Here is a 115,343-nt window from a genome sequence, read left to right on the forward strand (position 1 = left end):
CAGCACCCATTGGCACTGTCGCGACTTGCGGACCTTTATCAGTTCAATACTGAGTCGGCGCACAATTATGTGACTCGATGCCAAGATGTGATGACTAATATGCCCGCGCAACTAAGGTGTGATTTACACTATAGTTGTGGCAAAGCGCTCGATGATGCGAAACTGTATGAACAGGCATGGATGCACTACTATCAAGCTAACACTGTCAATAAGCAATCTCTTGCACCTTTCAATGTCGCTTCACTTGAGCATACTGAACAAAATATTTTTGCCCGCGCTGAACATATATCTCAGTTAGCCGCGCAAGACTCGCCATCAGTACAGCCAATCATCATTTGTGGTATGTTCCGCTCGGGGTCGACCCTAGTAGAACAAATATTAGGCGCTAGCGGCTGTATTCAGGCTGGTGGTGAGTTGGAGTTTGTACATCGCCAGCTTTTTGAGCTCACCAACAAACCAATTCAATTGCTAAATAAAGCAGGGACGCCGGATTTCGCTCAAGCGTATGATGACTTGTTAGTGAGTGTGGCCAAAGGGCGAAAATGGGTTACTGATAAGCGGCCCGAAAATTACCTCTATATAGACATATTAAAGCAGCTCTACCCCGGCTTAAAAGTGATATGGACGCAACGTGATATAAGAGACAACGCCCTTTCTGCTTACTTTCAGCGCTTGGGGCCGAGCCTTAACTATGCTACGGACCTTGATAACATTCGCCATATGTATGAACATCAACAGCGCCTCAAAGCGCATTGGCATCAGCAGTACGGCAATGACATTATGACTGTCGAGTATGAACAACTAGTAGCGCAGCCGGAGCAAGTGCTCACGACATTGTTTTCTCAGCTAGGTATCCAGTATGACGGTGAGGCAGAGCGCTTTCATAATCAGCGCTCACATGTCAGAACTGCAAGCGTATGGCAAGTTAGAAAGCCTTTGTATAGCTCATCCGTCGGCCGTTTTAAGCACTATAAAGAGGCGATTTTAGCGCAGCGTGCATTCCCTTATTTCAGTGAACTGCTGTGAGCCGGTTCAAGCGGTTGGCATAATGTCCGTGGGCAAGATGATACGCGGTTGTTCGCTGGTTATAGGGTAGGTGCCATGCCACAGGTAGCTTGGGAAAATAATAATCCGCCCCGGCTGAGGGCAAATGAGTTTATTTATCTGCTCTCGCTCACCTAAATTCAAACAGGTTTCTCCAAGGCGCAGCCACCCACTTCGTGTGGGATCGTTCTCATGCATTGACTGCGGTACTTGAATATAAGCCGGGGCTGAAATCCATCTTTAGGGGTGGATATGGTTGCGATGATAACCGCCTTTTCCAAGCTGTACCGACCAACTGCCATTGACTTTAAACTGGCCATAGTTACTTCTATAAAGGGAATGTGAACGTTCGCTTGGTAGAGATGCTAAATATTCGGTAATGGCTAGGTGCAATGCCCATTTGTATTCTTTTATGAGCACATAATTAGAAAACAGCAAGTTACCTGAAGTTTGTGTGCCTAATTCAACGCTTTGATCTAATGGTTGCTTGGTCACTTTACGGTGCTTGGCTGTTAAAAGCGCTGAGAGTTCAGATAAGAAGTCCGACAATTGAGAAAAGCGAGCAGGCGTAGGTAATGATTTAATCTTAACCGTGTGCTCGTAGTCCGACAGCTATTGCTCATCAGCAGTGTACTAATAACCCTGCTTAATTTTGCAGTTGGTTAGGCTAATTTGGAAACGTGCTGTACAGGGTGTAAACTGACGGCATCTCGAAACTAGGTATGTATAAAAATACTTATTTTGATAAAGCGCGAGCACCGTTAATAGCTCAATACAGCATTGAGAAGTCAATCTCACTTCATGGTAACGTCTCAATGCTGCATTTGAAATTTAGTTTTTTGACTTTTCCTTTTTCACTTTATCAATATCTTTGATTTCCACAGAGCCTGCAGCCAATTCCTGTTTCTCCTTTAGTTTACGCAGAATTTCTGCTTGCTCAGGAGTAAAGCGACCAAAGTTCGCTGTGCGTGTTTGCATAGTTTGTGATACCACGCCCACGTTTTGTGCACCTAAACCGCCATCCGCGCCCGCCATACCCGTAGCTTGTCCACCAGAACCATTGACAACAGCATCGAGCATTCCTGCCTGATTATTAGCTACGCCGCTACCTATTTGGCGGGCTGAACCGGTTAAGTCGGCGAGTGTGTAATCTTCAATTTCAATCTCCACTTTTTCAACGTTACGTAGGTCATATTCGAATTGGCCTTTAGCATAAATAGCAATATGGCGTTTCAAATCATCTTGAAGCTGAGGGAAATAAAATGTGGCTTGTCGGTAATACTGCGACACTTCAAGTATTTCATCATCAACTTGAGCGCCGCGATTTGAATTAATGAACTCTTCTGCGCGTTTTTCTAGTTGTTTATATACAGTGGCCCCTTTAAACGCTGCGGGATGAAGGCTGGGGCTGCCAATGTAACCTTGATAGAAGCCATAGATGACATTCGGCTTTTCTGAGAAATTGGGATACACAATACGTTGCTGGATGTCATTGAGTGAAAGTGGGTGGCCCGCAACGGTAATGAGTTTAGCGTCAAGGAGCCCTTCATCTTCAATTTCATCATCTAATGAGTGTAGCGGATAACGCTTAACCAGCTGCTCTAACAGAGTCATGTTATAAAGATTGAGCCAATAGGCGAGCTGCTCTTTCTTATTAAGCTCACTTAGGGGCATTTCTTGCGGTAAGTTTTCTAGGCTTTCTCTTATTTTAGTGAGTGCGAGCTTTAGATCAGACTTTTTGACTCCTTCGAAATAAAAGCGATTAGCTTCGAGCGCTGTTGCTTTATTACGACCCGATGTCATGCGCGTGCCGATAGTTTGCTCGCTTTTCAAGCGCGAGCGATCCGACATTCCTGTGTTTACAACGGTCATCGCTAACAGTTGGTCAATATCATCGTATGCGACTTCAAATTGGGAATTCCATTTGAAACCACCGAAGGCCTGCGCCAATGTTTGCTCCTGATTTTGCTGCGCCAATGTTTGCTCCTGATTTTGCTGTGCCAAGCTTGGAGCACTGCATACAAATATAAGCACGGTGGTGAGCACAGTGGTGAATCTAAACATAAAAGGTCCTTGTTGTTTATTGTTATATAGTTGCCTTATGTTGATTGCGAGCAACACAGAGTAACTAACCTATACCTACCAAGTAGGTGTGAGACTACTTATAAAAGGTACAAATGGCCGATATAGACTGACTTAGTAAGCAACTTACCGCTAATACCTCACTTACTGTAAAAAAAAAGAAATTTAACTTTTCATTTCCAAATTATGTCAATGCCCAGTATAGCGGCTTATAAGTAGAATTGATTTGTTAAAAATATGTTTAAACCAAAAAAGTAAGACGAAATCAAGGAAAATTGCGATAAACATCAAGTTGACAGCACTGGAACCTTTTAGCATTATTGGCAAGTTGGTATCAGTAGAAAGATACCTAGGTTGGTTTGTCACAAGGCAAGCTAATTAAAATTCAAAAAGTAACATTACTTAATTGGTTGGGAACTATGTCTGTTAAAATCAGAAAGAGTCTTGTAGCTTCTGCGTTGGTTGGCGCAGCTGCACTTGCAAGCAACAATGTGATGGCAGATCCGTTGAATGACATCCACAAAGCGGGTGCAACTATCCAAACGGCTGCTAAAAAGTCTCAAACTAAAATCGATAACATCTATGGTCAAACGCAAGAGCTAATCGCTGATTACCGCGCGACTGTTGATGAAACTGAAATCATGAAGGTCTATAACGACCACGTTCAGCGTCTAGTTGATGATCAAAATTCACAAATTGAATCACTAGAGCGTCAGATTGCAGGTATCGACAAAACTAAACAAAACGTTGTGCCTTTGATGTATCGCATGATCGATACGCTTGAGCAATTCATCAAAGCGGACGTTCCGTTTAATACCGAAGATCGCCTAGCTCGCGTTGAAAAACTACGTGAAATCATGAGCAGTGCTTCTGTAACGACTTCAGAGAAGTTCCGTCAGGTACTTGAAGCATACATGGTTGAGAAAGACTACAGCACGACAATGGTTGCTGACCAAGGTAGCCTAAATATCGACGGTCGTGACATCTCTGTAGACTTCGCACGTCTAGGTCGTATTGCCTATGTTGCGCAATCATTCGACCAGAAGAATGCTTGGGTGTGGAACAACAGCACTAAGCAGTGGGAAGCTTTGGGTGAAGAATTCCTAAAGCCTGTTAAAGAGACAATCCGTATGGCCCGTAAACAGGCTGCACCGGATCTTGTTAAACTTCCAATCTTCGGCGCGGAGTAATAGAGAATGAAGAAACTATTTAAAGGTTTTGCTGTTGCAGCAGTACTATCAGTTTCTGCCGGTGCTGCGCTTAACGCTCATGCAAACACAGAAGTACTTGACCAGATCCTTGATCAAGTTAAAAAAGAGCGTATCTCTGAAGGCAAACTAAACAAACAGCGTGAACAAGAGTTCTTGTCTGCACGCGCTGACAAGCAAGCGTTGCTTAACCAAGCAAAACGTGAACTTGCAGCAGAAAAAGCACGTGGCGAGCGTCTACAAAAAGAGTATGCTCAAAACGAAGTAACCCTAGCGGAAAAAGAGCAAGCGCTTGAAAACGCAAAAGGTACACTAGGTGAGATGTTCGGTGTTGTACGTCGTGCAGCGCAAGAAACCATTGGTTCAATCGAAGCGTCACTAGTTAGTGCTGAAAAGCCTGGCCGTGCTGAAATTCTTCGTTCACTAGCGGCAGCGAAAGAGCTACCAACTACACGTGAACTAGAAGAGCTTTGGATTGCCCTACAAACTGAAATGACTGAGTCTGCGAAAGTTTCTTCTTTCGAAGCTGAAGTTTCAGAGCTAGACGGTTCAACATCAACTAAGCAAGTAACTCGTATCGGTAACTTTAACCTTATTACTGATGACGGTTATTTAGTTTATTCTGCTGAAAACCAAGCGATTCAACCGCTAGGTCGTCAGCCAGACGGTTTCGTACTTGATTCAGCGAAAGACCTAATCGGTACTTCAGCAGACCAGTACACAGGCTTTTACATTGATCCAACTCGTGGCTCAATCCTGCGTCTGAACACGCAAAAAGCTACACCTGAAGAGCGCTTCCACCAAGGTGAAGAAGTAGGTTACATCATCGCTGTACTACTAGTGATTGGTCTACTTATCGCTGTTGTGCGCCTAATCGACCTAACTATCGTTTCAGGTAAAATCAAGAGTCAGCTTAAGAACACCAGCTCACCTTCAGAAGGTAACCCGCTGGGCCGTATTCTTAAAGTTTACCACGACAACAAAAACCAAGACGTTGAAAACCTCGAGCTTAAACTAGACGAAGCGATTCTACGTGAAACGCCACGTATCGAAGCGGGTATCAACATCATCAAGATCTTAGCTGCTATCGCGCCGCTACTAGGTCTACTTGGTACCGTTGTTGGTATGATCAACACCTTCCAACAAATTACCTTGTTCGGTACAGGTGATCCGAAGATCATGGCTGGTTCAATCTCAATGGCTCTAGTAACCACAGCTCTAGGTCTAATTGCGGCACTACCGCTAATCCTAGTTCACGCTATTGTTGCTGGTCGCAGTAAATCAATCATCCACGTTCTTGATGAGCAAAGCGCCGGTATTATCGCTGCTCACGCGGAGAAGGAGAAAGCCTAATGCTAGTCCTGATGGAGATTTGGGAATCTATCAGGGATTTTGTTGGCACAGGCGGCCAGGTATTATACGTGGTCGCGATAGCACTCTTCCTCATGTGGGTTTTAATGATTGAGCGCTATTGGTTCCTACTCTCTGAGTTCCCGAAAATGAAAAAGGGGATTGTAGCGAAGTGGGACGCCCGCCAGGACACTACGTCTTGGTACGCACACAGAATCCGCGATGCATGGATTTCTGAAGCGTCTGAAAAATTAGATGAGCGCATGTTGTTGATTAAGACATTGGTAGCTGTATGTCCACTTATTGGTCTATTAGGTACTGTAACTGGGATGATCGCGGTTTTCGAAACCATGGCAACTCAGGGCACAGGTAACCCTCGACTAATGGCATCAGGTATTTCAATGGCAACAATCCCAACAATGGCTGGAATGGTTGCGGCACTATCGGGTGTATTCTTTAGTACACGTCTTGAAGCACGTGCAAAAATGGCTAAAGAGAAGCTCGTCGATAGCTTGCCTCATCACTAGAGAGAGATTTGAATATGGCACGTAAACAACGTTTTCGTGAAGAAGAAGAAGCAGCCGTCGATATGACGCCGATGCTGGACATCGTATTCATCATGCTTATCTTCTTTATCGTAACTACTTCGTTCGTTAAAGAAGCGGGTATTGATGTAAATAAACCGGAAGCAGCGCAAGCGACTAAGAAGAAGAATGCAAATATCTTCATCGCTATTCGCTCTAACGGTGAAATTTGGATGGACAAGCGTCAGGTCGATGTCGAGCGTGTTGCTGCAAACATTGAACGTCTATTGGCTGAGCAGCCTACCGAAATCGTAATTATCCAAGCGGATAAAGATGCGAAGCACGGTGTGGTTGTGAAGGTCATGGACCAGATTAAAGCTGCAGGTATCGATAAGATATCAATCGCTGGAGATAAGTAATGATTCGTTTTCTGTTTTCACTGATTGCAGGTGGGGCAGTTACTTTCGGCTTATTCTTTTTCATGGCTTACCTAATCTCCGGTGGAGATAACAGGGCAGCCAACGAGAAAGAGAAGATCGTTGTCGAAATTATGACGAATCCACCTGAATCCAAGGTGCAGGAGCGTAAGCGTGTACCGCCGCCGCCTCCACCACCGCCTAAGCAGCCGCCTAAACCGCAGCCGCCACAGCCTGAGAATAGTAACCCTAATCCAGGTTCACTCGGTTTCAATATGCCAAGTGTTAATGTAGGTAGCTCAGCGGGTGGTCTAAGTGGCCCAGGTGCATTTGGTCGAGATGGTGATGCAACACCTCTTGTTCGAATTGAACCTAAATACCCGGTGCAAGCCGCGCGTGATGGTAAAGAAGGCTGGGTACAGCTTTCATTCACCATTAACGAAGTGGGCGGTGTAGAAGATGTAGAGGTAATCGATGCAGAACCTCGTCGTATCTTCGACCGTGAAGCTAAGCGTGCCTTGCGTAAGTGGAAGTACAAGCCAAAAGTAGTTGATGGCAAGCCGGTTAAACAGCCTGGCATCACTGTTCAGCTTGACTTCAAACTTAACCAAGACCAGTAAGGAGAGTGTAGTATGAAAAATCTATCTAAAGTGACTGCACTCGCTCTGCTTATCTCGTTGTCTGGTAGTGTAGTGAGTACTTCGGTATTCGCTGCGCCTAACTACGAAGAGATAGAAAAGCGCAAAAACGCTAAGACCAAGGTCATGAGTGAGCGCACTGGTAAGAAGGTCATGAAAGCGTTTGAGTTTGTTGATGCAGAAGACTTCAACGGCGCAATCGCAGTTCTTAAAGAACTCGACCCGTCTGATGAGTTTGACCGTGCGACTATTGATCGCTACTTAGGTCAGCTGTATGCCCAAGTAGACAACTATCAGTTGGCTATTAAGTATACACAAGACGCAATCAAGCCAGATGAGCTTAACTTTAACGACCAAGAGCAGGCGATGAAGCTGCTTGGTGACTTGTTGGCTAACATCAAGAAGTACAAAGAAGCAAAGCAAGCGTATATCGACTGGATGGACTTCACTGGTGAAGAAGATCCCACTGTATACACGCGTATCGCTCAAGCGAGTTATGAGCTTGGTCAGTTTAAAGATGTGGTAGAGCCTGCTGAGCGTGCTATTGAGCTCAATGCTAAAAAAGAGCCAAAGAAAGCACCGTTTCAGTTATTGATGGCAGCTCACTATGAAGCAAAAGAATTTGATAAAGCAGTTAAAATTCTTGAGCGTATGGTGAAAACCTGGCCAACAGACGGCAAAGCCTGGGTTAACCTTGGTAAGTTCTATATGCAAGTAGAAGACTATGAAAAAGGTCTCACTACGATGGATATTGCTTACGACAGTGGTTTCTTTGAATCAGAAACTGACTATAAAGTGTTAGCACAGCTCTACTCATTTGTAGGCGTTCCTTACAAAGCCGGTTTCCACATGGAGAAGGCCATCACTGATGGTAAGGTTAAGCGCATTAAGCAAAATGTCACGGCAATGGCTAGCTACTTTCATAATGCTAAAAACATTAAGACAGCAGCGAAGTATTACGAGGAAGCCGCAGAGTTTGATAACGATGCAGAGCTATTCCGTAAAGCCGGTGCCTTGCGCTTACAAGAGGAACAATTCGATAAAGCAGTGGTTTTATTGAAGCGTGCTCTTGATGAAGGCTCTGATAAGAAAGGGACTATTTACTCTGACTTAGCAGAAGCTTACCTACAGCAAGAAAAGTATAAGCAAGCCTACGCTGCGATTACTAAAGCAGCAGAAGATCCAAGCACGCGTAAATTCGCGCGTAGTTGGAAAACCTTCATTAAAGATAAAGCACAACGTAATGGTGTGAGTCTTTAAGCTCCTTATGCAATAATAAAAGGCCCCTCATTGGGGCCTTTTTTATTTCCACGCAATGCTTATTTAAGGAGCCATACGCGGTGCGCATACACAGCTTAATCTTGCTTGCTTTATTAACAACAGGGTGCTCTGAGCCTCAATCTATTTCAGTAACTACTTCGCAGCAGGCCTTAGTACAATTGAACGCCAAACTTACAGGCGATTTAACCAGCCCCTTAACGCCTTGGCCTTATTCTGATGCGTATCTCAAGCAGCGCCATGACCTATATCAGCAGTTTGATAGAGCGGCGCTCAGCAAGGCACAGCGCGCAACCTTGGACTATTTAATTACCGAGCAAAGGTATGTACGTCGCTATCAACCCTGGCCGCTGAGCAGCGCTATTTTTCGCTCTGAGCAGGCATTGCAAGATAGTCAAACGCAAGAACAAGCAGCGCAGTGGCTTGAGTTAGTGAAAAGCCGCTTGCAACAAGGTGAACAAAGCCAAATTTTTGTTAATCGCTATGAATTAGCAATGATGCAAGGTGAAGTAGAGCGGTTAATCGAGCTCACTGATAACAGTAAACTCAAAAGTGCAGCGACCCAACTACAACAGTATTTAGCTAACTATCGCCCTCGCAACCAGCTGGGGCTAAGTCAGCTGCCAAATGGCACTCAGTGGTATCAAGCAAAACTAAATTACTACACTGACCAGGTGCAGGCGCCGATTAAATGGCTTATGCAAATTCAAAGCAAGCTGGCTACACTCTCTGAATATGGCATCGCGCCTTTGCGCCAACCAGACAATGACCAGCGCGATGTAGGGCTAGATTGGCGACAAGGCTATGTGAATAAGCGCCTGTGGGCTCAGCAACAGAGTTTGAGTGTGGAACAAACGCGGTTAGCGCTTTTGTATATGGAGCTTGATATAGGTATTCACAGCCAACTTTGGACTGAGCAAATGGCGCTAACGTCGCTAGCCAAACAGGGGGTCAGCGAGCGACGAGCAAAGCAAATGGTGTATGAGGTGGTCGCTTATCCAGCAATGAGCTTTATTTATGGCCATTTAATTGCGCGCGACTGATACTGTCGCAGCGCGCGCAGCGCTGCGTCGTCACATCTTTTTCTAGACGGTGTGGCTCTATGGGCTCTTCACAGTCAGAGCAAAAGCCAAATAATCCTAAATCAAACTGGCACTGAGTCGCTTCTAAGCGCTCTAGCCGGATAATGAGGTCTTTGTATTCTGGGCCTAAATGTTCGCTCAGTAATGCCACCCAGTCGCTTTCCGGCTCGTTGGTAAGCTTAGCATGCAGTCTTCTTTCATGGACTTGTGAAGCTTGTTGTAGCTTTGCCAAGAGTTGTCTGCGCGCATCCGCAAGCGCCTGAGAAACCTGTTGCTCGAAGTCATGGGTGAGGATACTCATAAATCGCCCCGTGTTTGCCTTGAATTGACTTTTATTGTGGCCAATATTCAAACTTGGGAACATGACAAGGATCAACCTTGGCGAATTTAGCAGATATTTTTTATCATCGTTGAGCGTGGTGCTGTAATTGTGCGAGCACTTCGTCCTTATCATGTAGTCGACGAATATCATCAAATAGCTGATCTGCTTGATGGTAAGTTCGTCGTAGATACCCTAACCACTGTTTAGTTCTGTTGGCAAAATAACGCTTCGCTTTGGTGTCGTCATCGTGCATGGATGAGTGAATAATATGGTAAAGCACATCGTGCCAAGTCATTTTCTCATGTATTTTGTTTTGGTCTGCGGCTTTGATCCAAGCCGCTAAGTCTGGCATTGCAAGCGCGCCGCGACCGAGCATCAGGTGTTGGCATAAGCTTTGATTTCTCGCACTATGAGCATCGTCGAGGCTCCAAATCTCTCCGTTTGCAACAATTTCAATATCAGCCTTACGCTGCACCAGCGGTGCCAGCAAGTGCCAATAAGCGGGAGGGCGATAGCCGTCGCGTTTAGTGCGGGCATGGATAGCAATACTGTCTGCGCCTGCTTGCACAACAGCATCAAAAATTTCACTACTACGTGAGGTATCGTCAAAGCCCAAGCGTACCTTAGCGGTTACCTTGTGTTCTTGTGCTACTGCTTCACGTACTGTTTTAACGATTTGATAAAGCTGTTCGGGCTCTTTGAGTAGTACGGCGCCGCCTTTACTTTTATTGACCGTTTTTGCTGGGCAGCCAAAGTTAAGGTCAATGCCATGAGAGCCGAGCTCTATAGCCTTAATCGCATTTTCTGCCAGGCACTGTGGATGCTGTCCAAGTAGTTGAATCCTCACGGGCGTTCCTGCACGCGTATAACCGCCGTTGAGTAGCTCAGGGCAATAGCGTAAGAAAACACGGCGCGGTAATCGCTGATTGACTACCCGCACAAACTCGGTCACACAGAGGTCAAAGCCGCCAATATCGGTAAGTAGTTGGCGCATTTTAAAATCAACAACGCCTTCCATGGGGGCTAAAATTAGTTTCATATATGACCTTCACTGCTAGCTGGGCGCGTATTCTAACCCGTTCGTCGCTATTGATAAAATACCTATATCGCGCCATAGTTATTCTGGTAATCGATATACCACATAAAAATTTAAAAATAATTTGAAAGGATCCAGGATGCATTCGGGTCTGATCTGTTGAATGCTACCAACCGAGAGAGAGCTAAAGCATGAATAATTTAAAAAAGAACTCCATCGCCTTAACCTTAGGTGCTGTTGTTGCATCGGGTGCGGCTGTGACTGCAACTGATGCACAGGCCAACCCATTTGAAATGCAAGAGATGGTTGCAGGATACCAGCTTGACGCAGCAGAGGGTAAATGTGGTGAAGGTAAGTGCGGCGGCGAAGCCAAAGGCAAAGAAGGCAAGTGCGGCGAAGGTAAATGCGGCGGTGAAGCCAAAGGCAAAGAAGGCAAGTGCGGTGAAGGCAAATGTGGCGGTCACGGTCATGCCAAAGGTAAAGAAGGCAAGTGTGGCGAAGGTAAATGCGGCGGTGAAGCCAAAAGCAAAGAAGGCAAGTGCGGTGAAGGCAAATGTGGCGGTCACGGTCATGCCAAAGGCAAAGAAGGCAAGTGCGGCGAAGGTAAGTGCGGCGGTGAAGCCAAAGGCAAAGAGGGCAAGTGCGGCGAAGGTAAATGTGGCGGTGAAGCCAAAGGTAAAGAAGGTAAGTGTGGTGAAGGCAAATGCGGTGGTCACAGCTAATCAGCCGTGAACTATCGTTAATTACCCGTAGTACCTAACAAGCCGCCGTAGAGCGGCTTGTACACTTTAAGGAGTGCAATATGTTGCAGCAGTCAGCGCCATTAGCTAATGTGGGCCTGGGTCTACGTCGTGAAATGCTGAGCGATATGCTTAATCATATTCCTAAGCAAATTGGCTTTATGGAGGTCGCCCCTGAGAACTGGTTGCGTCTAGGTGGTAAGCTTGGCAAGCAGTTTCGTGCGCTCACAGAGCGTCATCCGTTCATTTGCCATGGTTTATCTTTATCATTGGGCTCGCCCGATCCTTTGGATGTGGCGTTTTTAAAAGATCTGAAGCAGTTTTTTGATGTGCACGATATTCGCCTTTACAGCGAGCACCTCAGTTATTGCTCCGCCGATGGTCATATGTATGATTTGATGCCCATTCCTTTCACAGAGGAGTCGATAAGCTATGTCGCTGCGCGGATCCGCCAGGTGCAAGATGTATTAGAGCGTCCTTTAGTCATTGAAAATGTGTCTTACTATGGTGCGCCAGGGCAGCAGCTTACAGAACTTGAATTTACTCAGCGTATATTGGCAGAGGCCGATTGCCAGTTGCTGCTTGATGTTAATAATATTTATGTGAACTCAGTAAATCATGGCTATGATGCCGAGCAGTTCTTGGCCGGTCTCCCCAGCGAGCGGATCGCCTACATGCATGTGGCTGGGCACTATAACGAGGCTGAAGATTTAATTGTCGATACCCATGGCGCTGATGTGATCGACCCCGTCTGGCAGCTGCTCAGGCGAGCCTATGAGTTGCACGGTGTACAGCCAACGTTATTAGAGCGGGACTTTAATATTCCACCACTTAGCCAACTACTTAAAGAAATCGATACCATCGCTGATATCCAACAGCCTTTTTTAGCCCAACAGCAAAGAGCCTGATCATGCAGTTTCAACAACTACAGAAGCAATTTAGCGCCCATATTCGCGACCCCGAAGCTAATCCGCGCCCCGCAGATGTTGAAGACCGGCGAATGAAAATTTATCGTGAGTTGTTTTTCAATAACGTCAACGGCTTTTTAGAAAGTGGCTTTCCTGTGCTGCGAAGCTTGTACGATGATCAGCGGTGGCAGCAGTTAGTACGTCGATTTTTTGCTAGCCATCACGCCACATCTCCCTATTTTTTGGATATTTCTAAAGAATTTGTACTGTTTTTGGCACAGCAGTATGAGTTACAACACAGCGATCCGCCTTTTTTACAAGAGTTAGCCCATTACGAGTGGGTGGAGTTGGCAGTGTCTAGTGCACAAGACAGTGGCCAGTTAAAGCCGCTTTTTAATGTGCAAAAGCAACCTTTGTATATGAGTGAAACCGCGCAAGTAGTGTGTTATCACTTCCCTGTACAAACCATCTCGGTGGATAATCAGCCGCAGCAAGCGGATGAACAGCCCAGCTATATTTGTGTTTATCGCGACCAACAAGATGAGGTGCAGTTTCTCGCCTTAAACATGATGACCGCGTTATTGCTTGATACCCTTTCACAGCAACCAGGCATGACCTTAGCGCAAGTATGTGAAGCGTTACAGCGCCAGGCGCCGCAATTTAATTATCAGCAGCTTTATCAGGGAGCCCTACAAATTGCAGAGCAACTGGCGCAGCGTCAAGTACTGCAAACGCTGGATTGTTAACCTCGATTCGATTATTATATGCGCCGTTTTATCGTGCTTAAAGAGGTAATGAAGATGGCGCAAAAAGGTGATTTTAAAGACCCTTTCAACTTTAAATATTTCGTCGCGTTTATCGCTGTATTTGCTGGCATTGGTTGCTTAAATGCCATTCTAGGTTGGGCCACATCTTTGGCCGCCTAATCACAGTACATACGAAGAAATTGAAGCCCCGTGTTATTCGGGGCTTTTTAGTTTAACTAAACACCTCTTCTAAAACACGGATACTGCCTTGGTCCGCGTCAAGCTTAACTTGGGCACCTACAGGTAAAATAAATTGGCGATCAATATGGCCGATCATGGCTCCGTGATAGGCTGGAATGTTCAGCGGGGCAATGTAATCAGCCCAGATTTGTTCCAGCGTTAACGACCCATACCCACTGCCAGGCTGACATTGGTTGCAATCACCAAACACGAAGCCGTTAATCTTATTCAATGCGCCCATGAGCTTGAGTGTACTCATCATTCGGTCAATGCGATAAGGCGCTTCATCAATATCCTCTAAAAATAAAATCGCGCCCTCAAAATTGGGTAAATAGTCACTGCCCGCAAGCGCCGACAGTACGGATAAATTACCGCCGATAAGGTGTCCTTGCGATTGTCCTGAGGTAATGGTTTGGGTGAGGTAGTGACGATTAACAAGCTCATCATCAGCTTTGTCTAAATTTTGGTATAGCACTCGCTCGCGGTGAACAAATAACTGTTTAAATTGGTGTACATTAAAGGGATTCCACTGGCTTGTGGCGTTGGGACCGTGGAAGCTGATCAACCCAGTTTTAGCAAGCAGGGCGTTATGCAGTGCAGTGATATCAGAGTAGCCCAGTAAGGGCTTAGGGTTAGCCTTGATAACCTGGTAGTCGAGCAGTGGCAAAATGCGTGCAGCGCCAGAGCCGCCGCGCAAGCATACGATGGCATCAACATTGGGGTCGGCAAAAAAGCCGTTAAGGTCGTCAGCGCGCTGTTGATCTAGACCCGCTAAATGCCCACGCCGCGCCATGATATGGGGGCTGAGCTTGACGCGATAACCCAGTGCTTTGATTAACTGCTGCGCTAATATGATGTCTTTATGTTCAGCTGTGGCTGCTGAGGGGCTAGCTATACCTATGGTTGCATCAGTAGGCAAGGCTTTAGGTTTCAGTGTCGCTAAGGTGCTTTGCTCTGGCACACCAATCGCTTGGGCCGCAGGAGCGAGTAGCGCACCGGCACCGAGCACAGTACAGCTTTTCAGGAAGTGACGTTTATTCATGGTATTGCCTCATCGTTTACACTATAGGTAACGTAATGAAGCAATTATTTCAAATAAAAAAGCTGGCAGGAATAAAATAGTTTTAAGGCAGCCCTCAAAGTGATCTGAAGGCTGCTTTACAGTTACTCTACACCACGAAGTAGGGCGTTGACGCCAACTTTCTCGCGTGTCTGTTGGTCCACCTTCTTGACAATAACGGCGGCATACAGGCTATGGCTGCCATCTTTGCTAGGAATGGACCCAGGCACTACAACGGCTCCGGCTGGAACGCGACCATAATGAATTTGCCCGGTTTCACGGTCAAAGATACGTGTGCTTTGCGAGATGTACACACCCATAGAAATGACCGCGCCTTGCTCGACAATAACGCCCTCAACAATTTCAGAGCGCGCCCCGATAAAGCAGTCATCTTCAATGATAGTCGGGTTAGCCTGCAGTGGTTCCAGCACGCCGCCGATACCGACGCCCCCGGAAAGGTGCACGTTTTTACCAATTTGCGCGCATGAGCCCACTGTGGCCCATGTATCGACCATGGTACCGTCATCGACATAAGCACCAATATTAGTGTAAGAAGGCATCAGAACGACGTTCTTACCAATATAGCTGCCTTTGCGTGCAACGGCGTTGGGCACTACACGCATGCCTTCACGTTGAAATTGCTCGCTGCTGTAGTCGCTAAACTTAAGTGGCACCTTATCGTAGAACTGATTAACGCCATCGCTAATAGGCTGGTTGTCACGGATCCGAAAAGACAACAGCACCGCTTTTTTAAGCCATTGGTGCACCACCCACTCACCCGAGAGCTTTTCAGCCACCCGAGCATCACCTTTATCCAAACGCTCCAATACCGTATCTATCGCGTTTTTTACATCAGCATCAACCGTACTTGGGCTAATCGCGTCACGGTTTTCCCACGCGTTTTCAATAAGGGTTTTTAAATCTGCCATGGTGTCCTCATTAGTGAGCCGATTAAGCGGTGGTCGCTTCATTATCGGCATTTAGTTTTTTCCGAAGTGCCTGATGGATTTTAACTTGTTCTTCATCCGTCAGAGCTTGGTAATCATTATTTGAGACGACAAAAAAGTCTTCTGCGCGCTCACCCACAGTGGTAATGCGGGCGGCGTGTATGTGTAAGCGATGGCGCTGAAAAACCTGCGCTATTTTTGTTAACAGGCCAGGAATATCCACCGCTTGTATTTCAATTAAACTACGGTCTTTGCGTGCGTGCGGCCGCAATACAATTTTTGGTTTAATATTAAAGTCTTTAAAACGTTGCGAGCGATTTTTCTTGATCCGGATCTTCTTCTTCGGATCCTGCATTATTTGCTCAAGGGCACGGCGCATGCCGTTGCCGCGACTTTTACTCAACGGCTCGCCATTCACCTCAAGAACAACAAAACTGAAAATGACATAGCCATCTTTGGTGGTCATTACTTGAGCGTGCTGAATCTGTGCTTTTTTAGAGCCAATGACGCTAACTAAACGTGCGAATAAGCCGCCGGTATAAGGGCTATAGGCAAAAACCTGCGTGCCGCCATGCATTGCACAATCGGAAACGGTGACACTTGGTGCGGATAAGTCCTGTGCATTGAGTAAGTGTTCACAGTGCCAAGAAATTTGCTGTTCACTAAAGGCGGTGAAATAATTGGCTTTAAAGCGGCTCCAAAGCAAGTCGATGTGACTCTCATCATACCCTAGATTGATTAACCGCTGCTTAGCTTGTTGCTTCTTATCACGAATTTGGTCGCGCATATCCATGGGGTTTTCTAGCCCTAAGCGCAATGCCCGCTGAGTATGCAAATACAGCTCGCGCAGCAGGGTGTTTTTCCAATCATTCCACAGGTTATCGTTGGTGGCACGAATATCGGCCACAGTTAGGCAATAGAGGTAGTCCAGCTGGCGCTCATTTTTTACTTTAGAAGCGAACTCATTGATCACATCTGGGTCGTTAATATCCTTGCGCTGCGCCGTGACCGACATTAATAAGTGGTTTTCCACCAACCAAGCAATCAATTTACCGTCGGATGTAGGTAGGCGGTGCAGCTTGGCGAATGCAAGCGCATCGACTGCTCCGAGTTCGGAGTGATCGCCGCCGCGACCTTTGGCTATATCGTGAAAAATAGCCGCAAGATATAACAGTTCCGGCTTATCCATGCGGGTGACAATCTCACTGCACAAGGGGAAGTCGCTGACCTTGGATTTATCACTGTACTGATAGATGTTGTTAATCAGTTTATGAGTATGCTCATCGACGGTGTAAGCGTGAAATAAGTCGAACTGCATTTGTCCGAAAATATTACGCCACTGGGGTAGATACGCAGCAATGATGCCGTGTTTGTGCATTAAGGTGAACGCGCGGCCCATGCCGTTGGGGTGTTTTATTAGGCGTAAAAATGCATCGCGACAGGCGGCATAATCTTGCAAGTCACCAAGTAGACGCCGACGGACTTGGCGCATAGTGCGAATGGTGCTGGGGTAAATATGAGTGATTTGCGGGTTACTGGCGATGTGCTCGAACAGCACTAACAGCTGATCGCGGCGGAAAAACACGGAAGGGTTTTTAACGCGAATTTGATGACCAATGCGCTCAAAACTGCGGTCCAATTCAACCACCGGTAAATCCCGGTGATCCGGTAAAATGGATTGTTCAAAATAAGACAGCAGCATTTGGTTGAGTTCACGGACCCGACTCATAATCCGAAATAAGCGCTTCATCATACGCTCGACCGAGGCTTTACCATCACTACCAAAGCCAAGTATTTCTGCGGCATGGGGCTGGTAGTCGAACAACAGACGATTCTCGCTGCGCTCGGCGGCCAAATGCAGAGCAAAACGAATATTCCACAAGTTTTCTAAGCACTCGAGCAGCTCTTGGTACTCCTCATGGGTGAGGTAACCATGGTTGATGAGCTCTTCTAAGGTTTCGGCATGAAAGTGTTTTTTCGCCACCCAAATGATGGTTTGTAAATCACGCAGACCGCCCGGGTTCTCTTTGATGTTCGGCTCGAGATTGTAGGCGGTGCCATGGCACTTTCGGTGTCGCAGGTCTTGCTCTTGGCGCTTTGCAATAAAAAACTCGTCAGAGCGCCACACCGGGGTTTGTAAAATATGCTGTTTGAGCTTTTCAAACTCGATATGGTTACCAAAGATAAGGCGGCTTTCGAGTAAGCTTGTGGAAAAACTGACATCTTCACGCTTTTGCTCAATCACTTGCTCTATGGTGCGTACACTGTGGCCAATTTCCAAATTCAGATCCCACAGCAGGGTCACAAACTGGCCTATTTTTTCACGCAGCTCGGCGTTGGGCTCTTCGCTAACCAGCAACAGAAAGTCGATATCGGAGTAGGGGTGTAGCTCTCCTCGGCCGTAGCCGCCTACGGCAACCAAAGCCAGCTCAGGCTCATGGGCAAGGTTGCAGCAGTGAAACAGCTTGATCAATAAGCGGTCGATATATTCCGCGCGCGCACGGATGAGTGACCCTACCGGTTGTTTATCAAATTGGTTGCCCAGCCACTTATAAAAGTATTGGCTACAGGCCTTATATTCTTCCAACTCGTCAGCCTGCTCAAGCAGGTCTTTTAATTTATTCGGTAAGGCCACAGGTTTGCCCCTTTTTAATTAGCTGTGTTCAATCACGCGAGGAAGCTCTTCATCGCTGCGTAGGGTTAGTACTTCTACGCCATTGTCGGTCACCAACAAAGTGTGCTCCCATTGTGCTGATAGGCTACGGTCTTTAGTGATCACCGTCCACTCGTCTTTGAGCAGCTTACATTGGCGTTTGCCAGCATTGACCATGGGCTCAATGGTTAAGCACATACCGGCTTTGAGAGTCTCACCGGTGCCTGGGCGACCATAGTGCATGACTTGCGGCTCTTCATGAAACTCTTTACCTATACCGTGGCCACAGTATTCGCGCACAATCGAGTAGCTAAAGCCTTCTGCGTATTTTTGAATGGCGGCACCGATATCGCCTAAACGCACGCCAGGCTTCACCATTTTTATGGCCAGATACAAGCTCTGTTGGGTAATCTCACACAGGCGCTTACCTTGAATAGTTGGCTGGCCTACATGAAACATTTTTGAGGTATCGCCGTGGTAACCATCTTTAATCACGGTGACATCGATATTAATGATATCGCCTTCTTTTAATGGTTTGTCGTTGGGGATGCCATGACAAATAACATGGTTAACCGAAGTACAAATTGATTTTGGGAAACCATGATAATTTAACGGCGCCGGAATAGCCCCTTGCTCGTCAACAATGTAGTTATGGCATAGGGTGTTGAGCTCATCAGTGGTCACCCCAGGCTTGACATGTGGGCCTATCATTTCCAATACGTCTGCGGCCAAACGGCCGGCTACGCGCATTTTTTCGATTTCTTCCGGGGTTTTGATCACTGCAGTCATTGATGCTCCAATTGTGTTCTTTAAATAAGTTAAGTGCGCACAAATAGTGCACAAAAGATTGAGTCTTCACGGCCAATATGGTATAAAGCGCGCCGTCTTTTTACAAATTAAAATCACTTGCTTGTTGTTGGTGTTCACCTATAACAGTGAAGTGCTTTATCTGTAACGAAGACACATAACCATTTAATATTAACACACACACATATCGACACATACACTTGGGTGCATCGCGGAATAACTTCCAAGGTGTTGGTGCTATGGGATATGTGGAGGCCTAACCCTAAACATTAGAGGAAAAAATACCATGGCAAACGTTTCAATGCGCGATATGCTTAAGGCGGGTGTACACTTCGGTCACCAAGCTCGTTACTGGAACCCTAAGATGAAGCCGTTCATCTTCGGTGCTCGCAACAAAGTTCATATCATCAACCTTGAGCAAACTGTACCTATGTTTAACGACGCGTTGACTTACCTGTCAAACGTAGCGTCTAACAAAGGCAAAATCCTTTTCGTTGGTACTAAGCGCGCTGCAAGCGAAGCAGTAAAAGAAGCGGCAGTTAAATGTGACCAGTTCTACGTAAATCACCGTTGGTTAGGTGGTATGTTGACTAACTGGAAAACTGTTCGCCAGTCAATCAAGCGTCTTAAAGATCTTGAGACTCAAAGCCAAGACGGCACGTTTGAGAAGCTAACTAAGAAAGAAGCGTTAATGCTTACTCGTGAAATGGCTAAGCTTGAAAAAGGCCTTGGCGGTATCAAAAATATGGGCGGTCTTCCTGACGCGCTTTTCATTATTGATGCAGACCACGAACACATCGCGATTAAAGAAGCAAACAACCTGGGCATCCCAGTAGTATCTATCGTTGATACTAACTCTAACCCAGACGGTGTTGACTACGTTGTTCCTGGTAACGACGATGCAATCCGTGCGATCCAGCTTTACACTAACGCAGTTGCTGATGCAGTTGTTGAAGGTCGTGAAAGCAACATCGCAGTGCAAGCTGAAAAAGACGATTTCGTTGCCGCTGAGTAATTGCAACTCGCTTGTCATCAAGTCTTCATCCTAGTGCGATGAAGACTTGATATTCTTATTTCAAAGTGACCTTGGTCACTTGCTCTAACACATTGATTTGAGGAAATTCCCATGGCTGTAACTGCTGCCCTAGTAAAAGAATTACGCGAGCGCACTGGCGCTGGCATGATGGATTGTAAAAAAGCATTGACTGAAACCAACGGTGACATCGATGCAGCAATCGAAAACATGCGTAAAAACGGTCAAGCGAAAGCTGCTAAAAAAGCAGGTAACATCGCTGCCGAAGGTACTATCATCATCAAAGAAGCTGATGGTGTTGCTGCGCTTGTTGAAGTTAACTGTCAAACAGACTTCGTTGCTAAAGACGACAGCTTCCTAGGTTTCGCTAACACAGTAGCGGACGCTGCAATTGCTGAAAAACTAAGCATTGAAGAGCTTCAAGCTAAGTTCGAAGAAGACCGCGTAGCGCTAGTTGCTAAAATCGGTGAAAACATGAACATCCGTCGTGTTGAGTACATCGAAGGTGCAAACCTGGCTTCTTACCGTCACGGCGAGCGCATCGGTGTTGTTGTTGCCGGTGATGCAGACGCAGAAACGCTTAAGCACGTTGCTATGCACGTTGCCGCTTCTAAGCCTGACTACGTTAACCCTGAAGACGTACCAGCAGACGTAGTTGAAAAAGAAAAAGCAGTACAAGTTGAGATCGCGATGAACGAAGGCAAGCCTGCTGAAATCGCTGAAAAAATGGTTACTGGCCGTATGAAGAAATTCACCGGTGAGATCTCACTAACTGGTCAAGCTTTCATCATGGAACCAAAGCAAACTGTTGGTGAAATGCTTAAAGAGCGTGGCGGTTCTGTTGCAACCTTCAAGCGCCTAGAAGTGGGTGAAGGTATCGAGAAGAAAGAAGAAGACTTCGCTGCAGAAGTTGCGGCTCAAGTAGCTGCTGCAAAAGGCGAGTAATCGCTTAGGTTGGAATTTAACCATGTTGTGTTGGCATTATAAGCAACTTGTTCAAGGCTTCGCGGGTAGCGGGTTTATCCCTCTATTTACGGGGTTGAAGCGATGATTTGCTTTTGCGTCAGACAGCAAAATTAATTAGAATAACCGCGCTCTTATGTACTCACATAGGCGCGGTTATTTTTTATCTCAATTCGTTATTGGCCAGGAAAATATGAATATTAATCGCAAACCTATTTTTAGACGTGTTCTTCTCAAGCTCAGTGGTGAAGCACTGATGGGAGATGAAGGCTTTGGTATAGACCCGAAAGTCTTAGATCGTATGGCTCAAGAAATTAAAGAGCTGGTAGAACTCGACGTAGAAGTGGGTTTGGTGATCGGTGGTGGTAACTTTTTACGCGGTGGCTCGTTAGCAGAGGCGGGTATGAACCGTGTTGTTGGTGACCACATGGGGATGCTGGCCACAGTGATGAATGGCTTAGCGATGCGTGATGCACTTCACCGTGCATTTGTAAATGCTCGCCTCATGTCGGCGATTCCTTTAAACGGTGTATGTGACGCCTATAACTGGGCAGAAGCTATCAGCCTGTTGAAGTCTGGCCGTGTCGTTATCTTCTCGGCGGGCACAGGTAATCCTTTCTTTACCACAGACTCAGCAGCCTGTTTACGTGGCATTGAAATTGAAGCAGATACCGTGATTAAAGCCACTAAAGTGGACGGGGTATTCAGTGATGACCCAGTGAAAAACCCAGATGCCACGCTTTATCGCCATCTTGCCTATAATGAAATTATTGAAAAAGAGTTGAAGGTGATGGACTTAGCGGCATTTACTTTGGCCCGCGACCACAAAATGCCTATCAGCGTCTTTAATATGAATAAACCTGGCGCGCTTAAGCGCGTGATCATGGGTGAAGAAGAGGGAACTTTAATTTCCTCAGAAGCCTCAAGCGAGACAAAATAAGTAGGATACTAGCGTGATAAACGATATTAAAAAAAGTGCGCAAGAGCGCATGCAAAAAAGTGTCGCTGCTCTAGGCAGCCAACTATCTAAAATCCGTACCGGTCGTGCTCACCCAGCATTACTTGACGGCATTACTGTCTCTTATTACGGCGCCGATACTCCGCTTAACCAAGTGGCTAACGTAACAGTTGAAGATTCACGTACATTGGCTATCAGCGTATTTGACAAATCGTTAGCGCAGGCAGTAGAAAAAGCGATCATGACCTCTGATTTGGGCCTTAACCCAGCTGCAGCTGGCACGGTTATTCGGGTACCACTTCCTCCACTTACGGAAGAGCGTCGTAAAGACCTTATCAAGGTCGTGCGTGGTGAAGTAGAGAGCGGCCGCGTAGCTGTGCGTAATATCCGTCGTGACGCGAACAGTGAAATTAAAGCCTTGCTAAAAGACAAAGATATTTCTGAAGATGAAGCGCACCAAAGCGAAGATGAAATTCAGAAGCTAACAGATAAGTACATCAAAGAAATGGACGCGCAACTAAGCGCTAAAGAAGAAGAATTGATGGAAATCTAACGCCCAATTTATGGGCATATTGCTCATAAATTGCCATTAGGCTTGTAACGCCGTCTAGGGTATACTAGGCGGCGTTTTTTTGTGGATAATGTGAGTTTTATGGCTTTAGACGCACAGCAAATAGCACAACAATCGCTACCTAAACATGTCGCGATTATCATGGATGGCAATGGCCGCTGGGCACAGGCGCAAGGGCGTCCTCGTGTGTACGGACATAAGAAGGGTGTTGATGCGGTTAAAGATGCAGTGAAATTTTGCTCTAAGCTAGGTATCGAGTCGTTGACTCTGTTTGCCTTTAGCAGCGAGAACTGGCGTCGTCCTGAGGAAGAGGTCAGCACGCTCATGGAGCTATTCATGATGGTACTGGGCCGCGAAGTTAAAAAACTCCATAAAAATAACGTTAAATTATCCATAATTGGCGACATGAGTCGCTTTTCTAACAAGTTACAAGAAAAAATAGCTGCAGCTGAGTCACTAACTGCTGAAAACACCGGGTTACGCTTAAATATCGCCGCCAATTATGGGGGCCGATGGGATATAGGGTACGCCGCACAACAGTTAGCGAAGCAAGTACAAGCAGGCGAATTATCAGCGGATGACATTGACGAGCATTCGTTGGCAAAGCATATTAGTCTTAATGAACAAAGTGAGCTGGATTTATTGATCCGCACTGGTGGTGATTTACGCATCAGCAATTTTTTACTTTGGCAGGCGGCCTATGCTGAGCTTTATTTTACGCCGACGTTGTGGCCAGACTTTAACGAGTCGGCTTTTGCTGACGCGATCGCTTGCTACGTATCGCGAGAGCGCCGGTTTGGATGTACTGGTGAACAAATAAAACAACTACTCTGTACAGCTCAGCCCTAAGTTGAAGGTATAACATTTGCTAAAACAACGAATTTTAACGTCTTTGGTGTTAGCGCCACTGGCCTTGGTGCTGGTATTTTTAACACCGTTAGACTGGTTTAGTTATTGTGCAGGCGCAATCGTCTTATTAGGCGCCTATGAATGGTCTGCACTAATGGGGATTTGTAAGCGTGTACAGCGCCTAGGCTATGTTGCCTTGGTCGGCGTATTGGTGGCATTGATGCAGTGGCATTGGCCAGTCGATAGTTTATGGCAGCAAGGCCAATTGCTGGCAGATGCCAATTATGTGTTCACCTTATCCTTCGCCTGGTGGTTAGTGGCCACCATCTTGGTCATTCGTTATCCTAGATTCAGCGATGCTTGGTCACAAGGTCTGGTAATGCGCGGTGTGGCCGGGCTGTTGACTTTGGCTCCATTGTGGCTGGCATTAAACGTATTGCGCAGTGCCAATTACACCGACTCCAGCCAATTTGGCTCATTTCTTATTCTTGCCGTGCTCGGCATCGTATGGAGCGCGGACATCGGCGCCTATTTTTGCGGTAAAAACTTTGGTAAACACAAGCTGATGCCTAAAGTGAGCCCAAACAAAACAATTGAAGGCTTCGTCGGTGGTCTCGCAAGTGCTGCTCTTTTTGTCGTGGGATTTTGCTATTTCAATGGCATCGACCCCAGCTTATGGCTTATCTACGGCGCTATGGCGGTGATTGTGGCGGCGTTTTCAGCCATTGGCGACTTACTTGAGAGTATGTTTAAACGCGAAGCAGGTATGAAAGACAGCGGTAAATGCCTCCCTGGCCATGGCGGCATTCTTGACCGTATAGACAGCCTAACGGCAGCCGCGCCTATTTTTGTGGTGTTCTACGCATGGACCATGACACTATGAGCAAAAAGTGGGTCACTGTATTAGGCTCCACCGGCTCAATTGGGCAAAGTACACTGGATGTTGTCAGCCGTAACAGCGAGCGTTATGGCGTCTTCGCCCTTGTCGCTGGCAGCAATGTGACGCAAATGGTTGCGGATTGCCAGCGCGTTAATCCAAAGTTTGCTTGCCTCAGTGACGATGTCGCCAATCAGGCGCTCGCAGCAGAGCTCAATCGCTTGAAGCTGCCCACTAAGGTGATTGATTACCGAACAGACCTCGCTATGGCCTGCCAAGACAGCGAGGTCGATATGGTGATGTCTGCTATTGTCGGAGCTGCTGGGCTATTACCAACACTGTATGCTGTGGAAGCTGGCAAAATTGTGTTGTTAGCGAATAAAGAGTCCTTGGTGATGTCGGGGCAGCTGTTTATCGACAAAGTAAAAGCGCATGGGGCGACGCTATTGCCGATTGATAGCGAGCACAATGCTATTTTCCAAAGCATGCCCTCTGGGATTCAAGGGCACAGCGATCAATGCTTGCACCACCATGGGGTGAGCAAAATTTTATTAACCGGCTCGGGTGGCCCTTTTCGTGAACGGCCATTATCGACCTTTGACGATATTACTGTTGCCGAAGCCGTTGCCCACCCAAATTGGTCTATGGGGCAAAAGATTTCTGTAGATTCCGCCACCATGATGAATAAAGGGCTTGAATTTATTGAGGCAAAATGGCTCTTCAACGCAGAGGTCGACGATATTGAGGTGGTTATCCACCCGCAAAGTATGATTCACTCCATGGTGCAGTATGTCGATGGCTCAGTGCTTGCGCAAATGGGACAACCCGATATGCGTACACCTATCGCTCATGCCATGGCTTATCCCGAGCGCATTGATGCCGGCGTAGCACCGCTAAACTTTAGCCAAATGAAAGACTTTAGCTTTCACGCTCCTGACTTTACCCGCTACCCCAACTTAAAACTGGCGATGGATGCATGTCGTGTGGGGCAAAATGCCACTACCACCATTAATGCTGCCAATGAAGAGGCCGTGGCGGCGTTTTTACGCGGTCAGATCCGTTTTCCTGATATCTACAGTATTAATGCTGACACTTTATCAGCGCTGACGCTTACGTATGATGCCAGTCTCGAGGGCGTGTTGGCTTGTGATGCGGATGCACGAACAACGGCGCAGCAATTAATTACAAAGAGGGCGGTTGATGTTTGAATTTGTGTGGCACCTAGGCTCGTTTATTCTCGCTCTGGGCATTTTGGTTACCGTTCATGAATATGGCCACTTTTGGGTGGCGCGCAAAGCGGGCGTTAAAGTGCTCCGCTTTTCTATTGGCTTTGGCAAGCCACTGGTACGCTGGCATGATAAATATGGCACCGAATATGTGCTGGCAATGATCCCCCTGGGCGGTTACGTGAAAATGCTCGATGAACGAGTGGATGACGTACCGCAAGAACAAAAGCATTTATCCTTCAACAGCAAATCAGTGTATTGGCGTATTGCTATTGTCAGTGCCGGCCCACTGGCCAACTTCCTATTTGCAATCTTTGCGTTGTCGTTGATGTATGTCATCGGCGTGCAGTCAGTCAAGCCCATCGTCGGTGATGTGACAGAGCAAAGCCGTGCTGAAGCGGCGGGTCTGCAGGCGGGCGAACAATTGCTGACTATTGATGGCAAACAAACTCAAGATTGGCAAGAAGTCACATTAGCATTGATGCAGCACCTAGGGGATGACGAGGTGAATGTCAAAGTGCAAGCTGAGTCTGGTTCTCAGGCAGTGCGCACCTTAAATTTACAAGGCTGGACGCTGCAGCAGCGCGATGAGTCGCCACTGACGTCGATAGGTATTAAGCCGTACCGACCCGATGCAACGCTGACGCTTGCGATGGTTGCTCCGGACTCGCCAGCACACAGTGCAGGACTCAAAGAGGGCGATGTGTTGGTCAGTGTTGAGGGTGAGCTTATCAAAAGTTGGCAGGCCCTGGTCAATCGTATTGAGCGCTCAGCAGGGCAAGCATTGAACTTTTATGTTATGCGCGGTGCCCAAGGCCTTGATGTGACCATTACCCCAGCTAATAAGCCTACTGAAGATGGCTTCTCTCGAGGTTACTTGGGAGTGGTGCCGGTAGTTGAGCCTTGGCCAGAAGAGGCCATTTCAACACGCAGCTACAACGTGATTGATGCAGCTGGCCTGGGCGTGGCAAAAACATGGCAAATGATTAGCCTGAGCTTTGAGATGATAGCTAATTTAGTCACCGGGCAAGTGTCAATCAAAAATATCAGTGGCCCGGTGGGCATTGCAGTCGGGGCTGGAACTAGCGTAAGCTACGGCTTCGTTGCCTTTTTGAGCTTTTTAGCGTTAATCAGCGTCAGCCTAGGGGTGTTTAATTTGCTCCCCTTGCCGGTGTTAGACGGCGGGCATTTAATGTATTACGTAATTGAACTAATTCGTAAAAAGCCAGTCTCTGAAAAGACACAAGAAATTGGCTTTCGCATCGGTGCCATGTTGTTGTTAGCGCTTACCGCGTTTGCATTACTGAACGACATAGCAAGATTGTAAACAGGTACACCATCCGCTTAACGCGTCAACTGCGTGTTTTTTGAGCGTGATGTATAAAGAAACAGCTGTGTAAGCCAAACAGCAATGATAAGATGGCAGCCAATGATGCAGCCAACGGCCTACTCACCCAGCCAGCCGTGCGCAAAACGGGAATGAGGGTGAGCTGGGTGAAGACACTGTAGTAAAGGACAAAGATAATAAAATGGCTATAAAAAAACATTTGGCAGTTACGAGTTTATTAGGGGCAAGCTTTGCAGCCCTAGGCCAAGAATCCTTTATCGTAGAAGATTTAAAAGTAGAAGGGTTGCAGCGTGTTGCACTCGGTGCAGCGCTGACACACATTCCAATTAACGTTGGCGATCAGGTAGACACCTACACTGTGTCAAAAACCATCAAGTCGCTTTACAAGTCTGGTCACTTCGATGATATCGAAGCGTATCGTGATGGTGAACGCATCGTGTTCAAAGTGACCGAGCGACCCACGATCAGCTCTATCGAATTCGATGGCAACAAAGATATTAAAGACGAGCAGCTTAGTGAGAGCTTGAATCAACAAAATATCCGCCAAGGCGAGCCACTCGACAGAACCGTGCTTGATAGTGTTGAGAAGGGGCTAATCGACTTCTTCCACAGTATTGGTAAGTACAACGCCAAAATCGACCTTGAAATCACTCGCCTACCACGTAACCGGGTTCGCTTAAAGTTAAACTTCGATGAAGGTGATGCCGCTTCAATTCGCCAGATTAACATCGTCGGTAACGAGTTATTCCCTGATGAAGAACTACTGAACCTCGCAGAGTCTAAGCAAGATTTGCCTTGGTACATGTTCATGTCGTCGGATCGCTACCAAAAGCAAACCATTGAAGGGGACTTGGAGAAAATCCGCAGTTATTACCTCGACCGTGGTTACCTGCGCTTTAATATTGACTCAACCCAAGTATCAGTGAGCCCCGAGCGTGAATCAGTCTATGTCACTGCGAACGTCACCGAGGGTGAGCAGTACATGGTCAAAGGCTTTGATTTCATCGGCGACTTGTTAGGCCGTGAAGAGTTAATTAAAAGCGTTATCCCGCTCAAAACAGGTGAGTTGTATAATGGCTCGGTGGTGACGTCTTCAGAAGAATTCATTAAGAGCTTTTTAGCCCGTTTTGGATATGCCAATGCTGAAGTGCGTACCATCCCTGAAATCGACGATGAAAATAAAGAGGTGCAATTAACCTTGTCAGTTGACCCTGGCAAACGTGTTTATGTGCGCCGTATCGATATTTCTGGTAACCAAAACACCGCTGACGAAGTATTGCGCCGGGAAATGACGCAGCTTGAAGGTGCGTGGTTATCAAACCAAAACCTAGAGCGCTCAAAGCTTCAAATTCAGCGTCTTCCTTACATGGAAAGTGTTGAATTTGATGTTACCCCGGTGCCCGGTATTGATGATGAAGTCGATGTTGATTTCACCGTAAAAGAGCAGTCAGCAGGTAGCTTCACCGCCGGTCTGGCTTATGGTTCTTATTACGGTCTGCAATTTAACATTGGTGTCAGTGAGTCAAATTTCCTAGGGTCAGGTAACCAGGTGTCGTTTAATATCAACACCTCGCGCGGCTCCGAAAGTGTGAGCTTGTCCTACACCGACCCATATTTCACACCAGATGGGGTATCTCAGGGTTCAAGCATTTTCTATCGTAACTACGATGCCAGTGAGTTCAGCTTGATTGACTATAAGTCAAAGAGTTATGGCCTTGGTACCAACATTGGTTTCCCAATTAATGCCAATAACCGAGTTAATTTCGGTATTCGTTGGATTGAAGAAGAGCTCTCAGACTTAGCCGAATACGAGCAAACTCGAGTGTTGCGTGAGACCTTCTTAGATCCTGAAAATCCGGATGCGGGTTTTGAGTTCACTAAATTTGAGCTCTCAACCGGTTGGTCACGGGTGACCGTGAACCGAGGGTTATTCCCAACAGCGGGTTCACGTCAGTCGCTTAACTTAACGGCAACCACGCCGAACTCTGACCTTAACTACTACAAAGTGAACTATAACTCGCGTTTTTACTGGCCTATCAGTAATGACCATCGCTGGGTATTCTCAACCCGTGCGGCGTTAGGCTATGGTAATGGTTATGGCTCTACCAACGGCTTTGACCAAGTATTACCAGTGCAAGAATTCTTCCGAATCACGGAACAAGAGCTTCGTGGATTCGATAGAAACACCATCTTACCGCGCGCAGTGGTAAGAGCACCTCAGAACATTCCTGGCACCACCTTGCCAGATGGCACGCCAGCTGGCAGTATCGGTGGGGCAGAAGAGTTCGACACCTTGCGCCTTGCTGGGCGTATTGGTGGTAACGCCAAGGCTGTGGCTGGTATGGAAATGATTGTGCCAACGCCATTCTTGGACGAGGAAAATACCAGTTCCGTACGTACCAGCTTCTTTGTTGACGCAGCTAACGTATGGGATACTGAGTTTAACGTAGATCGTTATCAAAATTTACAACCTGATGAACGTGCTCGCTTAGATGACTATTCAGATCCGTCACGCTTTAGGGTGTCGACAGGTCTATCCATTCAGTGGATTTCACCTATGGGGCCGATGTTGATTAGTTTTGCGTATCCGTTGAAAGAACAAGAAGATGATGATACCAAGACCATTAGCTTTAACATCAGTAATACTTTCTAATTCTTAAGGAGTTTTTTGTGAAAAAATTATTTAAAAGTACGGCTATGGCGGTACTCGCTGCACTAACAATGGGTACTTCAATGAGCGCTTTGGCGCACAAAGTGGGCATTGTTGATATGCAAACAATCTATGCGCAAGTACCGCAAACCGCAGCCATTGAGAAGACCTTGCAAAGCGAATTTGCTGAGCGTCGTCAGGAACTAGAAAAGCTACAAGGCGACATCCGCTTTGAAACTGAGAAGTTCCAGCGTGAAGGTACGGTGATGAGCGATGAGCAGAAGCAAGAGCTGCGTGCGAAGATCCAAGGTATGCAAAAGCAACTAATGGAGAAAGGTCGCCCGCTTGAGCAAGAGATCAAGCGTCGCCAAAACCAAGAGCTAGGCAAATTGCAGCAAACTATCGTAGCAGCGATTCAAGAAGTAGCCAAAGAAGGCGATTTTGACGAAGTTAAAGTGAAAGATGGCACTATCTACTTCAACCCAAGTGAAGTGACCGACCTATCTGAAGACGTTATCGACGCTGTTAGTAAGAAGTAATAATGACAACAACACTAGCGAACATTGCTCAGCACTTAGGTGCTGAGCTAGTTGGTGACCAGGGCCTGCAGATTGACGGTATTCAAACACTGGAAAAAGCAGGCCCTAAACATATCAGTTTCCTCGCCAATAAAAAGTACCGTAGTGCGCTGAACACCACCCAAGCTGGTGCGGTGATCCTCAGTGCGGATGATGCCGAGCATTATGATGGCAACAAGGTTATCTGTGCCGATCCTTATGTCGCCTATGCCAAGTTAGCACAGCTATTAGACACTACGCCGGCAGCAGCACAGGGGGTGCACCCCAGTGCGGTGATAAGCAGTGAAGCAACAGTCAGTGAGAGCGCCAACATTGGCCCTTTCGTGGTTGTTGAAGCCGGTGCTCACATTGGCGAACATGCTCAAATAGGCAGTCATTGCTTTATAGGTGCTAATGCGCGTATTGGCGCAGGTACTAAGTTATGGAATAACGTCACTGTTTACCACGAAGTGAATATAGGTGCGCAGTGCTTGATTCAAGCAAATACCGTGGTGGGTGCCGATGGTTTTGGCTATGCCAACGAACAAGGGCAATGGGTTAAGATCCCGCAGCTTGGATCTGTTATAATCGGCGACCGTGTTGAGATTGGTGCCAGCACCACCATCGACCGAGGTGCCATTGACGACACCCTTATCCACGACAATGTGATTATCGACAACCAATGCCAGATAGCACATAACGTTGAGATTTGTGAAGGGACCGCTATCGCTGGTTGTACCGTGGTTGCAGGCAGTACTAAAATTGGCCGTTATTGCCAAATTGGTGGCCTAAGCGCCATTACCGGTCACGTGGAAATTTGCGACAAAGTGGTGCTAACCGGTATGAATATGGTTACCAGTGGCATTAATGAGCCTGGTATTTATTCATCTGGTGTTCCGCATAGCAAAAACAAAGAGTGGCGCCGCACCATCGCGCACTTACGAAATATTGGTGACATGCACAAGCGTATCAAGTCCATTGAAGCGCAGCTGAAGTCGCAAGAGTAAATTAGTTTTAAGGAAAATAAGTTGGCTAATCAGTTAAATAGCTTTGATATTCAAGAAATATTAAGCCTGCTACCCCATCGTTACCCTATGCTGCTCGTTGATCGTGTTATTGATTACACGCCCGGTGAGCGTTTGCATGCGATTAAGAATGTGACCGTGAATGAACCGATTTTTACCGGCCACTTTCCCGATCAGCCCATATTCCCCGGGGTGATGATTCTCGAGGCCCTAGCCCAAGCAACTGGTTTACTCGGCTTTAAAACCACGGAAAATCGCGGTGACAATGAGCTATACTTGTTTGCAGCTATTGATAATGCACGCTTTAAGCACCCAGTAGGGCCTGGCGATACCATGCATTTGCATGTTGAGTTTTTAAAAGAGCGTCGCAATTTATGGAAGTTTTATGGCGAAGCACGCGTCGACGATAAAGTCGTGTGCAGCGCCGAATTGATGTGTGCTAGAAGAGAGTTTTAATCGTGATTCATCCGACCGCAATTATCGAACCGGGCGCAAAGCTTGCCGACGATGTGCAAGTAGGTCCATACAGCTACATCGGCAATGATGTAGAAATCGGTGCAGGGACAATTATTGAGTCGCATGTGGTAGTTAAAGGGCCATCTACTTTAGGCCAAAACAACCACATCTATCAATTCGCATCGGTTGGCGAGGCCTGCCAAGATAAAAAGTACAAGGATGAACCAACGCAGCTGATTATTGGTGACAACAATGTGATCCGCGAATGTGCCACCATCCACCGTGGTACCATTCAGGACCAGGGGATTACCAAAATCGGTAGCAACAACTTATTTATGGCTTATACCCATGTTGCTCACGATGCCGTGATTGGTGATAACGTTATTTTTGCCAACAATGCCAGTGTGGCGGGGCATGTGCATATCGGCAATTGGGTTATTTTGGCTGGCAACTCGGGTGTACATCAGTTTTGCAAAGTAGGCGATCATGCCTTTATCGGTATGTACTCTGGGGTGAACCAAGATGTGCCGCCGTATGTTACCACCATTGGCACGCCGGCACGCCCTGTGGCAATTAATACTGAAGGACTCAAGCGTCGTGGTTTTGAGGCTGATGAGATTATGGCCCTTCGCCGTGCGTACAAAACCTTGTTCCGTAAAGGTTTAAAAGCCGATGAAGCCGTGGCCCAATTAACTGAAGATGCGCAGCAATTTCCAGCCATTCAGCCAATGATTGACCTCGTTCAACAGTCTGAACGCGGTATCATTCGCTAGACTCGATATTTTGAGTGAATAATAAAAAGCGCCTTGAGGGCGCTTTTTTTGTGGCTTAGTTAATCACACTGGTTAGGCGGACATAATCACGGTGCTTTTGCAGTTGCTGATGTGTGCCCGTGGCCCTAACACGGCCCTGCTCGAGCCAAACCACCTGGTCCATACGGTTCAACAGCGTGCTTTCATGGGTCACGGTGATCACAGTACGAGTGTTAAACAGTGCCATTAAGGCGTCAATAACCAGCTCTTGGTTGCGGTTATCCAGTCCGCGTGTGGGCTCGTCGAGTAACAGCACGCGTGGGTCGCGTAATAATTGCTGGGCAATGTGCAAACGTCGTGCTTCGCCTCCAGATAGAGTCCGCCCGCCAGTGCCCACGAGTGTATCGAGCTGATGCTCGGTTGTCGCGACAAAATCCTTCAGCTGCGCTTGAGCAAGCGCCTGCCAAAGTTGCTGCTCGTTGGCATCGTCTTTTGCCAACAGCAAATTGTTCTTAATACTACTACTGAACACATGGCATTGTTGCGACAACATACCCAAGTGCTGGTAAAGCCAATGCGTGTTAAGACTCGATAGCGGGCGAGAAAAACACTCTAGGCTGCCGGAGCTCGGCTGCAGCTGGGCACTGAGTAATGCCAGTAGGGTGGACTTGCCAGCACCGCTGGCACCAACAATAGCCACTTTTTCGCCTTGCTTAATGGTGAAGCTGATATCCGTTATGCCGTTACTGCTATCGGGGTAGGTGTAATTCAGTGCGTCCAGGGAGTACACCTCTTGGCTAGTGAGCTCGCCTATTTCCTTAGCTTGACTGTGCTTGGGCTGCGCCACCAATTGGCGCAGGCGCTCGCTGCTTGCCAATGTCAGTTCGAGTTTAAGCATAGCATCAGGGAGTGTTAGCACAATTTCAAATCCCCCGAGTACCAGTAACATCAACATCGCCAGATTGACGTTAACCATAGCGCCACTGGTGACCATGGGGATCATGACGATAAGCACGAAAATAATGGTCAGTTGACTAACAAATAATGACAACCCCTGATGACGCGCATACCAATTTTGTGAGCGTTGTTGCTCGTTAGCTAAAGCGTGTTGGGCACGATCGATGTGCTCCCAGTAGCGCTCACAGGCGCCAGCCAGTTGTAGCTCTTTTAACCCCCGGGTCGCTTCCACCAAGCGCTCATTAAGTTGTGTGTGAGCCGCTTGGGTGTGAGTGCCAATGCTCTTTAAGTTGCGGCTTAACCACCAGGGTAACAGTACGCCGCACAGCAGCAGTGCACTGACGCTAACCACCATCAACATTATGCTATACAGGCTTAATACCCAAGCGAACAAAGGCAGCGCAACAAGGGCAAGTAAAATCGGTAAAAGCACACCAATGTAAAACTCATCAAGGCGCTCAACATCGTCTTGCAATTGCGATAGCTGTTGGCCAATACTGGTGAATTGTTGCAAGGGCACTTTGGTGAGTGCTGCAAACACGCTCACTCGCAAGGTTTTGAGCACCAAAAACGTGGTGTTGTGATTGACCAAGCGTTGACCGTAACCACTGGCGGTGCGCACCACCGCCAAAAAACGAATAATGCCCGCTGGGGTAAAATAGTTCATGGTGATCCCTTGCAGCCCGGCACTGGCCATGGCTGCAAGAAACCAACCGGAGATCGCCAGCAAAGTAACATTCGCTATTAAGGCGCACAGCGCCAGTGCCAAGCCAATGACTGTCCACTTTAGGTGGGGGCGTAATAACGATAACAAAAACTGCCAATTAGCCATGATCGACCGCCGCTCCTTGGAGTAAGTGGTTGAGTGCTGAGTGGGGTTGCTGTATCAACTGTGAGTAATTACCTTGCGCAGCGATACGGCCATGCTCCATGACCACCACCTGTTGTGCATCGCTGATGGTATGCAAACGATGGGCAATAACGATAATTAAGCAGCGTTTGCTGAGCTGCTCTAAACACCGCTGCACATGCGCCTCACTGTGCTTATCAAGGGCCGCTGTGGGCTCATCTAAAAACAGCACTTCGGGTTTGCCTAACAGTGCACGGGCCAAAGCTAGGCGCTGTATTTGCCCTCCGGATAACCCTTTACCGAGCTCGCCTATGGGCGTGTCGTAGCCTTGCGCGAGGGTCATAATGTAATCATCCAGGGCTACGTCTTTACAGACCGCGCGAATGGCACCCAGTGGTGCCTCTGGTTGCGCCAAGGCGACATTTTCGGCGATGCTGCCACTAAAGAGTGTCGGCGATTGGGCAACCCAAGCGATGCGCTGTTGATATTGCTGGATGTCTAAAGTGCTTAAGGCGTGGTCGTTTATTTTAATGGCTCCGGCGACACTGGGTTTTAGGCCCATCAAGCAATCCAGTAATGTGGACTTGCCGCTGCCGCTTGCGCCGACAATGGCATGCATGCCGGGGCCGCAGAACTTAAGCGATAGCTGTTGTAAGGTGTCGTGCTGGGCGTCGTCAAAGCGCCAGCACAGATTCTCGGTGCTCACTGTATGAATAGGGGTATGGTTCGCTAATTGCTCACCTTTAATAGTGTCGGTGTCTGCTTTTTGTAGCAGCGACAGCATTGAGCTGGCACTGGCTAAGCCTTTGAGCTTGGCATGGTAGTGCTGACCTAACTGGCGCAGCGGCAGATAAAACTCCGGCGCCAACAACAGCACCACAAAACCCGTGGCAAAATCTAACGAGCCAAAGTAAAGGCGAAAGCCAATAATCACAGCTACTAAGGCGATACTGATGGTCGCCAAAAACTCCAGTGCTAAGGTGGATATAAAGGCAATACGCAGTACCGAGAGGGTGGTGATGCGAAATTTATCGGCCATCAGCGCGACATTTTCAATTTGCTGGCGCTCGTTATTGAATAGCTTCAGCTGCACTAAGCCTTGTAGGCGGTCCATAAAATAATGACCAAGACGCTGGAGCTGCTGCCAGTTTTGCTCATTGAGCGCCTCGGCCTTATAACCGATTAAAATCATGAAAAAAGGAATGAGTGGCGCCGTAACAAGAAAGATTAACCCAGATTGCCAGTCGATAGGAAAGACTACGGCGATAATAGCGAGAGGGATAAAGCCCGCGTAAGCGACAGCAGGAATGTATTTGGCGAAGTAATCGTGCAGTGATTCCACGCCTTGGTTAAGGATATTGACCAACTGCGCTGGGCTGTGTTCAAGCTGACCTTGGCGCTGTTTTGCGACCATGGCTTGCCAAAGTGCATGGCGCATTTGCTGTTTTAGAGCAATGGCGCAGCGCTCACTGACATAGCGACTAACGCCACTGCACAGCGCTCGCAGTACCACTATGCCAGCCAGTATGGCTAACTGGGTGTGCTGTTGCGCTAAGTGCTCATCTGCAAACATCACTGCATGGCAAATGTGTGCTAATAAATAACAGCTCACTATCATCAGTAAGGCATTGACGATACCTAAGGAAATGCTTATCAGCATCGCGCCATTTTGTGAACGTGAAAAGCTTTTTAAAAAAACGCGCAGCTGGTTTTGCTGCGCGCGGTTGGGGCGGGGGGTCATGTATTAATCATGCTCCTTGTGATCGTCGGCCACACAATCATTGTGCTGGCCCATTTCATACCACATGACGTTGATCACGCCGAAGGCAACAGCGAATAAGACCCCTAAAATCCACGTAAAATACCACATAGTGCCTCCTTAATAGCTGCCATGGGTGTTGTTTTCAATCTCTTCACTACTTACTCGGCGCCACATCTTTACATAACACCAAGTGGTGTAAGACAGTACTATGGGGAGCAGTATAGCGACCACAATAAACATGATATTCAAAGTCATGTGGCTGGAAACGGCGTCCCAAATGGTTAAGCTCATATTGGCGTCATGGCTGGAAGGCATAATGAACGGGAACAGGGATGCGCCAAAGGTCATAATAATGCCTAACAACATGATGCTCGAACAGATGAAGCCAAAACCAGGTCTACTCTTAAGTGAGCACAACAAGGCCAACAGACCTCCGGCAAACGCCAAGATTGGGAACGCCAAGGTCCAACTACGTTCGCTGTAATTATTCAACCATAGACCGGTCGCAGTGGTCACTGTTTTTGCTAGTGGGTCGGCATGGGCATTGGTATCGGCCATAGTGACAATCTGCATGCCGTCGATTTGCGTCAGCCACGCCCCGGCCAAGGCAAAGCCAGCGAGGGCGACAACCAGCGCGATGCGACCGAAACGGGCGCTACGTGAAGCGACGGGCTCAGCGGTGCGCATTTGTAACCATACGCCACCGTGGCCAACCAGCATGGCTACACTGATCACACCGCATAGCAGTGCAAAAGGATTCAACAGCCCAAAGAAGGAGCCGTGATAGCTCACACGCATGAGATTATCGATATGAATAGGTACCCCTTGCAACAAGTTACCAAAGGCCACCCCGAAAATCAGTGCTGGAATGAAACTGCCGCAGAAAAGCGCCCAATCCCAGCGGTTCCGCCATGTGGGGTTATCCAGTTTCGAACGATAGTCAAAGGCCAAGGGGCGGAAAAACAGCGCAAACAACACCAGCATCATGGCAAAGTAGAAGCCTGAAAAGGCAGCGGCATACACCATTGGCCAAGCGGCAAAGAGTGCACCGCCTGCGGTGATAAGCCAGACTTGGTTACCGTCCCAGTGTGCACCTACGGTGTTGATCACTACTCGGCGCTCGACATCCTGTTTGGCAACGAAAGGTAACAAGGTGGCAGCGCCCATATCCATGCCGTCAGTAATGGCAAAGCCAATGAGCAATGCGCCAATAAGCACCCACCAGATAAGTTTTAGCGTTTCATAATCAAATATCATGATTTGCTCTCCTGTAGTTGCTGTTGACGCTCGAAGTAATACTTCCCTGTATGCAGTGAGCTTGGCCCCTGCTTAATAAAGTGCAACATTAACCAGATTTCGATAATGGCCAATATGGTGTAAAAGGTAATAAAGCCAATTAAGGAGATAAGCACATCATTAAAGGTCAGACTCGAGGTGGCCATAAAGGTCGGTAATACCTCGGAAATAGCCCAAGGCTGGCGGCCATACTCAGCCACAAACCACCCTGTTTCAATGGCAATCCAGGGCAGTGGTATCGCAAATAACGCCGCTTTGAGTAGCCAACGTTTTTGCTCGATTTGGCGTTTAGCATTGTAATAAAACGCGGCGGCAAAGATCAGCAGCATCACCATGCCACAGGCAACCATAATACGAAATGCCCAAAACAGGGGCCCAACTTGCGGGATAGAGTCTTGCACCGCTTTTTGGATTTGCGCTTCATCGGCGTTATACACGTCATCCAAATAACGCTTTAATAGTAAGCCGTAGCCTAAGTCGTCTTTGTACTGATTGAATTGACGAATATTTTCTGGTGTTTCCTCGCCATTACGCAGCTTCTCCAAGTAGCGGTAAGCCACCATACCACTGCGGATACGTTGTTCATGGTTTTGTTGCAACTCTTTAATGCCGGTGACTTCCTCATCCAGCGAGCGGGTAGCAATAATGCCCATAACATAGGGGATTTTCACCGCCGCATGGGTTTGCTGTGTTTCCGAGTCTGGAAAACCAAATAACGTGAAAGCGGCTGGGGCAGGCTCGGTTTCCCACTCCGCTTCAATCGCCGCGAGTTTCACTTTTTGCACCTCGCCGACCTCGTAGCCGGACTCATCACCGAGCAGAATCACGCACAATACCGAGGCTAAGCCAAAACTACAGGCAACCGAAAACGAGCGTTTAGCAAAAGCAACATCACGGCCGCGAAGAATATAAAAGGCACTGATCCCAAGCACAAACATAGAGGCGGCAACATAGCCGGCAGAGACAGTATGAATAAACTTAACCTGTGCCACCGGGTTAAACACCAATTCGGCAAAGCTTTGCATTTCCATACGCATGGTCAGGTAGTTAAACTCTGAACCCACAGGGTTTTGCATCCAGCCATTGGCGACTAAAATCCATAGTGCAGAGAGGTTGGTGCCCACCGCCATAAAGAAGGTCACCCCCAAGTGCTGCACTTTACTGAGCCGATCCCAGCCTAGAAAGAACATGCCGACCAAGGTGGACTCTAAGAAAAATGCCATTAGCCCTTCAATGGCAAGGGGCGCACCGAAGATATCACCAACGTAATGAGAATAATAAGACCAGTTGGTACCAAACTCGAACTCCATAGTCAGTCCGGTGGCCACCCCTAAGGCGAAGTTAATACCAAATAACTTCCCCCAGAATTTCGTCATATCACGGTAAATTTCGCGCCCTGTCATTACATAGACAGACTCCATTATCACCAAAATCCATGTCATCCCTAACGTGAGCGGCACGAACAAAAAGTGATAGAAGGCAGTGATTGCAAATTGTAGACGGGAGATGTCTACAAAGGATTCATCTATCATGGAACACCCCTTAATGTAAGCTTGTTTAAAGTTTCAGTAATTACTGAAACTTTCGTTAGTATCCAGACTACTGCTTACGAAGTCAACACAATATTAGCAACATCTAATTTAAAAGAAAGGCACACTGGAAAAATATCAACCAGCTCATCAAGCTAGGCCGTAGAAGGATTGTGCATTTAATAGCAACGAGGTTTTAAGCGCATCGCAAACAGGGTAGACTAGGCGGTTAATAACAACAGCCCAAAGTGGAACCTGTCCCCAATATGAGCGCCACTCAACCTCTTCGCATCGGCATCGTTGCCGGTGAAATGTCCGGTGACATTCTTGGTGAAGGCCTAATAAAAGCCATTAAACAACGCCACCCTGATGCCCAGTTCGTCGGTATTGGCGGTCCCCGCATGAACGCCCTCGGGTGTGAAAGCTTGTTTGATATGGAAGAGCTCTCGGTAATGGGACTCGTTGAGGTGCTCTCGCGCTTGCCTAGGCTGTTAAAGATTCGCAAAGGATTGGTGCAGCACTTTATCGACAATCCCCCTGATGTATTTATTGGTATTGATGCGCCCGATTTTAATTTGCGCGTTGAGCTGCCGTTGAAGCAAGCGGGGATCACCACTGTGCATTATGTCAGTCCTTCGGTGTGGGCGTGGCGACAAAAGCGTATTCATAACATCGCCAAAGCCACCAATTTAGTGCTGTCGCTGCTGCCTTTTGAGAAGGCCTTTTATGACAAGCACCAAGTGCCATGCACCTTTGTCGGCCATACCTTGGCCGATGATATCGCTGTAGAGCAAAGCAACCAGCATGCGCGGGCGCAACTGGGGCTCAGTAGCGACGATAAAGTGTTGGCGCTGTTACCGGGTAGTCGTGGCTCGGAAGTGGGGCTACTGACACCCACCTATGCGCAAACGGCCGAGCGTCTGCAGCAAGCCAATCCAGACTTAAAAGTTGTGGTGCCCTTGGTGAACGATGCGCGCAAAGCGCAGTTCTTAGCGTTGCAACAACAACATGCACCGAAGTTAAACGCGCTATTACTTGATGGTCAATCGAGCTTAGCGATGCAAGCCAGTGACGCCATTTTACTGGCCTCGGGAACCGCCTCACTAGAGGGAATGTTATATAAGAAACCTATGGTGGTGGGTTACAAGCTCAAAGCCATGACCTACTGGATGGTGCAGCATGTGTTTACCTTCACCATCAAATACTTCTCGTTGCCTAATTTACTGGCCGACGAGGAGCTGGTCCCTGAGTTTTTACAGCACCAGTGCAATGTTGATAACTTATGCGCCGCGCTTGAGCCAAAGTTATACGGGGATAATCAAGCTTTGATTGCGCGTTTTACGCAAATCCATAAAGACATTCGCTGCGATGCCAGTGCTCAAGCAGCCAAAGCCGTATTGGAGCTTATTGATGCAAATTAATCGTCCCGATGTTCAGTATATTGCCGGTGTAGATGAAGTGGGGCGTGGCCCGCTGGTGGGGGATGTGGTGACCGCAGCGGTGATCCTTGACCCCAATAATCCGATAGCCGGACTGAGTGATTCAAAAAAGCTGAGCGATAAAAAGCGCACCGCCTTGAGTGCTGAGATAAAAGAAAAGGCATTGAGTTACTGTATCGCCCGTGCCAGTGTCAGCGAGATAGATGAGCTCAATATCTTGCACGCCACTATGCTGGCCATGTCGCGAGCTGTGGCGGGGCTCGATATTACTCCTGACTTTGTCTTTGTTGATGGTAATCGCCTACCGCAGCTCGATGTGGCTGCACAAGCCGTGGTCAAAGGCGACGCGCTGGTGGCTGAAATCAGCGCCGCTTCGATTTTAGCTAAGGTGGCGCGGGATGAGGAAATGATAGCCTTGGATGCGCAATTCCCCGAATATGGCTTTGCGGGCCATAAAGGCTACCCAACTAAAGCTCATTTTGCGGCATTGGCCGAACATGGAGCCACCGAGTTTCACCGCAAGAGCTTTAAACCGGTGCAGCGTGTACTCGCCGAGCGGGGGCAATAATGGCCGCACCTGAATTTGTCCATCTGCGCGTTCACAGCGACTTTTCCATGGTTGATGGCTTGGCTAAAACCAAGCCTATTGTCAGTGCGGCGCAAGCACAGCAGCTCAGCGCCTTAGCCATTACCGACCAAATGAACCTGTGTGGTTTGGTGCGTTTTTATGGTGCCGCCCATGGCGCTGGAATAAAACCCATTGTCGGCGCCGATATTTGGCTCAATAGCCCGGAGTTTCCCGATGAGCCTTGTCGTTTGGTGGTGTTGGCAAAGAATAACGAAGGCTATAACAACCTCACCTTACTGATTTCTAAAGCCTATTTGCGTGGCCATGTGATGCACCGTGCTATGGTTGACCGGCAGTGGTTGGCGGAGCACAGTGAGGGGCTAATTTTACTCAGTGGCGGCAAAGACGGTGACTTGGGCAAGGCGCTGCTTAAGGGCAATGCTGGAGTGATTGAAGAGATCAGCCAATTTTACCGCCAACATTTTGCCGGCAATTTCTACCTTGAATTAATGCGCACCGGGCGCGCTGATGAAGAAAGCTACTTACATTTGGCCGTTGAGCACGCGACAGCCCATCAACTGCCTGTGGTAGCAACCAATGAAGTAGTGTTTCTTGAGCAGCAAGATTTCGAGCCCCATGAAATTCGTGTCGCCATCCATGACGGCTACACCTTAGAGGATAAGCGCCGACCGAAGCGCTTCTCCAGCGAACAGTATTTAAAAACCCCGGCGCAAATGGCCGAGCTATTCAGTGATATTCCTGAGGCGCTCGCCAATACTGTTGAAATCGCCAAGCGCTGTAACGTGACCGTGCAGCTAGGCACTTACTTTTTGCCAGATTATCCCACCGGTTCGCTAAAAATAGACGACTTCTTGGTTAAAGTCTCTCGTGAAGGTCTAGAAGAGCGGTTGCAATTCCTGTTTCCCGATGAGCAGGTACGCGCTGAGCGTCGTGGCGAATATGACGAGCGCCTGCAAATCGAGCTCGATGTTATTAACCAGATGGGCTTCCCCGGTTACTTCTTAATCGTTATGGAATTCATCCAATGGTCCAAGGATAACAATATCCCAGTGGGCCCAGGACGTGGTTCCGGTGCCGGTTCACTGGTGGCGTATGCCCTGAAAATTACCGACTTAGACCCACTGCAATTCGATTTGCTATTCGAGCGCTTTTTGAACCCCGAGCGGGTCTCAATGCCGGATTTCGATGTCGACTTTTGTATGGACCGACGGGATGAGGTGATTGATCACGTTTCCAAATTATATGGTCGTGATGCAGTATCACAGATCATTACCTTTGGTACTATGGCCGCAAAGGCAGTGATCCGCGATGTAGGGCGGGTATTGGGCCATCCCTACGGGTTTGTTGACCGTATTTCCAAGTTGGTGCCTGGCGACCCGGGTATGACCTTGGAAAAAGCCTTTGAGGTTGAGCCGCGACTGCCAGAGGCCTATGACGGCGATGAGGAAGTGCGCGATCTCATTGATATGTGCCGTATTCTTGAAGGTTGTACACGAAACGCCGGTAAGCACGCTGGCGGCGTGGTGATATCGCCGACCACCATCACTGATTTTGCGGCGCTGTATTGTGATGAGGAAGGCAAGTTCCCGGTCACGCAATTCGATAAAAATGACGTGGAAACCGCCGGCTTAGTGAAGTTTGACTTCCTCGGTCTGCGTACCTTGACCATCTTGCAGTGGGCACTGGATATGACCAACGAGCGCCTAGCCCGTGAAGGCAAGGAGCCGGTGGACATCAATGCCATTCCCCTTAACGACCGCGCCAGTATCGACCTGCTGTTACGGGCCGAAACCACTGCGGTCTTCCAGCTCGAATCGCGCGGGATGAAGGATCTTATCCGCCGCCTGAAGCCGGACTGCTTTGAGGATATGATAGCCTTGGTGGCTTTGTTCCGACCCGGTCCATTGCAGTCGGGCATGGTTGATAACTTTATCGACCGTAAGCACGGACGCGAAGAAATCTCCTACCCAGATTCGCAGTATCAGCATGACAGCTTGAAACCGATTTTGGAGCCCACTTACGGGGTTATCCTTTATCAGGAGCAGGTCATGCAGATTGCTCAGGTACTCGCCGGCTACTCACTCGGTGGCGCAGATTTGCTACGTCGAGCCATGGGTAAGAAAAAGCCAGAAGAGATGGCGAAGCAGCGTTCAACCTTTGCCGAAGGGGCGCAAAGTCAGGGAATTGACAGCGAACTGGCGATGAAAATCTTTGACTTGGTGGAAAAATTCGCTGGGTACGGATTTAACAAATCGCACTCTGCGGCCTACGCCTTGGTGTCTTACCAAACACTGTGGATGAAAACTCATTACCCTGCCGAATTTATGGCGGCGGTAATGTCGGCGGATATGGATAACACCGATAAAATTGTGACCTTGGTTGATGAGTGCGAGAATATGAAGCTCGCCTTGTTGCCACCGGATGTTAATGCCGGTCTCTACAAGTTTACGGTGAATCGCCAAGGTGAGATTGTGTACGGCATCGGCGCCATCAAAGGCGTGGGTGAAGGACCCGTTGAAGCTATCCTCAGTGCTCGCGAGCAAGGTGGCCCGTTTAAAGATCTCTTTGATTTTTGTGCACGGGTGGATTTAAAACGCCTGAATAAACGGGTGATTGAAAAGCTCATTATGTCGGGGGCCATGGATAAACTTGGCCCAGACCAAGTACAAGGTGGACGTGCTATTTTAATGGCCTCACTGCCCGAAGCAATTAAATCCGCTGAGCAGCACAACAAGGCCGAGCAATTAGGCCAAGGCGATATGTTTGGGCTGTTGGCTACCGAACCCGAGGAAGTCAAACAAGCCTTTAAGCGAGTGCCTTATTTTACCGATAACCAATGGTTGGATGGTGAGCGCGAAACGCTCGGGCTGTTTTTAACTGGCCATCCCATTAACCAATATCGCAGTGAGCTTAAACATTACACCAGCGGCAAGTTGGTGGATTTAGTGCCCACAGAGCGTGATGTACAAACCACAGCGGCCGGGCTGGTGATAAATGCACGCACTTTGGTTAATAAAAAGAATAAACGTTGGGGATTGCTGACCTTAGATGACAAGAGTGCGCGAATTGATGTACGCTTATTCCCAGAACAGTTCGAAACTTTCCAAGAATTGCTACAAATCAACAATATCTTGGTTATAACCGGACAGGTCAGCTTTGATAACTTCTCTGGCGGCATTACAATGACCGCCAGAGACGTCTGTACACTCGCTGAGGCCCGTGAAAAGCGCATTAAAGCGATGAAAATGACGGTAGATATGGCGCAAATTGATGCTAACTTCTTCGAAAAGTTAGAGAAAGTGCTGGAACCATATAAGTTCGGTACGTGTCCGATAAAAGTCGTTTATCGCCGGCCGGACGCCTTAGCCGAGCTAGAACTAGGAACACAATGGTGTGTGACGCCAGCGGATGATTTGATTCATAAGTTATCCTTACTGACGGCGCAAGATATCGAATTAGAATTTAATTAAGTGGGTTAATTAGAGCATGAGTCTCAATTATTTGGATTTCGAACTGCCAATTGCCGAATTGGAAGCGAAGATTGAAGAGTTACGCACAGTGAGTCGTGCTGGCGAACTAGATTTAGGGCTGGAAGAAGAAGTCAGCCGTTTAAAAGAGAAAAATGTCGAACTAACTGAAAAGATTTTCTCTGAGTTAGGCGCATGGCAAGTTTCGCAGTTAGCGCGTCACCCTTTGCGTCCTTATACGCGCGACTACATTGAACGTATTTTTACCGAATTTGATGAACTAGCGGGCGATCGTGCCTTCGCTAACGACCCTGCTATTCTCGGTGGTGTAGCCCGTTTAGACGGCGAACCAGTGATGGTGATCGGTCAGCAGAAGGGCCGTGATACGGCAGAGAAGATCAAACGCAATTTTGGCATGCCTAAACCGGAAGGGTATCGCAAAGCGCTGCGTCTAATGGAAATGGCCGAACGTTTCAAAATGCCTATATTCACCTTTATCGACACCCCTGGAGCCTATCCTGGTGTGGGTGCCGAGGAGCGCGGCCAAAGTGAAGCAATTGCTCGTAATTTGAAGGTCATGGCGGCATTAAAAGTACCAACAGTATGTACCGTGATAGGTGAAGGTGGCTCGGGTGGTGCATTAGCCATTGGTGTTGGCGACCGAGTGAACATGTTGCAATACAGCACCTACTCAGTGATCTCCCCTGAAGGCTGTGCATCGATTCTATGGAAAAGTGCAGAAAAAGCGCCCTTGGCAGCCGAGGCGATGGGTGTGACCGCGCAGCGAGTAAAAGAGCTTGATCTCATCAATACCGTAATTGAAGAGCCTTTAGGCGGCGCTCATCGTAACTACGATGCCATGGCGAAAAGCCTTAAAGCACAGCTTAAGCGCGATTTAGCCGAGCTGCGTGAACATAGCGTTGACGAGATGCTTGATGCTCGCTATCAGCGCTTAATGAGCTTTGGTTACTGTTAAGCCATCGCTAGTAAGGCCGATATTTGTCGGCCTTTTTATTGCCTACCTATGCAAGATACCTTTTCCTCAGAGCTTAATGCTTTACTAAAATGTGCGCCAGACACAAAAGGATTGGCGGTGGCCCTAAGCGGTGGCCTCGATTCTATGGTGCTTTTAGAGTTGGCTTGGCGCTATGCTCAGCGTGAAAACCTAGCGCTGTGTGCTATTCACGTTCATCATAACTTGAGTGCTGATGCCGATCAGTGGTTAGACTTCTGTGCACAGCAGTGTGAGCAGCGTGAAATCGTGTTTTTCAGCGAGCATGTCCACATTGGCACACAAACACGTCGTGGTATTGAAGATAAAGCTCGGCAAGAGCGATATCAAGCACTTGATAGCTGTGCGCCAGCGGGTTATGTGTTGCTACTTGGTCAACACCGCGACGACCAAGTGGAAACCTTCTTTTTACGCCTTAAACGTGGTGCAGGGTTGAAAGGGCTTGGTGGCATGCAGGCGTTGAGCTATTGGCATCAACGGCCGCTATTACGGCCCCTGCTTGGTTTTTCTCGCGCCGAGCTTAACGATTATGCAGAGCGTCAGGGCCTGCTTCATATTCATGATGAATCAAACGATGATAACGGCTTTGATCGTAATTTTTTACGCAATCAAGCATTACCGCTGCTCAGTGCGCGTTTTAACGGTTTTTATAAAAAAGTCGCGCAGAGTATGGCAATCATACAACGCCAGCAGCGGTTGTTGGATGAAATTGCGCACGATGATATTGCCAACGCCCAGGCCCAGAGCTCACTTAATCTAACATCACTACGTAAGCTCAGCGGCGCACGCTACCACAATGCGTTACGTTACTGGTTACATAGCCATGATGTGGTGATGCCCAGTGAAAAGCAACTACAGGACTTAGCTCAGCAGTTATCTTGCGCTCGCGCTGACAGTCAGATGCAAGTGCCATTGAAGCGTTTGCACGGCTTGTCATGTGTATTACGCCGATATCAAGACCATGCTTATTTGTGCACGGAGCAACCGAGCTTGGAAGCGCAGCGTTTAAGCACTGATTGTAAGAGTGTGACGTTGAGTGATGGCACCGTACTGAGTGCTCAAGCAGGCGAAGGAGTGCGCCCTCTAGAAGGGGCAGAGCAGTTGAGCGTGCGCTTTAAACAGCTAAGTAGCGTAATTCGTCCTCATAATAAAGCGCACTCTAAGAAGTTGTCACAGTGGTTTAAAGCCCTGCAAGTGCCTCCGTGGCAGCGTCAACGCGTGCCGCTTATTTACTACGATGATGTCTTGGTGGCCGTGGTCGGCTATTTCTATAATTATGATTATTTCAGCAAAAACGGAGTGCAATGGCAGTGCAGCGAACGCCCCAAGTAGGTTTATCTTTAGTCAACAAAGCCCCTGCGGCACTAGCCGTTACTTTCACGTTATTAGTGGTGGCGCTGCTGCTGAGCACATTACATGTCAATGTATTGGCCTATGCAGGGTTTAGTGGCGTATTATGCGGTGCTTTGTTACTCGCTTACTGGCTAGGCAAGGGCGGCATGTTTTTCGTGCTCGGGATACTGGCACCGCTGGTGAGTGTTATTGCCATTGATATACCCAGCTTTACATCCTTGTTTCAGCTGATTTTGGCATTCTTCTCTGGGTTTTGGCTGCTATTGTGTGTATTTAAGTTAGTGCGCTCTAAAGCGTGACTGTTAGCCTCACCATAATGGGTATCGCGGCCTAAGTTCTTCGCTTGATATAAGGCTTTGTCGGCGCGGGCAAATAAACTCATACTAGAGTCTTTGGCCTCAGCCAAGGCATAACCAATACTGCTTGTCACACCATGACGAGCCATCAACGCATTGGCATGCACCGCCTTTTGCACTCGCTCGGCGACAACTTGGTTGGTATCAAAATCGTCGTCGTCAATCAGCACCGCGAACTCATCGCCGCCAAAACGAAAGACCGAGTCGGTACCGCGTACTGAACTTTTTAGGATCATGGCAAACTCTTGTAGAGTTTCATCGCCTACTTGGTGGCCCTGTTGGTCGTTAACCTGCTTAAAGTTATCTAAATCCAATAGCATCAAGCTGAAAGGACGGTTCTGACGGCGGCAAACCTCGAGCTTCTTTTCCATGCCAATATTGAAGTCGCTGCGATTATTGAGCCCCGTTAATGGGTCGCGCGTGGCTAGGCGTAACACCCGGTTGTAAGTGAGGGCATTGCGCAGTGGATAGCTGAGTATTTGGTGCCATTGTTTTAGCTGCGTACATAGCTGATCGCTAAACGGGCTGTGGCTGTAGTACACCAGTTGCCCGAGATGCTCTTGTTCAACGTCAATATCGAAGCGATTGGCGACACTGGTATTGCGGCTGTTGCTCATTTCACTGACGCCCAAACTACTGTGTAATTGCAGGCCATCAAAACTGGCATAAGGCGCTACAAATTGCGCGAACGTATCAAGCAATACCACCACCTCCAGACTACGCTGAAGTTGCTGGGTTAACGCCACGACATTGACCGCAGATTGCGGGCGGCAAAACGATGCCGCTTGCTGCTGATCATGGCTTGATTGTGTATTGGCATAAGTCAAAATGTGGACATTATCCATCTATTGCACTCCCAGACTAAATTCGTAGTGTTTATAAGCGAAAAACATGCCAAATTTTTAAACTGGATATAAAACAAGCCCTTGCTATAGTTAATGTTAAAGTATTAGCCCAGAGTCAGGTCTTTGACGCCAAAGGAGTGCCATGCAACAGCTGTTTATTGAATTGATGGGTCTATTACTCAGTGCGGTGATCTTAGTGTGGATGTTTAAACGCCTTGGATTGCCGCCTATCTTAGCGTACTTAGCCACAGGGTTGTTGGCCGGACCGCATGGATTTGCCTGGCTTGCCAATGGCCATGAAATGCATGGTATCGCTGAGCTTGGCATTGTCTTTTTACTATTCAGTTTGGGCCTCGAATTCTCCCTGCCACGCTTGATTGCCATGCGTAATATCGTGTTTGGTGTTGGCTTACTGCAAGTGGTGCTCACTTCTGCGGTGTTTTTCTTGTTGTTGTGGGGTTTTGCGTTTGACGCGTTGAGCGCGTTTGCCATCGCAACGCTAATGGCGTTGTCCTCTACGGCGGTAGTGGTTAAATGCTTGAAGGACACCGGGCAGCTGCAGAAACGGCGCGGTCAACTCGCTGTTGGGGTGTTGCTGTTCCAAGATTTAGCTGTGGTACCGCTGCTTATTACCATCCCGTTACTGGCCAGTGATACTGAGCAATCATTAACCTATAGTTTGGCAATGGCTTTGGCTAAAGGGGCCGTTGTGTGCACCTTGCTGTGGGCCATCGGCAAATGGTGTTTGCCACGGATCTTCAATGAAGTGGCGCGAATGCGCAATGAAGAGCTGTTTGTATTAACCACTTTATTGGTGACGTTATTTGCCGGTGGGCTGACTTACTGGTTCGGGTTATCCATGGCTTTAGGGGCTTTTTTAGCGGGAATGATGTTGGGTGAAAGCCAGTACCGTCACCAACTTGAAAGTGATATTCGGCCGTTCCGGGACATCCTTATGGGGCTCTTTTTTGTCACCGTGGGGATGCAGTTAGACTTAGCCTATGTATTAACGCATGCCCATATTATTTTTGCCGCGTTAGCGGTATTGATGCTCAGTAAACTGGTGTTACTGGCTGGTATTGCGCAACTGATGGGAGAGCGCAAAAGCGATGCTTTAAGTGCAGGCCTGATGCTCTGTCAAATGGGGGAGTTTGGCTTTGTATTGGTGGCTTTAGCTGGGAACCAGGGAATTTTTGCTGGTGAGTTGGCGTCGTTTCTCATCGCCTTAGGGGTGTTTTCCATGGCCATTACTCCGTATTTAATAGAGCACTCGCCTAAGTGGGTACATCATCTTTTTCGCGCCAGTACTGAAGCCCCCGAACGCATTGAGTGTGTTGATGAAAGCCTCAATGAGCATGTGATAATTTGTGGATACGGGCGAGTTGGACAAAATATCGGGCGTTTTCTTTCCAGTGAGGCGTTGCCTTTTGTTGCTATTGAACTGGACCCTTACCTCGTGCAACAAGGAAGAAATTCCGGTTACCATGCCATGTTTGGCGATGTCACGCAAAAAAGCATTCTTGAGCGCGCAGGAACGGCACAGGCGCGTTTGGTGGTGATTACCTTCACTGATCTTAGCAAGGTACAAATGGTCGCCGAGGTAGTGAAACAAGTCGCGCCGCAGGTGAATATCCTCGCGCGCATGCCCGATGATGCTCATCTTGATGAGTTAAAAGAAAGTGGCGTGTCAGAGGTCGTGCCTGAGTCGTTAGAAGCCAGCCTGATGTTGTCGTCTCATGTACTATTTATGAGCGGGGTGCCGATGAAACGCATTATTCGCCGGGTTAGCCAAGAGCGAGAAAACCGTTACTCCTTATTGCACAGTTATTATATTAGTGATGAGGCGCCACATCGCGATGAAAACACCGAGCGTTTGGAGTACTTGCATGTGTTTGCTTTGGCAGATAACGCCTATGCCGTGGGTAAAACCATCGCCGAGCTCAACTTGCAAGCGCGGCGTGTGAGTATTGCCGCGCTGCGCCGTCAAGGACGTGAGATAGAAGCGCCCAGTATTGAAACCAGTCTACAGGGGCATGACGTGCTGGTATTAAAGGGCAAACCACGGCGAGTAGAGCGTTGCGAGCGCTTTTTACTCAATGGCGGCAGTTAATCGAGACACAAAAACGCGCGCAGCTGCTCCAGTTGCGCCAGCCCGTCCTGATAACCTAGCTCCATCAAGTGTTGTGTATAGCGGCGTTCAAACAACAAGTAGCTCGGCAAGCTCGACTCACTGTAGCGTTTTACGCCGATACCACGTAGTAGGGTGCGAATCGCCAGCGGCATGTCATCGTAATACTCGCTACTAATGGCATTAAAGTTATGTGATGGGTTGATCACCATCGTATCGATATGTTTGAGCTCACGATGTTTATCTTTCGCGCTCAACAACCCCACCGTACGGTTAATGCGCTCAAGGCGCTCTAAATCACCATGCAGTGTGTCAGCAAACACGCTGTCCAACAGATGCCCCGCGATATGCGAAATTCCCGGGTAGTGCGGCGCATATTTACGATGTTCCTCTTTGGGCTGTTCAACACCGATAACAAAGATGCGCTCGGCACCAAGGTGAATGGCGCTGGACAGGGGAGACATCTGGTGAATGGAACCATCACCATAGTATTGGTGTCGAATCTTTACGCTGGGAAAGACCACGGGAATAGCACTGGAGGCCATCAGGTGTTCTAAATGGATGCGAGCTTTGACACCCTGACGTTTGGCCCGCCGCCAGGGTTTGGCCTCATTGCTTTGATAGAAGGTAACGGAGTCACCGGTACTGTAGTTAGACGCAGTGACTGCTAACGCATCGAGCACACCACGGTGAATGTTACGGTCAATACGCTCCATAGGCAGCACTTCGGCTAATAACTGCCGCAGAGGGGCATTGTTGAATAAGCTCGCTGGGGCATGGTTGGCGTGCCCAGAGCGAAAGCTCGATAAAATATTTTTTATAAGGTGGCCAAATACATGCGCAAAATCACTGCGATAAACATCGCTGGTGTGAAACTGCCCCCAGACTTGCTCAAGCTTGCGGCTCGCTAAATGAGCACACGAAGCCCAACATCCAAGCGCCACAGAGTTAATTGCTCCGGCAGAGGTGCCTGTGATCACTTTAAATGGCAGTGGCGCCGTTCTTGGAAGGCTTTGCGTTAGCGCTTTGAGGACTCCTACTTGATAAGCGGCTCGCGCGCCGCCGCCGCTCAGTAGCAACGCTGTTCCAGCGCGACCGCAATTAGTTTGCTTTCGCATTGTATTTGCACTTAAATGGACACATAGTATTAATGTAAAAGATTCTAAAATAAAAAGATATGCTCAACGGCGAGTATGCTCGCAGCAATTAGGGCAGATTACTTTTTGAAGATTGGCGATTTTGACTTTTTCATAACGGAGCCTTTATGAGTGAACAACCTACCGAACATGAGAGTAAACGCGGACCCAGCCGTAACAACATCATCCTAGCATTGGTGGTATTAGTGGTGCTGGCTGTGGTGGTAATTTTTGTCGTCAGCAAACAATCTCAACAGCCTTTACCACTTGAGGCCACTCCTGAGCCTGCACAGTTGCCAGTGGAGGACAAACCTCAGCCTGTTGCAGAGCCCGAGCCTGAAAGTAAACCCCAAGCCGCGCCGGCAACCACAGACGTGAGCAACCCCGATGAGCAGCAACAGCGTCCACAGTCTCGTGAAGACGAACAGCCCGAGCCGCAACCCGAGTTGCCGGCCTTGGACGATAGCGATGAGATGGTCAGCGCCAGCTTGCAACAATCACTGGCTCAATCCAGCGCTAATTTGCTGGTCAATGATGACTTGATCCGCCGCACTGTAGTGTTTGTCAATAATCTCGCCGAGGGGCGTGTGGCCACAAACCACTCGCCAGTGGAAAAACTCGAGCAGCCTTTCACCGTGGAAGAGGGCGATGTGCTGACGATGGATCCGCAGAGCTTCGAGCGCTATGACCCGTATGTTGGTATTTTGACCTCGATGAATACCGATCAGTTGGTGGCACTGTATGAACAATATGAACCACTGATTGAACAGGCCTATGGTGAAGTTGGCGATCCTAACAGTAGTTTTGAGGCGCGCTTAAAGCAGTCGATTGACTTGCTTTTAGAGACACCCGAAATGACTACTCAGGTCCCCTTATTACGGGATTCAGTCACCTACAAGTACGCTTATTCCGAATGGGAGAATTTACCTCCCGCTCAGAAGCAGCTATTACGCATGGGGCCAGAGAATGTTGAGAAGGTAAAAGCGGTGTTGAAGAAGCTGCGCGCAGAATTGGATTAACTAAAGTTACGTTAAAAAAGGGGCCATCGGGCCCCTTTGTTATTACTAATTGGCGGTGATCGATAAATTTACACCCGTGGCGCTATTATAGCCGTACAAATCAATGTACCAAGTTCCACTTTGCGGGTTACTAATGGTACAGGTTTCATTGTTACCATTTTTGTATGGACGGCATTGCCATTGCGACTGGCTCGACGGTGAGCCAAGGTTTAAATACAGATCGGCATCGCCGCTACCGCCGGATATACTCACCTGTAATTGCGAATAGCCGCTAGTAAGAGGCTGCTCAAAGCGTTGCCATTGAGAAGACGCGACAGAAATAGGCCCTTCGCTACGATTAATGGGAGTTGGACCGGTTGAACCTGTTTGATACTCACCGACCAGATTGACACCGGAAATGGCATTCCAGGCCTCAACCATCACGTAGTAAGTCCCTGTTTGTGGCGCGCTAAAGCTACAGCTTTCGGTGCTTGATGCTGTGGTACTTTTGCAATCATAGCTACTGAGTGTCGGTGGCGTGCCAAATTGCACGTATAAATCAGCATCACCGCTGCCGCCATAGGTATTAAAGTTAAGATCAGTGGCATCGCTGGGTACATCCATGGTGTAAAGCAGCTGTTCCTTAGCACCAGCGCTAAGGCCAGACTCAACCACACCATTAGTGAGCTCGTTATCACTCGGTGGTGGCGGCGCAGAGCCAGCGCTTTTCGCAAGCTCAGCGAGATAAACACTGGCCAAGCGTGCAAAATTGATGGCATGACTGGCATCAAACTGGTCGTCACTACTGGTGTGAATTCGGTAGTTGATATCACTCATTTTTGATTCAAACGGCATCGAGGCGGCAAAGCCTTGGTTATGCCAAGAGGCATGATCCGAGCATCCGTAACCACATTGATCATAGCCAATAACCAGGTCACTGAGATAAGTGCTGGCAAGGTTTGCCATAAATTGATTCTGGCCGCTGTTGGTATAGTCGGTCATCAATACAATATCTTCAGCTGAGCCGTTATTACCGGTCATATCAAACTGCGCCATGCCCACCACATTGATGCCTTGGCTTTTGTAATCGCTAGCTATAGCGCCGGAGCCTCTGAGTCCCACTTCTTCAGCCGCAAAGCCCATAATTTTGATGGTGCGTTTAGGCTTAAAGTCACTGTCGACGACCGCTCGCAGCGTTTCGGTTAATACTGCTATGCCGCTGGCATTATCATCAGCTCCTGGTGCACGACCTTGGCTGGGTGATGATTGGTTAATCGAGTCTAAGTGACCACCAATGATCACCACTTCATCACTTAACTCTTGTCCGGCGATTGTCACTACCACCGAATCTTGAGCCCAACTATGGTTGTAACTTTGCACGGTGATGTCGCTGCGACTACTGGCGATTTGTTGCCAGTGGGTGCGTAACCAATCTGCTGCATCGACACCGCTTTGTTGTGAATAGTAACGGTTGTGAAATGCTGCTAGGGTACTTACGGTGTTATCTAGACGAGTGGTGCTCAGCTCAGCCAGCAGCGCCTGGGCTGCAGCGGGGTTATCGATGCTGTAATTAACATTGGCAACTGTTTGTGTGTTATTGACTTGAGCCTGTTGCAAGTAGGCTTTCGCCGCTTGCTCAGATTCATGATAAATAAAGCCGCCACAGCGTTTGTACTCATGGTGCATAAAGTCGCTTAGCCGATGTATATGCTTAGGATCTATAGCGATAACATCAACTGCTGTGCCAGCGATTGATTGCGTTGCAGCGCTTTGCCACTGTGTTTTTTGCTGTTTTTGATAGTGCGCCATGGCATGGGCCTCGACCGTGATCCATGCCTTTTCCGGTGCCGCTAAGGCGCTGTTCGTAGCGCAAGCAAGCGCCGCACCGATGGCGAGGTAAGAATATTTCATAAGATGGGTCCTTAAACGAAAAAGGGGCCAGTAGCTGGCCCCTACTCAGGGAGAATGATTTAGTCTGCTTGGATGGATAGGGTGACACCACTTGCTGCGCGGTAGCCACGTAAATCCATATGCCATGTACCTGCTTGCGGATTGCTAAAGGTACAGGTTTCTGAGTTACCATTGCGATATGGACGACAATCCCAGTCGCTGGTGGTTGATTGCGAACCAAAGTTGACATACAGATCCGCATCGCCGCTACCACCGCTAATGGTTACCGTGAGGTTGCTGTAGCCACTGCCAATGTCTTGGCTAAAACGAGCCCAGCCGCCTTGGTTAACACTGATGTTGCTCTCGGTGCGATCAATCGGCGTTGGCCCCGTGCTACCATCGTCATAGTTACCTTCTAAGGTCACATTACTGATTTGGTTCCACGCTTCGACCATGACATAGTACTCACCGCCTTGAACAGGACTAATTGCACATGACTCAGTACTGGTTGATGACGTGCTGTTACAATCGTAATCGTTAAGCGTTGGACGTGAACCATATTTCACGTATAAATCAGCATCACCTGAACCACCTGAGGTGTTAAAGGTGAGGTTCGTAGCACCTGCGGGCACATTCATAACGAAGAACATTTGCTCTTTCGCCGCACCGGAAATACCTGTACGTGGCACGCCGTTGGTGATTTCTTCGTCAGGTGTTGGCGGAGTTGAACCACAGTCACTACCCGCGCTTAGGCTTGATGTTACCCCTACGGCCGCGAGGGCTGCTTTAACATCATTTGGCTCATAACCAAGATCGCACGCGGCGTCCATCACACCGTTACCTGCTAAGTCCCAGTTAGTACTCGCTGTCCAATAAAGTTGGTTAGCACGTGCCATGGTCTTAAAGGCCTTTTGTGTATCCCAGCCGCTGGTGGTTGCCAACAAATAGAAAGCCTTGTTGTACACCCCTGAACTGTAATGCACATCCATGCCTGAGTAGTAATCTGATTGATTACCAATGGAGCGGCCGTCTTGTGGAGGATTAGCCATGTAACGTAACGCACCATTACCTTTGAAGATTTGCTCACCGACGAGCCAATCATTACTACCCAGCATGTAAGCTTCCGCAGCTTCACCGGCCATATCGGAGAACGCTTCATTTAAGCCGCCTGATTTACCAGAATAAACCAATCCGGAGTTTTGCTCGGTAAAGCCGTGGCTGACTTCGTGTGCAGACACATCGAGGCTAACTAATGGGTAAAAGGTTGTGGCGCCGTCACCGAAGGTCATCGCTTGGCCATCCCAAAACGCATTTTCATAGTTATTGCCATAGTGCACGCGCATACGCAACTGGAATGACAATGGCGCAGTACCAACCCAATCGTTGTACATATTAAACACTACGTTGCCAAAGTAATGGGCATCATTAAGAGGTGAATAGGCGCCATTCACTTGCTGGTAGGTATTTTCTGGGCAGGTAAAGCTGTACGCTGTTGAGCCGCTAGTACCATTATTGAGGTTAATGGTGCGCACATTGGCGTTTTCCATGGTACAAGTGCTGCCAGATTGGCTCACATCCAAATAGCCGTAGTCGGTTCCGTAATTGTATTGTCCGGTTTTCTGGTTGCCGCCTGGGCCGGTGGCATCAGCATGCTGTAAATTGTCGAACTGATGCAATACATTACCGCTTTTGGCGTCGATAATCATGTAGGGACGCGACGGGGTATCACCATAACTGTTGTAGGTCACCTCATAAGCAAGGTGCGCTTTGTTCGCATCGTCTAACCAAATGACTAAGCGAGATTGCTCATTCTCGATGGCAGGCGCTGCTTTGCCTTGATGCATTTTACGATGCATGGCGCGCACTAGTTTGCCTACTTGCTTCTTACTTACCTTGGCGTTTACCGAGGGGACGTCGGCAGCGATGTTATTGACCACGGCGCCATGGGCACGAATAAGCTGATCATCTTTGTTGTAAGTTAGAATGGCATGATCGCCGATAACAGGAATGCCTTTGTGCATTTGCTGATAGCGAAACGTTTTATCGCCGTTTTGACTGTTGTACTGCTTTACAACACTGATACCATCCTGAGTATCAAGGCCGAGTACCGTTGCAGCGGGGGAGGCTGAAACGGCAGTCGACTTTGCCATCATAATATCTTTAATTTGATTTTGTTCACTTAGGTAGGTTTTTTGCGCCGCAATACTCGTTGCGGGCAAAATTGCTGCCAGTGACACGGCTATTGATAAGGTTGATAGCATAAATCCTTGAGGTTTATTCATTGTTTGCTCCCGATTAGTTTTCCCGAATGGGTGGTGCTGAGCACCGCTAATACTCGTTTGATCCTGCAAACTTCTCCAAAGCGAGCGATTCTAATCTAGTCAAAATGGGTACTAATGTAAAATAAAAGTAAAAATTATTAATTTAAAATTAAATAAATATTAAATTTATCCAGATTGCTCAATGCCTTGACGAGTAATTTAATGTGTTAAAACGTAATCAAGGTTAAAATGTGTACACTTTTGTTTCCAAAATGTGTAAGTGAAAGGTTATTGCTTCGCGTTGGGTTAGCGAGTTACAAAAGTGGAGCAGGGCTAAAGTGATGCGTATTACTGCGAAATGGTCAGTTACTAGGCAGTTGGTAGTAAATAGTAGGATTTTCCTTGAATCCCAGTAGTAAAGTCGCGATAATCCCTCCTGCGCCCAACGAAGGCCCTCAATGGTAGCCTTATTGGTCCTCTCGCAACACTAGCAGGTGAATCTGGTCAGGCCCGGAAGGGAGCAGCCACAGCGTGTGACGTGTGTGCCGAGATGTGGCTGGTAAGGCTGCCACCCAAATTTCCTCCTTTGTTGTTTGAAGTATAAGTTGACAAACTTGAAGTTAAAGTTGACATAAATTTGAACAATAAGTTGTCATAGCCAATTTTTAGTCAGTGCGCTAGAAAGCAGCTATTACCGACGCAAAACCAAGTACTCTAGAGTTAAAATCCTTTTTAAATTCGCCAGTCAAAAGATCAAGGCGACCTGTCTCTTAGAGTCGGCATTAGAGTTCGATGCCTGTGTGCATGCCTGTGCCCACTTCGAATATTCCCCAGCGATTACCGTGTTCGAGGCTCAGCCTCTTTGCTGTCAATACGACCATGCGAACTGCCGAGTAGGCAGCTGAAATTAGACCAGGAACTAATCAATCACAATATGTTACTTTTAACTGCCGAAAAGGCAGGGCTAGACATCTTACACCCCAGCAAATACTGGGGTCTTTTCTGTTATTCAAAACGATAATCTGAGGTATATCTAACCGTATTGAGTTAGGTTAGGAGCTTTCCTATAAATAGTGTTCGAATATTTAGATTGGCAATGTTATCACTAACAGCCGTTACCTGCCCCAAAACAAGCTAGAAAATTTTGCTCAAAGGACTAACAACACCGTTTGCGCCTTGCTGTAAAACATACGTATATATTTGCGTTGTCTTCACATCGGAATGACCCAGTTGAGCTTGCACGGTTCTAATATCTGCACCACTTTGTAGTAAATGAGTAGCAAATGAATGCCTAAAAGTGTGGGGCGTTATAGGTTTTATTATTTGTGCTTTTTTGGCGGCCTCTTTAACCGCTTTACGTACACCTGTTTGATGAAAATGATGTCGGCGAATCTCGCCAGTTTCAGGATCAGCACTTAACTTATATGAGGGAAATAGATACTGCCAAGCAATTGACTTATTGGCGCTAGGATATTTTCTTGCTAGTGCCTTTGGCATCCATACACCAGCATATTGTTCATTCTGGGAATCTAATTTTAAGTATTCATCAGCCTGAGCTATTTGATTTCTTAGCAAAGGTATAAGTTCTGTGGCGAGTGTAACCACCCGATGTTTATTCCCTTTACCATTCCAGATCCGAATGCACTTGTAGTCAAAGTCAATATCCTGAACTCTTAGTTGAACAGCTTCCATTACACGTAAGCCGCTACCATACATTAAACCTGAAATTAAATAATATCGTTTACTTAAAAACGACATGAGGAGTTTAACCTCCTCGGGGGTCATAACAATTGGTAACTTAGATTGGCGCTTGCTTCTAACAAACGTTAGATTCGGACACAATTCCTGTTTAATTATTTGCTTATACAAAAAAGATAACGCATTTAACGCTGTCGCTTGTGTTTTAGGCGACACATTCCTTTTAAGTACAAGGTAGTCGAGATATTCGACAACCTCGTTATTGCCCATTGAAGCTGGGTGACGTTTATCATGATAATGAATCTAGGAAGAAATCCACTTAAGATATGTATCAACGGTTCTGAGTGAATATTGCTTGGCCAACATTAACTCGGCGATGTGGTTTAAAAATGGTGAACGAGTTCTCATTGAGCTAGCTCCAACAAGTGGCTGTACATATGTACAGTGTTGTTTTGTTTTTCCTATAGTCAAGAAAACGACCCATTGGGTCGTTTTTGTCTTATCCACGTTTAGAGTAATGTAACGTAACTTCAATGCTGGTAAGTACTTCCTAAATTTGCTATCAATGGTCTAAGGACTAAAACGAGACAGGTTGCGGTAGAAAAACGACCCAATCGCTCGATATTAAATTGTTAGGGCCATATAAGAAGACTAATGAATCAATGGACAAGATAATGAAATTATTTTCGCTTTTATCCCCTACTTATATTTTGGCCGGGTATCTGAAAGAAAAATACGATAGAACCGAAACCATCAAAGTTCTGAATTCTTTTTATCTGTGGGTTTCTATTGTTAGTACTATTTCACTATTGATATATCAAGAGTATTTCAACCCTATTGGTAAGTTGGCGCTCAATTCACAATTAAATTTTGTTGCCATCTTTACTTGGTCTTATTTTCTTTTTTCTCGGTGTAATGAAATATTTTGGGCATTTCTTAAAGATGCTTTCGAGAAAATGGACAAAGACATAAAACCTAGTAGCAACCTAGAGCCTAGAGATCGCATTCGGCTTTCCTTGAAAAGCTACCTGGAGTTGGTAATCAACTTCTCCATATTGTACTTGTTGCTTCCGTTAACTTCTGACGTATGGCGCAATGGTGTGTTTCCAGAAAGTATCACAGATGCCTTGTATTTTAGTGGCGTCACGATAACGACTTTGGGGTATGGTGACATTAGCCCAGAACATTGGTGGCCACAGTTTCTTACCGTCTATGAGGTATTCTGTGGGTTCACTTTATTGATCGTGTGTTTTGCAATATATGCGGGTAAATTGAATGAAAAGCCCTAACAATCGCATTCACACGGATAATTTGCTCTGCTGCGCGCCGCAAATTTCCGGTGATGCGGGGCGTTATGTGAAAAGCAGCTATCAAGAATGGAAAAATAATTAGAATGCCTAAAGATATGGACGACTTCCTAGATTTCATACGTAATGAATTGGGTGAGGGCACTTGGGTTCCGCTTTATAAGAACCTAAATAAAGACGATAAATCTGAGGATGGCTCGCTATACTCCTGCTTAGTTTCACCAGATAATACCCAAAAAGCAATGGAAGGCTATGGGTGGGATTTGCTCCCTGGTAGTGGAGGCCCGTCAATAGTATGGAGTGGCAAAGATAATATCTGGTATGAGCCAAATAGTTCCGAATATCTACCGCTTGTTATCTATAGAGATTTTCATGGCACAAGAAAGCCGTACAGAGAAATATTACAAGAATTAGTATTGTACCTCGAGCTTTACCATGACACGGTTAATCATAAATATGTTGTTGATGATGACAATGGAACTGAAATTCAGGTTGTCAGGTATTCAGATGATGAAATTCTTATAAGAAAATCATTCTTGAAAGCATTTATGTCTGCTAGGCAAATGAACCTGTTGTTATTTTTTGAGAATTCGCGCCACAAAGTTACAAGTGAACGGTTGCCGGATGAGCATGTGAATGATCCTTTCGTTTCATACACTAGGTTTTGGGATAGCTCGTACGTAGAGGGCTATAGCACTTTCACTAGAGTGCTAGGAAAAAAACTTTTTAATTGCTCTCCAAGAAAAGAAGAGTACTACAGCCCATTCAATGTAGAGAAGAGCTATGAATCATTCATTATCGAAGGTGATGCTCATGATCATCATCTCCACTCCTGTGATCCTTCTTTGTTAGCCGACTATTTCGGAAAAAATAAAGGTGCGCCTCATTATTTAACTCCGGTTTACTTCGATAAAGCAGTACTTCAAAAATATTTTGGGTCTTCATCAGAGTATGAGGTACAAGATAGTGCAATCCATAAGCATGGGTATTGGAAATTGCGCTTTGACAATAACTCGCCGGGACACGTTTGTGTTTTTTTAGGTGATCTTGGCCGAGATATACCTCACTCCGAGCAGATTTACTGGAAAAGCTTTAATCTTGCTCCAGAAGGGCGATCTATGAGTGATACCTATTTTAAAAGAAGTATGCTCGGAGCCTTTGCTGATGCGGAAAGCCCAGATTTGGTTTTCAAATCATATTTTGAAAGGTTTCAGAATCATTGGTTAAGAGATAAAGGCTGGCCACTTTTTTTACCGCTCGCCGAAACTGATGCACACTGTTTAAAAACGGTGCATTCCTTGACTAAAAATGAACAGTCAGAATTTGATGCACAGATACTATCACTGGTAAAAATTACAATTGACTCCATTAATGTTAAAGAGCTTAAAAAGCATGTTTCTATTGATGAAAATGGATCTATTAAGCTACTTGCAGAGTTTCTAAATAATGGTGGTGTGAGATTTGACGCAGCAACCTTCTTGGGAGGGTTGCAAGGCGTTCGATCGACAGGTGTAGCACATAGACGTGGTTCAAAGTATGAGAAAACGATTGCACGCCTTGGAATAAAAGACGACGAGCTGATCAAAGCGTTTGATAGCATTCTTGAACAAATGACAGACTTGTTAATTGAGGTTGAGAAAGCCTTTCTAGCGCAGGAGGTTGGCAGTGAAGAACTCACATAACAAAGCGCTGCTGCCGGACAAGTTTTCCGCTGCGCTCCAAATTTGCCGCAGAGCGCGGCGTTATGTTTTTGGTGAATTGTAGATGAATTGGTATGAATTAGGTAATGGACCATTAAGAGCTCTCAAAGTTCTTTTGGACTCTCCTCTGAACTTTGATCCCGTCGAATACATTAATAGAACTCCGAATCGAGAAGGAAAAAAGACTAGTCAAAGCCTTTTAAACTTTGCTCATTTTTATAATGACATTCGCAAAGGACTATTTCCAAAAGTTAGTGGGATTTATCAACTTTTAACTAACAGTTCAAAGTTGAGTTTAGACAATACACATGGAATAGAGCTTCCATTTAGATATGAGTTAACTAATAACAGTCATTTAGCTAATAAAGCTTGTAAGTCATTGTTAATAAAAACTTGTGATTCAATAAATCTGCAGCTCGATAGGTTATTAGAATCTTTTGAAGTACAAAACTGCTCGGGAAAAAAGCATAACAATGATCTAGATGAATTTATCTCATTCTATCTATTGAGCGAAGTCTTATTTTTTGCCTTAGTAGGAATGGCCAATGTTGAATTTGGGAAAGATTACATTTCGGTTAAACCATCATCTAAAAATAGTGTTGCTCAACTACACCGTAAGTGGTTTGCAAATTATTGGGAAGAAATGAGTTCTATGGCAACTATTGCTTATTTAGACGCTCTTCCAAAGGGTTCTGATAATAATAGTAGCTTTAAAGAAGCTATTTTTCTTTTTGGGAAAGGCTTCAGAGATAAGATATTTACATTTCCAGCAAATGAATTGCCAAACAAGCTGAATCGCTTAGAAAGCATTAAGTGGGTGGATAAAATATGCACCCTTGTTGCGTTATGTATGTGGTGTAAAATTAAGAATGAAACGGATTATGCTTCATTCGACTTATTGAAAAAGATTGATATTCAACGTGATGACATCAAATATATAGAAGAGGTTATAGAGAAGCTCCCTCAGCCTGATCGAGTTTTTTCTATAAATTCGCAAGGTGTTGCTTTAAACACCGTAAGTATTACTAAACAGCTCAGGATCGTACTGAATGATATTGCCAATGCTATATCTGAGAATAAACTGAATCGATTGGTAGGGGATTTTTTTGAAAAAGAATATATTAGCAATTACTTTTTGCGCGAAGAACTCATAAATAAGTATAAAGTACATCAAGGTATAATGGCACATGACGTAAAGGATAAAAATTTAAAGCCTGATGTGGACATAATTATTGAAGATCTTCGAAGAAACGTATTTTATTTTGTTCAAGTTAAGTATTTGCGTATTGGCGGAAGTGCTTATATCTCAGGGGATCTAGACCATATAATTTCAGGGAAGCTGTCAAAAGGAGTAGGTCAACTTGTTGATGCTAAAAAATCTTTAGATTTGAATTCTTTGGAGGAAGTTTTAAAGAAAAGAGGCTTACAAAATTGTACCCCAGAAAATACTGTATTTTTACTAATTCATAATATATCCAATTTTGATTTTTGTATATGGCCATCAGGAATTGTGTCTTACGAGTGGAATAGTATTAGAAATTTATTTAAAGATGGTGAGATGACATTTGGCCATCGTAAATCTGAGCCAAATCTATGGAATCATTCACAACCATTACCTATAGATAAGCCAGACGAACTTATTGAATTTTATATGAAACAGAGCCCTGCGTCTCAACTAGGTGGAATTGGCTCATTGTTTAAAACTGACAACCTTGTTGTTTCTACACAGATTGGAAGTAAAGAGTTAATTTGTCATGGTATGGGTCTATAAAAATATAACAAGAAAATTAAATCGGACTAAAAACGCTTGGCTTAGTTCGCTGCGCTCACAAAGTATAGCCAAGCATTTTTAGCCGTTTATTTTAAGCGTTACCGAATAAATATTCTAACGTGTTTCTGTCCAAAAATGAGTTGGTTTGAACGTCTGATTATTTAATTGGTTGTATGATGCACTAGCCGAACGACTGAAAATGCACAAAAGGGACACGCGAGGGTCAATATCTGGAAAATAAGGAACTTTTTGTCATCTTTTACTTCAAACTCATGTCAACTTATACTTTCATAAAATCTAGGTACAGCCCGGAGCAAGGGCTCGTACTATATCAATTTATACTTCAAGCAAGCTCGCTGAGACAAGTACAGCCGGCTCTGTCCTCTAGCCAGCTGTTTCAATATCAATAGCCCATTATGTGACCAAATCAGTTAAAGCTCAGCGTGGGGGCCAAACACTTCGTAGTGTATACGATGAGCGCTCACCCCCAGGGCGATTAAGTGGGTTTTTACAAACTTCATAAAGGCCAGCGGACCACACACGTAAAAATCACCATTGTCGATGGGCAGTGTGATAGCGGAGAAGTTCATGAAGCCGTTAAATGTATTTACCGTGTCGCCTGGCTCGTGGTTATACCAGGTCGCATGTCGCCAGTGGTGATCAGCGCATAGCGTTGCGGTGCGCTGAGCGAACGAGTGTTGAGCACGGGTTTCGCAGGCATGGAGATAGGTTACAGGGAAGGGGTAATTACGTGCGGCTAGGGTTTCTAACATGGCTTGCATGGGCGTTACGCCTACGCCTGCAGAAATTAAAACCACAGGGGCTTGTCGGTCTTGCCAGAAAAAATCTCCCGTTGGTGCATGTAAGTCAACGATGTCGCCAACTTTAAGATGATCATGTAGGAAGTTCGACATGACTCCTGTATGTTCACCCACTTCACGCTTGACCGAGATGCGGTAACTTTTGCCATTTGCTGTGCTCGATAGCGAGTATTGGCGGATTTCGGTGTGGGCCGAAGTAGAGGGCTTAAGCTCGATAGCAAGGTATTGCCCGGGTTTGAAGTCCATCACTGCTTGCTGATCAACGGGCTCGAACGTAAAGCTGGTGACCAGCTGTGATTCTTTTACCTTGTGAGTCAAGCTAAAGGCGCGCTTGCCGCGCCAGCCACCGCTTGCTTGCTCGCGAGCTGTATATAGAGCCTGCTCACGCTGAGTAAACAGTTGCGCCAACACCGCATAGGCAGCGCGCCAAGCCTGCTCGACCTCACAGCTAAAGCGGTCACCTAGCAGCTCGCGCATGGTTTCAATTAAGTGATGGCCAACGATGTGGTAATCATCAGGCTGTATGTTAAAGCTCACATGCTTGTTAGCAATACGCTCCACGACATGCTTGAGTACAGCGACATTATCAAGGTTGTTAGCATAGGCCATTATAGCTTCAAATAGTGCCACTTTCTGGCGCCCTGAATGTTGATTACTTAAGTTAAATACGTCTTTTAATTCAGGGTTATGGGTAAACATTCGTTGATAAAAATGTTCGGTCACTGTCGGCCCTGCTGCACTTATTAAGGGCAGCGTTGATTTAACCGTATTGATGTGGTGTGAAGATAACATGCATACTCCGCAAGGTTATTGGCGCGGTGCACTGAGCACCGGCCAGTAGGTGAAAAAGAAAATCGTGAATGAAGCAACCCAAAGCGCGGCGCTCAAGGCCCAGCCTACAAATGCATGGCCAGTCAACGTCAGAGTAAAGCGCAGCAATGTAGCCCCAACCAAGCATATAAAAGCGGCTGTGATCTGGGGTTTAACGTTGAGTTTGCGCCCCGTGTGCCCTAACGAGACGCGACTTATCATCGCGAGGATCATCAAACCAATGGCTCCGAGGGTGATTAGGTGCAGGGCGTTGCTAAAGAGTAATGTGTCGATGTAGTAACTCAGACCTAGCGCAATAAGCCCGAACCCCATAAAGGCGTATGCGCTATGCAGCGACCACAGCAAAGGCATGGTGAAGGTACTTAAGCTAGACCACGGTTTCATACGAATAAGGTGCACGCTCCCTGTGACTATCAACAATATGGCTGGGGAAAAGGGCAATAATTCGAAGTGACTGGTGATAAACACAACCAGGCAAGTGACCGTGAGTGGCAGCTGTATTTTCTCTGCCCATATCATCGGTGTTTGGGCATCAATATTTGCACCGCGAGCCGTAAAAAACGGGATCACCCGGCCGCCAACGACCCCAATGAGAAGCGTAAACAGCAATACAGCTGAGCGGATAAGGTGCAACGCGATTAAATGCTCACCCATGAGCGCGAGCACCAAGGTGGCTGCGTTTAGTGTCGCCAGTACCATGAGCATGGGCACGAAAAGGTAGTTGCGTACATTGCCCGCGCTGAAAACGAGACGCGTAAAGGTGAACAATATGGCGGCCCACCATAAAAGCGACATAATTAACGCGGCGATAATAGTGGTGTGCGTGTTAGTAAATACCAGTATACGAGTACACACCCAAAGTAACAGTAAAGCTGCCACGGGGAGGCCCGTTATACTGGGCAACCCTGTCCATGTTTGCACCGCCGTCATTATGAAACCAACGGCGATGAGCGCTGCAAAACCAAAGATCATTTCATGACTGTGCCACAGCACGGCTGGCAATATTGGTTGCGGTAAAGTGATGAGCCCGGTCAGCATCGCTGCCCATAAGGCAATAGCTGTCGCCGCAAATAGCGCGCCAGTTAAGAAAAATGAGCGAAACGCTAATTGCCAAAACGGATGGTGAAAGCCATTTTGTTTATTGTCGGGCGTGTTGGGTTCTTGTATTTGCATTTAAAACACCCTGTAGCCCAAGCCATAAACGCCGACACAACGCACCACATACGCCAACTTAAAGATTGCCGCGAACATTATGGTGCCGATATGGGCAGTTATCTGCATGGAGATGGGTAAATATGAGTCGAAATAAAAGCTCATTAATAGGCTGCAAATCACGAGGCCAAGTGACAACACCATGCTCCAGTTAGCAGCAATAATGCATTTTTGAAAGCTTAACTGTGCCCCCTCGAGTGCATGATCAGCGGGAAGAACAAACTGCGAGTACATAGGCGCTCCTACAAATGAATCTATTGGAGCTATATCAAAACTAGTGCCATATTTTTAACTTGTTGATAAATATAAGGTATCTAATGAATTAGATTGTTATTGTGTCATTAAGACATGCTTGCTATGCGTGTCCTAATGACTACAATAGAGTTAAAATGATAACGGGCCACGTATATGAACCGCCTTACCGACAACCAACTTTTGGAATTATCCATCACCCTCGCGCAGAGCGTCGCCAGTCAACAGCGCTTTGATGAATTGCTCAGTGCCATTCGTAAAGTGATCACCTGCGATGCCATCATGTTACTGGCTCACAAAGGCGACTATTTACAGCCTCTGGCTCATCAAGGGCTGAGCCATGAAATACTTGGGCGTCGCTTTGTTATTGCTGAGCACCCTCGGTTTGTTGCAATTTGTCAGTCATTAACAGCTACGCGTTTCCCCGCAGAGTGTGAACTGGCTGATCCCTATGATGGCTTACTCACGGCCATGGAGGGCGACTTACCTGTGCATGCGTGTATGGGGATCCCGCTGTATTTCCAAAATCAGCTACTTGGTGTATTAACGTTGGATAGTCTATCTCCAGGGGTGTTTGATTCACTTTCAGAACGCTCATTGGCGTTAATTGCATCTATGGCCTCGGTGAGCTTACATACGGCACTGACTGTTGATTTGCTTGAGGCCAATGTCAGCCATTCACAAGAAGTATTGCGTGCTCTGAGCGAACCCAGTGCCTCAGGCTGTCCGGCGGAAATCATTGGCCAAAGCCCCTGTATTGATAAACTTAAAAATGAAATTTCCTTGGTGGCCCCATCCAATTACTCGGTACTTATTGAAGGCGAAAGCGGCACAGGTAAGGAGCTGGTGGCGCACAGTGTGCATCAGCAATCAAGTCGTGGTGATCAAGCGCTTATTTATGTCAATTGCGCGGCGCTGCCAGAGAACTTGGTAGAGAGCGAATTATTTGGTCATGTTAAAGGTGCGTTTACCGGGGCTGAGCGCAAGCGAGCGGGTAAGTTTGTCATTGCCAGCGGTGGCACCTTGTTTTTAGATGAGGTGGGGGAGTTACCCTTAGCTGCGCAAAGTAAGCTTTTACGGGCGTTACAAAGTAATGAGATTCAACCTGTTGGCCAAGATGAAGTGATAAAGGTGGATGTGCGTGTTATTGCCGCCACCAATCGTGATTTAAAAGCTGAGGTGAAAAGCGGGCGCTTTCGCAGCGACTTGTATCACCGCCTCAACGTATACCCATTAAAAGTGCCGCCTTTACGTGAGCGTATGGCAGACATCCCACTATTGGCTGGTTTCTTTATCGAGCGTGCAAGGCGAAAACTCGGTGTAAACCAGCTGAAAATTTCCCCAGCGCTTTTAGACAGACTCGCCCAGTATACTTGGCCGGGCAATGTTCGCGAGTTTGAGCACTTATTGAACCGCGCAGCATTAAAGGCCTGTGCCAAAGTACCAATACACAGCCGCCATGATAGCCTAGTGACTGTGACGCTCGGTGACTGCGATGAACTGCACGAGACAACGCAAAGGAAATCAGACTCGCTAAACACCGAGGAGAACACGCAAACGCCACTTCTATCAGATATAACGCCTGACTCCATGACGATAAAGGAACCGATTAATTTGCGCCAGGCTGTGGATGATTACCAACGCCAGATAGTCAAACGTGCCTTACAGGCTCATCAAGGCAACTGGAGCCAAACAGCCAAGCATTTAGGTGTTGACCGCGCTAACTTAATTCGTCTGGCTAAGCGTTTGCAAATACACGTTGAGAAAGTCGTGCTTTGAAAAAGGCGATGATTGACTTTGAGGTCATTAGCTAAAGAGCAGTCACTACTTAAATGCTCATTAAAGAAAATGCTGTTTCTAAGAGATTAGCTTAGTGTGACAGCATAATTAAGCAATAAAGTAGACGTTGCGCCCATGACTAAACTCGTTTTGTGATATCGCTTTTCAAAATGTTTAACGCTATCTTTATTAAGCGTCTTGTTTGTTGTGAGAGTGTAAATGACCGAACAAAGTAAAGTTCTCGTGATTGATGATGAGCCCATTAATACCCTTCAGCTGGAGCATGCGTTGGCGGGGGTAGGTGAGGTTCAATCATGTAATGAGAGCAGCGGAGCAATGGCGCTTATTGCCGATTTTAAGCCAGATATTTTGTTGCTTGATTTAGAAATGCCTACTATCAGCGGTTTTGACTTACTGGCTCAAATTCAATACCAGCCCTCACTTAGTGCGCTGCGCATTATAGTTATCACTGCACACAACGACCCGGAAATCGAAGAGCGCGCACTCGCGCTGGGTGCCATCGACTTTATCTCCAAGCCTTTGAATCTTACGTTGTGCCGTATGCGAGTAGAGAACCATGCCAAAGTGCGTGCACAAGAGCGAGCATTGGAAAAGACACAAAGGCTACTGGCGGCAGAAAAAGAGCATCTGCGCATTACCCTAGACTCTATTGCGGATGGCGTAATTTCGACCGATGAGCATGCCTGTATCACCTATCTGAACCCGGTCGCACAACGTTTGACTGGTTGGTCGCAAACCGCTGCTAAGGGACGACATATTGAAGAGGTGATGAAGCTAAGGGATGCCTCAACGAAAGACGCGTCTATTAACCCTTTGACCGTGGCATTAAAAGAAAATAGGCCTGTGGCCATGGCAATAAATACTCAACTGGTCAGTAAACAAGGGCTGGAGTATCGCGTGGAGGACAGTGCTGCGCCAATCCTTGACGAGCAACGTCAACAGCGTGGTGCCGTGATGGTGTTTCAGGACGTGAGTGAAACCCTCGCTATGTCAGTGCAAATGACCTACCTCGCTCATCATGATCAGCTCACCGCACTGCCTAATCGAGTACTGTTGCATGACCGGCTTACACAAGGTATTGCCAGAGCTTCGGCCGGCAACCGTAAAGTGAGCTTAATGCTGCTTGATTTAGACAACTTTAAATATATAAACGACGCCATGGGCCATCACATCGGCGATGAAATTATCGCGCATGTTGGCCACAGTCTTGACCGCTTTGCCTGTAGTGATATTACTGTTGCTCGTGTCGGCGGCGATGAGTTTGCGTTGGTGGTGCCGCAAGAGAAAAGCTCGTTCGGGTTGGAGGGGTTAATTAGCCAGTTGCTAGATGTCATCGCTAAGCCTTTTCGGTTGGGGGGCGAGCAACACAACTTGAGTGCCAGTGTGGGTATCAGCGTCTATCCAGACGATGCCTCCAGTGTAGAAGAAATGCTTCGTCATGCCGACTCAGCTATGTACAAGGCGAAACATGTGGGGGCAAATAGTTACTGTTATTTCAGCGATGATTTACAACACGAAATGAACCAACGCTTAGTTGTCGGCCACACGCTTCGTGAAGCACTGGAGCAAAACGCTTTAGAAGTTCACTATCAGCCTAAATTTGACTTAAATACCAATCACATTATCGGAGTAGAGGGGTTAGTCCGATTAAGAGGCGCAGATGGCAAGTTAATATCGCCAGCCCAGTTTATTGAATATGCTGAAGAGTCAGGGTTGATTTATCGTCTTGGTGAACAGGTTTTAGAGCAATGCTGTCGTGACGCCAAAACATGGCTCGATGCTGGGCATGCGCAGAAAGTGGCGGTTAATATATCGGCAAAGCAGTTTTCTGACTCTGCGCTGGTCGATACCGTTGCCGCTATACTTGAGAAAACTCAGCTGCCGAGTCGATATTTAGAGCTCGAGGTTACTGAATCTGCCCTTATAGACAGTTACGAGCAAACGGTCACTCAACTACAATCTATTGCCGATATGGGTGTGAGCATTGCTCTTGATGACTTTGGTACCGGCTACTCAAGCCTTTCTTATCTCAGGCTTTTCCCCCTGAATGTATTGAAAATAGACCAATCTTTTGTGCGAGATATGCTGGCAGAGCCCCAAGCGTTAGATATTGTGACGGCTATCATAGACCTAGCAAATTCGCTAGGCTTGGAAATTGTCGCAGAGGGCATTGAAACCGAACCGCAAGCCAAAAAGCTCCGTTCTTTGGGGTGCGGCATTGGCCAAGGGTATTTACTGGCTAAACCTATGGTATCTGTGTCATTGTCACAATTATTAGAGCAACAAGCAGCAGGAACGCTATGCACCTAGATATAAAACCGCTTTCCCAGTGTAAAGTGCTGGTGGTCGACGATGATGATATTGCACGGCTAACCTTAGAGGCAATGTTAGAAGAGTACTTTGATGTCACCACATTGAGTGATAGCTCCCAAGTTTTAGCGCACTGCGCTGCTGAGGTACCCGATTTAATTCTACTCGACGTCAATATGCCCCATATTAGTGGCTTAGAGGTTTGTAAAGAACTAAAACAAAGCGCTTTGCTTGAACAAGTGCCCGTGGTCTTTGTGACTGGCACCTATGACACCCAATCGCAAAATGCATGCTGGGAGGCGGGAGCCAGTGATTTTATCGGAAAACCCGTTGCGGCCTCAACGCTAATTCACCGAACGCAAAATCACCTTGAAAATAAACTGAGACTGGAAGCTCTCATTAAGCTCACTTATAAAGACTCTTTGACAGGACTGTACAATCGCCACTACTTAGATGAGGAAGTCGTGAACTCATTGCGTCAATCTATACGTGAGTGTAAACCTTTTAGTGTACTGATGGTCGATATTGACCACTTTAAGCAATACAACGACCACTATGGTCACCCTCAAGGCGATGAATGCCTTAAGCAAGTTGCGCAGGTGTTGCAACAGAGCTTGCGTAGACCCCATGATGTGGCGGTACGCTTTGGCGGTGAGGAGTTCCTAGTGATCATGCCCTATACGGATGCAAGTGGTTGCGAATTTATTTGCAAGCAAATAATGAATAATTTAAGCGCAGCTAATCTTAAACACGACTATTCGCCGTTTTCGCGGGTGACCGTTAGTATTGGTGCTACAACCAGTAATCAGAGCGCTGAAGTGGCCCTTGAAACACTGATAGCGGATGCAGATCAAGCCCTTTATGATGCTAAACGAGCGGGTCGAAACCGGTATCAGTGTCTCGATTAAGTACTGCCAAGAGGGAAGAAAAATTTTTCTAATTTAAGGGCTTAGTCTACACTTTGTAGCAAACTTAACGACTGGATTCCGGTTAATGAGCTACTCTCCCACACGTCGGCAATTTTTACGTACCCTAGGTGAGGGAGCGGCGGTATCAACGCTTGCTCTCAAAGCGCCCTATGTCTTCGCAAAGAAAAAAGCCACCCTCAGGGTCATGGGCACACATGTGACCTTACAAGAAGAGCTACGCCAACGAGCGATGCGCGAGTTGGGTATTCACTTGGTTTTTTCCCCTATGGGCAGTGCGGCACTGTTACAAAAAGCAGCGGCAGATCCAAGCTCATTTGATGTATACGAGCAGTGGTCGGACTCTATTAATATTTTATGGCAAGCAGGCGCGATACAACCCATTGACGTTGATAGGTTAACTTACTGGGATGAAATTAATAACCTAACAAAAACGGGGCAACTGACCGAAAGCGCACGAGTGGGGGCAGGGGATGCGCCCAATAAAATCTTGTATGTGCAGGACGATGGCCAGTTAGGCACGCATGCAACAGACAAAGTTAGCTTTATGCCTTACGTGCACAATGTTGACTCCTTCGGCTATAACACTCAGCACATTGCTAAAGGCCGGGCTTATGAAACTGAGTCTTGGTCATGGCTTTTGGATGAGCAAAACAAAGGTAAAGTGGCGCTTGTGAATGCACCAACCATCGGTATTTTCGATGCTGCTTTGGCAGTACAGGGTCAGGGGCTCATGACATTTAAAGACATGGGTAATATGTCCATTGCTGAAATTGATAAGCTGTTCAGTATTTTGCTTGCTAAAAAGCGCCAAGGTCATTTCTCTGGCTTTTGGACCTCCGTACCCCAGTCGGTCGATTTTATGAAAACGAACCGAGTGCATATACAAAGCATGTTTTCACCGGGAGTGAGTGCTTGTCGAGGGCAGGGGATCCCTGTGGTCTATGCAGCGCCTAAGGAAGGCTACCGGGCATGGCATGGGGTCATGTGTTTATCAGCACACACCACTGGAGCTGTCAAAGACGCAGCGTATGAATATATGAATTGGTGGTTATCAGGTTACCCAGGGGCCTTTATTGCACGCCAAGGCTACTATATTTCTAACCCCCAGCGTAGTCAGCCATTGATGTCCAAAGCAGAGTGGCAATATTGGTATGAGGGTCATGAAGCCAGTATGGATTTGCGTGGCACTGATGGCAAGGTATCGGTCCGGGCTGGGCAAATACGTAACGGTGGCAGTTACACAAAACGTTTTTCTAATGTTGCGGTGTGGAATACGGTGATGCCAAATTACGACTATAGTCTTGATAAATGGTATGAATTACTAAATGCGTAAGGATAGTTGGTGATTGAATTCATATCTCGCTCCGTTGCCGCAAAAATTACTTTAGCATTGACGCTGGTGGTGGTTACATTGGTTGCCAGTTACCTTGTAATGGACCGCAGGCTGCAGAGTATAGAACGCTCTGTTGATGATATTACCGAAATTAGCAATCACGCTATCGGTATTTTGCGTATTAATAAAGACATTGTTGAAATGCAGCGCGATATTTCGGTATATGGGGCCTCTGGGAGTATCACCGTATTTGAAAAAATAGAGCAAAACTACCGCAGTATTCAGCAGCGCCTTGATACCCTCAATGACACCAGTGTGGCGCCTAGCGAGCAAACCTATATTGATGCAATGAACGATTTGGTCGAGCGCTATGGTAACAACCTCAAGGTGTTGACTAAACGCTACACCATCCGCAGTTCACTGATTGATGAGGATTTACCAAAAATTTATCAAGGTGCCATTGACCGTCTAGAGGGCCTTAAAGAATTAGCCACTAATACCGACGAGCGTCTAGCGCTCACCGAGACAATTAACTCTTGGCACCGTTTGCACTATAACGCTCGACTATTTTTAACAAAAAAAGATTATGCTAAGCGCCAAGAAGTCAGACAAATTATTAAGACGATTTTAGCTTTCGAGCCAAGCCTCAGTGCGCAGTTAGTGGACAAGTATCCAGAGTTAGTAGGCTCAATCGTGCCATTGGTAAAAGCGTATCAGAGCGCATTTAATAAAAGTGTGCAGGCCAACCGTAATTATTTCACCTTAGTTAATGTAGTGATGGCAGGAGATGCCATTGAATTTAGCGCCCTAGCGGATACATTAAGAGAGCAATCACTTGAAAGACTGCAGCAAATCAAGCATACGGCAGAGTCCAGTGTTTCGAATACGACTCAGATCCTTAATTTCTTGGGGATGTCGGCTGCACTTTATATTGTCGTTCTGGCGCTGTTTTTCCACTTTCATATTGCCAAAGCGGTGCGCAGACTGACCAATAGTTTTCGTTGTTTTTTACAAGGAGATTTATCTGCACCGATTACTGACACTGAACGCAAAGATGAAATTGGCGTCTTAGCTGGCGCTGCTAACCGTTTTCGCGAACTCAGTAAAGACTTAATTGTTGCTAAGCAGGCCGCTGAGCGTACGAGCAAGGTGAAGTCAGAGTTTTTAGCCAATATGAGCCATGAAATTCGCACGCCTATGAATGGTATTCTCGGTATGGCAAGGCAGCTTAGTAACACGGCATTAAGCCCAGAACAAAAACGCATGTTGGGTATGATTCGCTCTTCTGGCACGAGTTTGCTGGTAATTATTAACGATATCCTCGATTTAAGTAAAATTGAGGCTGGGAAAATTGAATTAGAATATCAGCCTGTCGAGCTTACTTCCCTTCTTGAGGAACTCCGTCACCTTTTTGCTGAGCAAACTGAGGCCAAAGGTGTTCAGTTATTTATTAGCGCAACACAGAGCGACAATGAGCTTATTTTTGACGCAGACGAGACCCGATTAAAGCAAGTACTCATGAATTTGTTGGGCAATGCCGTGAAATTCACCGAAAAAGGCAGTGTGGCTTTGAACGTGACCATAAGCCAGCAAAAAGGCGATGATCTAACATTGCTATTTAGTATCTCAGATACAGGTATTGGCATAGCACCAGAGCATATCTCTTCGCTTTTTGAAGCCTTTTCTCAAGCTGATACATCCATTACTCGGCGCTTTGGCGGTACGGGCCTGGGACTCACCATTACCAGCAAACTATTGGCGCTAATGGGAAGCGCTTTAAAGGTGGAAAGTGAGCTTGGCCAAGGTACGCATTTTTACTTTGAGCTCAGCACTCAAGTGAGTGCGCACAAGCAACAGACCGAGGTAAGCTTGCAAGAACAGAATATCCACGAGCAAGACCTCTCAACACTGAGCGTGCTGGTTGCCGAGGATAATGAAATTAATCAAGTGGTGACAGAGGCGCTACTTAATGAATTCGGGATATCGGCTATCAGTATGGCAAGCGATGGGGAGCAGGCGATTGCCATGTGTGAGGCTGGATCTTATGACATTATCTTTATGGACATGCAAATGCCAGTACTTGATGGCCCGCAGGCGACGCGAGTAATTAAAGCGTTGCCCAATTACGGTTCGGTCCCAGTGGTTGCGCTAACGGCCAATGTGCTATCGGCAGACCGACAACGTTGCTTTGATGCGGGGATGGATGATTTTCTTACTAAACCTATTGAGTATGAACAATTGGCTGCGGTCTTGCGCAAGTGGTGCACTGACAGTGAACCGCTCTGTGATATAAATAATTAGCAGGGAAGTAAACATGAGCAAAGCGAAGCACAGCAGTTCAAGAAAACTAAAGTCCAGTGCCTTTATATGGGCAGCGACCTTATTATTTGTACTAATTACCACTGCCACAGTGTTCATATTTGAAGGGAATGTAAAACAAAATACATTAAAGCAGATACGTGTAGACCTGGAGGAAACTGCGGAGCGACTCAAAGAAGTGGTAACCAAATCCGTTGCTAACTATAAGGCCGACCTGCGTTTTTTACATTCTACGCCGCCAATAGCCGGGTTGCCTCGAGCACATTTTAACAACGGCGTTGATGCTTATGATGGCACCACGTACACGCAATGGAAAGAACGTCTCGAAACCATTTTTATCGGTTTTATGGAGAACAACCTTGCTGTAGAGCAGCTGCGGGTCATCGCAATAAATGCCGAAGGCAATGAGTTGGTGCGTGTGCAGCGTCGTGGCGCTGCAGTGGAAGCCGTGCCGGACTATTCTTTACAGAATAAAGCGGGTGAAGGATATTTCTTACCCAGCTCCCAGCTGGGGTTAAACCAAATTTACATGTCGCCGTTATCGTTAAATCGTGAATTTGGTGATATATCCTTCCCTTATAAACCTATGTTGCGTTTTGCAATACCTATTTACAGTGAGCAAGGCAAGCGGTTCGCGTTTTTGATTATGAATGTCAATGCCAACCAGCTTATCTCACAACTAGTAGAAACCACGTTTGATTATTCACATCTAGTGATCACCAGCTCTGAGGGGGATGTTATTTACCACCCCATTGAGCAGTATCAATTCACACGTGATTTAGCTCCAGATATAACCTGGTCGTCGCTATATAGCAGGCCTATTGAGTATGAAAATACATACTTTGCAGAGCAACGCTTTTCAGAGCAACAGGGCGTGTATATCTATTCTGAAAAAGTACAAACTCGGCCTAACAATAAGTATGGGTTTGTTAACTTTAATGTACTCACTCCTGAAACCTATATTAACGGGATTATAAATGAGAAGCGGCTTTTAACTTATTCATTTTTAACCGTGGTTGTGCTGCTCTCTTCAGTTTTAATTGTTACTTTTCATCGCAGTGCCATTCGCAGTCAACTGCTTGCGGATGCGCGTCGTGAGTCCTCAGCGATTGTGGAGGGCTCGATTGATGCCATAGTCGGTATTGATTTAAAGGGGCAAATAACGAGTATAAATCATGCTGCTGAGCAGTTGTTGTTTGTTACTAGCCAAGCTGGAGTTGGTAAACATTACGAGCAGCTATCGCTGTTACAAACACTACCAGTGAAAAAGTACATTACTGATTTGCAAACATCGGAAACACAGATAAAAGATCAGTGTGAAGTGGCTATTGACGAGCGTGCTTTATGTTTGGCCGTTTCTGTTAGCCCCGTCGTATCTGAATCTCAAGATTTAATAGGTATCGCGCTCATTATTCGCGATATCAGTAAAGAAAAAGCGGCAGAGCTGAAAGTCAAACGCCTAAATTCTGAATTAGAGGCCAAGGTCCGACAGCGTACCCGGGCTCTCGCGCAAGCTAAAGATGAAGCCCTAAAGAATAGTGATATCAAAAGCGCATTTATTTCTAATATCAGTCACGAACTACGTACCCCTCTTAACGGTGTGATTGGCACGCTCAACATTTTAAAGCGCGAGCCACTGCCCGAGAAGGCTAAGAAATTAACCGATATGATGGAGCTAAGCGCGTCTAACTTAAGGCTGCTGATAAACGATATTTTAGATTTATCAAAAATAGAAGCCGGAAAGCTCGATTTAAATGCCAAACCTTTTGACCCCGTGTCGCTACTGGAAAGCTTGGTTGAGTCCTGTGCTGCTCGTGCCTATGACAAGGGGTTGGAAGTGTTTATTGATACCCAGCAGCTGTGCTGCACGCAGGTAGTGGCCGATCCTCTTCGCTTTACGCAAATAGTGAATAACCTTATCAGTAACGCCATTAAATTCACGGAACAAGGGTATATTCGTGTCATTGCTACAGGTGATGTCATTGATGGCCAATCATATCGTTTACAGGTTAGTGTGGAAGATAGTGGTATAGGGATTAATGAGCAGGCACAATCGCAGTTATTCAAGGCATTCAGCCAAGCCGATGGCAACATTGCCGCACGCTATGGGGGAACGGGCCTTGGGTTATCTATTTGCAAGCAATTATGCCAATTAATGGCTGGTGATATTAGTGTGACCAGCCAAGAAGGTGAAGGCAGCACGTTTAGCTTTTATATCTCCTTGCCCCTGGAAAGTGTGAGGATGACTCAGAAAATAACTCATTTCGACCAAAAACGCAGTGCTGTGATAAGTCCGAATAAATACACGCAAACGCATATATGTCACTTGATTGAAGGTGAAGGAGGGCTTGTTGACAATGATATAGAACAAGCACTAGGTGGTGCAGAGTACGACTTTATCTTTATTGATGGTGTGGCTTACAGTGCTGAGGAGCTAAGTAAGTTGGTCACCAAGTGGCAGCAAGATTGCCCGCAAGCTCAACTTGTATTGCTACAGCAGCCGGGTACGGGATCGCCAAAAAGCCTCAGTGTTGATGTTGTTACAATCAGTAAGCCTTTGACTCACAGTGACTTGTTAAGGCTCATAGGCGCAAAAGAGGTCGTACCGTTAATATCGGGGCACAATGACGCTAATGAGCGCGCTGAAGATATCTCTGAGGAGTTAATGCAGCGCATTAGTGGTTGTCGAGTGTTGATAGTTGATGATAATGAAATTAATGTTGAAGTGGCGTGCGGCGTATTAAATACTTTGCCAGTAGAGCTTGAAAAAGCGTATAACGGCAAACAAGCCATTGATATGTTGCAAAACAGTGCTCGCGAGGGCAAAGCCATTAACTGTGTGTTGATGGATTGTCAGATGCCTGTTCTCGACGGTTACCAAACTAGCGAGCAAATTCGTGCGGGTGTCGCCGGTTCTGAGTTTACCGATATTCCCATCATTGCGATGACGGCAAATGCCATGATGGGTGAGCGAGAGAAGTGCTTAACAGCGGGCATGAGCGATTATATTAGTAAGCCTATCAACCCTGATGAGGCATTGGAAAAAGTTCTGCACTGGGGGTTATCAAATTATGACAATCATTCTCAGCCCCAGGCAGGTGAGCAACTTAGCCATACGCAAGACTCTGAACAGCCTCTCTGGGATAGAGACGCGGCGCTCTCTCGGCTATTAAATAAAGAGGTGTTGCTAAATAAAATATGCCGACTGTTTATCAAAACCGCACCTCAAAAACTGGCTCAACTGCACCAAAGCCTGAACGATGAAAATCATGAACAGGTGCGTCAAGTGGCGCATTCTCTAAAAGGCTTATGTGGCGAAATTAGTGCAACAAGATTACATCAATTACTTGCTGAGGTGGAGCACTTGGCTGGCAGTGGAACTTTAGAGATGCAAGACCAAGTGCAAGAAATTGACACTAACCTACCTGAACTTATTGCAGATATTGAGCATTATTTAGAAGTGTCTGACTAGATATTGCTGTTAAGGGCTTAAGCCCATACAGCGGCAAATGCACCAGCTATAAATAGAAGGCCGCAATGGCCTGCATATAGTTCGGTGCTAGTATCTCTTTTTTAGGTGTTTTGCGCTGTTTCTAGCTCTTTAATCTTTTTATAGATTTCATCGGCCTCGTAGGTTAGTTGTGAATAACCGCGAATGTTGCCGTTGCGCTGGGCATGCATGGCTTGTTCGAGTTTCTGCGCGTGTTGGCGTTCAAGTTTTTTGCTGGGATTCGATTTAAACCATGAGAACATCGGCTGACTCCTTTTTTATTGTTCAGATTTGTACGGGGCCTAAACCCAAAGAGTTTAAAAATCATCTATATTTTTCATCAACGGCAATATTTTTCACACCATTAAGGAGCACGAATGCCCGGAAGTTATCCAGATAAAATACGTGAACTGGCGCTCTATGATGGCCGTTTTGATGCCTACCAATTAAAAGCACAGGGCTGCGACGTGTTATTTGCTTCATACCCCGCAGGTACCACCATTGCAGCGCACACCCATGACACAGACAACCATGGGGTGATCATAAAAGGAGAATTAATACTGACGATGAATGGTAAAACGCAGCGCGTTGGTGCAGGGCAGTGGTATTGCGTACCGGCTCATGTTGAGCATGAGGCGCACTTTGAAGTGCAGACCGATGAGATTGAGTTTTGGTTTAACGCAGAAAAAGAAAAATAAATTCACCCCTTTTTGTTTCCCCCGGCGTTTTGTTGCTAAGCCCGTTTAAATGGGTGTGTTTTCAAAAGGGGATTACTATGCAACAAACGCAAACTTTCCATAATCAGCTCTTCGCTCCCAGCGCAAAAATATTGGCGTGTGTATTTCTTGGTAGCGCGGTGACCTTCGCTATTTTCTTATTTATGGTGTCTTTACTCGATGGCCCTGCCAGGGTGCCTGATGCACCGAAGGAGTATCCCATCGTCGAGATCCTCCAGCCCAAAGAGCCAACCAAGGTCATTGAGAAAGCGAAACCGGTGCCGCCCAAAGTACCACCGCGACCGCAGCAGCGTCCACAAGTAGCGGCTGAGCCTGCCTTTGAGGGCCCGGGGACAATAGCGGTTACTCCTGATGTACCCGCACCCTCGACTCAACTTGATGCCTTTCCAAGTGCGGCACAAGGCGCGGCAAGACCTTTGGTAAGAGTACCACCTCAATATCCACCGCAGGCGGCGCGCGAGGGTATCGAAGGGTTTGTGGTATTAAGATATGATATCTCCGCAACGGGGGCGGTAATGAATGCCGAGGTTATCGACAGCGAACCGAAACGTATTTTCGACCGTCATGCCTTAAAAGCACTGCGTAAGTGGAAGTTTAACCCCATGATTGATAACGGTGGTGCGCAAGTACAGCGCAATCAACAAGTAAGGTTAGACTTTAATTTGCAGCAATAAAGGGAGAGCGGCAACTGCGGTTGCCGCACCAAGAAGTCGTTATGATAAAAGCCGCAGCGGCTTGGTTTTTAAAGCCAAAGTTACAACAAAGTGAGCCGTTGAGCGATGAGCAGTTAGTGCACCAAGCACTCAAGGGGGATGCTCAGAGTAAAGCGGCGAAACATGCGTTAGTATCGCGCTTGAGCGACGATTTACTTTACTTTTTGCAAGCGCAACTAGGCAGTGTGATTGACGATACGCACACCCGTCGGCAGCTGGCATTAGATATGCTGCAGGAAATATGGCTAATGTGGCTCTCGCATCCGCAGCGCTATCAAGACCAAGGTCACGGCAGTTTTAAAGCGTGGCTGTTTCGTGTTGCTCGAAATCGCGTAATCGATTATGCCCGGCGGGTCAAAGTGACGCTAGATATCGACACGGATGAAATAGCTATCACCTTGAATATAGACCATCAGCAGGTTGATAGACTTATTGCTGATGCCGAACTAGCCCAGTTATCAGCGGCCATGCAGCAGCTGCCCTTTCATCAAAAAGAGGCGCTGATGCTCCAACTCGAGGGGTTCAGCTTGGGTGAGATCGCGACCATTACTCACACCGCCAAAGAGAGTGTCAAAACCCGTTTACGCTATGCCAGAGAAAAGCTGGCGATAGTACTGCAAGCAGGAGCAAAGAATGACTAAGTTACGTGACGAGCGTTTACACCAAGCGCATCAGCGGCAAAAGCGAGAGCAGCGAATAACTGATACTGAAAAGAAGCAGTTGCACCACACCTTGTTTAAATCAAGGCACATCAAGCAAGCATGGTGGATGCGAACACAGTGGCTCATGGCTTGTGTCGCTGTGTTTGTGCTCGGCGCGATAAGTTGGCAGCAGTATCATGGGCCTGCACCGAGTACTTACACCTTGGCTTCTTATCAGCGTATTGAAATCTATGATTTGCAAGGCAGTGAGCAGCGCGTGCGTGTGAGTGCGGTTGTGCCAAGGGAAATTCGCAATATCGAAGATGCTGAGCGTCAATTAAGCGCGCAGTTACAGCGCCAACAACTTGCTTATGGTGCGTATGGTGCGGCAATTGAAGGTGAATACCAGCGTATAGCGCGTGTTGTGCGCCTTGATGAAGATTGGCTACTTGCTGATTGCCAAGAGCAAGTACTGCTTGCGTTGAGTGCCCCGTTATTGGCGCGTTTAAATACGCCGGCGAGGATGCCTGAAAAGGATATGCTTATGCAGTTAGAGTTTAATACTCAAGGCCAACTCGTTGCCGTGCGTGGCGCACCGAGTCAATCATGTGGGTAGCGAGCGAGGCAAGCAGCGATGCTACTTGCCGACATTTTTATAGCGGGGTGTAGGGAACATATTTGGCCAATTCAACCTGGAATTGTTCTACACCATCTTTGCCCTTGTACATACGCACCATCATGTAATTCATTTTTGGTGCAAACCAAGCGATTGCTTGGCGCTTATCGTTATCGTAAAGGCGCTTTACCTTAACTGTTTCTACATTGCCAATAGGCAAGGTGATGGTTTCAGTGCCGACAACCTCAAAAGCATATTCGCGACTATTACCTTTTTTATCCACTATGGGGTAGGCAAATCGCTCTTGTCCTTCGGCTAATGCTTTGCGCAGGGCTATTTGGTAAGACAGTACATCTTGATAATCTGCTTTCCAAGGGCAATCGAGCGCGTATTTAGACTCGTTACTGAATACTTGTTGATTGCTGTGATCGAAACTGATCTTGTACTCTTTATCAGGGCCTGTACCGGTGCGCTCCATGGTGTAGTAAATAGGCGTTACTTCGCCATCGGTAAACTGAAAGCGACTGGTTTCTTCACGTTCGTCGGAAAAAATCATCCACTCTATATCGCTGCGGTAACTCAGTTGGTAGTGGCTATCGTCAATACGCGTGAGTGCGCGCCTGGCTTTACCGTGGCGTTCACCTTGGCGAGTGACATGGTACTCCGCGCTGTATTCAGTAAGGGCAGAGGTTGCATCGCTGGCTTGAGATTGCGGCTGTGCATGAGCGGCGAAAGAGCCGCAGCCTAACGCTGCGACCAATAAAATATTAGCTGTCCAAGTACGCGTTAAGGTCGGCACCTTGGCTAGGAAGGGTGTTGTTATCGAGCACTGCATAGTTATCTTCCATCGTCAGTCGTTGTTCGCTGAACCACTTTACTACCAACGGATAGATTATATGTTCTTGTGCATGGACTTTTTGTGCCAGCGTTTGTGCTGTGTCACCATTTTCAATGGGCACTTGGGCTTGGACAATCACAGGTCCGCCATCGAGCTCCTCGGTAACAAAGTGAACGCTAACGCCATGCACTTTATCGTTTGCATCTAGTGCGCGCTGGTGGGTGTTCAGCCCTTGATACTTAGGCAACAATGAAGGATGAATGTTCAACATTTTTCCTTTAAATTTTTGCACTAAGCTAGGGGTTAGAATACGCATAAATCCAGCTAATACAACACAGTCTGGTGAAAAACTATCAATAAGCTCACCCAGAGCCACATCGTATTCATCGCGAGAGGCAAAAGCTTTATGGTCTAGTACTTCAGCGCGGATCCCGCTATTGCGAGCGCGCTCTAGGCCATAGGCGTCGGCTTTGTTGCTGATCACCGCGCATACTTCAGCGGGAATATTTCCCGCTGCACAGGCGTCAATAATCGCTTGCAAGTTTGAGCCGCTGCCCGAAATCAATACTACGAGTCGGGCATGGGTCATTACTTACTTCCACCTAGAATTTCTACTTGCTCTTCATCGGCGCCGGCATCTTGAATTTCACCGATGTGCCATGCGTCTTCACCTGCGTCTTTCAGGATGCTTAAGCTTTGCTCTAGTTTATCGGCTGGCACGGCAATAACCATACCGACACCACAGTTGAAGGTGCGATACATTTCGTGTGTTTCGATATTGCCGTTTTCTTGTAGCCAGTTAAATACCGCAGGCCACTGCCAGCTATCGCCTTTAATCACGGCTTTAGCTGATTGTGGTAATACACGTGGAATATTTTCCCAGAAGCCGCCACCTGTGATGTGTGAAAGCGCATGCACATCAACTTGTTTAAGTAGCTCCAGTACCGGCTTAACATAGATACGGGTAGGTTCCAGTAGATGCTCGGCAAGAGGTTTGCCCGCAAATTCGCTGCTGGTATCTGCGCCCGACACTTCAAGTACCTTGCGGATCAGTGAATAGCCATTGGAATGAGGACCACTTGAGGCTAACGCAATGAGTTGATCGCCAGCTGCAACTTTGGTGCCATCGATAATGCCTTGTTTTTCCACCACACCAACGCAAAAGCCAGCCATGTCGTAGTCATCACCTTCGTACATCCCTGGCATTTCTGCAGTTTCACCACCTATAAGGGCACAACCTGAAAGCTCACAGCCTGCGCCAATACCGGTGACCACATCGGCGGCGGTATCAACATCTAACTTTCCAGTGGCGTAGTAATCTAGGAAAAATAATGGTTCCGCACCTTGGACAATCAAGTCGTTGACACACATTGCCACAAGGTCAATCCCTACCGTATCGTGCTTTTTTAGGTCGATAGCGAGGCGTAGCTTAGTGCCAACGCCATCAGTACCAGCAACAAGAACAGGCTCTTTGTAGCCAGTGGGGAGCTGGCAGAGCGCGCCAAAGCCACCAATTCCGCCCATCACTTCAGGGCGTTTAGTCTTTTTAACAACGCCTTTAATGCGCTCAACGAGGGCGTTACCAGCGTCAATATCGACGCCAGCGTCTTTGTAGCTAAGAGACTGTTTTTGTTCGCTCACAGGTTTTCCTCAAATAAATTTAGGGGTTGCTTAGAAACGCCGGGCATTTTACAGCAAATGCCCCTTGGAGGCTAGAAAAAGGAGGACGAATGTCCTTGTTAGGCTGTAGCAACCAGCACGGCGCGAAGTGGCGCTGGATACCCTTCGATGGTTTTGTTTACATCATTTGGGTCAAGGAAGTCGGCCAGCGACTCATTTTCCATCCACGATGTACGCCGTTGCTCTGCCAATGACGTCTGATCGGTGTCAACAACGCGGATATCTTTAAAGCCGACGCGTCGCAACCACAGCTGCAATGCGTCGGTGCTTGGGATGTACCACACGTTGCGCATCTTTGCGTAGCGGTCTTCCGGCATCAGTACCGTGTGAATATCGCCTTCCACGACCAAGGTCTCTAACACCAGTTCACCTCCCGGGCGCAATTGCGCTCGTAGCTGTGCTAAGAAATCGATAGGGGAGCGCCGATGATAAAGCACCCCCATGGAAAATACCGTATCGAAGGCTTTTAATGCTGGCAGTTGTTCAACGCCCAGAGGCAGCAAATGCACGGCAGGGTCTGGGTGATACTGTTTAATGGCTTGGAATTGACACAAAAACAAGTCACTGGGGTCGATGCCCACCACCAGTTCGGCGCCTTCACCACGCATACGCCACAGGTGGTAGCCTGAGCCGCAGCCAATATCTAGGACCTTACGATGTGATAAACCGCTGATATGGGGTAACACGCGATCCCATTTCCAGTCGCTGCGCCATTCGGTGTCAATGTCGATACCAAACAGTGAAAACGGGCCTTTACGCCACGGCATAAAGCGCTTTAGTAAATGTGTTAACTGTTTGCGCTCGCCGTCGCTAATGTCTTCGGCTTGGCCTATTGCGACCTGCGTACGAACATCAATGTTTGATGGCGTTAACTCAGGCAGATTGTTCAGTACTTTTTGCCATTTTGGCATATCGCCATGACGAGCTTGGTCCTGCCAATGTTGTAACTGCCCAGGTAAGGTATTTAGCCAGTGGCTCAAATCGGTGCAGGCAATATATTGATAAAACTGATTAAACCATTGATTCATAATTGTTCCGTTTATTTAATTGCGACCATAGAGCAAAAGTTAAAGCACTGATACCACACTTGGGTTTGGCTAAAGCCGACGTCTTGCAAGCGTTCAATATGGGTGCTCAAGGTGTCGGTGCGCATGACATTTTCAATGGCGGTGCGCTTTTGGCTTATCTCTAACTCTGAGTAGCCATTGGCGCGCTTGAAATCATGATGGAGGTCAACCAATAACTCATCGACATCGGCATTTTCACCTTTAAGTTTTTCACTTAGCAGCAACACACCTCCGGACTTTAGGGCGTTAAAAATGCGCGTTAGCAGGGCATGGCGTTGCTCAGGTGGAATAAATTGCATGGTGAAGTTCATCGCCACGACAGAGGCGTTTTCAAGTTTAGCGTCAAGAATATCGCCAAGCTGCACGTCAACGGGCACAGCAGAGCGAAAGCCTTGTAAATGCATGCGACACCGTTCAACCATGGCTTGAGAATTATCAATGGCGACTATTTCACAGCCACTTTGGGTGAGGTTACGGCGCATACTAAGGGTTACGGCGCCTAGCGAGCAGCCTAAATCATACAGCCGCGTATGTGGCTGTGCGTATTTGCCGGCTAATTTACCAAGGGTGCTAACGATGGTGGCATATCCTGGTACCGATCGTTCAATCATATCTGGGAACACCTCGACGACGTTGGCATCGAAGGTGAAATCTTTTACTTGCTGTTCAGCAGCATAAATACTGTCTTTCACTGACACTTTGCTAAGCTCTAGATAGAAACAATGACAATATTTTATCAAATTTGTTGGCGCTGTGGTGAGCTTTAGCAGCACAAATCGGCCGCATTAGGCTGCATTCGCTTTCGCTGGGTCACAAAAGGTGCCAAAAAATGTAAACAGTACTGGCTAGTTTTTCGGTTATTCAGTAAGTTAACCGCTGTAGTATGGTTTTATGCCAGTAAATAAAGATGTGAGACAGTGCATGAAAAAAAGCAAAGTAATTAGTACCGAGGATATTCTTTCCACGTTATGTCATTCGGTGACCGAGGTGTTGTCTTCTGCCAGCGGCAATAACATTAGCTATTCGGCCATGGTGCAAAAAATAACCCGCACCTGTATGCGCCCGGATATTGGCTGCTTCGTGTTATTCGATGGTGGCTTTACAGGGTTGGTGGTGACGAATTTTACCGCGCAAGCGGCGATGGAAGTCTATTCGGACTACTTGCGTAACATGGGCATGCCCGAGGAAGAGTTAGCGAAGAGCCACCTTTCTGATGATGTTTCCAATGTGCTAGGGGAGCTCATGAACCAAATCGTCGGTGACTTTACTAATAAAGTCAGGGAGCAACTGCACACGTCGATCACCCAAAATCAGCCGAAAATGATGGCCATCAACAAGCAAGTGCAAATCTCTGTGGATACCACTATGGACAGGCCTCAGGCGCGCCGTGTGACGTTTACCACACAGAACCAAAACATTTTTTACCTTGAATTGGCGATGGATAAAACGGAGTTCATCAAGCTTCATGATTTTGACATCACCGATGCGGTAGACCCTGATGACATCATTGAAAGTGCCCATGCCGATAAGCAACAAGCTGAAGAAAAAGCAAAAAAGCAGCAGGCTGAACAGGATATCGATGACGATTTTATGGAAAACCTAGGTCTTTAATAGCCGCATACTCGGCGTGAGGCTAACAATACTTGCGACCCTCTGTGACTGGTGTGATGCCAGCACATAGGTCTATGTAGCCGTGCTAAAAGAGCTGTTCCTGTTGGTGTTTTTCACCCGGGAATGGCTCAATGGCACGGTGATAATAGCCACAAAAGCGCTGCAAATCCTGCGCAAACTGGCGTGCCAGTAAAGGCGCTCCGTCGTTATCAGCGGTGTGTAAAAACACATAGGGTGACTTGCCTTCATCTAACCACTGTTTAATCTTTGCCAACCAAGGCTGGTAATAGTGCTGATACTCATCACTTAGCGCAGCAATCACAAAACGCACCACTGGGCGCTCGCCCAAGGCCACCGCATGCACCGGTAAATGAGGTTTCTTCTGCTGCGCGTCAATAATGGCGTCACTATAGGGAGAGACGGCAAACAGCGCCCGGGTGTCCATACAAACACGATCAATATTATGTTGATGTAAAAATCGGTTCAGTGCGCGCTCGCTGTCACCTTTGGTAAAAAAATCGTGGTGGCGCACTTCCACGCTGTAGTGCAAGTCTTTGGGTAGTTGGGCAATAAAGTGTTGCAGCCGGGGTAGGTGCGTCGGTGTAAAGCTTGCTGGCAATTGCAACATCAAGCTGCCTACTTTGCTGAATAAGGGCGCCATTAGTTTAAGCCAGTGCGTGAGTTCTTGCTTTGGAGCTTGCAAGGCACTGTCGTGGCTAAAACGCTTAGGAAATTTAAAGGTAAAGCGGAAGTGCTCATCACTGCTGTGCAGCCAGCGCTTTACCACATCGGGGCTGGGGTCGGCATAGAAAGTGGTATTTCCCTCCACAGCATTGAATACTTCGCTGTAACGGGCGAGCATCTGTGATTGTTGGCAGTGTTGGGCAAATAATTGTCCTTTCCACGCGGTATTAGACCACTGTGGACAACCTAGATAAAGCATGGTTAGAGCACGGTTCCTAGTGATTGGCAGCTATGCTAGCACAGCTTTATGGCTTTGGATGTTCAATAAGTGTGCAACTCGGAGTTTGCTTCGTGACATTGACTGCCGTTTTTATATAATTGACGCAATTAATTTGGCCACTGCGTGCTTAAACCAATGCGCGCTTACAATTAAAACAGGAATATTATGCGCTCTATATATTGCGGACACTTAAATAAAAGTCATGTCGACCAAGAAGTTACTCTGTGTGGGTGGATCAACAAACGCCGCGATTTAGGTGGTTTGATCTTCGTCGATGTGCGTGACCGCGAAGGTTTGGTGCAGGTGGTGTTCGACCCGGAAGTTGAAGGGCTTATGGATGTGGCGAATAAACTTCGTCAAGAATTCTGTGTACAAGTCAAAGGGGTGGTCCGCGCTCGCCCTGACAGCCAAGTCAACAAAGACATGAGCACAGGTGAAGTGGAAATTCTGGGTACTGGCCTTGAGATCATTAACCGCAGCGACGCTCTACCACTGGATTTTAACCAGCAAAACTCCGAAGAGCGCCGTCTAAAGTACCGTTACTTGGATCTTCGCCGCTTAGAGATGAGCGACCGCATTAAGTTGCGTGCCAAAGCCACAAGTTTTGTTCGCCGCTTCCTTGATAGCAATGACTTCCTCGATATTGAAACGCCGGTACTGACGAAAGCGACCCCTGAAGGAGCACGTGACTACCTTGTGCCAAGCCGTGTGCATCATGGCAGCTTTTATGCGCTGCCGCAGTCGCCGCAGCTGTTTAAACAATTGTTGATGATGTCTGGCTTTGACCGTTACTACCAAATCGTTAAATGTTTCCGTGATGAAGATTTACGTGCCGACCGCCAGCCAGAGTTCACGCAAATCGATATCGAAACCTCATTTATGAGTTCAGACCAAGTTCGTGGTGTCACTGAAAAACTGATCCGTGATATGTGGCAAGAGTTGCTGAATGTTGATTTGGGCGAGTTCCCGGTAATGGCTTACAGCGAAGCCATGCGTCGTTTTGGTTCAGATAAGCCTGACCTACGTAACCCGATGGAGCTTATTGACGTTGCTGATTTGGTTAAAGACGTTGAGTTTAAAGTGTTCTCTGGCCCTGCCAATGATGAGAAAGGCCGCGTAGCCGTGCTTAGCGTGCCAGGCGGAGCGTCTTTATCACGCAAGCAAATTGACGAGTACACCAAGTTTATCGGCATCTATGGCGCTAAAGGTTTAGCCTGGATGAAGGTCAATGACCGCGACGCAGGTGTGGAAGGCGTGCAATCACCGATTGCTAAATTCTTGAACGAAGAGGTGATCACCGCCTTACTTGAACGCACCAATGCGCAAACTGGCGATATCATTTTATTTGGTGCCGACTCACGCAATGTGGTCAATGAAGCTATGGGTGCGCTGCGCTTGAAGATTGGTTTAGACCTTGAGCTAACTGATTTAACCAAATGGGCACCATTGTGGGTCGTAGACTTCCCGATGTTTGAAGAAGACGATGAAGGTAATCTACACGCTGTTCACCACCCATTTACTGCGCCAAAAGATGTCAGCCCAGAGGAGCTGGAAGCTAACCCTGCCGGCACGCTTTCTGATGCCTACGACATGGTTCTTAATGGTTACGAAGTCGGTGGTGGTTCGGTGCGTATCCACAACAATGCGATGCAACAAGCGGCGTTCCGAGTGTTGGGGATCAATGAGCAAGAGCAACAAGATAAATTCGGTTTCCTACTCGATGCGTTGAAGTATGGTACACCGCCGCACGCAGGTTTGGCGTTCGGTCTTGACCGCCTAGTAATGTTACTTTGTGGTACAGACAATATTCGTGATGTCATTGCCTTCCCGAAAACGACGCAAGCATCTTGTTTGATGACCGATGCCCCGAGTGTGGCAAATCCCGACGCTCTGCAAGAGCTGGGTATCGGAGTGACTGCCTCTGAGAGTGAACAAAGCGAATAAGCGATAGCGATAAAAGAAGCGGCTCAGGCCGCTTTTTTTATGCTTCAGCTTTACACTGGTCATACATACAGTTACCATTTCCATAAGCGAGAATAATAATAAGGTCAGTGGGTGAGTATAATTTTGGGAATTGACCCCGGCTCGCGCTTTACCGGCTATGGTGTCGTGCAGCAGCAAGGGCATAAGTTCCATTACTTGGGCAGTGGCTGTATTAAGTTAGGTGATAACGCCTTCCCGTTGCGTTTAAAAATGATTTTCCAAGGCGTCAGCCAACTCATTGAGCAATTTAACCCTACCGCGTTTGCCATAGAGCAAGTGTTTATGGCCCACAATCCAGATTCGGCACTAAAGCTAGGGCAAGCTCGGGGCGCAGCCATTGTCGCCGCCACCTTGGCCGATATTGACGTGTCAGAATACTCCGCACGGCAAGTGAAACAAGCAGTGGTTGGGCGAGGCTCTGCGGAAAAGGCGCAGGTACAACACATGGTGAAGCATATCTTGAAGCTGCCAGCAACGCCGCAAGCAGATGCCGCCGACGCCTTGGCTATTGCCATGTGCCATGGTCACTCACAACAAAACTTAATAAAACTGTCCGGCCAAGCACGTAAAACCGTGCGCGGACGCTTGAGGTAACAATGATAGGACGAATTAGAGGATTGTTGGTTGAGAAGCAGCCCCCTGAAGTGTTAGTGGAAGCAGCGGGCATTGGCTATGAAATCAACCTCCCCATGAGTTGCTTTTATGCACTTCCCGAGTGTGGCGAACAGGTCACCTTGTATACCCACTTTGTGGTGCGAGAGGATGCGCAGCTGTTATTTGGGTTTAACACCAAAAACGAACGCGCCCTGTTTCGTGAATTGCTAAAAGCCAATGGGGTAGGGCCGAAACTAGGCCTAGGTATTTTATCGGGGATGTCGGCAGAGCAATTTATCCATTGCGTTCATCATGGCGATGCAAGCACCTTAGTAAAGCTTCCCGGCGTTGGCAAAAAAACCGCAGAGCGGTTAGTGTTAGAAATGAAAGACAGGCTTAAAGATTGGGGTCCTGACTTATTTACCCCTCACACTGACGCGGCACCAATAGATGCGCCCAATGGCGATACTTTGGTCGCGAGTAATGCCCAAGACGATGCGGTTGCCGCACTTGAAGCTCTGGGCTATAAAAATGCTCAGGCAGTGAAGTCGGTAAAAGCAGTCGCGAAGCCAGGCATGGCCTCCGAAGAAATGATTAAGCAAGCGCTCAAAGCGATGCTATAACAGAGATACCATCATGATAGAAGCGGATCGGCTGATTGAGCCAGAGGTACAGGGTAATGAGGATGTGGTCGATAGAGCCATTCGGCCTAAGTTATTGGCCGACTATCACGGCCAACCTCATGTTAAACAGCAGATGGATATTTTTATCGAGGCCGCACGCTCACGTAGCGAGGCCTTAGATCATCTCCTTATATTTGGTCCCCCTGGGTTAGGTAAAACCACGTTAGCCAATATTGTTGCTAATGAACTCGATGTGAGTATTAAAACGACTTCCGGTCCGGTGTTGGAGAAAGCCGGCGATCTCGCCGCCTTACTGACAAACTTAGAAGCTCATGATGTGCTGTTTATCGACGAAATTCATCGCATGAGCCCGCATGTTGAGGAAATACTCTATCCAGCCATGGAAGACTATCAACTCGATATCATGATTGGTGAAGGCCCCGCAGCGCGCTCGATTAAACTTGATTTACCGCCATTTACTTTAATTGGTGCTACGACCCGTGCAGGCTCATTAACCTCTCCGCTGCGCGATCGTTTCGGTATTGTTCAACGTTTGGAGTTTTATTCTGTTGCCGACCTTGCCGCCATTGTCAAACGCTCCGCCGATCATTTAGGTTTAGCAGTTGACGAGCAGGGCGCTTTAGAAGTCGCCAAGCGCTCGCGAGGGACTCCCCGCATAGCTAACCGACTACTGCGTCGAGTGCGAGATTTTGCTGAAGTTAAAGGTGATGGTCGTGTATGCATTGATATTGCCGCACAAGCGCTCGATATGGTCGATGTAGACAAAAGCGGTTTTGATTATATGGACCGTAAATACTTGTTAGCGATTATAGAAAAGTTTATGGGCGGGCCGGTGGGGCTGGATAATCTCGCAGCAGCCATCGGCGAGGAAAAAGAAACCATAGAAGATGTGATTGAACCCTATCTAATACAGCAAGGCTTTATCCAGCGTACGCCGCGAGGACGGATTGTATCAGATCATGCCTATGCGCATTTTGGTCTCAGTAAAACAACAGACTAACCTTGGCACACCATGCCGAGCGTTTTGGCTCGGCCCAACCTGCCTCATTCTCTTCCCAATACACCCAAGTCTAGGTCGACGCTATCAAGCTGCTCGCCTCATAAAGCTTATTAAAAGCAGAGTAATTCACAACAGATTAAGCTGTGCTTGGTATCTTATTGCAGGCAAAAAAAAGCCCGCTAACAAAGCGGGCAAAACAACAAGTTGAAGGAAGTAAATCCAAATAAGCCAAGTGAATGAGCAACACTAAAGTTAATCAATCAATGGCCGAGGTGGGGAATCAGAAACCACCTCTTGAACTGTGCATAAGAGCTCAATTGGTTGCGCTAGCTCAGTACAGGGTGAATATTACGGACTAAATGGGCCCTAATCAAACTAGAAAAATTATATTTTTCGGATAAGAAAATCTAATATTGAATAGTTTTTTAAGATGGTAATTTTCATCGTAAAGTATGGGGTTATGTTTTCTTAATATTGATATTAAAGGGAAATATTATTTGTGTGCTTTTTTTGTTCTATTAGATTTACTAGTTTCTAACGTGTAGATATTTTGGCAAATGAAAGCTTATGCGCACAAAGTGCATAAAACGCAATTAATTTGAACTTTTGTTAGGGTTTTAGAGCCCAATAATGGCGTGTACTTTTTTACATCGCATCATTAATTAGGTGTTTAACTTGGGTTTGTAGCAATTCGTGGCAAGGCCATTGTCAGCGCTACAACGACTGGTTACACTAGTGCCCATTGTGTCGTGCTCAAAGACACGTGGAAGTTGTAAACTGCGCCTCAGGAGAAAAGACGTGGATTCAGGATTAAATTTTATTGATCTTATTTTAAAAGCCAGCTTTTTAGTACAGCTGGTGATGCTTACCTTAGTAGCTCTGTCGGTAATATCGTGGGCCATCATCATTCAGCGTCGTAAAACCTTGGGCCATGCGCTTAGTAGCGCCAAGAAATTCGAATCGCGTTTTTGGTCAGGTGTTGATTTGTCGAAGCTTTACAGTGAGATTTCGGCGCGTGGCAATAAAAGTGAAGGACTAGAAGCGTTATTTACCTCAGGCTTCAAAGAATTTGCACGACACAAAAAGAATAATGTTCATTCTGCGGGTATGGTCACCGAAGGCGCACATCGTGCGATGCGTGTGGCACTTTCTCGTGAGATTGAAAAACTTGAAACAAGCTTGTCCTTTCTTGCAACCATAGGTTCAATCAGCCCCTACATTGGCTTGTTTGGTACCGTGTGGGGGATCATGACTGCCTTTATCGCCCTCGGTGAAGTAAAGCAAGCAACACTGCAAATGGTCGCCCCGGGTATCGCCGAGGCCTTGATTGCTACTGCAATGGGCTTGTTTGCAGCCATCCCTGCGGTTATTGCGTACAACCGCTTTGCCAATAAAGTTGAGAAAATAGAGTCGCATTACGCCAATTTCATGGAAGAGTTTTCTAATATTCTTCATCGCCAAGCGATCACCCAAGAGGTAAAGTCGAATGTATCAGCGTAAGAAACGTCGTCCGGTCGCAGAGATCAACGTTGTTCCTTACATCGACGTGATGTTGGTGCTGCTGATAATTTTTATGGCCACAGCACCACTTATCACCCACGGGGTCAAAGTTGATTTGCCAAAGATGGAAAAATCCGAGCTGGTGGAAACTAAAGATGCACCGCCGATTATTGCCTCTATCGACGCCGATGGTAAGTACTATGTGAGTGTTGGTACTGACCCCGAAGCACCGATGGAAGCGGTGGATGTCGCCGCTGTCATCAAGCTCAAGTTAGAGCAAAACCCCGATACTCCAGTGATGATTAAAGGATCAGGCCGTGTCAGTTATCAAGAAGTACTGCTATTAATGGACTTTTTGAAAAACGCCGGGGTACCCGAGGTAGGCTTAATGACGGAGTCGTTTGAGGATTAGCATGCAGCAGTATAAAACGCCACTTCTCATTTCCCTCGCTTTACACCTTGCGCTTATTGGTGTTTTGGTGGGCGTGGGTTTATTTCGTGATTCAGCACCTGAAATCATGAAAGTGACTCTTAATACACCGAGTAATGAAGATACGCCAGAGCAAGCAGTTAGCGCCGTGTCTGTTGATCAAAAACAAGTGGAGCAACGTCTCGCTGATCTTAAGCAGAAAGAGGAAGCCAAAAAGCGTGCCGAGCAACAGCGTATTAAAGAGTTGGAAGAACGCGCCGCCGCCGCCCGCAAACAGCGTGAAGCCGAAGCCGAGCAGATCAAAAAGTTAGAGCGGCAGCGTCAAGCCAAAGAACGTGAACGTAAACAGGCTGAGGCCGAAGCTAAACGTGCTCGAGAGCAAGAGCGTAAAGAGCGCGAAAAAGCACGTAAAGCCCAGCAGGAAAAAGAAAAGGCAGAGCAAGCGGCTAAAGCGGCTGCTGAAAAACGTCGCAAGGAAGAAGAAGCGGCGCGCAAGGCCGAAGCTGAGCGTAAACGAAAAGAGCAAGAAGCTGCCCGCAAGGCTGAAGAAGCAAGACAAAAAGCGCTGGCTGAGCAACTGCTGCAAGAGCAATTGGCTGCCGAGCAAGCGGCACGCTCGAAAGCGCGTCGACAGCAAGTGATGTCGGAAGTGGACAAATACCGCGCTCTTATCGCCCAACGCATTCAGCAAAACTTGCTATTAGATCAGAGCTACCGTGGTAAAGAGTGTCGATTAAACATTAAATTGGCATTCAACGGCTTGGTCACCAGTGTCAGTTCACTCGGTGGCGACCAGCAAGTCTGTGAAGCTGCGGTTCGTGCAGTGCGCCGTGCTGATACCTTACCGGTCTCCAAAGATCGTGATGTATTTGAAAAATTAAAAGATATTAACTTAACGGTTAAACCAGAGTTTTAGGGGAACACCATGGTAAAGATGTGCCGATACCTGTTTATTTCCATGCTAGCTAGCGTCAGTCTATGGGCTAATGCAGCGTTGGAAATTGTTATTACTGAAGGGGTCGACAGTGCCCGACCTATCGCTGTGGTGCCGTTTGCCTACGAAGGCACCGGTGAAATGCCGATGCGCATCAGTGAAGTGGTCGCCGCTGACTTGCGTCGCAGTGGTAAGTTTAAGCCAATCGCCAGCATTAATATGCCACAGCGCCCAAGTACTGATGCTGATGTGGACTACAGTGCCTGGGTTCAAGAAGGGGTGGAAGCCATTGTTGTTGGTCGTGTACAGCAACAAAATGGCGGCCGATACCTGGTCAGTTACGAGCTAATCGACGTGCTCCGTGGGCAAATAACCGGTGGCGAGACACGCATTCTCAACAACGGTAAGTTAATCAAAAGCCAAGACCATGTACTTGACGCTCGGGAAACAGTCATCACGGCGCAAAACTTCCGCCGTTACGGTCACCGCATTAGCGATGTCGTATACGAGGCGTTAACGGGTGAGCGCGGCGCATTTTTAACTAAAATTGCCTACGTGATTGTACGTGACCAAGATGATAAGCCTTATCAGCTTGTTGTGGCGGATTACGATGGCTATAACGAGCAGGTACTACTGCGCTCTAAAGAGCCACTGATGTCACCCTCATGGTCACCTGATGGCAATAAACTGGCTTATGTCACCTTTGAAAATCGTCAAAGTCAGATTTATATCCAAGATATTTACACAGGCCAGCGACAGTTAGTCACCAGCCACCCAGGTATCAACGGTGCCCCGCAATTTTCACCTGATGGCACGAAATTAGCTATGGTGCTATCAAAAGACCGCACCGGTGCTACTGAGCTTTATTTGTACGACTTACAAACAAAGCAAGAGCGTCGTTTAACTCGCCACCGTAGTATCGATACCGAGCCAACTTGGCATCCAAACGGCAAAGAGCTCCTGTTTACCTCGGAAAGGGGTGGTAATGCCCAGATTTATAAGTTAAATTTAGATTCAGGCCGAGTGAAACGCATGACGTTCGACGGTGATATGAATTTGAATGGCTCAGTTACGCCCGATGGCAAGCACTTAGTGATGGTAAATCGGACGCTGGGCCGTTATCACATTGCTAAGAAGGATCTTGAATCAGGCAACTTCCAAGTACTTACACGTACACGTTTGGATGAGTCGCCGAGCGTGGCGCCCAACGGCTCCATGATTATTTACAGCACGATGCATAACAACAAAAATGTATTGGCTTTGGTTTCAATGGATGGTCGTTTTAAAGCGCGTTTACCCGTACTTGATGGACAAGTAAAAGCGCCAGCTTGGTCACCGTTTTTATAATTCGCTCAGGGTATAGTCAGCTTTGGACGCATAAACTTGAATTTTATGTAAATTGCTTACTATATTAAGACAAATTGAAAATCAGGTGCTGGTTTCACTTTTTGATAATAGGAATCTACTCAATGCAACTTAAAAAAATAGTTAAAGGTCTGCTTATTGCAGTGCCAGTTATGACGCTAGCGGCATGTAGTTCTTCATCTAGCCAAGATGAAGGCCAAGCCAACGAGACAAATCAAGTTGAAACCCAAACAACTGATACAGTTGAAGTGGAAACAGTAAAACGCGAGAAAACAGCAGAAGAGAAGCTGCGCGAAAAGTATGAAGCGCTTCGTCAACAGCAAATCATTTACTTTGATTTTGACAAGGCAACCATTCAGAGCAAGTATGCTGAATTGCTACAAGCTCACGCTCAGTTCCTAACGCAGAACCCTTCTGTAAAAGTACTTATCGAAGGTCACGCAGATGAGCGTGGTACGCCAGAGTACAACATTGCACTAGGTGAAAGCCGTGGTCAGTCTGTAGAAAAATACCTACAGAGCCTAGGTGTTAACCCTAACCAAATGTCTGTTGTTAGCTACGGTGAAGAGAAGCCGATGGTTAAAGCGCGTAACGAAGAAGCGTTCGCCAAAAACCGCCGTGCAGTCTTGGTATACTAAAATTTAAAAGAGTAACAATGAAGCCGAAAATTATTTTGGCAGCCTTACTCATGAGCGGGAGCACCCAAGTTTGGGCTGCTCCCGCTCCTGTTTCAGAGGCCTCTGCCAGTGAATCAAGTGTCGAAAAACGTTTAAGCCGCTTAGAGCAAATGATGCAAACTCGCAATTTGCTTCAAGCCGACCTACAACAGCAACTGGATCTGTTGCAAGATGAAGTGAGTCAGTTGCGTGGCGTCACCGAAGAGCACAGCTACAAGCTAGAAAAGGTGCTGCAACGTCAACGCGAGCTATATCAAGAAATAGAAAACCGTGTTAGCGCCGCTTATTCGCAGCAGCAACAGCCAAGCTATGATGATGGTTACAGTACGTCCAGTGCCGCGACCACCAGTGATAGCGCTGCCAACAGTGCCGCGCCGATGAGTAGCAACCTGTCGGAAAATGAAGCGTATGACAAAGCGGTCAAGCTGATCATGCAGGATAAGCGCTATGACGCAGCGATTCCTGAGTTTCAAGCATTTCTGCAAACCTATCCAGAGTCAGTATATGTGCCGAACGCACATTATTGGTTAGGTCAACTTTTGACGATTAAAGGTGATACGAGCGGCGCCAAGGGCCACTTCGAAACCGTGGTGAATCAATATACTGATTCTAATAAGCGTGCCGATGCGATGCTTAAGTTGGGTACCTTGGAACAGCAGCAAGGTCAACTCGCCAAAGCGAAGCAATTGTTTAATAAAGTGATTGCTGAGTACCCTAACACCACAGCCGCTAAATTAGCGACCGAGCGTGTTAGTAAGTTGTAGCAGATTTTGCTAAGTGTTTGCTTTTAGACCGCAGGCTGTTTAAAGCGGTCTAAAATTAGGCAACTAAGCGGAAAAACTAAAAAAAACCGAGCATTTGTATTGCACTTGGTTTTTAAATAAGTATTATAAGCGCCCGCAGCAGACGATAACCCCTCGGGGATAACGCTGCGCAAATAACGACAAAATGGGTCATTAGCTCAGTTGGTAGAGCAGTGGACTTTTAATCCATTGGTCGATGGTTCGAATCCATCATGACCCACCATTTTTCGTTATCCAGGCATTGCCTGCTCAAGAAGTAAGCAAGGTGTTGGGTCATTAGCTCAGTTGGTAGAGCAGTGGACTTTTAATCCATTGGTCGATGGTTCGAATCCATCATGACCCACCATTTTATATAAAGCCTACTATCAAGCGATTTAGTCGCAATGATGGGTCATTAGCTCAGTTGGTAGAGCAGTGGACTTTTAATCCATTGGTCGATGGTTCGAATCCATCATGACCCACCACTTTATATAACGCCTACTATCAAGCGATTTAGTCGCAATGATGGGTCATTAGCTCAGTTGGTAGAGCAGTGGACTTTTAATCCATTGGTCGATGGTTCGAATCCATCATGACCCACCACTTTACATCATCAGCTACATGCGTAGCGCACTTTCAAATATTGAAAGACACCAGTTATGGGTCATTAGCTCAGTTGGTTGAACAGTCAACATCGAAATATTATTTCGATGGTCTGTGAAAGCGAGTCAGGACGACGAGCCGGAACACCGCTTCAGGATGAATTAATGGCATTAAAGCTCGGTATGGGTCATTAGCTCAGTTGGTAGAGCAGTGGACTTTTAATCCATTGGTCGATGGTTCGAATCCATCATGACCCACCATCGCCTTTTCTTATTATTACCCAACTTCTTATAATTAAGCGCACAAGAATCTAGTCGTAGCGCAGACCTTTGCTTCTTTTTAGCGTCATAGTTTCGTATAATTACGGCAATACTTTTGCAATGTAGATGTAGTTTGACCAGTATGGGTATCAGCGAGAATATCATGCCGGAGGATTATATTTTTCCTCCTAAGCCAGCTCCTCTTTCTGATGAGCAGAAACAGCAGCACAAGGCGCGCATTAAACAATTACTGCAAGAAAAAAATGCAGTGTTAGTGGCGCATTATTATACCGATCCAGAGATCCAGGCCCTAGCAGAGGAGACCGGCGGCTGCGTGGCAGACTCGTTGGAGATGGCTCGCTTCGGCGCGCGTCAAGAGAACGCTGATATGATCATCGTAGCGGGTGTGCGTTTTATGGGTGAGACAGCGAAGATCTTAACTCCAGAAAAAACCGTGGTCATGCCCACCCTAGAGGCAACTTGCTCATTAGATGTGGGTTGCCCAATCGATGAATTTAGCCGCTTTTGCGATCAGCACCCTGACCGTAAAGTAGTCGTGTATGCGAATACTTCAACGGCTGTGAAAGCGCGTGCTGATTGGATCGTCACTTCATCTTGTGCGTTAGAAATCGTTGAGCATCTAGACAGCGAGGGCGAGAAGATCATTTGGGGCCCAGATAAGCACCTAGGTAGCTACATTCAAAATCAGACCGGCGCTGATATGATCATGTGGAATGGTGCATGCATTGTTCATGATGAGTTTAAAACCAAAGCGCTCAAAGATATGAAAGCGCTGCACCCTGATGCAGCGGTTTTGGTGCACCCTGAGTCACCTGCTGAGATAGTTGAACTTGCTGATGCCGTAGGCTCCACGAGTCAGCTTATCAAAGCGGCACAAACCATGGACAACAAGAAGTTTATTGTTGCCACCGATCGCGGTATTTTCTATAAAATGCAGCAGCTGTGCCCAGAGAAAGAGTTTTTTGAAGCACCGACTGCAGGTGAAGGCGCAACGTGTAAAAGCTGTGCCCATTGCCCGTGGATGGCCATGAACGGCCTCAAAGCCATTGAGGAAGCGCTCATAGACCCGCAAGGCAAAGAGGTGTTTGTGGACATGGAACTGCGCCAAGGCGCACTGCGCTCGCTTAATCGCATGCTAGACTTCACCGCCGCCATGGCACGCTAACGGTGTTTTACTAACCAGTTGATTTGGTTTTGTTAAAAACACCTTGCAACCCCGGCAGTGATTGCATAGTATATGCGGCGCTGCCAAGGCAGCGAAAAGTGCGGAGAGGTGGCTGAGTGGCTGAAGGCGCACGACTGGAACTCGTGTATACGTTAATAGCGTATCGAGGGTTCGAATCCCTCCCTCTCCGCCATTAATTTAATACAAAAAAGCCCAGCATTATGCTGGGCTTTTTTGTTTCAGTCTCCGGTCGCAAGCTTATTCCCATCCATCAACCTCCACTTTGTAGGCAAGGCATTGGCCTTGCGGTTGTCAGGCTAAAGCCAGACCCACAGGGGGGATGTTTGTAGGCAAGGCATTGGCCTTGCAGTTGTCAGGCTCAAGCCCGACCTACAGGGGTTGTTTGTAGGCATGGCGTTGGCCTTGCGGTTGTCAGGCTAAAGACCAAACCACAGGGGGAATATGTTGTAGGCAAGACATTGGCCTTGCGGTTGTCAGGCTAAAGCCTGACCCACAACAGGGGATTGTTTTTAGGCAAGGCATAGGCTTGCATTTGTCAGGCTAAAGCCCAAACCACAGGGGATTGTGTTGTAGGCAAGGCGTTGGCCTTGCGATCGTCCGGCTAAAGCCATATCCTCAGGAGTGTGCTGTAGGCAAGGCGTTGGCCTTGCATTTGTCAGGCTAAAGCCAGACCCACAGAAGCTTGCTTGTAGGCAAGGAGTTGGCCTTGCGGTTGTCAGGCTAAAGCCCAAGCCACAGGGGAATTGTGTTGTAGGCAAGGCATTGGCCTTGCGGTTATCAGGCTAAAGCCCCACCCACAAGAGATGCTTGCGCATTGCTGCTCGCGTTACTATTCCCTACTTACACTTTATTTGCTGCTCACCGAGGTGATATACGTTATTAACGGCGACATAGCCACCAGAGAAAATGGCGGTGGCGGGCAGAAGTATCGGCGTGAGTAATATCCCAGAGAGGGAATAATAAGTGTTCGTCTCTTCAGCTACGTTAACAATGCGCAAAGTCTTCTTGTCCGACGAGAGCTCACACTTACGCTCTACATAAGGGGTGTCGCTGGGCACCACTATGCAGGCGCTAGAGATGATACACAGCGTGGCTACAACGACTGATTTAAGGTATTGCATCGTAGTCTCTTCGATTAAGCTAGTTCATCAGCGACTTCAGCTATTTTTTGCCGTAACCATACGTGGCTAACGTCGCGATGTAATAGCGGCGACCAAATCATATCCAACTCAAAAGGCGCAATAGGGAAAGGCGGCTCTAAAATGGTGAGTCCGGGATCGTCTTTGTAAATTTTTGCGGCTTTGGAGGGCAAGGTGGCAATGAGATTTTGCTCCTTGGCCAAATGAATAGCGACGTGGTAATTACGGGTAAAAGTGGCGATATTTCGATGCTTACCAAAATGTGCTAAGGCTTCGTCCACCCACCCGAGTTTTTGCACATCCTCTGGGTCCATGCCCACGCCCACACCAAAACCGGTTTTGCTAACCCAAATATGGCGGGCATGAAGATAACTGTCGAGGTTAAAGTTATTTAAAATCGGGTTGTCTGATTTGACCAAACACGAGAAGCTGTCTTTCCAGATACGTTTATGATGAAACGATTGAGGCAGTTTTTCAAAACGGTTAAGCGCCATATCAACCTTGCCATTTTCAACATCATGAAAGGTCACATCACTGGGCGTAAGAATATCCAAAGTGGTATCCGGGGCTTCCTCATGTAACTTACTCAGTAATCGTGGAGCCAAAGTACTGGCTGCATAGTCACTGGCCATCATGCGAAACACACGCTTACTGCTTTGCGGCTCAAAGTCGCGATTCGGCGCTAGCGTTTCCTCTAACGTCATGAGCACGCCACGGATCACGGGTTGCAGCTCCAGTGCGCGCTCAGTGGGAACCATGCCCTCACTGGTGCGCACCAGCAGCGGATCATTAAGCAGATTTCGTAAGCGTTTTAAACCATTACTCATTGCCGGCTGAGTAATACTCAACTGATTCGCGGCCTTTGTGACATTGCATTCGCGAAGCAAAGTATCAAGATAGACGAGTAGGTTTAAATCAATCTTATTTATATTCATTACTTGCTGCCATTTTTATTATTTATGCCTAGTGTAGCTTAAAGGTGGCTAAGAAAACACACTACCAATGATGTATAAAGCGTTGGCACTGTGGGTAGGGATAAACCTGTTTATACTCACCTTGAGTGATTTTAGCTTGTGCTTGGCGCCAGTAGGCGGGGTCGAGAAGCTCAGGGTGAGTGGCCAGTAGTGCTTGTTTGTGCACCGGGTTGGGTAATACAAAGGTGCTTAGCTGCTCGGGGAACACATCGTTAGGTGCGACCGACAAAGTGCTTTCTTCGCCGCAGGCATCGTCATGGCCAAGCTCGCGAAACTGCATATCGGTGAGGTACTGCACTTCGTCATAGTCATAAAATACCACGCGGCGATGTTTCGTCACGCCAAAGTTTTTTAATAACATATCACCGGGAAAAATATTGGCGGCAATCATATCTTTGAGTGCTTGGCCGTATTCATCAATGGCTTGTGCGGCTTTAGCACTATCCACTTCTTGCAAGTATAAGTTCAACGGCGTCATACGGCGCTCAATATACAAATGCTTGATGATGAGCATGTCGCCTTCAATACGAATAGAGTTGGCGATACTCGCCTTAAACACCTCAAGTAGTGGCGCGCTAAAGCAGCTCAAAGGTAAAGCAACATCTGAATATTCCAAGGTGTCTGCCATGCGGCCAACACGATCATGACGCTTAACCAACTGGTAGCGCTCGAGCACTGTTTTACGGCCAAAGGGCTTGCTTGAGCCAAAGCGATCGCGGATCACTTTAAACACATAGGGAAACGAGGGCAGGGTAAATACCATCATCACCATGCCGGGGGTGCCGGCGGCCAATTCAAACTGCTCATGAGCGTGACCCATATGCTCGAGTAACTCGCGGTAGAATTCTGTCTTACCTTGCTTATGAAAGCCAATGGCATTGTATAGCTCGGCTTTGGTTTTACCGGGCATCAACTGATTGAGAAAGTGCACCAGCGCCGAAGGAGCATGGGTTTGCACCATAAAATAAGCACGGGCAAAGCCAAAAATGACCCGCATTTGCGACGACCGAGTCAGCAAGGCATCAATATACAGGCCCTTGTTACCATCATGAAGCACGGCGATGACAAAGGGTTGCGTGCCTGTTTGCGAAACCACACGACCGACAATATAGGCGGCCTGGCCGCGATAAAAGGGCGCTTGTAAAATATCAAAGCGCATTTGGTAACTTTGCACATGGGTCTCGGGCGCTTGTTTGATAAAGGCTTTCACTAATAAACGAATGTCTCTATCGAGATTGGCAAACGCACAGCCAAATTCAAATTGCGTAATGATTTTGCGAATCGTCGGCTTAAGTCCCTCGGTGACCGGAAAATAACTACGATATTCGGCTTCCACTGGGAGCGCGGGAGCATCGGCAAGCGTGGCTTGCACAAAGATAAAGTTATTATGGTAATACTTGCGATGGAACAAGCGACAAAATACCGAGTTATAAAAGGTTTCGGCCAGCTCTGCTTGAGGGTGAAAAGTGAGAAAAGCGCGGTAACATTCTTTGGTTTGGGTCCACAAACTGGCCTGCTCAGCCGGGTCACCGACGCAATCGCGAAGCTGCGCTACAGTCTCATTCACGCGTTTGTCGTAGTAACTAATACGCTTACTGGCGATGGCGCGCATTTGGCTCCAATCGCGCTCAGCAAAAGCCGCAGGAGCCTGAGCTGTTATTGATTGAAACAACTGATAGTGATGATGAAAGCCATCAAGAATGCGTTGCGCTACGGCCTGTGCTTGCACTGGGATCCCTCTTAGAGTAGAAGCTCTAAACTAGACTAAGCCAAGGGCAAGCTATGGTGCAAGCCTTATTGATATTTTTTTAACGACTTTTCTAATTGCGCCAAACGCTTTTCCGTTTGCTTAATGCGTTCGTTGTAGCGCTGCTCAATCCCCTTGATATTAGCATTAACTTCTTTTTTCAGGGCTTTGCGCTCATCATCAGACATTAAGCGTTCTAAACGCTGTTCTTCGGCGAGTGTTTTAGCGCTACGTTCACGTTTTAAAATAACTAGTCGGTGTTTAGTTGAACGTAACTGCAGTTCGATATTATCTCGGCGCTGCTCTAGCTGTAGCTCGGTAAGTTGCTTTGAAAAGTTGTTATCAAGCGGCTTAATTTCGACATTAGAGTGACGCACTTCATGCTCTTGTGCCTGCTCATCACAGGGAAACTGGCTAAACGTCGTGCCATTTTTTGTCTCGCATTTATAGTAAACGGTATTAGCCGTAGCCTGTGTAGCGGCGGCCGCACACATTGCCAAGGCAGTGGCAATAACTCTTTTCTTTGTCACTTTGATACCTCTGATCAGACCTCATTCATTTTTTAATATAGATGAACTAAAAATGAATGTCACTAAAGCAATACTAAGGTATGAAAAAGGTTCAATCAGTCACGCTCAGCAGTACCTACTGAGCGTTGAATTTCTTCAGCTGTTTTAAGCCTTGAATAAGAAAGGGAATATCAAGCTGTTGATCAACGCCAAAGCCCTCGGTGGCGGAAATGTGTTTATAACTACCGTCGCTGTTGAGCAGCGTAATGCGGTCTTTACGCATAGCAATAAATACGCCCTGCGAGTAATTGATATTCGCCATAGCGTCAGTGTGAGTCAGGCTGTTAGCGATAAGGGCGGCGCGAGCTAACTCATCACAGCCCCAATATTCGCTCAGCACTGTGGCGATAATATCTTGTGGCTGGGCAATGAGCGTACTCTGTTGTAGCTGAGGGTCATTGCTCCATAGCTGTGAAATAGCGGTGATACGAGAAGGGTGCTCAGCCTCCAGAGCAAAGGCAAACACCTTACGCTGGCCATCAAGTGGTGCGGTATTATCCTGATCGATGCGCACTCGAGGCGACGGATCGCTGTGGATAAAACGGTAGGCATCAATATTGGTATCGAAGGTGATAGGTGTGCGACGCCACAGAGGGTCAATACTGTCTTTAGTGAGACTCTGACGGTAGTAGCTAGGCAGCCCATACACTAAATTGAATAATGCATCTTGCTTGGCAACCGGGTGTAGTAGCTTTGCTGCAGGTTGCAGTGCAGGGTTTGCAGCAACAAACTCGGCTAGTTGCTGGGTGGACGAGAACACCCGAATATCGACTTGCGGCGCATCGGCGTCAAGTTCACAGCTCGGTAAGGTTGCGGGCATGACAAAACTAACAGTTGGGCCATTAACATTAACCTGGCGTGCTTGCTCATATTGCTCAAGATCTAATAAGTCGTTTTTTGCCAGTAGCGACTTGGCTGTTGTCGGATAAGACAGGGGTAACATATTGTCTTGTTTAGTAATATCAAACTCTAGTGCAGCGTCCGCCCAAATATGAATACTGTGGCTTAGCGCAAAACACAGCACCAACGAAGCGGAGATATATCGGCCAAAACGAAGTCGTTTTAACTGCGCTAGGTGATGCCAAGCATAATTACTTATCAGCAACTGATAGGCGAGTATCATCAAAATTAGGGCGCTCACCAGCAAGGTTGACAACGCGGGCGTGTTGGTTACGTTGCGCCAAAATAACGATAAGATCTCCCCAAGTGCACTGTAATTTAGATGATATCCGAGGTTGTAATACACAAACGCATCGACCGCCAGTAGCGTCATACCTGCCGTGGCAAGTACCGAGGCCATACCGCGAATATGTCTGGGATAGGGGAAGATAAGTGACAGTGGGAAAATAGTCAGCACAAAGGCTAAAAAGGTAATAAAGGCGGTGTGGCTGAGCCACGTAACCACCATATAAACACTGCCAATAGCTGTTGTTGGGGCGGCATCAGCAAAGAGGTAGGCAAGGCTAATAACCAGCGCAAGACCAATATTCGCCAAGGTAAACCAATGGCCCCAAGCAAGAAGCTGACTCGCTTTTGAGGCGAATTGATTTTGCGCAGATAAGTTCATTTCCTTACTTTACCGAGTCGGCAAGGGCGTTGGCAAAGTTTTGTGCAACTGAGGCCCTTTTTGCTTCGGGCACATGCTCTTTAATAATATGCGTGATAGTATTGCCCAAACACATCAGGCTTAAATCTACCGGCGCCTTCTTTTCGGCAAGGACAGCAACTAGCTGGTCGACAAGTTGTTCTACTTCTTCATTAGTATATTTAGATAACGCTGGCATCGGTGGATTTCATACTGATTATATATTCTTGTATTTTAACACCGCAGGAGTGAAAAACAAAGATGAGCACTGAGGTTAAAAAGCTGGTTGTGCACTACGTCGACAAAGAAGACGACAGTACCCAAATTCATTTGCGCAACGACGAAATGCCAATTAATGATCGTGTAAACGTGTTTATTGAACAGCTCCACCATGCTTATAACGGCAAACCTGGAAAAGGCTTTTGCGCCTTCAGCCCTGAGAAAAGCAGTGTGGTTGCCAGCAGTATGCAAAGTTATCGAAATAACGAGTTGGGATTTTGGCAGGTTACCGAGCAAGCGGCGAGTGTGCTAAAAGAAGAGCTCGATAAATACGCTTTCAATGAAAGTGGTTATTTAGTTTTTTGCCATTATCAATATGTCGCCAGTGACTATATTTTAATCGCGCTTATTAATATTAAAGAGCATTATACTATTACCTCCGAACTTGATTTGGCGGCGTCTCGCCATTTAGATATTACCCGTATGCAATTGGCAGCGCGTGTTGACCTTGCCGCGTGGGATACACAGCCCGAGGATAATCGCTATATCTCCTTTATTAAAGGTCGCGCTGGGCGCAAAGTGGCCGACTTCTTTTTAGACTTTTTAGGTTGCGAAGAGGGCATTGATCCGAAGCAGCAAAGTCGCTCTATGCTTAGCGCCGTAGAAGATTACTTAAGCGAGCAAGAGCTAGATAAAGAAGAAAAAGATGAGCGCCGTCGCGAGGTGTTTGACTACTGTAGCGACAGAATCAGTAGTGGTGAAGATGCCAGCATTGAAGACATAGGGCGCGCTATCAGCAAAGATGATGAGCAAAGCTTTAACAGCTTTTACGAGCAGCAAAGCTATGATTTGGCTGAATCTTTCCCGGTGGATAAAAAGACCGTAACCGGCATGGTTAAACTCTCGGGCATGGGTGGCGGCGTGAGCGTGGGGTTTGAGCGCAAGCATCTAGGCGAGCGAGTGATTTATGATCCAGTCAACGACACCTTGACAATCAAGGGCGTGCCGCCAAATTTAAAAGACCAACTCGATCAGCTCGGTGATGAGTCTTAGTACTATACAGTGGGGTTAACGTCCACTGGTAACTGAGCGTTATAGAGATACAAAAAAGCCGCTGTGAAAACAGCGGCTTTTTTTATGATGGTACAAGCGCCTTAGTCGTTGACTGTCTGTGCTTGATGCTCATCTTGGTGTGCAGCATGTGCCACCTTAGTGTCTGTCGACACTGTCTTCGGCGTTGCTGCATCGGCATAAGCATGGCCTACCGGTGCAACCGAACCAGGCTTCAATGTGCTGCTTTGTAGCGTCATACGTGCTTCGCTTGGCATGGCTTTCGGCACTTCAGAAGCAGCCACCAATGCCACCGCTTGCGGTTGTGTCGCAGGCGCACTGGCATGACCTAAAGCTTTGCTTATAGCGGGTGTTACCGCTCGCTGTGGCTCAGGTGCAGGCTCAGCTGAAGGCTCAGCCGATTCTTGCTCAACAACTGCTGCAGATGCAGGTTCAGCTGACGGCTTATCTTCTGGCTCTGATGGCGCTTGCGGTTCGCTCTCAGGCTGTTTCGCTTCGCTAGATGCGGATGCTTCAGCGACTTCAGTCTCAGGCTGCTGCGCAGGTTCTCCAGATTCTACCTCAGCAACGCTTTGCTCAGGCTGTCCCTCGGCTGCTGGCTCATCAGTATCAATGATTTGCTCAGCGGCAGGAGCGGTCTCTTCTTGCACGGCCGCAACCGGAGCTGCTTCAGCTTCTATAGCCGGGGCCTGCTCAGCGGTCTCTTGCGTACCGTTAGTTGGCGCTGTCTCTGCTGCTGCGTTGTCAGTGGCTGCAGTCGTTTTTGTATCGTCGTTCACTTGCTTTGGCGTGTCATCGCTTGGTTGTTGCGACTGCTCAGCCATGGCTTGATCTGCGACGGGTACAAATGCCGGTGAATCACTGTCACCTTCTTGCTTATCACGACGGCGGCGTTGACCCGCAGCGCGTAAGTGACGTGGTGAGCGGCGAGTCCGGGTACGACCCTCTTTTTCACCTTCACCTTGCTCATTGCTCTGCGCTTGCTCGTCAATGGTGTGCGGTGCTTCGTCAAGCGATGCTTTCTTTGCAGCCACATCATTGTGCTTGTTCGCAGTCTCTTGCTGCTTTTGCTCTTTACCTTGCGTTGGCTTATCCGCCTTCTCAAGTGCCTTTTCTGGCTGAGCCACAGCTGCTTGCTGCTCAGGGTTTTCAATAGCAGCTACTGGCTTCTCTTCGCTAGCAGTGTTGTTCTGAGTGTTTTCTACACGTACTTTCTTACGCAGGTTGCGGCGTTGGCGACGCTGCTTTGGCTTCGCTTGCTGTTGCTCGTCGCTTTGCGCGTCCTTGGCAGTATTCGCAACATCTTTATTTTCTTGCTCGTTGGTGGTGGTGTTGTCGTTGCGGTTATCGCGACGACGGTTTTGACCGCCACGACGACGCTTATTGCGATTACCACCGCGTTCGCTACCGCGCTCGTTTCGATTATTGCTTTCTTCAGCCTTATCTTTATCTTGCTCAGCAACCTCGGCGTTTTGCGTGCGCGGACCTTTTGGCTTATTGCGCGATTGGTTATTACGACGACGCTGGTTGTTGCGGCGACGATCACCACCGCCACGACGCTCGTTATTGCTCTGTTGTTTACGTTGCTTATCTTGCTCTGGCTGCTCTTGCTCATCACTAAACAAGCTCTTCAACCATTGCCCGATACGGCTTAGTAAACCTGGCTCTTCTGTGGCTTTGGGTTGCGCTTTAGGGGCGCTCACAGGCGCCGGGTCCTTCGGCATAACCACACCCTTGAGCACTGGCTCTTCGCGCTTCGGTGCGACAGGTGCGCGTGAGTACTCGACTGCTTCCGCCTCAGGCTCAGCAATCTGCTCGTAGCTAGCCGCTTCTAAGGTTTCATCTTTACGTAAACGCACTACTTCATAGTGAGGTGTTTCCATGTGTTGGTTTGGAATGATCACTACATCACAGTTATGACGTTTTTCGATTCGTTGTACGCTGCGGCGTTTTTCATTTAACAGGTAAGCACCAACGGCAACAGGGACCTGGGCATTCACTTGCGAGGTGTTGTCTTTGATTGCTTCTTCTTCAATCAAGCGCAAAATTGAAAGCGCAATGGATTCGTTTGAGCGGATTGTGCCTTGGCCACTACAGCGTGGGCAGGTGCCTTGGCTCGCTTCACCAAGAGAAGGGCGCAAACGTTGACGCGACATTTCCAACAGGCCAAAACGAGAAATCTTACCGATTTGCACGCGGGCACGGTCTTGGCGTGCAGCATCTTTTAAGCGGTTTTCTACTTCACGTTGGTGACGTGGAGGAGTCATATCGATAAAGTCGATTACGATCAGGCCACCAAGATCACGCAGGCGCAGTTGGCGGGCGATTTCATCGGCTGCTTCTAAGTTGGTGTTCAAGGCCGTTTCTTCGATATCACTGCCTTTGGTTGCCTTTGACGAGTTGATATCAATAGACGTCAGGGCTTCAGTTGGGTCAATAACGATTGAACCACCTGATGGTAAGCGTACTTCACGCTGGAACGCTGACTCAATTTGGCTTTCGATTTGGTAATGAGTGAACAAAGGCACATCGTTCTGATACAACTTTACACGGCTCATGAAGTCAGGGCGGAAGCGCTCAATATGCGCTTTGGCTTCTTCGAATACCTTTGGCTTATCAATTAAGATTTCACCAATATCACGGCGTAAGTAATCACGAATAGCGCGGAAAATCACGTTGCTTTCTTGGTGAATCAAGAAAGGGGCTTTATCGCTATCGGCTGCTTCTTTGATTGCTTGCCAGTGAACCAGCAGGGCCTTAAGGTCATAGTCAAGCTCTTCGAATGATTTACCAACACCAGCGGTGCGGACAATCAACCCCATGCCTTTAGGCAAATCTAAGCGGCTAAGTGCGTCTTTTAATTCGGCACGCTCTTCCCCTTCAATGCGACGAGAAATACCGCCGGCGCGAGGGTTATTCGGCATCAGTACAAGGTAGCTACCAGCAACACTAATAAAGGTAGTCAGAGCCGCGCCTTTTTGACCCCGTTCTTCCTTATCAACCTGAACAATGACTTCTTGACCTTCTTTGATCACGTCTTTGATGTTTGGGCGACCGTTGAAGGTATAACCGCTAGGGAAGTAAGTACGAGCGATTTCTTTTAGAGGTAAGAAACCGTGGCGTTCGGCGCCATAATCAACAAAAGCGGCTTCAAGTGAAGGTTCGATGCGGGTAATTTTACCCTTGTAAATATTGGCTTTTTTTTGTTCGTGTCCAGGGCTTTCGATATCTAAATCATACAGGCGCTGGCCATCAACCAGTGCAACGCGCATTTCTTCTTGCTGCGTCGCATTGATTAGCATACGTTTCATATTGTTACTCTTAAATTCTGTGCATAGTGCCCGACCACTTAGGTCTTTCGGCGCTCTTATTTTTGTCTTCGGTGCAGTCTCACGACTGGGCTTTTAACGCAAAAGCTTAACGTTCTAGTTTCACCTTGTGTTGCAACTGGCGATAAAAATAGCGGCCAATAGGGCCTTATTTGCCACGCTCAATGCGTGGACTTTACGCAGTGCAGTTTATCTTCAACAAGATGACTGTGTCGTTTTTACCGATACACCTTCACGGTGGTCGATAGCATTATGTTCATTGTCTACATTAGTGGTATTTGCCCTAAGCGTGTGCTTAATCAAAGCAAAAACCCATCGTTTTATTGTTCGTTTCCGCTTGCCCTTTTGGGCGCTTGCCACTTGCGGTCGCAGCCAGCGAAGCAATCTATTACGCGCATTGCTTGCTACTGCCGTCACGTGGGTTCTGGGTGATAAAAGCTGTGGAAATACGAGCTCGAATCTGTATGATCGCTTTCCCAGAATGTGTTTCACGCAAGTTTGGCCTAAGCCAATGGCAACGTAAACAACTACCGCTTAACGGTGGTTTTACGTGCTTGGATTATCCCATTAAAACCGCTGCGTTAGCAACTAAATTATGACTCAAATCAGTGATTAGGCAATGAAAGACTCCATAGGCACTCAGGTAAGCTTTGTAACCGTCGATGAAGACTACAGCGGACAGCGCATCGACAACTTTTTGATTACCAAACTAAAAGGGGTGCCCAAAAGCGCGGTATACCGTATTTTACGCAAAGGCGAAGTGCGGGTGAACAAAAAGCGGGTGAAGCCGGTGTATAAGCTGCAAAGCGGCGATACGGTGCGCATTCCGCCGATAAAAATTGCCGAGCGTCCAGAGCAGCAGGTACCTACTAATCTTGATAAAGTGAGCAAGCTCGAAGACGCTATTTTATTCGAAGATAAGTACCTTATTGTCATCAATAAACCCGCAGGTATGGCGGTGCATGGTGGTAGTGGCTTAAGTTTTGGCTTGATTGAGGCGTTACGAGCGCTGCGACCGCAGGAGAAGAGCCTGGAATTGGTGCACCGCTTAGACCGTGACACCTCCGGGTGTTTATTGATTGCTAAAAAACGCGCGGTGTTAAAAGGCTTGCATGAGCAACTGCGAGAAAAAACCATGGAGAAAAACTATTGGGCGCTGGTTGCCGGACAATGGGATGCTAAGGTGCGTAATGTGACTGAGCCGCTCAATAAAAACACTCTGCAATCCGGTGAGCGAGTGGTGCGGGTTGACCATGAACGGGGTAAAGCGTCCCATACTCGTTTTCGCGTGCTCGAGCGTTTTGAACAGTGCTCCTTGGTACAGGCATCGCCAGTGACCGGGCGGACTCACCAAATCCGCGTGCACACCCAGTGCAAAGGCCACCCGATTGCCTGTGATGATAAATATGGCGAGCAAGTATTCGATACCGCGATGCGCGAATCGGGCCTGAACCGCTTGTTCTTGCACGCTCGCGAGCTGCGTTTTATTCATCCTAAAACGGAAACCACTTTGGCACTTGAAGCACCGTTAGACAAGGCATTAACGCATTGCTTGGAGAAGTTACGTCGTGCTTAATAGCAAAGAGCTTATTATTTTTGATTGGGACGGCACGGTGATGGACTCGGTAGGCAAAATTGTTGCCACCCTGCAAGGCGCTGCGCGTCATTTTAGCGTGCCAGAACCCACCGATGAGGCCGCTAAGAATATTATCGGGTTGAGCTTAGAAACCGCGATTGCCACGTTATTTCCCGAGCACAGTCAACTCCACACCGACCTGGTGGCGCGCTACAAACATCATTATGTGTATGAAGATAAAACGCCAACGCCACTTTTTGCTGAGGTTGAAACGACCCTTGCAGCGCTTAAGAGGCAAGGCTATCGGCTGGCGGTGGCAACGGGTAAAAGCCGCAAGGGTTTAGACCGCTTACTCGCTGAGTCTCAGTTGACTGATTACTTTGAGTATACGCGCACCAGTTGTGAAGCTCATTCAAAACCACACCCCGATATGCTCGAGCAAATTTTAACAATGTGTGATGTCAGTGCTGATAAAGCACTGATGATTGGGGATACGCAAATTGATATGCAACTGGCGGCCAATGCCAAGGTCGATGCCGTGGGAGTCACCTTCGGGGTGCATAATGCCGCGCAGTTGCAACAGTTTTCCCCCGTTGCAACCGTCGATCATTTCAGCGAGTTGCGTACGTTATTACAGCGCTAGCGGGTCAATTTGCCAATTCAGTAGCATGGTGTTGAGTTGCAACAGCGGCAGTCCTATTAGGCTATTAGCGTCATTACCTTGCATGCGGGCAAATAAACAAACTCCTAAGCCTTCGCTTTTAAAGCTGCCTGCGCAATTAAGCGGTTGCTCTTTAGCAATGTAATTGGCAATTTGCTGCTCGCTTAGGGTGCGAAACTGCACCGTAAAAGGTTCGACAACCACCTGGGTCTTATCCGTTTCTAAATCAAGCAATGCCAGCGAAGTTAAAAAGGTGACTTCATCGCCACTAAAGCGCGCCAGTTGTTGCTGAGCTCGAGCAACCGTATGCGGTTTTCCTAAAATGTCGCCTTGATGCACAGCGACCTGATCAGAGCCTATTACGATGCCTTTGTTATAGTGTTGGTGCGCGGCATTGGCTTTGGCGAGGGCGAGGCGACGCACTAATACTTCTGGGGCTTCATTGTGTTCAGGTGTTTCGTCAATATCTGGGGAAAAATGAGTGAATTCAGGGATAATTTTTTTTAATAATTGCTGCCGAAATGGCGAACTAGAGGCTAAGATAAAAGCTAATTTCATGGCCCGATCATCGATTTGTTAAACATCGGCCTTAGAATACGGCGCAATCGGGCGAAAAACAAAAGGAAAGTCGAATTTTATTTTGACTCTACTAGCAACTATCTATATGATGCAGCCCCTATGCAAAAGGTGAAGATTCCCGTCACCCTTGACCCGGGCAGGGCCGCAACACGCAAGTTAGAATATGACGGCGTGATTCGGCTTGAAGAACTTTCTCGATTCGAGCAAGTTGTGCTGGACTCAAGTGGTGAGATAGCGGTACATGTTCATTGCAAACATGACGAGCAAGGTTTAACGGTGCTGTCGGGGTCGATTAAGACCACGGTGACACTAACCTGTCAGCGTTGCAATGAAGAGTTTAGGTTGGATTTGGATCAACACTTTGCTTATACGCCAGTTGGCATAGGTGCAGAGTCTGGTGATCTTCCGGATTACTATGATGTCGTGGAGCTAGATGAGAACGGCGAAGTCAACCTTCGGAAATTAGTGGAAGATGAGTTGATATTGGCTATTCCTATCGTGCCTATGCATGACGAAGCATCTTGTCGATACTCTGAAGAAGCGAAAAGCTTTGGAGAGATCGAGGCAGAAGATGAAAAACCAAATCCATTTGAAATTTTGAAACAACTTAAGAAAGATTCTTAGGAGAAGGCTAATGGCGGTACAAAAAAGCAAAAAGTCTCGTGCAAGACGTGGTATGCGTCGTTCACACGATGCGATCAGTGGTCCAGCTCTAACAGTTGATAAAGTGACTGGTGAAACTCACCGTCGTCACCACGTCACTGCAGACGGCTACTACAAAGGCGTTAAAGTAGTTTCTAAGTAAGAGATTGCTTTATGCAACGCAGTCTAACCATTGCGTTAGATATGATGGGGGGCGATTACGGCCCCCGTTCATCTATCCCCGCCGCAGTTGAAGCGGTTCATCTACATCCAACACTTACCCTGATCCTCTGCGGTAATGAGCAGTTATTACAAGAGCAACTTTCTCAGCTCGATGCACTGCAACATCCACGATTAAAAATTCAGCACTGCACGCAAATTGTCACCAATGCTGACGAGCCAGCTTCTGCGCTGCGTAACAAAAAAGACGCATCGATGCGTATTGCCCTAGATTTAGTTAAGCAAGGTAAAGCGCAGGCTTGTGTTAGTTCTGGGAATACCGGCGCATTATTTGCTATGGCCCATTATGTGCTGAAAATGCTGCCTGGTATTAAACGCCCAGCGCTGATCTCATCGGTGCCCACTGAGACCAAAAAACCGGTTTATTTACTTGATTTAGGCGCTAACGTTCACTGTGATGCCCATACTTTGTATCAATTTGGCATTATGGGATCGGTGGTTGCTCGCGAGTCACAAGATATCGAGCACCCCCGTGTGAGCTTGCTTAATATCGGTTCGGAAGATATTAAAGGTCATGAAGGCATTAAAGAAGCGGCGCAGATGATGCAAAAGAACCCCGCGCTTAATTACACTGGTTACAGCGAGGGCAGTGATATTTTTAGCGGCAAGTCAGATGTGATCGTGTGTGAGGGTTTCGTTGGTAATGTGGCGCTCAAAACCTGTGAAGGCATTGCTAAATTGATTATGCACAAGATGACGCGTGCATTAAAAAAGCATTTGCTTTATCGCGGTTTGGCGCTGATTCTTATGCCTGTCATAAAAAAAATATATAAAAAGGTGAACCCCGACCAGTATAACGGTGCATCTTTGGTAGGATTGCGCGGTATAGTGGTTAAAAGTCACGGAAATGCCTCAGCGAGTGCATTTCTTGCGGCAATTAATGAGGCTGTAAGGGAAGTGCAACGACAGTTGCCAGAGAAGATACAAACGGCCTTTGCAGAGCATGAACCCATGCAAGACGCGAGTTAAGCGCTGCGCCAACCTCCCTCCTCATTAACTGCCTGCCAATATTCGCGAACATCGCTAAAACAAACGAAAAGAGCAGCATATGTCTGAAAAAATCGCAATTTTATTTCCAGGTCAAGGCTCCCAGAGCGTTGGTATGTTAACCGAGCTATTGGCTGAGTCGAGCACTGTGCAAGAGACCTTCCGTGAAGCGTCTGATGCCCTTGGCTATGATTTGGCTGACTTGGTACTTAATGGTCCACAAGACAAGCTAAACGAAACCCATCGTACGCAACCAGCTCTACTGTGTGCATCAGTGGCTATTTTCCGCCATTGGCAACAGCAAACAGATCAAGGGCACGAGTTGGTGCTTGCTGGGCACAGTCTAGGCGAGTATTCAGCGCTGGTGTGTGCTGGGGTATTAAGCCTGGCCGATGGCGTGAAACTTGTAGAAAAGCGCGGCCAATATATGCAGCAGGCGGTTCCTGCTGGCGTCGGCTCAATGGCTGCGATTATTGGTTTAGATGATGATGCAATTGCCAAAGCGTGTGCCCAGAGCGCACAAGATCAAGTGGTTGCGCCGGTGAATTATAACTCACCAGGCCAAGTGGTGATTGCCGGTAACAAAGAAGCGGTAGAGCGCGCCAGTGAAGCCTGTAAAGAGGCCGGAGCGAAACGTGCATTGCCACTTGCTGTGAGTGTGCCATCGCATTGTGAGTTGATGAAGCCAGCGGCAGAGCAATTAAAGGCTGACTTAGATGCGTTGGCATTGCAAGCACCCAAATACAGTGTCATTAACAATGTTGATGTCAGTGCCGAGCAAGACATTGAAGCAATCAAAGATGCCTTGGTCCGCCAACTGTATTCGCCTGTACGTTGGACTGAAACCATGCAAGCTATTGCAAAGCAGGGTGTGACACAAGCGTATGAATTTGGCCCAGGTAAAGTACTTACAGGGCTGGTGAAACGAATTGATAAATCAGTTGCATGCAGTGCAGTGAATGACATCGCCAGCATTGATGCAGCGAAATAAAAGAGAACAATGATGGCAAATTTATTTTCCTTAGAAGGCAAAGTTGTATTAGTAACGGGCGCCAGCCGAGGTATCGGTAAAGCGGTCGCTGAGCTACTAGTAGAGCAGGGCGCCACGGTTGCCGGCACCGCGACCAGCGACAACGGTGCAGAGAAAATTTCTGCATACTTAGGTGAAAACGGTAAAGGCTACAAGCTAAAT

102 protein-coding genes, 6 tRNA genes, 1 other RNA gene and 1 pseudogene (2 of these 110 running past the window's edge) are annotated in these 115,343 nt (G+C 47.3%); 73 read left to right on the plus strand and 37 right to left on the minus strand.

From position 1 onward, the window contains the following. Window positions 1–1,026: the 3' portion of a sulfotransferase gene (locus MHM89_RS00505; protein WP_239407819.1), read on the plus strand. 609 nt of this gene lie to the left of the window's left edge; only the last 1,026 of its 1,635 coding nucleotides appear in the window; its start codon lies off the left edge, out of view; it ends in the stop codon at window positions 1,024–1,026. Between the two features lie 6 nt (window positions 1,027–1,032). Here MHM89_RS00505 and MHM89_RS00510 read toward each other — a convergent pair whose 3' ends face one another. The 3 genes from MHM89_RS00510 to MHM89_RS00520 form a co-directional block, all read right to left on the minus strand. Then, window positions 1,033–1,278, minus strand: coding sequence for a putative 2OG-Fe(II) oxygenase (locus tag MHM89_RS00510; protein WP_343224212.1), 246 nt, complete (start codon window positions 1,276–1,278; stop codon window positions 1,033–1,035). Window positions 1,279–1,284: 6 nt separating this feature from the next. Then, window positions 1,285–1,539, minus strand: coding sequence for a 2OG-Fe(II) oxygenase family protein (locus MHM89_RS00515; RefSeq protein ID WP_239407821.1), 255 nt, complete (start codon window positions 1,537–1,539; stop codon window positions 1,285–1,287). A gap of 336 nt (window positions 1,540–1,875) precedes the next feature. Next, on the minus strand, window positions 1,876–3,108 hold the full coding sequence (locus MHM89_RS00520; RefSeq protein ID WP_239407822.1) for a DUF547 domain-containing protein: 1,233 nt from the start codon (window positions 3,106–3,108) through the stop codon (window positions 1,876–1,878). Between the two features lie 437 nt (window positions 3,109–3,545). Here MHM89_RS00520 and MHM89_RS00525 point away from each other — a divergent pair, with 437 nt between their 5' ends. The 7 genes from MHM89_RS00525 to MHM89_RS00555 all read left to right on the plus strand — a co-directional run bounded on the left by MHM89_RS00525 (window position 3,546) and on the right by MHM89_RS00555 (window position 9,583). Then, window positions 3,546–4,316, plus strand: coding sequence for a DUF3450 domain-containing protein (locus MHM89_RS00525; RefSeq protein ID WP_026111376.1), 771 nt, complete (start codon window positions 3,546–3,548; stop codon window positions 4,314–4,316). A gap of 6 nt (window positions 4,317–4,322) precedes the next feature. Further along, window positions 4,323–5,687 (plus strand): MotA/TolQ/ExbB proton channel family protein, encoded by a 1,365-nt coding sequence (locus MHM89_RS00530; protein ID WP_022946737.1) that lies wholly within the window; start codon window positions 4,323–4,325, stop codon window positions 5,685–5,687. Then, the gene (locus tag MHM89_RS00535; protein WP_045979764.1) at window positions 5,687–6,211 is read left to right on the plus strand and encodes a MotA/TolQ/ExbB proton channel family protein; all 525 of its coding nucleotides are present in this window, start codon (window positions 5,687–5,689) and stop codon (window positions 6,209–6,211) included. The genes MHM89_RS00530 and MHM89_RS00535 overlap by 1 nt, the downstream gene beginning before the upstream one ends. 14 nt (window positions 6,212–6,225) lie before the next feature. Then, window positions 6,226–6,627: a biopolymer transporter ExbD gene (locus MHM89_RS00540; protein ID WP_053910968.1), complete on the plus strand. Its 402-nt coding sequence runs from the start codon at window positions 6,226–6,228 to the stop codon at window positions 6,625–6,627. Next, a complete protein-coding gene (locus MHM89_RS00545; protein WP_022946740.1) occupies window positions 6,627–7,244 on the plus strand; it encodes an energy transducer TonB in 618 nt (205 codons plus the stop codon). Before MHM89_RS00540 ends, MHM89_RS00545 begins: the two co-directional genes overlap by 1 nt. Window positions 7,245–7,256: 12 nt before the next feature. Further along, window positions 7,257–8,522, plus strand: a complete 1,266-nt coding sequence (locus tag MHM89_RS00550; protein ID WP_022946741.1) for a tetratricopeptide repeat protein — start codon at window positions 7,257–7,259, stop codon at window positions 8,520–8,522. 80 nt (window positions 8,523–8,602) lie between these two features. After that, on the plus strand, window positions 8,603–9,583 hold the full coding sequence (locus MHM89_RS00555; protein ID WP_239407823.1) for a hypothetical protein: 981 nt from the start codon (window positions 8,603–8,605) through the stop codon (window positions 9,581–9,583). On the opposite strand, the gene MHM89_RS00560 is transcribed toward MHM89_RS00555, so the two are convergent. Both MHM89_RS00560 and MHM89_RS00565 read right to left on the minus strand, forming a co-directional pair. Further along, on the minus strand, window positions 9,552–9,923 hold the full coding sequence (locus tag MHM89_RS00560) for a TraR/DksA C4-type zinc finger protein (RefSeq protein ID WP_138509042.1): 372 nt from the start codon (window positions 9,921–9,923) through the stop codon (window positions 9,552–9,554). The genes MHM89_RS00555 and MHM89_RS00560 overlap by 32 nt on opposite strands. A 103-nt stretch (window positions 9,924–10,026) precedes the next feature. Continuing rightward, a complete protein-coding gene (locus MHM89_RS00565) occupies window positions 10,027–10,983 on the minus strand; it encodes a tRNA-dihydrouridine synthase (RefSeq protein WP_239407824.1) in 957 nt (318 codons plus the stop codon). A 188-nt stretch (window positions 10,984–11,171) separates the two neighbouring features. On the opposite strand from MHM89_RS00565, the gene MHM89_RS00570 reads away from it, so the two are divergent. From MHM89_RS00570 to MHM89_RS00585, 4 genes are all read left to right on the plus strand, one after another. After that, a complete protein-coding gene (locus tag MHM89_RS00570) occupies window positions 11,172–11,702 on the plus strand; it encodes a hypothetical protein (protein WP_239407825.1) in 531 nt (176 codons plus the stop codon). An 80-nt stretch (window positions 11,703–11,782) separates the two neighbouring features. Further along, complete coding sequence (locus MHM89_RS00575; RefSeq protein ID WP_022946746.1) at window positions 11,783–12,628, plus strand: DUF692 domain-containing protein; 846 nt, start codon at window positions 11,783–11,785, stop codon at window positions 12,626–12,628. A gap of 2 nt (window positions 12,629–12,630) precedes the next feature. Then, window positions 12,631–13,374 carry a putative DNA-binding domain-containing protein gene (locus tag MHM89_RS00580; RefSeq protein WP_138509038.1) on the plus strand — a complete coding sequence of 248 codons (744 nt, stop codon included), beginning with the start codon at window positions 12,631–12,633 and terminating at the stop codon, window positions 13,372–13,374. Window positions 13,375–13,392: 18 nt separating this feature from the next. Continuing rightward, window positions 13,393–13,554 (plus strand): hypothetical protein, encoded by a 162-nt coding sequence (locus tag MHM89_RS00585; RefSeq protein ID WP_022946748.1) that lies wholly within the window; start codon window positions 13,393–13,395, stop codon window positions 13,552–13,554. Window positions 13,555–13,606: 52 nt separating this feature from the next. Here the strand turns inward: MHM89_RS00585 and MHM89_RS00590 are convergent, their stop codons facing one another. The 4 genes from MHM89_RS00590 to map all read right to left on the minus strand — a co-directional run bounded on the left by MHM89_RS00590 (window position 13,607) and on the right by map (window position 19,063). After that, entirely contained in the window at window positions 13,607–14,656 is a 1,050-nt protein-coding gene (locus tag MHM89_RS00590; RefSeq protein WP_239407826.1) for an LD-carboxypeptidase, read from the minus strand. A 122-nt stretch (window positions 14,657–14,778) separates the two neighbouring features. Continuing rightward, on the minus strand, window positions 14,779–15,603 hold the full coding sequence (gene dapD, locus MHM89_RS00595; RefSeq protein ID WP_026111377.1) for a 2,3,4,5-tetrahydropyridine-2,6-dicarboxylate N-succinyltransferase: 825 nt from the start codon (window positions 15,601–15,603) through the stop codon (window positions 14,779–14,781). A gap of 22 nt (window positions 15,604–15,625) precedes the next feature. Beyond that, window positions 15,626–18,256 carry a [protein-PII] uridylyltransferase gene (gene glnD / locus MHM89_RS00600; protein ID WP_022946751.1) on the minus strand — a complete coding sequence of 877 codons (2,631 nt, stop codon included), beginning with the start codon at window positions 18,254–18,256 and terminating at the stop codon, window positions 15,626–15,628. An 18-nt stretch (window positions 18,257–18,274) separates the two neighbouring features. Next, complete coding sequence (map, locus tag MHM89_RS00605; protein WP_022946752.1) at window positions 18,275–19,063, minus strand: type I methionyl aminopeptidase; 789 nt, start codon at window positions 19,061–19,063, stop codon at window positions 18,275–18,277. Window positions 19,064–19,367: 304 nt separating this feature from the next. Between map and rpsB the strand changes: the two genes are divergently transcribed. The 13 genes from rpsB to lpxA all read left to right on the plus strand — a co-directional run bounded on the left by rpsB (window position 19,368) and on the right by lpxA (window position 32,367). Beyond that, window positions 19,368–20,096 carry a 30S ribosomal protein S2 gene (gene rpsB / locus MHM89_RS00610; RefSeq protein WP_022946753.1) on the plus strand — a complete coding sequence of 243 codons (729 nt, stop codon included), beginning with the start codon at window positions 19,368–19,370 and terminating at the stop codon, window positions 20,094–20,096. Window positions 20,097–20,207: 111 nt separating this feature from the next. Continuing rightward, the gene (gene tsf / locus MHM89_RS00615; protein ID WP_022946754.1) at window positions 20,208–21,059 is read left to right on the plus strand and encodes a translation elongation factor Ts; all 852 of its coding nucleotides are present in this window, start codon (window positions 20,208–20,210) and stop codon (window positions 21,057–21,059) included. A 211-nt stretch (window positions 21,060–21,270) separates the two neighbouring features. Next, window positions 21,271–22,017: a UMP kinase gene (gene pyrH / locus MHM89_RS00620; protein WP_026111378.1), complete on the plus strand. Its 747-nt coding sequence runs from the start codon at window positions 21,271–21,273 to the stop codon at window positions 22,015–22,017. A gap of 13 nt (window positions 22,018–22,030) precedes the next feature. Further along, the gene (gene frr, locus MHM89_RS00625) at window positions 22,031–22,588 is read left to right on the plus strand and encodes a ribosome recycling factor (protein ID WP_022946756.1); all 558 of its coding nucleotides are present in this window, start codon (window positions 22,031–22,033) and stop codon (window positions 22,586–22,588) included. Between the two features lie 81 nt (window positions 22,589–22,669). Beyond that, the gene (gene uppS, locus MHM89_RS00630; protein ID WP_022946757.1) at window positions 22,670–23,455 is read left to right on the plus strand and encodes a polyprenyl diphosphate synthase; all 786 of its coding nucleotides are present in this window, start codon (window positions 22,670–22,672) and stop codon (window positions 23,453–23,455) included. 16 nt (window positions 23,456–23,471) lie between these two features. Next, the gene (locus MHM89_RS00635; RefSeq protein WP_022946758.1) at window positions 23,472–24,338 is read left to right on the plus strand and encodes a phosphatidate cytidylyltransferase; all 867 of its coding nucleotides are present in this window, start codon (window positions 23,472–23,474) and stop codon (window positions 24,336–24,338) included. After that, the gene (gene ispC / locus MHM89_RS00640) at window positions 24,335–25,540 is read left to right on the plus strand and encodes a 1-deoxy-D-xylulose-5-phosphate reductoisomerase (RefSeq protein ID WP_239407827.1); all 1,206 of its coding nucleotides are present in this window, start codon (window positions 24,335–24,337) and stop codon (window positions 25,538–25,540) included. Before MHM89_RS00635 ends, ispC begins: the two co-directional genes overlap by 4 nt. Next, a complete protein-coding gene (gene rseP / locus MHM89_RS00645) occupies window positions 25,533–26,885 on the plus strand; it encodes a sigma E protease regulator RseP (protein WP_022946760.1) in 1,353 nt (450 codons plus the stop codon). The genes ispC and rseP overlap by 8 nt, the downstream gene beginning before the upstream one ends. A gap of 202 nt (window positions 26,886–27,087) precedes the next feature. After that, on the plus strand, window positions 27,088–29,559 hold the full coding sequence (gene bamA, locus MHM89_RS00650) for an outer membrane protein assembly factor BamA (RefSeq protein WP_022946762.1): 2,472 nt from the start codon (window positions 27,088–27,090) through the stop codon (window positions 29,557–29,559). Between the two features lie 17 nt (window positions 29,560–29,576). Next, window positions 29,577–30,095 (plus strand): OmpH family outer membrane protein, encoded by a 519-nt coding sequence (locus tag MHM89_RS00655; RefSeq protein WP_022946763.1) that lies wholly within the window; start codon window positions 29,577–29,579, stop codon window positions 30,093–30,095. After that, window positions 30,095–31,120: a UDP-3-O-(3-hydroxymyristoyl)glucosamine N-acyltransferase gene (gene lpxD, locus MHM89_RS00660; protein WP_172972741.1), complete on the plus strand. Its 1,026-nt coding sequence runs from the start codon at window positions 30,095–30,097 to the stop codon at window positions 31,118–31,120. Before MHM89_RS00655 ends, lpxD begins: the two co-directional genes overlap by 1 nt. Before the next feature lie 21 nt (window positions 31,121–31,141). Continuing rightward, window positions 31,142–31,594 (plus strand): 3-hydroxyacyl-ACP dehydratase FabZ, encoded by a 453-nt coding sequence (gene fabZ, locus MHM89_RS00665; RefSeq protein WP_022946765.1) that lies wholly within the window; start codon window positions 31,142–31,144, stop codon window positions 31,592–31,594. 2 nt (window positions 31,595–31,596) lie between these two features. Then, window positions 31,597–32,367 (plus strand): acyl-ACP--UDP-N-acetylglucosamine O-acyltransferase, encoded by a 771-nt coding sequence (gene lpxA, locus MHM89_RS00670; protein ID WP_239407828.1) that lies wholly within the window; start codon window positions 31,597–31,599, stop codon window positions 32,365–32,367. A 55-nt stretch (window positions 32,368–32,422) separates the two neighbouring features. Here lpxA and cydC read toward each other — a convergent pair whose 3' ends face one another. Genes cydC through MHM89_RS00695 form a run of 5 tightly spaced genes read right to left on the minus strand, consistent with a single transcriptional unit; the run spans window position 32,423 to window position 38,743 of the window. Next, window positions 32,423–34,135, minus strand: coding sequence for a thiol reductant ABC exporter subunit CydC (gene cydC, locus MHM89_RS00675; protein ID WP_239407829.1), 1,713 nt, complete (start codon window positions 34,133–34,135; stop codon window positions 32,423–32,425). Then, the gene (gene cydD / locus MHM89_RS00680) at window positions 34,128–35,894 is read right to left on the minus strand and encodes a thiol reductant ABC exporter subunit CydD (protein WP_239407830.1); all 1,767 of its coding nucleotides are present in this window, start codon (window positions 35,892–35,894) and stop codon (window positions 34,128–34,130) included. Before cydD ends, cydC begins: the two co-directional genes overlap by 8 nt. Before the next feature lie 3 nt (window positions 35,895–35,897). Next, window positions 35,898–36,023, minus strand: a complete 126-nt coding sequence (gene cydX / locus MHM89_RS00685) for a cytochrome bd-I oxidase subunit CydX (protein ID WP_022946769.1) — start codon at window positions 36,021–36,023, stop codon at window positions 35,898–35,900. Window positions 36,024–36,032: 9 nt separating this feature from the next. Continuing rightward, window positions 36,033–37,172: a cytochrome d ubiquinol oxidase subunit II gene (cydB, locus tag MHM89_RS00690; RefSeq protein ID WP_053910954.1), complete on the minus strand. Its 1,140-nt coding sequence runs from the start codon at window positions 37,170–37,172 to the stop codon at window positions 36,033–36,035. Continuing rightward, a complete protein-coding gene (locus tag MHM89_RS00695) occupies window positions 37,169–38,743 on the minus strand; it encodes a cytochrome ubiquinol oxidase subunit I (RefSeq protein ID WP_022946771.1) in 1,575 nt (524 codons plus the stop codon). The genes cydB and MHM89_RS00695 overlap by 4 nt, the downstream gene beginning before the upstream one ends. 263 nt (window positions 38,744–39,006) lie before the next feature. Here MHM89_RS00695 and lpxB point away from each other — a divergent pair, with 263 nt between their 5' ends. Genes lpxB through MHM89_RS00725 form a run of 6 tightly spaced genes read left to right on the plus strand, consistent with a single transcriptional unit; the run spans window position 39,007 to window position 46,899 of the window. Next, complete coding sequence (gene lpxB / locus MHM89_RS00700; RefSeq protein WP_239407831.1) at window positions 39,007–40,161, plus strand: lipid-A-disaccharide synthase; 1,155 nt, start codon at window positions 39,007–39,009, stop codon at window positions 40,159–40,161. Next, window positions 40,151–40,747, plus strand: a complete 597-nt coding sequence (rnhB, locus tag MHM89_RS00705) for a ribonuclease HII (RefSeq protein WP_239407832.1) — start codon at window positions 40,151–40,153, stop codon at window positions 40,745–40,747. The genes lpxB and rnhB overlap by 11 nt, the downstream gene beginning before the upstream one ends. Beyond that, window positions 40,747–44,238, plus strand: a complete 3,492-nt coding sequence (dnaE, locus tag MHM89_RS00710) for a DNA polymerase III subunit alpha (RefSeq protein WP_152440918.1) — start codon at window positions 40,747–40,749, stop codon at window positions 44,236–44,238. The genes rnhB and dnaE overlap by 1 nt, the downstream gene beginning before the upstream one ends. 16 nt (window positions 44,239–44,254) lie before the next feature. After that, window positions 44,255–45,211 (plus strand): acetyl-CoA carboxylase carboxyl transferase subunit alpha, encoded by a 957-nt coding sequence (gene accA, locus MHM89_RS00715; protein ID WP_022946673.1) that lies wholly within the window; start codon window positions 44,255–44,257, stop codon window positions 45,209–45,211. A 48-nt stretch (window positions 45,212–45,259) separates the two neighbouring features. Then, entirely contained in the window at window positions 45,260–46,579 is a 1,320-nt protein-coding gene (gene tilS, locus MHM89_RS00720; RefSeq protein ID WP_239407833.1) for a tRNA lysidine(34) synthetase TilS, read from the plus strand. Continuing rightward, on the plus strand, window positions 46,552–46,899 hold the full coding sequence (locus MHM89_RS00725) for a hypothetical protein (RefSeq protein ID WP_152440916.1): 348 nt from the start codon (window positions 46,552–46,554) through the stop codon (window positions 46,897–46,899). The genes tilS and MHM89_RS00725 overlap by 28 nt, the downstream gene beginning before the upstream one ends. Here MHM89_RS00725 and MHM89_RS00730 read toward each other — a convergent pair. Further along, the gene (locus tag MHM89_RS00730) at window positions 46,824–47,801 is read right to left on the minus strand and encodes a GGDEF domain-containing protein (protein ID WP_022946671.1); all 978 of its coding nucleotides are present in this window, start codon (window positions 47,799–47,801) and stop codon (window positions 46,824–46,826) included. The two genes, MHM89_RS00725 and MHM89_RS00730, sit on opposite strands and share 76 nt — an antisense overlap. A 142-nt stretch (window positions 47,802–47,943) precedes the next feature. Between MHM89_RS00730 and MHM89_RS00735 the strand changes: the two genes are divergently transcribed. Then, window positions 47,944–49,911: a monovalent cation:proton antiporter-2 (CPA2) family protein gene (locus tag MHM89_RS00735; protein ID WP_239407834.1), complete on the plus strand. Its 1,968-nt coding sequence runs from the start codon at window positions 47,944–47,946 to the stop codon at window positions 49,909–49,911. Here MHM89_RS00735 and MHM89_RS00740 read toward each other — a convergent pair. After that, complete coding sequence (locus tag MHM89_RS00740; RefSeq protein ID WP_022946669.1) at window positions 49,908–51,047, minus strand: patatin-like phospholipase family protein; 1,140 nt, start codon at window positions 51,045–51,047, stop codon at window positions 49,908–49,910. The genes MHM89_RS00735 and MHM89_RS00740 overlap by 4 nt on opposite strands. 146 nt (window positions 51,048–51,193) lie before the next feature. Between MHM89_RS00740 and MHM89_RS00745 the strand changes: the two genes are divergently transcribed. Then, the gene (locus MHM89_RS00745; protein WP_239384176.1) at window positions 51,194–52,084 is read left to right on the plus strand and encodes a DUF3014 domain-containing protein; all 891 of its coding nucleotides are present in this window, start codon (window positions 51,194–51,196) and stop codon (window positions 52,082–52,084) included. A gap of 45 nt (window positions 52,085–52,129) precedes the next feature. Here the strand turns inward: MHM89_RS00745 and MHM89_RS00750 are convergent, their stop codons facing one another. Both MHM89_RS00750 and MHM89_RS00755 read right to left on the minus strand, forming a co-directional pair. Further along, on the minus strand, window positions 52,130–53,974 hold the full coding sequence (locus MHM89_RS00750) for a M20/M25/M40 family metallo-hydrolase (RefSeq protein WP_239407835.1): 1,845 nt from the start codon (window positions 53,972–53,974) through the stop codon (window positions 52,130–52,132). A 59-nt stretch (window positions 53,975–54,033) separates the two neighbouring features. Further along, the gene (locus MHM89_RS00755; protein ID WP_239408090.1) at window positions 54,034–56,214 is read right to left on the minus strand and encodes a M4 family metallopeptidase; all 2,181 of its coding nucleotides are present in this window, start codon (window positions 56,212–56,214) and stop codon (window positions 54,034–54,036) included. A 468-nt stretch (window positions 56,215–56,682) separates the two neighbouring features. Here MHM89_RS00755 and ffs point away from each other — a divergent pair. After that, an RNA gene (gene ffs, locus MHM89_RS00760) (signal recognition particle sRNA small type) lies at window positions 56,683–56,779 on the plus strand. Window positions 56,780–57,348: 569 nt separating this feature from the next. On the opposite strand, the pseudogene MHM89_RS00765 reads toward ffs, so the two are convergent. Next, window positions 57,349–58,320: pseudogene (locus tag MHM89_RS00765) on the minus strand (integron integrase). A 266-nt stretch (window positions 58,321–58,586) separates the two neighbouring features. Here MHM89_RS00765 and MHM89_RS00770 point away from each other — a divergent pair. The 3 genes from MHM89_RS00770 (at window position 58,587) to MHM89_RS00780 (ending at window position 62,690) form a co-directional block, all read left to right on the plus strand. Beyond that, window positions 58,587–59,201, plus strand: coding sequence for a potassium channel family protein (locus tag MHM89_RS00770; RefSeq protein ID WP_239407837.1), 615 nt, complete (start codon window positions 58,587–58,589; stop codon window positions 59,199–59,201). A gap of 104 nt (window positions 59,202–59,305) precedes the next feature. After that, window positions 59,306–60,901: a hypothetical protein gene (locus tag MHM89_RS00775; RefSeq protein WP_239407838.1), complete on the plus strand. Its 1,596-nt coding sequence runs from the start codon at window positions 59,306–59,308 to the stop codon at window positions 60,899–60,901. A gap of 82 nt (window positions 60,902–60,983) precedes the next feature. Then, window positions 60,984–62,690: a hypothetical protein gene (locus MHM89_RS00780; protein ID WP_239407839.1), complete on the plus strand. Its 1,707-nt coding sequence runs from the start codon at window positions 60,984–60,986 to the stop codon at window positions 62,688–62,690. 431 nt (window positions 62,691–63,121) lie between these two features. Here MHM89_RS00780 and hmpA read toward each other — a convergent pair whose 3' ends face one another. The 3 genes from hmpA to MHM89_RS00795 are packed head-to-tail and all read right to left on the minus strand — an operon-like array spanning window position 63,122 to window position 65,788. Continuing rightward, window positions 63,122–64,303, minus strand: coding sequence for an NO-inducible flavohemoprotein (hmpA, locus tag MHM89_RS00785; RefSeq protein WP_239407840.1), 1,182 nt, complete (start codon window positions 64,301–64,303; stop codon window positions 63,122–63,124). A gap of 15 nt (window positions 64,304–64,318) precedes the next feature. Next, entirely contained in the window at window positions 64,319–65,515 is a 1,197-nt protein-coding gene (locus MHM89_RS00790) for an NnrS family protein (RefSeq protein ID WP_239407841.1), read from the minus strand. Beyond that, a complete protein-coding gene (locus tag MHM89_RS00795; RefSeq protein ID WP_239407842.1) occupies window positions 65,516–65,788 on the minus strand; it encodes a hypothetical protein in 273 nt (90 codons plus the stop codon). 174 nt (window positions 65,789–65,962) lie between these two features. On the opposite strand from MHM89_RS00795, the gene norR reads away from it, so the two are divergent. The 6 genes from norR (at window position 65,963) to MHM89_RS00825 (ending at window position 77,969) form a co-directional block, all read left to right on the plus strand. Next, the gene (gene norR / locus MHM89_RS00800) at window positions 65,963–67,585 is read left to right on the plus strand and encodes a nitric oxide reductase transcriptional regulator NorR (RefSeq protein WP_239407843.1); all 1,623 of its coding nucleotides are present in this window, start codon (window positions 65,963–65,965) and stop codon (window positions 67,583–67,585) included. Window positions 67,586–67,804: 219 nt separating this feature from the next. Then, window positions 67,805–69,916, plus strand: a complete 2,112-nt coding sequence (locus tag MHM89_RS00805) for an EAL domain-containing protein (RefSeq protein ID WP_239407844.1) — start codon at window positions 67,805–67,807, stop codon at window positions 69,914–69,916. Further along, on the plus strand, window positions 69,907–70,824 hold the full coding sequence (locus MHM89_RS00810; RefSeq protein ID WP_239407845.1) for a diguanylate cyclase: 918 nt from the start codon (window positions 69,907–69,909) through the stop codon (window positions 70,822–70,824). Before MHM89_RS00805 ends, MHM89_RS00810 begins: the two co-directional genes overlap by 10 nt. A gap of 85 nt (window positions 70,825–70,909) precedes the next feature. Beyond that, window positions 70,910–72,178 carry an extracellular solute-binding protein gene (locus tag MHM89_RS00815; protein WP_239407846.1) on the plus strand — a complete coding sequence of 423 codons (1,269 nt, stop codon included), beginning with the start codon at window positions 70,910–70,912 and terminating at the stop codon, window positions 72,176–72,178. A 9-nt stretch (window positions 72,179–72,187) separates the two neighbouring features. Further along, window positions 72,188–74,479, plus strand: coding sequence for an ATP-binding protein (locus MHM89_RS18880; RefSeq protein WP_239407847.1), 2,292 nt, complete (start codon window positions 72,188–72,190; stop codon window positions 74,477–74,479). A 13-nt stretch (window positions 74,480–74,492) separates the two neighbouring features. Next, window positions 74,493–77,969 (plus strand): ATP-binding protein, encoded by a 3,477-nt coding sequence (locus MHM89_RS00825; RefSeq protein ID WP_239407848.1) that lies wholly within the window; start codon window positions 74,493–74,495, stop codon window positions 77,967–77,969. A gap of 101 nt (window positions 77,970–78,070) precedes the next feature. On the opposite strand, the gene MHM89_RS00830 is transcribed toward MHM89_RS00825, so the two are convergent. After that, complete coding sequence (locus MHM89_RS00830) at window positions 78,071–78,250, minus strand: DUF6435 family protein (RefSeq protein WP_045978446.1); 180 nt, start codon at window positions 78,248–78,250, stop codon at window positions 78,071–78,073. Window positions 78,251–78,364: 114 nt separating this feature from the next. Between MHM89_RS00830 and MHM89_RS00835 the strand changes: the two genes are divergently transcribed. The 4 genes from MHM89_RS00835 (at window position 78,365) to MHM89_RS00850 (ending at window position 80,694) form a co-directional block, all read left to right on the plus strand. Continuing rightward, window positions 78,365–78,685 (plus strand): cupin domain-containing protein, encoded by a 321-nt coding sequence (locus MHM89_RS00835; protein ID WP_022945154.1) that lies wholly within the window; start codon window positions 78,365–78,367, stop codon window positions 78,683–78,685. A 77-nt stretch (window positions 78,686–78,762) separates the two neighbouring features. Continuing rightward, window positions 78,763–79,398, plus strand: a complete 636-nt coding sequence (locus MHM89_RS00840; protein WP_239407849.1) for an energy transducer TonB — start codon at window positions 78,763–78,765, stop codon at window positions 79,396–79,398. 41 nt (window positions 79,399–79,439) lie between these two features. Next, entirely contained in the window at window positions 79,440–80,078 is a 639-nt protein-coding gene (locus tag MHM89_RS00845; RefSeq protein WP_239407850.1) for a sigma-70 family RNA polymerase sigma factor, read from the plus strand. Continuing rightward, a complete protein-coding gene (locus MHM89_RS00850) occupies window positions 80,071–80,694 on the plus strand; it encodes a hypothetical protein (protein ID WP_239407851.1) in 624 nt (207 codons plus the stop codon). The genes MHM89_RS00845 and MHM89_RS00850 overlap by 8 nt, the downstream gene beginning before the upstream one ends. Window positions 80,695–80,731: 37 nt before the next feature. Here the strand turns inward: MHM89_RS00850 and MHM89_RS00855 are convergent, their stop codons facing one another. The 5 genes from MHM89_RS00855 to cmoA all read right to left on the minus strand — a co-directional run bounded on the left by MHM89_RS00855 (window position 80,732) and on the right by cmoA (window position 84,977). Next, complete coding sequence (locus MHM89_RS00855; RefSeq protein WP_239407852.1) at window positions 80,732–81,529, minus strand: DUF3108 domain-containing protein; 798 nt, start codon at window positions 81,527–81,529, stop codon at window positions 80,732–80,734. Beyond that, window positions 81,462–82,121 (minus strand): phosphoribosylglycinamide formyltransferase, encoded by a 660-nt coding sequence (gene purN, locus MHM89_RS00860; protein ID WP_239407853.1) that lies wholly within the window; start codon window positions 82,119–82,121, stop codon window positions 81,462–81,464. Before purN ends, MHM89_RS00855 begins: the two co-directional genes overlap by 68 nt. After that, window positions 82,121–83,173: a phosphoribosylformylglycinamidine cyclo-ligase gene (purM, locus tag MHM89_RS00865; RefSeq protein ID WP_022945148.1), complete on the minus strand. Its 1,053-nt coding sequence runs from the start codon at window positions 83,171–83,173 to the stop codon at window positions 82,121–82,123. Before purM ends, purN begins: the two co-directional genes overlap by 1 nt. Window positions 83,174–83,271: 98 nt before the next feature. Then, the gene (gene cmoB / locus MHM89_RS00870; RefSeq protein WP_239407854.1) at window positions 83,272–84,240 is read right to left on the minus strand and encodes a tRNA 5-methoxyuridine(34)/uridine 5-oxyacetic acid(34) synthase CmoB; all 969 of its coding nucleotides are present in this window, start codon (window positions 84,238–84,240) and stop codon (window positions 83,272–83,274) included. Window positions 84,241–84,251: 11 nt separating this feature from the next. After that, window positions 84,252–84,977, minus strand: a complete 726-nt coding sequence (gene cmoA, locus MHM89_RS00875) for a carboxy-S-adenosyl-L-methionine synthase CmoA (RefSeq protein WP_239407855.1) — start codon at window positions 84,975–84,977, stop codon at window positions 84,252–84,254. A gap of 223 nt (window positions 84,978–85,200) precedes the next feature. Between cmoA and MHM89_RS00880 the strand changes: the two genes are divergently transcribed. Continuing rightward, a complete protein-coding gene (locus tag MHM89_RS00880) occupies window positions 85,201–85,890 on the plus strand; it encodes a DUF3334 family protein (RefSeq protein WP_022945145.1) in 690 nt (229 codons plus the stop codon). An 85-nt stretch (window positions 85,891–85,975) separates the two neighbouring features. On the opposite strand, the gene MHM89_RS00885 is transcribed toward MHM89_RS00880, so the two are convergent. Then, complete coding sequence (locus MHM89_RS00885) at window positions 85,976–86,833, minus strand: DUF72 domain-containing protein (RefSeq protein ID WP_239407856.1); 858 nt, start codon at window positions 86,831–86,833, stop codon at window positions 85,976–85,978. Between the two features lie 186 nt (window positions 86,834–87,019). On the opposite strand from MHM89_RS00885, the gene aspS reads away from it, so the two are divergent. The 17 genes from aspS (at window position 87,020) to MHM89_RS00970 (ending at window position 99,005) form a co-directional block, all read left to right on the plus strand. Further along, window positions 87,020–88,798, plus strand: a complete 1,779-nt coding sequence (gene aspS, locus MHM89_RS00890) for an aspartate--tRNA ligase (RefSeq protein ID WP_045978441.1) — start codon at window positions 87,020–87,022, stop codon at window positions 88,796–88,798. Between the two features lie 111 nt (window positions 88,799–88,909). Next, window positions 88,910–89,431: a crossover junction endodeoxyribonuclease RuvC gene (gene ruvC / locus MHM89_RS00895; RefSeq protein ID WP_022945142.1), complete on the plus strand. Its 522-nt coding sequence runs from the start codon at window positions 88,910–88,912 to the stop codon at window positions 89,429–89,431. Between the two features lie 2 nt (window positions 89,432–89,433). Then, a complete protein-coding gene (gene ruvA / locus MHM89_RS00900; protein WP_239384148.1) occupies window positions 89,434–90,054 on the plus strand; it encodes a Holliday junction branch migration protein RuvA in 621 nt (206 codons plus the stop codon). Between the two features lie 13 nt (window positions 90,055–90,067). Next, window positions 90,068–91,075, plus strand: coding sequence for a Holliday junction branch migration DNA helicase RuvB (gene ruvB / locus MHM89_RS00905; protein WP_022945140.1), 1,008 nt, complete (start codon window positions 90,068–90,070; stop codon window positions 91,073–91,075). A gap of 798 nt (window positions 91,076–91,873) precedes the next feature. Beyond that, window positions 91,874–92,575, plus strand: coding sequence for a protein TolQ (gene tolQ / locus MHM89_RS00910; protein ID WP_022945138.1), 702 nt, complete (start codon window positions 91,874–91,876; stop codon window positions 92,573–92,575). Beyond that, a complete protein-coding gene (gene tolR / locus MHM89_RS00915) occupies window positions 92,562–92,987 on the plus strand; it encodes a protein TolR (protein ID WP_022945137.1) in 426 nt (141 codons plus the stop codon). The genes tolQ and tolR overlap by 14 nt, the downstream gene beginning before the upstream one ends. Before the next feature lies 1 nt (window position 92,988). Beyond that, on the plus strand, window positions 92,989–93,921 hold the full coding sequence (gene tolA, locus MHM89_RS00920) for a cell envelope integrity protein TolA (RefSeq protein WP_022945136.1): 933 nt from the start codon (window positions 92,989–92,991) through the stop codon (window positions 93,919–93,921). A 9-nt stretch (window positions 93,922–93,930) separates the two neighbouring features. Next, window positions 93,931–95,286 (plus strand): Tol-Pal system beta propeller repeat protein TolB, encoded by a 1,356-nt coding sequence (gene tolB / locus MHM89_RS00925; RefSeq protein ID WP_045978438.1) that lies wholly within the window; start codon window positions 93,931–93,933, stop codon window positions 95,284–95,286. A 122-nt stretch (window positions 95,287–95,408) separates the two neighbouring features. Then, window positions 95,409–95,942: a peptidoglycan-associated lipoprotein Pal gene (gene pal, locus MHM89_RS00930; protein WP_022945134.1), complete on the plus strand. Its 534-nt coding sequence runs from the start codon at window positions 95,409–95,411 to the stop codon at window positions 95,940–95,942. 17 nt (window positions 95,943–95,959) lie between these two features. After that, complete coding sequence (gene ybgF, locus MHM89_RS00935; protein ID WP_045978437.1) at window positions 95,960–96,745, plus strand: tol-pal system protein YbgF; 786 nt, start codon at window positions 95,960–95,962, stop codon at window positions 96,743–96,745. 186 nt (window positions 96,746–96,931) lie between these two features. After that, window positions 96,932–97,007, plus strand: a tRNA-Lys gene (locus MHM89_RS00940). A 47-nt stretch (window positions 97,008–97,054) separates the two neighbouring features. Continuing rightward, window positions 97,055–97,130, plus strand: a tRNA-Lys gene (locus MHM89_RS00945). Window positions 97,131–97,172: 42 nt separating this feature from the next. Next, window positions 97,173–97,248: transfer RNA gene (locus tag MHM89_RS00950), tRNA-Lys, on the plus strand. A gap of 42 nt (window positions 97,249–97,290) precedes the next feature. Further along, window positions 97,291–97,366 (plus strand) — tRNA-Lys (locus MHM89_RS00955). 184 nt (window positions 97,367–97,550) lie between these two features. Further along, window positions 97,551–97,626, plus strand: a tRNA-Lys gene (locus tag MHM89_RS00960). A 142-nt stretch (window positions 97,627–97,768) separates the two neighbouring features. Then, a complete protein-coding gene (gene nadA, locus MHM89_RS00965) occupies window positions 97,769–98,812 on the plus strand; it encodes a quinolinate synthase NadA (protein WP_138547550.1) in 1,044 nt (347 codons plus the stop codon). 102 nt (window positions 98,813–98,914) lie between these two features. Continuing rightward, window positions 98,915–99,005 (plus strand) — tRNA-Ser (locus MHM89_RS00970). Between the two features lie 664 nt (window positions 99,006–99,669). Here the strand turns inward: MHM89_RS00970 and MHM89_RS00975 are convergent. From MHM89_RS00975 to MHM89_RS01000, 6 genes are all read right to left on the minus strand, one after another. Next, window positions 99,670–99,954, minus strand: coding sequence for a hypothetical protein (locus MHM89_RS00975; RefSeq protein ID WP_239407857.1), 285 nt, complete (start codon window positions 99,952–99,954; stop codon window positions 99,670–99,672). A 14-nt stretch (window positions 99,955–99,968) separates the two neighbouring features. Continuing rightward, entirely contained in the window at window positions 99,969–100,907 is a 939-nt protein-coding gene (locus tag MHM89_RS00980) for a LysR family transcriptional regulator (RefSeq protein ID WP_022945972.1), read from the minus strand. Between the two features lie 61 nt (window positions 100,908–100,968). Beyond that, complete coding sequence (gene aceK, locus MHM89_RS00985) at window positions 100,969–102,675, minus strand: bifunctional isocitrate dehydrogenase kinase/phosphatase (RefSeq protein WP_239407858.1); 1,707 nt, start codon at window positions 102,673–102,675, stop codon at window positions 100,969–100,971. Window positions 102,676–102,740: 65 nt separating this feature from the next. After that, window positions 102,741–103,223, minus strand: a complete 483-nt coding sequence (locus MHM89_RS00990) for a DUF4124 domain-containing protein (protein ID WP_130147574.1) — start codon at window positions 103,221–103,223, stop codon at window positions 102,741–102,743. Between the two features lie 115 nt (window positions 103,224–103,338). Beyond that, window positions 103,339–104,829 carry a DUF3413 domain-containing protein gene (locus MHM89_RS00995; RefSeq protein WP_022945969.1) on the minus strand — a complete coding sequence of 497 codons (1,491 nt, stop codon included), beginning with the start codon at window positions 104,827–104,829 and terminating at the stop codon, window positions 103,339–103,341. A gap of 4 nt (window positions 104,830–104,833) precedes the next feature. Then, on the minus strand, window positions 104,834–105,046 hold the full coding sequence (locus MHM89_RS01000) for a DUF1414 domain-containing protein (protein WP_022945968.1): 213 nt from the start codon (window positions 105,044–105,046) through the stop codon (window positions 104,834–104,836). Between the two features lie 62 nt (window positions 105,047–105,108). Here MHM89_RS01000 and yejK point away from each other — a divergent pair, with 62 nt between their 5' ends. Then, complete coding sequence (gene yejK / locus MHM89_RS01005) at window positions 105,109–106,119, plus strand: nucleoid-associated protein YejK (protein ID WP_235418876.1); 1,011 nt, start codon at window positions 105,109–105,111, stop codon at window positions 106,117–106,119. A gap of 101 nt (window positions 106,120–106,220) precedes the next feature. Here the strand turns inward: yejK and rne are convergent, their stop codons facing one another. Further along, window positions 106,221–109,448: a ribonuclease E gene (gene rne / locus MHM89_RS01010; RefSeq protein WP_239407859.1), complete on the minus strand. Its 3,228-nt coding sequence runs from the start codon at window positions 109,446–109,448 to the stop codon at window positions 106,221–106,223. Window positions 109,449–110,085: 637 nt separating this feature from the next. Between rne and rluC the strand changes: the two genes are divergently transcribed. Both rluC and MHM89_RS01020 read left to right on the plus strand, forming a co-directional pair. Further along, on the plus strand, window positions 110,086–111,042 hold the full coding sequence (gene rluC / locus MHM89_RS01015) for a 23S rRNA pseudouridine(955/2504/2580) synthase RluC (RefSeq protein WP_045978430.1): 957 nt from the start codon (window positions 110,086–110,088) through the stop codon (window positions 111,040–111,042). Continuing rightward, window positions 111,035–111,685, plus strand: coding sequence for an HAD-IA family hydrolase (locus tag MHM89_RS01020; protein ID WP_343224209.1), 651 nt, complete (start codon window positions 111,035–111,037; stop codon window positions 111,683–111,685). Before rluC ends, MHM89_RS01020 begins: the two co-directional genes overlap by 8 nt. Here the strand turns inward: MHM89_RS01020 and MHM89_RS01025 are convergent. Continuing rightward, window positions 111,674–112,261, minus strand: a complete 588-nt coding sequence (locus tag MHM89_RS01025) for a Maf family protein (protein ID WP_045978429.1) — start codon at window positions 112,259–112,261, stop codon at window positions 111,674–111,676. The genes MHM89_RS01020 and MHM89_RS01025 overlap by 12 nt on opposite strands. Window positions 112,262–112,381: 120 nt before the next feature. Here MHM89_RS01025 and yceD point away from each other — a divergent pair, with 120 nt between their 5' ends. The 5 genes from yceD to fabG all read left to right on the plus strand — a co-directional run. After that, window positions 112,382–112,906 (plus strand): 23S rRNA accumulation protein YceD, encoded by a 525-nt coding sequence (gene yceD, locus MHM89_RS01030; protein WP_022945961.1) that lies wholly within the window; start codon window positions 112,382–112,384, stop codon window positions 112,904–112,906. 10 nt (window positions 112,907–112,916) lie between these two features. Then, the gene (rpmF, locus tag MHM89_RS01035) at window positions 112,917–113,087 is read left to right on the plus strand and encodes a 50S ribosomal protein L32 (protein WP_045978428.1); all 171 of its coding nucleotides are present in this window, start codon (window positions 112,917–112,919) and stop codon (window positions 113,085–113,087) included. Between the two features lie 11 nt (window positions 113,088–113,098). Next, complete coding sequence (gene plsX, locus MHM89_RS01040) at window positions 113,099–114,133, plus strand: phosphate acyltransferase PlsX (protein WP_022945959.1); 1,035 nt, start codon at window positions 113,099–113,101, stop codon at window positions 114,131–114,133. Window positions 114,134–114,212: 79 nt separating this feature from the next. Then, complete coding sequence (gene fabD / locus MHM89_RS01045) at window positions 114,213–115,142, plus strand: ACP S-malonyltransferase (protein ID WP_022945958.1); 930 nt, start codon at window positions 114,213–114,215, stop codon at window positions 115,140–115,142. A 12-nt stretch (window positions 115,143–115,154) separates the two neighbouring features. Further along, window positions 115,155–115,343, plus strand: the 5' end (the start) of a protein-coding gene (gene fabG, locus MHM89_RS01050; RefSeq protein WP_022945957.1) for a 3-oxoacyl-ACP reductase FabG. It continues 558 nt past the right edge of the window; the window shows 189 of its 747 coding nt (coding positions 1–189); its start codon is at window positions 115,155–115,157; the stop codon falls past the right edge of the window.

The sequence above is a fragment of the Pseudoalteromonas sp. CNC9-20 genome (assembly GCF_022347875.1).
Lineage (GTDB): Bacteria > Pseudomonadota > Gammaproteobacteria > Enterobacterales > Alteromonadaceae > Pseudoalteromonas > Pseudoalteromonas ruthenica.

Bases quoted from the DNA above. Each gene is read 5' to 3' on its own strand.
- plsX (WP_022945959.1), top strand. From the start codon at position 113,099: ATGCAACGCAGTCTAACCATTGCGTTAGATATGATGGGGGGCGATTAC.
- MHM89_RS00840 (WP_239407849.1), top strand. From the start codon at position 78,763: ATGCAACAAACGCAAACTTTCCATAATCAGCTCTTCGCTCCCAGCGCA.
- MHM89_RS00745 (WP_239384176.1), top strand. From the start codon at position 51,194: ATGAGTGAACAACCTACCGAACATGAGAGTAAACGCGGACCCAGCCGT.
- MHM89_RS00795 (WP_239407842.1), bottom strand. From the start codon at position 65,788: ATGTACTCGCAGTTTGTTCTTCCCGCTGATCATGCACTCGAGGGGGCA.
- ruvB (WP_022945140.1), top strand. From the start codon at position 90,068: ATGATAGAAGCGGATCGGCTGATTGAGCCAGAGGTACAGGGTAATGAG.
- MHM89_RS00540 (WP_053910968.1), top strand. From the start codon at position 6,226: ATGGCACGTAAACAACGTTTTCGTGAAGAAGAAGAAGCAGCCGTCGAT.
- fabD (WP_022945958.1), top strand. From the start codon at position 114,213: ATGTCTGAAAAAATCGCAATTTTATTTCCAGGTCAAGGCTCCCAGAGC.
- cmoB (WP_239407854.1), bottom strand. From the start codon at position 84,240: ATGAATCAATGGTTTAATCAGTTTTATCAATATATTGCCTGCACCGAT.
- MHM89_RS00815 (WP_239407846.1), top strand. From the start codon at position 70,910: ATGAGCTACTCTCCCACACGTCGGCAATTTTTACGTACCCTAGGTGAG.
- MHM89_RS00835 (WP_022945154.1), top strand. From the start codon at position 78,365: ATGCCCGGAAGTTATCCAGATAAAATACGTGAACTGGCGCTCTATGAT.
- MHM89_RS00770 (WP_239407837.1), top strand. From the start codon at position 58,587: ATGAAATTATTTTCGCTTTTATCCCCTACTTATATTTTGGCCGGGTAT.
- MHM89_RS00575 (WP_022946746.1), top strand. From the start codon at position 11,783: ATGTTGCAGCAGTCAGCGCCATTAGCTAATGTGGGCCTGGGTCTACGT.
- bamA (WP_022946762.1), top strand. From the start codon at position 27,088: ATGGCTATAAAAAAACATTTGGCAGTTACGAGTTTATTAGGGGCAAGC.
- MHM89_RS00695 (WP_022946771.1), bottom strand. From the start codon at position 38,743: ATGATAGATGAATCCTTTGTAGACATCTCCCGTCTACAATTTGCAATC.
- cydC (WP_239407829.1), bottom strand. From the start codon at position 34,135: ATGGCTAATTGGCAGTTTTTGTTATCGTTATTACGCCCCCACCTAAAG.
- rne (WP_239407859.1), bottom strand. From the start codon at position 109,448: ATGAAACGTATGCTAATCAATGCGACGCAGCAAGAAGAAATGCGCGTT.
- MHM89_RS00725 (WP_152440916.1), top strand. From the start codon at position 46,552: ATGGCAGTGCAGCGAACGCCCCAAGTAGGTTTATCTTTAGTCAACAAA.
- ybgF (WP_045978437.1), top strand. From the start codon at position 95,960: ATGAAGCCGAAAATTATTTTGGCAGCCTTACTCATGAGCGGGAGCACC.
- MHM89_RS00980 (WP_022945972.1), bottom strand. From the start codon at position 100,907: ATGAATATAAATAAGATTGATTTAAACCTACTCGTCTATCTTGATACT.
- tolB (WP_045978438.1), top strand. From the start codon at position 93,931: ATGGTAAAGATGTGCCGATACCTGTTTATTTCCATGCTAGCTAGCGTC.
- tilS (WP_239407833.1), top strand. From the start codon at position 45,260: ATGCAAGATACCTTTTCCTCAGAGCTTAATGCTTTACTAAAATGTGCG.
- MHM89_RS00535 (WP_045979764.1), top strand. From the start codon at position 5,687: ATGCTAGTCCTGATGGAGATTTGGGAATCTATCAGGGATTTTGTTGGC.
- rseP (WP_022946760.1), top strand. From the start codon at position 25,533: ATGTTTGAATTTGTGTGGCACCTAGGCTCGTTTATTCTCGCTCTGGGC.
- MHM89_RS00810 (WP_239407845.1), top strand. From the start codon at position 69,907: ATGCACCTAGATATAAAACCGCTTTCCCAGTGTAAAGTGCTGGTGGTC.
- ispC (WP_239407827.1), top strand. From the start codon at position 24,335: ATGAGCAAAAAGTGGGTCACTGTATTAGGCTCCACCGGCTCAATTGGG.
- aspS (WP_045978441.1), top strand. From the start codon at position 87,020: ATGCGCTCTATATATTGCGGACACTTAAATAAAAGTCATGTCGACCAA.
- hmpA (WP_239407840.1), bottom strand. From the start codon at position 64,303: ATGTTATCTTCACACCACATCAATACGGTTAAATCAACGCTGCCCTTA.
- MHM89_RS00735 (WP_239407834.1), top strand. From the start codon at position 47,944: ATGCAACAGCTGTTTATTGAATTGATGGGTCTATTACTCAGTGCGGTG.
- pal (WP_022945134.1), top strand. From the start codon at position 95,409: ATGCAACTTAAAAAAATAGTTAAAGGTCTGCTTATTGCAGTGCCAGTT.
- MHM89_RS01025 (WP_045978429.1), bottom strand. From the start codon at position 112,261: ATGAAATTAGCTTTTATCTTAGCCTCTAGTTCGCCATTTCGGCAGCAA.
- cydD (WP_239407830.1), bottom strand. From the start codon at position 35,894: ATGACCCCCCGCCCCAACCGCGCGCAGCAAAACCAGCTGCGCGTTTTT.
- cydB (WP_053910954.1), bottom strand. From the start codon at position 37,172: ATGATATTTGATTATGAAACGCTAAAACTTATCTGGTGGGTGCTTATT.
- MHM89_RS00550 (WP_022946741.1), top strand. From the start codon at position 7,257: ATGAAAAATCTATCTAAAGTGACTGCACTCGCTCTGCTTATCTCGTTG.
- MHM89_RS00805 (WP_239407844.1), top strand. From the start codon at position 67,805: ATGACCGAACAAAGTAAAGTTCTCGTGATTGATGATGAGCCCATTAAT.
- MHM89_RS00570 (WP_239407825.1), top strand. From the start codon at position 11,172: ATGAATAATTTAAAAAAGAACTCCATCGCCTTAACCTTAGGTGCTGTT.
- MHM89_RS00790 (WP_239407841.1), bottom strand. From the start codon at position 65,515: ATGCAAATACAAGAACCCAACACGCCCGACAATAAACAAAATGGCTTT.
- MHM89_RS00530 (WP_022946737.1), top strand. From the start codon at position 4,323: ATGAAGAAACTATTTAAAGGTTTTGCTGTTGCAGCAGTACTATCAGTT.
- rpsB (WP_022946753.1), top strand. From the start codon at position 19,368: ATGGCAAACGTTTCAATGCGCGATATGCTTAAGGCGGGTGTACACTTC.
- purN (WP_239407853.1), bottom strand. From the start codon at position 82,121: ATGACCCATGCCCGACTCGTAGTATTGATTTCGGGCAGCGGCTCAAAC.
- nadA (WP_138547550.1), top strand. From the start codon at position 97,769: ATGGGTATCAGCGAGAATATCATGCCGGAGGATTATATTTTTCCTCCT.
- tolA (WP_022945136.1), top strand. From the start codon at position 92,989: ATGCAGCAGTATAAAACGCCACTTCTCATTTCCCTCGCTTTACACCTT.
- dapD (WP_026111377.1), bottom strand. From the start codon at position 15,603: ATGGCAGATTTAAAAACCCTTATTGAAAACGCGTGGGAAAACCGTGAC.
- MHM89_RS00830 (WP_045978446.1), bottom strand. From the start codon at position 78,250: ATGTTCTCATGGTTTAAATCGAATCCCAGCAAAAAACTTGAACGCCAA.
- MHM89_RS00780 (WP_239407839.1), top strand. From the start codon at position 60,984: ATGAATTGGTATGAATTAGGTAATGGACCATTAAGAGCTCTCAAAGTT.
- dnaE (WP_152440918.1), top strand. From the start codon at position 40,747: ATGGCCGCACCTGAATTTGTCCATCTGCGCGTTCACAGCGACTTTTCC.
- rpmF (WP_045978428.1), top strand. From the start codon at position 112,917: ATGGCGGTACAAAAAAGCAAAAAGTCTCGTGCAAGACGTGGTATGCGT.
- MHM89_RS00995 (WP_022945969.1), bottom strand. From the start codon at position 104,829: ATGAACTTATCTGCGCAAAATCAATTCGCCTCAAAAGCGAGTCAGCTT.
- accA (WP_022946673.1), top strand. From the start codon at position 44,255: ATGAGTCTCAATTATTTGGATTTCGAACTGCCAATTGCCGAATTGGAA.
- MHM89_RS00730 (WP_022946671.1), bottom strand. From the start codon at position 47,801: ATGGATAATGTCCACATTTTGACTTATGCCAATACACAATCAAGCCAT.
- MHM89_RS00545 (WP_022946740.1), top strand. From the start codon at position 6,627: ATGATTCGTTTTCTGTTTTCACTGATTGCAGGTGGGGCAGTTACTTTC.
- MHM89_RS00560 (WP_138509042.1), bottom strand. From the start codon at position 9,923: ATGAGTATCCTCACCCATGACTTCGAGCAACAGGTTTCTCAGGCGCTT.
- ruvA (WP_239384148.1), top strand. From the start codon at position 89,434: ATGATAGGACGAATTAGAGGATTGTTGGTTGAGAAGCAGCCCCCTGAA.
- rnhB (WP_239407832.1), top strand. From the start codon at position 40,151: ATGCAAATTAATCGTCCCGATGTTCAGTATATTGCCGGTGTAGATGAA.
- MHM89_RS00520 (WP_239407822.1), bottom strand. From the start codon at position 3,108: ATGTTTAGATTCACCACTGTGCTCACCACCGTGCTTATATTTGTATGC.
- MHM89_RS00565 (WP_239407824.1), bottom strand. From the start codon at position 10,983: ATGAAACTAATTTTAGCCCCCATGGAAGGCGTTGTTGATTTTAAAATG.
- cydX (WP_022946769.1), bottom strand. From the start codon at position 36,023: ATGTGGTATTTTACGTGGATTTTAGGGGTCTTATTCGCTGTTGCCTTC.
- MHM89_RS00885 (WP_239407856.1), bottom strand. From the start codon at position 86,833: ATGCTTTATCTAGGTTGTCCACAGTGGTCTAATACCGCGTGGAAAGGA.
- rluC (WP_045978430.1), top strand. From the start codon at position 110,086: ATGAAAGACTCCATAGGCACTCAGGTAAGCTTTGTAACCGTCGATGAA.
- MHM89_RS00825 (WP_239407848.1), top strand. From the start codon at position 74,493: ATGAGCAAAGCGAAGCACAGCAGTTCAAGAAAACTAAAGTCCAGTGCC.
- yceD (WP_022945961.1), top strand. From the start codon at position 112,382: ATGCAAAAGGTGAAGATTCCCGTCACCCTTGACCCGGGCAGGGCCGCA.
- MHM89_RS00740 (WP_022946669.1), bottom strand. From the start codon at position 51,047: ATGCGAAAGCAAACTAATTGCGGTCGCGCTGGAACAGCGTTGCTACTG.
- lpxB (WP_239407831.1), top strand. From the start codon at position 39,007: ATGAGCGCCACTCAACCTCTTCGCATCGGCATCGTTGCCGGTGAAATG.
- MHM89_RS00750 (WP_239407835.1), bottom strand. From the start codon at position 53,974: ATGAAATATTCTTACCTCGCCATCGGTGCGGCGCTTGCTTGCGCTACG.
- MHM89_RS00590 (WP_239407826.1), bottom strand. From the start codon at position 14,656: ATGAATAAACGTCACTTCCTGAAAAGCTGTACTGTGCTCGGTGCCGGT.
- norR (WP_239407843.1), top strand. From the start codon at position 65,963: ATGAACCGCCTTACCGACAACCAACTTTTGGAATTATCCATCACCCTC.
- MHM89_RS01000 (WP_022945968.1), bottom strand. From the start codon at position 105,046: ATGCCAGCGTTATCTAAATATACTAATGAAGAAGTAGAACAACTTGTC.
- MHM89_RS00755 (WP_239408090.1), bottom strand. From the start codon at position 56,214: ATGCTATCAACCTTATCAATAGCCGTGTCACTGGCAGCAATTTTGCCC.
- tsf (WP_022946754.1), top strand. From the start codon at position 20,208: ATGGCTGTAACTGCTGCCCTAGTAAAAGAATTACGCGAGCGCACTGGC.
- MHM89_RS00975 (WP_239407857.1), bottom strand. From the start codon at position 99,954: ATGCAATACCTTAAATCAGTCGTTGTAGCCACGCTGTGTATCATCTCT.
- pyrH (WP_026111378.1), top strand. From the start codon at position 21,271: ATGAATATTAATCGCAAACCTATTTTTAGACGTGTTCTTCTCAAGCTC.
- MHM89_RS00845 (WP_239407850.1), top strand. From the start codon at position 79,440: ATGATAAAAGCCGCAGCGGCTTGGTTTTTAAAGCCAAAGTTACAACAA.
- yejK (WP_235418876.1), top strand. From the start codon at position 105,109: ATGAGCACTGAGGTTAAAAAGCTGGTTGTGCACTACGTCGACAAAGAA.
- map (WP_022946752.1), bottom strand. From the start codon at position 19,063: ATGACTGCAGTGATCAAAACCCCGGAAGAAATCGAAAAAATGCGCGTA.
- MHM89_RS00850 (WP_239407851.1), top strand. From the start codon at position 80,071: ATGACTAAGTTACGTGACGAGCGTTTACACCAAGCGCATCAGCGGCAA.
- MHM89_RS00880 (WP_022945145.1), top strand. From the start codon at position 85,201: ATGAAAAAAAGCAAAGTAATTAGTACCGAGGATATTCTTTCCACGTTA.
- MHM89_RS00580 (WP_138509038.1), top strand. From the start codon at position 12,631: ATGCAGTTTCAACAACTACAGAAGCAATTTAGCGCCCATATTCGCGAC.
- tolR (WP_022945137.1), top strand. From the start codon at position 92,562: ATGTATCAGCGTAAGAAACGTCGTCCGGTCGCAGAGATCAACGTTGTT.
- MHM89_RS00855 (WP_239407852.1), bottom strand. From the start codon at position 81,529: ATGCAGTGCTCGATAACAACACCCTTCCTAGCCAAGGTGCCGACCTTA.
- MHM89_RS00775 (WP_239407838.1), top strand. From the start codon at position 59,306: ATGCCTAAAGATATGGACGACTTCCTAGATTTCATACGTAATGAATTG.
- MHM89_RS00585 (WP_022946748.1), top strand. From the start codon at position 13,393: ATGCGCCGTTTTATCGTGCTTAAAGAGGTAATGAAGATGGCGCAAAAA.
- MHM89_RS00525 (WP_026111376.1), top strand. From the start codon at position 3,546: ATGTCTGTTAAAATCAGAAAGAGTCTTGTAGCTTCTGCGTTGGTTGGC.